Below are 115343 nucleotides of genomic sequence, written 5' to 3'. Positions count from 1 at the left end.
GTACCGACTATTTCCCGGGAAGTACGTTTGCAAAGAGCATTACAGCCAGTTCGTGATGAATATGACTATATTATTATCGACTGTCCCCCATCTTTAGGGTTATTAACGATTAATGCATTAACAGCAGCAGATTCTGTTATTATTCCTGTACAGTGTGAATATTACGCACTAGAAGGGTTAAGTCAGCTATTAAATACAGTTCGACTTGTACAAAAACATTTAAATAAAAATTTAGCAATTCAAGGTGTATTGTTAACAATGTTGGATGCCCGTACAAATTTAGGGATTCAAGTTATAGATGAAGTGAAAAAGTATTTTAGGGATAAAGTATATCGCTCGATTATTCCGCGTAATGTACGCTTGAGCGAGGCTCCAAGTCATGGGAAACCTATTATGCAGTATGACGCTAAATCAAGAGGAGCAGAAGTGTATATAGATTTAGCAGAGGAAGTGATTGCAGGTGGCTAAAGGATTAGGAAGAGGAATTAATGTGTTTTTTCCTGATTTAGATGTGAAAGAAGAGGAAACAATTCAGGAGATTCTTGTAACTGAATTAAGGCCGAATCCATATCAACCGCGTAAACACTTTAATAAAGAGGCGATTCAGGAATTAGCAATTTCGATTAAGGAACACGGTATTCTACAACCATTAATTGCTAGGAAGAGTATTAAAGGATATGAAATTGTTGCAGGTGAAAGACGATTTCGTGCTGCAAAAGAGGCTGGTTTAGAAAAAGTACCTGCGGTTGTAAGACAATTAACTGAACAGCAAATGATGGAATTTGCGTTGTTAGAAAACTTACAACGAGAAGATTTAAATCCTATGGAAGAGGCAATGGCATACCAGATGTTAATGAATGAGCTAAATGTAACGCAAGAACAATTAGCGAAACGTCTTGGTAAAAGCAGACCTTACATTGCAAATTATACTCGGTTATTAAGCCTACCTTCTTTCGTACAAGATATGATTGCAAATGGTCAACTTTCAATGGCTCATGGGAGAACTTTACTTACGATAAAAGATGAAGAACAATTGAAGTCCTTATTGAAACGCATTGAAAAAGAAGGATTAAATGTTCGTCAATTAGAGAAAATCGTCCAAGAGATTAATCAACACGTTTCACGTGAAACAAAAAAAGTGAAAAAAGAGCGAAATATATTTTTCGTGGAACGTGAAACGTTCTTAAGAGAAAAGTTTGGCACAGATGTGAAAATTAAAGAGACGAAAAAAGAAAAAGGTAAAATCGAAATTGAATTTTTTAATAAAGAAGATTTAAATCGTATTTTAGAACTATTAGCACAGAAAAATTAAAAAGCAAACCATCTTATTATTTATAGATGGTTTGCTTTTTTTAATGCGGATAATTTTTGATCCGTCTCTTTTATACTTTTTGCGATTACATCAGCCATTTTCATGACTAAACTTAATCTTGTATTTTGAAGAACGAAAAACTCCATAAACCCATTTAGATTGACGATACCGTGTATGTGCAAATCACCAACTGCAGGTAATTTCTTATTCATAGCAGCTCCAGGTTTACTAGGTCCCTTTCCAGTAGTGATTGATCCGATATTTTGGGACTTTCCTAAACATGCATCAACAGCAATTATAAATGCAGTAGGATATTCTTTCTGTATATTCTGAATTTTCTCTTCTAAATTTAGCGCATGTACTGGCTCATCTAGTGTACCGAATACTTGGAGGTTTTGGATGTCTATTTGTTCAAGTTTTGTACCAACTAATGGGCCGAGTGCGTCACCTGTAGAGCGATCTGTGCCGATACAAACGAGAATGAGTGGTATATTAGTTTTAATAGGAATATGGGTAAGTAAGAAATTACTGATTATCTCAGAGGCTTCTAGATCTTGGTGCATAACGTTTTGAGTTTCTTTCTCAAAAAATGGTAAGCGAAAACTTCCAATATTCATGAAGCACCCATCCTTTTAATAAATTTTCAATATATGTTATATGGTGAGGAAAATGGAAAGTTATAAGTGCGTAATTTTTGCAAAATGTGAATGAAAACGGAAATAATAGTACTAGTATATATATATTCGTTCCATTTTATACCTGGATGTCGGGGATAAAATAGGATTAAAATCATAAAATTTTTTCAGCAATTAGGGGACTTCTGATACAATAATAAGGGTAACTAAAAAGAAATTTTAGCTAGAGAGGTAGAGGTACATGGATTTATTAGCGAAGTGGTTTAATTCTATGAAACAGTATTTATTAGATGCTGATCGTTGGGCTCATATTGGAGTTGCGACATTAAAAATATGTATTATTTTAACAATTGGTGCAGTTGTTGTGCGAATTGCAAGGGCGGTTGTACGAAATGCGTTTCGTATGGGGAGTCGTTCTCCAATTCAAATTTCAGAACGTCGTACAGTTACAGTAGCGAAATTACTTGAAAATATTGTAGCGTACGTTGTTATGTTCATTATGCTAATTGCGATTTTAGGTGTGTTTGATATTAATGCATCAGGTTTATTAGCGGGTGCTGGGGTAATTGGTTTAGCAGTCGGATTTGGTGCTCAAAGTTTAGTGAAAGACGTTATTACAGGTTTATTTATTTTGTTAGAAGATCAGTTTTCAGTTGGCGATTATGTTAAAATCGGTCAATTTGAAGGAGTCGTTTTAGAAATTGGACTTCGTACAACGAAAGTAAAGAGTTGGACAGGTGAAATTCATACTTTACCAAATGGAAGTATTATTCAAGTTACTAACTACTCAGTTAGTAATAGTGTAGCATTTGTTGATGTATCTATTTCATATGAGGCTGATATTGCGAAAGCAGAGCAAGTTATTGAAGATTTATTAGTAGAATTACCTTCAAAGTACGAAAAAATGGTAACAACGCCTCAATTATTAGGTGTGCAAACATTAGCAGCATCAGAAGTTATATTACGTGTTATTGCTGAAGTAGAACCGATGCAACATGCAGTTATTGCAAGGGCACTTCGTAAAGAGATTAAAAATCGTCTTGATTTACATGGAATTGAAATTCCATATCCACGTATGGTTTTATATAATCGTGAAGAATTAGTTAGTGGAAAAGCAATTTAGTATGGAGAGGAGTTTGGAGAATGGAGCAAAAGGAATATAACTTGTATGATGTTGTGGAAATGAAGAAAGCCCATCCATGTGGCGAGAATCGTTGGAAAATTATTCGTATGGGAATGGATATCCGCATTAAGTGCGAGGGGTGTGACCATTCAGTAATGATTCCTCGAAGAGAGTTTGATCGTAAGGTGAAAAAAATACTTGTGAAGCACGAAGAATAGAGGGAGAGTAACAGTTACAGTAGGTAACTGTTACTTTTTTTCGTTTGGCGGAAACTTGTCATTTTTTTCGTTACTATCTATAATGATGAAAGATTGAGACATAGGAGTGAAAAATATGGGATTAACGGCTGGGATTGTTGGATTACCTAACGTAGGGAAGTCCACTTTATTTAATGCAATTACACAAGCAGGAGCAGAATCTGCGAACTATCCATTCTGTACAATTGATCCAAACGTAGGGATTGTAGAAGTACCAGATGAGCGTTTAAATAAATTAACGGAATTAGTAGAACCGAAAAAGACTGTTCCGACTGTATTCGAGTTTACTGATATTGCAGGTATCGTAAAAGGTGCTAGTAAAGGTGAAGGTTTAGGAAATAAATTCTTATCTCACATTCGTCAAGTAGATGCAATTTGCCAAGTTGTTCGTTGTTTTGAAGACGAAAATATTACGCACGTTTCAGGGAAAGTAGATCCAATTGATGATATTGAAACAATCAATTTAGAGCTAATTTTAGCGGACTTAGAGTCTGTTGATAAGCGTATCGAGCGTGTTGCGAAATTAGCAAGACAAAAAGATAAAGAAGCGGTATATGAGCATGAAATTTTAGTTCGTTTAAAAGAAGCTTTTGAAGAGGGAAAACCAGCTCGTACTGTTGAATTTACAGAAGAGCAGATGAAGATTGTTAAAGGCCTTCATTTACTTACAACAAAAGAAATGTTATACGTAGCGAATGTAAGTGAAGACGATATTATCGATCCTTCGGAAAATAAATACGTACAAATGGTAAAAGAATTTGCAGCAAATGAAAATTCTCAAGTAATCGTTGTATGTGCAAAAATCGAATCAGAAATCGCTGAATTAGACGAAGAAGAGAAAAAAGTATTCCTTGAAGAATTAGGAATTGAAGAGTCTGGTTTAGATCAATTAATTCGTGCAGCATATGACCTATTAGGACTTGCTACTTACTTTACAGCTGGCGTTCAAGAAGTACGTGCTTGGACATTTAAACAAGGAATGAAGGCACCACAATGTGCTGGTGTTATTCATACAGACTTTGAGCGTGGATTTATTCGTGCAGAAACAGTTTCTTACGATGATTTAATGACAAACGGTTCTATGACAGCTGCAAAAGAAGCTGGAAAAGTACGTTTAGAAGGAAAAGAATATATCGTAAAAGACGGAGATGTTATGCACTTCCGTTTTAACGTTTAATTTAATATTTCCTAGGAAAAATAAAGATATGAGCTTGGCAAATATATTATATGTTTGCCAAGTTTTTTATGTATTGGTGAGTTGATTCATATAACTTACTATGATATAATCTAAACTCGTGAGTAATTACTATAAATTAATTGCTCCTTGCCCATTACGGGCCGTTTAGACCAAAAGGAGGTGAAAGTGTAATGAGAAAGTACGAAATTATGTACATCATTCGTCCTGGCGTTGAAGAAGAAGCTCAAAAAGCTTTAGTTGAACGTTTTGCAGGTGTTTTAACAAACAATGGTGCAGAAATCATTAACACGAAAGAGTGGGGTAAGCGTCGTTTAGCTTACGAAATCAACGACTTACGTGAAGGTTTCTACATGATCTTAAACGTGAAATCTAACGCAGAAGCGATTAACGAATTCGACCGTTTAGCTAAGATCAACGAAGACATCCTTCGTCATATCGTTGTTAAAGAAGAAGAAAAATAATTGATATATAAGGGAGAGTGGTTCGATTGATGAATCGTGTTATCCTCGTTGGTCGTTTAACTAAGGACCCTGACTTACGTTACACGCCCAATGGTGTCGCAGTAGCTACTTTTACGTTAGCTGTGAATCGCGCATTTGCCAATCAGCAAGGTGAGCGTGAAGCTGACTTTATTAATTGTGTAATATGGCGTAAACAAGCAGAAAACGTAGCAAATTATTTGAAAAAAGGTAGCTTAGCAGGCGTAGATGGACGTCTTCAAACTCGTAATTACGAGGGACAAGATGGTAAACGTGTATACGTAACAGAAGTTCTTGCGGAAAGCGTGCAATTTTTAGAGCCGCGTAATGGCGGTGGGGAGCAACGTGGTTCATTTAATCAGCAACCATCAGGAGCTGGTTTCGGTAACCAAGGCTCTAACCCATTTGGTCAATCTAGTAATTCAGGTAACCAAGGTAACTCTGGATTTACGAAGAATGACGATCCATTTTCAAATGTAGGTCAACCGATCGACATTTCCGACGACGATTTACCGTTCTAATACAGTAAATTTGTTAGTTTTAACAAAGAATGGAGGGAAATAGACATGGCAGGACGCAAAGGTGGACGTGCGAAACGTCGTAAGGTGTGTTTCTTCACAGCTAACGGCATCACTCGCATTGACTATAAAGATGTTGATTTATTAAAACGTTTCGTTTCTGAGCGTGGTAAAATTTTACCTCGTCGTGTAACAGGAACAAGCGCAAAATACCAACGCAAACTTACAGTTGCAATTAAACGTGCTCGTCAAATGGCACTTTTACCATATGTTGGTGAATAATAGCGTATGAAATGCACAGTAGAGTGGGACTCTACTGTGCATTTTGCTATGCTTTTCTTTTTGAAAGAGAGGTTAAAATGTGAAACAAACAAAGTTTATTACAGAAGGTGCAGCATTATTAGCTATATATGCAATTTTATTGCTTATATCTATGTATGTTCCGATTTTGGGTACAGTTGTAACTTTTGCGTTGCCGTTACCATTTATACTATTAATGATAAGACATAAACTATCTAATGTGCTCGTGGTTTTTGTAGCGGCACTTTTTGTTACTATTATTGTGAGTCAACCGCTGAATTTAGTGAAGACAATTATGTTTGGATTGATAGGGATTGTTTTAGGATATATGTATAAAACAAGAAAAAAGCCAGTCGAAATCTTAATAGCGGGGACGCTTGCATACTTAATTGGTTTTGTACTTATTTATGTTGCGAGTATAAAGTTTTTCAACATAGATATAATGAAGCAAATGCAAAGTATGTTCAGTGAAAGTATGGCGAAAAGCGAAAAGATAGTAAGTGCTACAGGTATGCCGATTAGTAAGGAACAAAAAGAGTTACTCGCACAAATGAATGATATATTACAATCGTTACTTCCAAGTATACTTGTGCTAGTTTCAGTATGTTTTTCTTGGATTACAGTGATAATATCAGGTAGTGTTTTGAAAAAGTTAAAACATGAAGTTATATCTTGGCCTAAATTTAAAGATATACAATTACCAAAGAGTATCATTTGGTATTACGTTATATTTATTTTGTTAGCAACTTTTATAAAAGTAGAACCAACATCATATTTACATATGGTATTTTCTAACCTAAATGTCATATTTGCACTATTGCTTGTACTGCAAGGTCTGACATTTATCGCCTTTTTAGCGTATAGAAAAGGTTTTACTAAAGGGGTTCCTATTATTAGTTTTATTGCATGCATGTTTATTCCGATGCTGTTTCCTCTTGTGACAATCTTAGGTATAATTGACTTAGGGATTTCATTGCGTTCTAAAATAGGGGGATAAAATAATATTCCTTATACTATTTTAATCTGTTTAACTAACTGGAAGGTAAGTTAGTTTTACTTTATAGGAGTTGTATACATGCCTGAATTTGATAAGAAACAGTGGTTTTTATATCCTGTTTATGTATTGGCATTTTTTGTGTTTGTGCTCATTTTAATTCTCTGTTATTTTCATTTAATTATGGGTATAGCTGCTTTTGTCATTTTTTGTATCGTATTCTTTATCGTTATACGATTTGAACTTAATTTTCAAAGGAATTTCGAAAAGCATACGACAGATATGATTACAAGAGTAAAGAAAGTAAGTAATGAAGCATTTAACCAAATGCCGATTGGTATTTTGTTATACAATAAGGATTATGGGATTGATTGGGCAAATCCTTATTTATCTTCATGTCTGGGACAGCACGCATTAGCTGGATGGCACCTTTACGATGTATCAGAAACATTACTTCTTTTCATTAAAGGAGAAACTTCTGATGATATAGTCTCTTTAAATAATCGAAAGTTTCGCGTTTTTGTAAGGAAAGAAGAAAAGTTAATTTATTTCTTTGATGTAACGGAACAAACAGAAATCGAAAAGATGTACGAGGATCAAAGGACTGTTTTAGCTGTCATCTATTTGGATAATTATGATGAAGTTACACAAGGATTAGATGATCAATTACGTACGAATATAACAAGTCTTGTGACATCGCGACTAAATGAATGGGCACTTAAGTATGGTGCTTATTTAAAACGTGCATCTTCAGAAAGATTCTTCGTTGTGCTAAATGAAAGTATTTTGACGCAGATGGAGAAAGGGAAATTTAGCATTTTAGATCAGGTGCGTGAAGAAACATCTAAAAGGAATATACCACTTACATTAAGTGTGGGTGTCGGATCAGGTGATTTACCTTTATCAGAGCTTGGAGCAATGGCTCAATCTGGTTTAGATCTTGCGCTTGGGCGCGGGGGAGACCAAGTAGCTATTAAACAAGCGACAGGTAAAGTTAAGTTCTATGGAGGTAAGACAAATCCGGTTGAAAAACGTACCCGTGTACGTGCCAGGGTCATTTCGCATGCGTTAAAGGATTTAGTATTAGAAAGTAGTAATGTCATTATTATGGGGCATAGGGCTCCCGATATGGACGCAATTGGTGCTGCGATTGGTATTTTAAAAGTGGCTCAATTAAATGAGCGTAAAGGATATATTGTGTTAGATGAAAATGATTCCGATAAAGGAATTAAGCGTTTGATGGACAAAGTGAAACAAAATGAGGAGTTATGGTCTCATTTTATTACTCCAGAGCAAGCGATGGAATTTGCAAATGATGAGTCGTTACTTGTTGTTGTCGATACGCATAAACCTTCTATGGTGATGGAGCAAAAACTGTTACATAAAATTGAAAATGTGGTAGTTATTGATCATCATCGCCGTGGAGAAGATTTTATTGAAGACCCATTGCTAGTTTATATGGAACCATATGCTTCTTCAACGGCAGAATTGGTTACAGAATTACTTGAGTATCAACCTAAAAATTTAAAGATGACAATGTTAGAAGCGACGGCATTGTTAGCGGGTATTATTGTCGACACGAAAAGTTTCACATTCCGGACAGGGGCTCGTACATTTGATGCTGCTTCTTATTTACGCTCACATGGTGCAGATACTGTACTTGTACAAGAACTTTTAAAGGAAGATATGGATCAGTATTTACGGGTTGCAAAAGCTATAAAAAATGCGTACATTTATAAAAATGGAATTGCGATTGCTAAAGTTGATAGTGATGATTACTACGATCAAGTGCTTATTGCGCAATCGGCAGACACGTTATTAACGATGACAGGGATTATTGCATCATTTGTTGTTGCGAAACGTGGCGAGAATCTCATTGGAATTAGCAGCAGGTCTTTAGGTGAAGTGAATGTGCAGCTAATTATGGAAAACTTAGGCGGTGGCGGGCATTTGACGAATGCAGCCACACAGATGAAAAATGTTACAGTAGATGAAGCTGAGGAGAAGCTTCGATTTGTTATTGATGACTATTTACAGGGAGGCACACAATCATGAAAGTAATTTTTCTAAAAGACGTAAAAGGTAAAGGTAAAAAAGGAGAAGTAAAAAACGTACCAGATGGCTATGCAAATAACTTCTTACTAAAACAAGGATTAGCTGCTGAAGCAACAAATAGCAGTATGAAAACTTTAGAAGCTCAAAAGCGTAAAGAAGAAAAAGATGCAGCAGCAGAGCTTGAAAATGCAAAAGAGTTAAAAGAGACTTTAGAGAAATTAACTGTAGAATTAAAGGCGAAATCTGGAGAAGGTGGCCGTTTATTTGGTTCTATCACAAGCAAACAAATCGTAGATGCAATGCAAAAATCACACAAGATTAAACTTGATAAACGTAAATTTGAAATGGACGATGCAATCCGCGCGTTAGGTTATACAAACGTTACTGTGAAATTGCATCCACAAGTAACAGCAACAGTAAAAGTTCATGTTAGTGAACAATAAAAATAAATTAAGCAAGGAGGATTGCGTATGAGTGATGTACTTGCTGATCGTACCCCTCCGCATAATATAGAGGCTGAGCAGGCGGTTTTAGGGGCCATATTGATTGATCAAGATGCGTTAACTTCAGCATCAGAGTTATTGGTACCTGATTCGTTCTATCGAACGAAGCATCAAAAGATTTTTGAAGTCATGCTTGGGCTATCTGATAAGGGAGAGCCGATTGACTTAGTAATGATGACATCAGCAATGGCTGATCAAGGATTACTAGAAGAGGTTGGTGGGGTTTCTTACTTAGCAGAGTTAGCAGAAGTTGTGCCAACTGCAGCTAACGTAGAATATTACGCACGCATCATCGCTGAAAAGGCGCTTTTACGTCGTTTAATTCGCACGGCGACTCATATTGTATCGGATGGATACGAGAGAGAAGATGATGTGGATGGTCTTTTAAACGAGGCTGAGAAAAAAATATTAGAAGTATCCCATCAAACGAATGCAAAAGCATTCCAAAACATTAAAGATGTTCTTGTAGATGCTTATGACAAAATTGAACTTTTGCATAATCAAAAGGGTGAAGTTACTGGGATACCAACTGGGTTTACTGAATTAGATAAGATGACAGCAGGTTTCCAACGAAATGATTTAATTATCGTGGCAGCACGTCCATCAGTAGGGAAAACGGCATTTTCATTAAATATTGCACAAAACGTAGCGACGAAAACGGATGAAAATGTAGCGATTTTTAGTTTGGAGATGGGTGCTGATCAGCTTGTTATGCGTATGCTTTGTGCAGAAGGGAATATTGATGCACAAAGACTTCGTACTGGTTCATTAACTTCCGATGATTGGGCAAAATTAACAATGGCAATGGGGAGTCTCTCAAATGCTGGTATATATATTGATGATACGCCAGGTATTAAAGTAAATGAGATTCGAGCAAAATGTCGTAGATTAAAGCAAGAACAAGGTCTTGGTATGATTTTGATTGACTATTTGCAGCTTATTCAAGGAAGTGGGAAATCAGGAGAAAACCGTCAGCAGGAAGTATCTGAGATTTCTCGTACCTTAAAAGGGATTGCGCGTGAATTGCAAGTGCCTGTTATTGCTTTATCACAGTTATCTCGTGGTGTAGAATCGCGTCAAGATAAACGCCCGATGATGTCTGATATTCGTGAATCTGGAAGTATTGAGCAGGATGCTGATATTGTAGCTTTCCTATATCGTGAAGACTACTATGATCGAGAAACAGAAAACAAAAATACAATTGAAATTATTATTGCAAAACAACGTAACGGTCCAGTTGGTTCAGTGGAACTTGCATTCGTCAAAGAGTTCAATAAGTTCGTTAACTTAGAACGTCGTTTTGAGGATGGACATGCTCCACCGGCATAAAGGCAGTATAAAAAAGAAACACATTTCTTATAATAAGATGTGTTTCTTTTTTTTTTATAAGAAAGATAAGGCTTTCATAAGTTAAATATATAATTCTTACGAACGAAAATGTTTTTTTGTGAAAAAATGTTCGCTTTTCGGTTGACTTCTCTTTCGGTTTTGGTACAATTATATTGTTTGAATAGATCGTTTGAAAATTGCGGAGGTGCTTTAATAATGTCTTCAGTAGTAGTTGTAGGAACACAATGGGGCGACGAAGGAAAAGGTAAAATCACTGATTTTCTTTCTGAGCATGCGGAAGTAGTTGCAAGATATCAAGGTGGAAATAACGCGGGACATACAATTGTTTTCGGCGGAGTTAAATATAAATTACACTTAATTCCATCTGGTATTTTCTATAAAGAGAAAATTTGTGTAATCGGAAACGGATTAGTAGTAGATCCAAAAGCATTACTTGAAGAGTTAAAATACTTACACGATCGTGGTGTAAGTACTGATAATTTACGTGTAAGTAACCGTGCACATGTTATTTTACCTTACCACTTAAAACAAGATGAGTTAGAAGAAGCAAGTAAAGGTGATAACAAAATCGGTACAACGAAAAAAGGTATCGGTCCTGCATATATGGATAAAGCTGCTCGTATTGGTATTCGTATGGCTGATCTTTTAGACCGTGAAGCATTTAAAGAGAAGCTTGAGCGCAATTTAGTAGAAAAAAATCGTTTATTTGAAAAAATGTACGATACAGAAGGTTTCACTGTAGAAGAAATTTTTGAAGAGTACTTCGAGTACGGGCAACAAATCGCGCAATATGTATGTGATACGTCTGTTGTATTAAATGATGCATTAGATAATAATCACCGTGTATTATTTGAAGGTGCGCAAGGTGTTATGCTTGATATTGACCACGGTACGTACCCGTTCGTTACATCTTCTAACCCAATTGCTGGCGGTGTAACAGTTGGAACTGGAGTTGGTCCTGCGAAAGTTACTCGCGTTGTAGGTGTATGTAAAGCATATACAAGCCGCGTTGGTGATGGTCCATTCCCTACTGAGCTTCATGATGAAATTGGTCATCAAATTCGTGAAGTTGGTCGCGAGTATGGAACGACAACTGGTCGTCCACGCCGCGTAGGTTGGTTCGATAGCGTTGTTGTAAGACATGCACGTCGTGTTAGTGGTTTAACGGATCTATCATTAAATTCTATCGACGTTTTAACAGGTATTCCAACTCTTAAAATTTGTGTAGCTTACAAATACAATGGCGAAGTTATTGATGAAGTTCCAGCTAACTTAAACATTTTAGCGAAATGTGAGCCTGTATATGAAGAGCTTCCAGGTTGGGAAGAAGATATTACTGGTGTAAAATCATTAGATGAACTTCCTGAAAATGCACGAAAATACGTAGAACGTGTTTCTGAGTTAACAGGAATTCAAATATCTATGTTCTCAGTTGGACCAGATCGTAACCAAACAAATATTGTTCGTAACGTATACGAAGCTTAATTAACATTTTTTAGAAAAAACTCATGTCTGCATGAGTTTTTTCTTATTCTTTTATAAAAAAACAAAAAAAGTATTGCAATAAATACATAATACATGTTATGATACATCTTGTCGTCACGAAAATATGACGTTGGTGAGTATGAGCCATTAGCTCAGTTGGTAGAGCATCTGACTTTTAATCAGAGGGTCGAAGGTTCGAGTCCTTCATGGCTCACCATTTTATTTTTCGTGGCCCGTTGGTCAAGTGGTTAAGACACCGCCCTTTCACGGCGGTAACACGGGTTCGAATCCCGTACGGGTCATGTTTTTTTTTGCTTATTTTTGGTCCCGTGGTGTAGTGGTTAACATGCCTGCCTGTCACGCAGGAGATCGCCGGTTCGACCCCGGTCGGGACCGCCACTTTTGTTTATACCACCATTAGTGGTTTTATATATAGTTTTGGCTCGGTAGCTCAGTCGGTAGAGCAGAGGACTGAAAATCCTCGTGTCGGCGGTTCGATTCCGTCCCGAGCCACTCTCAGGATATTAAGTGGGCCCACTTAATATCCTTTTTATTTATGTAATTTTACAAAACTGAGTAGTTATTTTAAAATAGAACGAGGAGCCTCTAGCAGTTGAAGCTAGAGGTTTTTCTATAGATCGTATAGGATGCCGTGTAAAAGTGGATCATACATGAGTCTATGAGAATAGAGGAGAAAATACTTAAACAAAGGATGCGGTCATATAGGACATACTATGTAAACATCAATATGTTTAGGGATTATTGACCATATTTTTATAAGGAGGAAATAGACGATGATGGGAAAGAAAATTTTAGTAGTTGATGATGAAAAGCCGATTGCAGATATTTTGAAGTTTAACCTAGAAAAAGAAGGTTTTGAAATAGTAATGGCGCATGATGGTGATGAAGCAATTGAAAAGGCTAATGAAGAGCAACCAGATATGGTTTTATTAGATATTATGCTACCAGGTAAAGATGGCTTAGAGGTTTGCCGTGAAATACGTAAAAGCTCAGAAATGCCGATTATTATGCTTACAGCAAAGGATTCTGAGATTGATAAAGTATTAGGGCTTGAGCTTGGGGCAGATGATTATGTAACGAAGCCATTTAGTACAAGGGAATTACTTGCTCGTGTGAAGGCGAATTTACGCCGCCATCAACAAGGTGGTGCTGCGGAAAAAGAAGAAAATACAGAAATGGTTATTGGACCAATTGTGATTAATCCAAATGCATATAGTGTAACGAAGCGTGAGGAAAATATCGAGCTTACACATCGTGAATTTGAGTTGCTACATTATTTAGCGAAACATTTAGGACAAGTTATGACACGCGAACATTTATTACAAACAGTTTGGGGTTATGACTATTTTGGAGATGTGCGCACAGTAGACGTTACAGTACGTCGTTTGCGTGAAAAAATTGAAGATAATCCAAGCCATCCTACTTTAATTGTAACTAGACGTGGAGTAGGGTATTACTTGCGTGACCCAGAGCAGGAATAGTATATGAAGAAAGTTGGTTTTTTTCAATCTATTCATTTAAAATTTGTGCTTATATATATGCTATTAATATTAATAGCGATGCAAGTTATTGGAGTATATTTCGTAAGGGAATTAGAGAAGAGCTTAGTACAAGGTTTTAGGGATTCTTTAACGCAGCAAACAAACTTATTATCATATAATTTGAAGCAAGAGTTTAAAAAAAGTTATACAAAAGCAGAAACAGAGTCAACAGATGAAACGATTAAAACTTCAATTCGAAAATTTGCCTCTGATCAGAAGAAAGTTATACAAGAGGTAAGTGTATTTGATTCGCACAGAAAGTTACTGGCTATTTCAGATGAATCAAAGCAGAATAAGGTGAATCGAACATCAACTGATATAGCTGTTCAGCGAGTGTTAGTACAAAAAAAGCCGGAAGTGAAAATTGAGAAGGATGGTAGTACAGGTCATCGTGTTCAAGTTATGCTTACTCCGATTCTAGATGATAACGGTAAGGATGCGCTTGGTGTTATTTACATTGTGGCATCTATGGAAGATGTATATAAACAAATGAAGGATATAAATCAAATTTTTGCTACGGGAACAGTAATTGCTTTATTAGTAACGGCCGTACTTGGGATTTTATTGGCTCAAACAATTACAAGACCAATTTCAGATATGCGGAGACAAGCAATCGAAATGGCAAAAGGAAATTATTCGAGAAAAGTAAAAGTGCATAGCCATGATGAAATTGGACAACTGGCATTATCCTTCAATAATTTATCAAAAAAATTACAACAAGCTCGTTCTTCTACAGAAAGTGAAAGGCGTAAATTATCATCTGTTTTATCACATATGACAGATGGAGTAATTGCTACTGACCGAAAAGGGGATATTATTTTACTAAATGACCCTGCGGAAAAGATGTTAAATGTTTCTCGTGAAACAGCGCTCGATCAATCTGTTTTAGAGGTATTAGGAATACAGGAAGAATTTACGCTCGATCATTTATATGAAGAGCCAGATTCTGTTTTATTAGATTTTAGTACGAGAAACGAACCATATATTTTACGTGCTAGTTTCTCTGTTATTCAAAAAGAAACAGGGAAGGCAAATGGCTTAATTGCTGTACTATATGATGTAACAGAGCAGGAGCGTATAGAAAGGGAACGCCGTGAGTTTGTGGCGAATGTCTCTCATGAATTAAGGACGCCATTAACGACGATGCGCAGTTATTTAGAGGCACTTACAGATGGAGCATGGCAGGATCCAAATATTGCACCACAATTTTTAACGGTTACACAAGAAGAAACAGAAAGAATGATTAGACTTGTAAATGCGTTGTTACAGCTATCTAAACTTGATAGTACAGAGCATCGTTTAATGAAAGAATGGGTCGACTTTACTGATTTCTTTAATAATATTATTGATCGCTTTGAAATGTCTAAAGAGCAAAATGTAAGTTTCAAACGATCTTTCTCTAAGAAATCTAGATTTATTGATATGGATACTGACAAAATTACTCAAGTGCTGTATAACATTATTTCTAACGCATTAAAGTATTCACCAGAAGGTGGAACAGTAACATATCGTTTACGTGATCGCGGTGATTTATTAGAAATTAGTGTAAGTGACCAAGGAATGGGTATTCCAAAAGAAAACGTTGATAAAATCTTTGAACGTTTTTATCGCGTAGATAAAGCTCGTTCAAGACAAATGGGTGGTACTGGGCTTGGATTAGCAATTGCAAAAGAAATGATTGAGGCACATGGTGGCTCTATTTGGGCGAAGAGTGAAGAAGGAAAAGGGACAACTATTTATTTCACGTTACCAATGGCAGCAGATGAAGAGGACGATTGGGAATGAGTATGGAAAACTTTAAAACAATAGTTTTAATTAACCTAGTTGTAATTAGCCTATTTCTTACTTTTAACCTATGGACGTATGTGCCAGATTCTACATCCATGCAAAACGCGAAATTTGTGCAGGGAAATGAAGGAATGAACCAAACTAAAATTTCCGATGTTGTCCGTCCTACTTCTATCATCGTGCATAAAGATAAAAATCATTATGGGAGCAGAAGAGAGGCAGATATAGAATCAATCTATAAGCCTCTGGAAGTAGGGGAACTACATGATTTTAAAGAGATATCAATCACTAAGGGTGATTTCCTTTCATATGTGCATGGTGAAGGGAAAGTTGAACTTGTTTTTCCTACCGATATCCCATTTAATGCAGTAAAATCCATGTTTAACATGAAAGAGAAGAGTACAGATAAGCCTAAACATTTTAATCGTATTCTCCTCGATCCTTCTCGAAGTAAGGATCAAGAAATTAAAATTAACTTTGTTTCTGATGGTGATAACTTTAAAATATACGAGGCAAAATTAAGTGGCGTGTATTTAAAAGATATTGTAAATGCCCAAAATCAATTTATAGTATCAGCAAAGCCTTATTTTGATTATCAACTTAATGATATGAAAAAGTTATTTTTACCAGATGGAACGACAGAGTTAAACAATATAACATATATTTCATCTAATTTAGCAGTTGATACGTTTAAGAATGCTCTGTTTAGTGATCCTCGTTATTTAAGTCCGATTACCGAGATGTCGAAAGAAACATTTACAGATGGTATTAGATCCATGGAAATTGAAAACGATCGTCACATGCTAAAGTATAAAAACTCTTCTGTCTTAACTGAGAAAACGATAGATAATTTAATGCTTTTACAAAAAAGCTTTGAATTCGTAAGTGGTCACAGTGGAAGTTTGGATTCATATCGTTTGGACTATATGAATAAAGGAGAGACAGTATTTCGTTTAAATGAAGATGGATATTCAGTATTCAATGAAGATGGGTTAGCTGAATTGAGACAAATATGGGGATCAGAAGAAGTAATGGAATATGAAAGACCGTTGCTGTCTTTAAATACTAAAGGTATAGAACAGAAGGTTACTCTTCCGTCAGGGCATGTTGTAATAGCATCTCTAGAAAATAATCCAGAGATAAAGAAACAAGTAATTAAGGATATTGGTATTGGATACAAGTTATCACTAGATGGACAAGTAGTTCGATTACAACCAATTTGGTATGTAAAGCTTGTTGAAGATGAAACAGGTAAACAGAAAATCTATGAGTGGAGTGAGGGAGGACTAAATGGATTGGGATCGGATTAAAACCATATTTATTGTGACCTTTTTTGTTTTGGACCTCTTTCTCATTTTCCAATTCATTCAAAAGCAAGATAGTAATCAATTGGAGCTTATTGCAGAAACAAAGATAGATCAAGAATTAAAAGCAAACAAAATTACGATGGGAAATATCCCTAAAGAACCGAAAAAAGAGTCATTTATTAGAGCGGAAAATAAAGCTTTTAAAGAAGAAGATATACAGTCTTTGAAAAATCAAACAGTGCATATACAAAATATGTACAAGATAGAAAGTAAGCTAAAAGAGCCTTTTTTAAATACGAAATCATTATCAAAAGATAAGTATAATGAATTTTTGAAGAACTATGTATTGGATGGACAAAAGTATGAATTTGGAGCGGTGAAAGACTCTAAAATTTATTTCTTCCAAAAATATAAAGATAAGCCTATTTTCTATAATAATCAGGCGATGATTGTTGTGGAATTAAATGAAAAAAATGAACTTGTTTCATATACGCAGACAATGCTAACTGATTTAAAAGAAATGGGCGAAGGTGAAAAAACGAAAGAGCAAGAAATTATTACGGCTCAAACAGCTTTAGAAAATTTGTATTTAAAAAATAAAATTCATGGAAATACGCATGTTAAAGAAGCGCAAATTGGTTATGCCACTCTTACCGCATCTACTTCTAATAACCAAGTACTGGCTCCAACGTGGAATTTGAAAACGGAGCAGAAGCAGGACTTCTTTGTGAATGCAATTGAAGGACAAGTTATGGAATTAGGAGAAAAGGAAAATCAAGTGGTTGATGAACATACTGGAGTGAGAAAGAATGGGGTTGCATTTTAGCGTACTTGCAAGTGGAAGTACAGGAAATATGCTATACGTAGGAACCGATGAAAAAAAATTACTAGTCGACGCAGGTTTAAGTGGTAAAGCAACAGAGGCTTTATTTAAACAAGCAGAACTGAATATAAATGATGTATCAGGTATTCTTGTAACGCATGAGCATAGTGATCATATTAAAGGATTAGGTGTACTGGCACGTAAATATGATTTACCTGTTTATGCGAATGAGAAAACATGGAATGCAATGGAACATTTAATAGGAAATATCCCAACTGAACAAAAGTTTATTTTCTCAGTTGGTGATGTGAAAACCTTTGGTGATATTGAAGTCGAGTCATTTGGAGTTTCTCATGATGCGGCAGAACCGATGTTTTATGCTTTCCATAACAATAATAGGAAGTTAGCGCTTATTACAGATACGGGATACGTAAGTGACCGTATGAAAGGCGTTATTAAGGGAGCTAATGCTTTCGTATTTGAAAGTAATCATGATGTAGAAATGCTTCGTATGGGACGTTATCCATGGAGCATTAAACGACGTATTTTAAGTGACGTTGGGCATGTTTGTAATGAGGATGCTGCATTAGCGATGGCAGATGTAATTACAGATGAGACAAAGCATATTTATTTAGCCCATTTAAGCTTAGATAATAACATGAAAGAACTAGCGCGTATGTCAGTATCACAAGTACTAGAGGAAAAAGGATTTGGAGTGGGTGAATCCTTTGAAATTCACGATACAGATCCAAAAATGCCTACAAAAATTCAATACGTATAATTCTTCATTTTAGTAAACAATAAAGGTGAATATAGTTGTTTTCAGGAAGATAGGTGAACAAATATGTCCTTTATTGATGAAGAAAATTATCGTATGAAACGTGCAGGAAAAAAGAAGCACAAAGGTATAGTTCTTTCTAGTATAGCGGGAACAATTGTAGGAGCTTCTTTATTCGCGTTTGGAGCGCCTTTATTTTCAAATTCTGCTGATACGCTTCCGCAAGCTGAAGCAAGCGGAAGTAATATGGCCGAAGCTCAAGGGATTAAACAGATTAGCTTTGTAGATGCTGTTGATCGTGCATCTGAAGCTGTTGTGGGTGTTATTAACATTCAACGAGATAACTTTTCAGAGGCAGATTCAGAGGCCGGTACAGGATCAGGAGTAATTTATAAAAAGACAGATGGTCAAGCTTATATTGTAACGAATAATCATGTTGTAGCTGGAGCGAATCGTATTGAAGTAAGTCTAAGTGACGGTAAGAAGGTTCCTGGAAAAGTATTAGGAACCGATGTAGTCACAGACTTAGCTGTATTAGAAATAGATGCAAAGCATGTGAAAAAAATAATTGAAATTGGCGATTCTAATACTGTTCGCAGAGGAGAGCCAGTTATTGCGATTGGAAACCCACTTGGACTGCAATTTTCTGGAACAGTTACACAAGGTATTATTTCAGCTAATGAACGTATTGTCCCTGTAGATTTAGATCAAGATGGACATTATGATTGGCAAGTAGAAGTGTTACAAACAGATGCAGCAATTAATCCGGGGAATAGTGGCGGTGCGCTTGTAAATGCAGCAGGACAATTAATTGGTATTAATTCAATGAAAATTGCTGCAAAAGAAGTAGAAGGAATCGGCCTTGCTATTCCGGTGACTAGAGCTGTTCCGATTATGAATGAACTTGAGAAGTATGGAAAAGTAAGAAGACCATATGTTGGGATTGAACTTAGGTCATTAAATGAAATTCCAAACTATTATTGGTCAAAAACATTACATTTACCAGGTACTGTAACAGAGGGAGTTTGTATTTTGGATGTGAAAAGTCCTTCGCCAGGTGCGGATGCTGGTTTAAGAGAACATGATGTTATTGTGGCGGTAGATGGAAAACCGATTCGCGATATTATTGGATTCCGTACGGCCTTATATGATAAGGAAATTAATGATAAAATGACTCTTACGTTTTATCGTGGCACAAAAAGAGTAACAACAACAGTGAAATTAGGCATTCAAAAGTATTAAAAACAGGAGGGCCTACCTCCTGTTTTCTATTGTAGAAAAGTGAGGTGAAGAAAATGAATTTACCTTGTTGTTTAGAGCATGTTGAATTAGCGTTAGATATTATTGTGGATGAGTGTGAAGTTGCGCCAGTTATCAACAATGTGGATAACTCGGAAAAAGAGAAAAAAACATGTGAATTTTGTCAAAATGAGGCGACATATGTTGTATCGAACACAGATTCTCACACAATATGTGGGTAGTATTTGTGGATATGTGGATAAGTTTTGTGGATAACATGTTTGTAAGGTGGAGGATACGTGTGAATATCTCGATTATTTCAATTGGGAAATTAAAAGAAAAATATTTGAAACAAGGTATAGCAGAATACTTAAAACGATTATCTGCATACGCAAAAGTAGAAGTAATTGAATTGCCTGATGAAAAGGCGCCAGAAAATTTAAGTGAAGCAGAAATGTTAATTGTAAAGGAAAAAGAAGGTATACGTATACTGGATAAAATTTCTGATGACACGCATGTGATTGCATTAGCTATAGAAGGAAAGCAAAAGTCATCAGAAGAATTCGCGATAAGTCTAGATCGCCTTGCTACATACGGAAAGAGTAAAGTCGCATTTGTAATTGGTGGATCACTTGGACTAAGCTCAGAAGTGATGAAGCGTTCAAATGAATCACTTTCTTTTTCAAAGATGACATTACCACACCAATTAATGCGATTAGTGTTGCTTGAGCAAGTGTATAGAGCGTTTCGGATTAATCGTGGGGAACCGTATCATAAGTAATGTATTCTATATAAAACACTGATATTATCATATTTATTTTATTATGCCTATAACTGGAGGCTATGTGAATGGTAAGTGATCAGACGAGATATTCTAGGCTCGCGAATATAACAAAAATAATAAATACGAAATTAGAACTACGTGACGTATTGCAGCGTGTGACAATGGCGATATCAGAGGAGATTGTTAGGTGCGATGCTGTTGGAATTTATTTACCCCAGGAAGATGGAACATTTAGAGGGTTTGCAGGAAAACCAGAGACTATAAATGGTGTAACGCTCGATACTCAAGTAATTGATCCTGAAATAGACTTACTGGCAAAAGAAGTTATTGAAACGAAAAGAACCATCTATATTCCTGATACCTCAAAGGATCATCGACCAGATCCGAGACCGGTTAATGCATTCAAAATTAAGTCCTTATTAGCTCTGCCTATCTCATTTGGGCAAGAGTTATTTGGTCTAGTTTTTTTATTTGATTATGGAATTCCGATGAACTTAACAGATTCAGAAATTCAAAGTGTTGAAGCTTATGTAAATATGGCTGCGGTTGCAATTCAAAACGCAAATAATTTAAAACAAAAGGAAAACCTTATTGCTGAGAAACAACTGTTACTAAATGTTACACGTGATTTATCGATGTGTTCCTCGATACAGGAGAGTTTTGATAAATGCTTTTTTTACCTAGAACAGATTTTAGAGAGTAAAAATATGACTGCTCATCTTCTAGATCCGCTAGATAAAACAACAATTAAAACAACGAAATTAAGTAAGGACTGTCATTGGACAGAAGCGGATTGGACAGAGAAAAGCTATGAAGCCAAGATCCAAGAGGTTATTCAAACAAAAAATATAGATAGTAAGGGTCTATTGATGATTCCATTGGTTTCAATGGGAGAAGTATTAGGGGTAATCGTCGTTGGCAAAGAAGGAAAAGCTCACAATTATGATGATTCCCAACTTCAACTAGCAAAATCTATCGTTGATGCCACAGCCCCTACGTTTTCGAATTTGTTGTATATGGATCAACTAGAGAGCATAGTGGAAGAGCGAACGAGAGAGTTAGCTGCTGCTAATGAAAAAGTTACAAGTGTGATTGAATGTATTACGGATGGATTTTTTATTTTAAATAATAAATGGGAATTTACGTACGTAAATAAGTACCAATATTTTCCGCAAAGAAAAACAGCAAAAGATGTATTAGGAAAGAATATATGGAATGTTTTCCCGAGTGAAATTGACACAGTTATGTATAAGGAATTTCATCGTGCGATGTCAGAGCGAACTACAGTTCATTTCGAATTTCTTTCTACTGCAGATGAATATTGGCACGAAGTTATTGCATACCCATATGATGATGGTATTTGTTGTATTTTTAAAAACATAACGGAAAAAAAGAAATATGAACAGGAATTGAAAAGATTATCCAATATAGATTTAATAGGGCAAATGGCAGCAGGTATCAGCCATGAAATTAGAAATCCAATGACAACAGTACTGGGATTTTTACAGTTATTAAAAGAAGAGAATACCTATGAGAAACATAATAAGTACTTTTATTTAATGATTGAAGAACTTAACCGTGCCAATTCTATTATTACTGAATTTCTCTCAATGGGTAATACAAGGAAATTGGATTTGCAGATGTTAGATTTAAATTCAATTATCCGCGATATTATTCCTTTAATAAAGATTGATACGTACAATCAAAATAAATATATTCAAGTCGATACAAATGACATTCCAGAATTACTTTTAAATCGTAATGAGATACGGCAATTATTAATGAATCTATATCGTAATGGCTTAGAAGCGATGAATACAGGGAAAGTTCTAACCATTAGCACTTACAAGGAAGGTCAAAATTGTGTGGTGCTTGCAGTGCGGGATCAAGGAAAAGGTATCAGGCCTGAAGTATTAGAGAAACTGGGTACGCCGTTTTACACGACCAAAGATAATGGAACTGGATTGGGGTTAGGTGTATGTTATGCCATCGCTGCCCGCCATAATGCAAAAATAGAAATTCAAACAGGATCGGAAGGCACTACCTTTTTTGTTAAATTTAATTATGAAAATAATAAAAAATAACCTTATTTAGAATAGTTACGATGAACCGTATCATAAATAAATTTATTCTTTGTATATAAAAGGATAAAAAGACCATTGGACAAAAATTACCGATGGTCTTTTAAATATTATTAGATGGTATGTAGATTTCCTAAAATAAGTATGTTTCTATTTCCATAAAAATATGCTGTAATATGAAGAGGAAAAAGTATAAGTAGTTAGAGAAGTGAGGAATTAAAGGTGAAGAAGTTTAAGAAGTTTTACTTGGAGATTACGAGTGTATGTAATCTTGCGTGTAGCTTTTGTCCGCCGACGGAAAGGCAGAAGCAATTCATTTCTGTGGAGGATTTTGCTAAAAGATTAGACCAAATTAAACCTCACACAGACTACATTTATTTGCACGTGAAGGGTGAGCCGTTGCTCCATCCGAAAATAGATCAACTATTAGACTTAAGTCATGAAAAAGGGTTTAAAGTTAATATTACAACGAACGGAACGTTAATTAATAAGAGAAGACATAGGCTGTTAAATAAGCCTGCGTTAAGACAAATGAATTTTTCACTGCATAGTTTTGATGGACATCCAGGTTCGCAAGATAAAGAGGGCTATGTAAGGAGTATACTTTCCTTCATTAGGGAAGCGACAAGTCAATCAGATTTAATTGTATCGTTAAGGTTATGGAATTTAACTCAGGATAATAAAACAAATGCTGAAATCCAGAAAAATAGAGAGTTATTATCTATAATTGAAAATGAATTTGATCTATCTTATCAAATTGAAGAGAAGCTTACACCAGGAAAAGGTATAAAAATTGCAGAACGTGTCTTTATTAATCAAGACTATGAATTCCAGTGGCCAGCATTACATGAGGAAGAGGATGATGGGAAAGGATTCTGTCATGGACTTCGTAATCAAGCGGGTATTTTAGCGAATGGAACAGTTATTCCTTGTTGTTTAGATGGTGAAGGGATTATTAACCTTGGGAATATTAATAATGATTCATTTTCTAACATTATTGAAGGTGAAAGAGCAACAAACATTGTCGATGGATTTTCGAAAAGAGTTGCGGTTGAAGAACTTTGCAGGAAATGTGGATATCGCAAACGGTTTGGGAAGTAAATATGAAATAAGCCCTCATTAAAGCGAGGGCTTATTTTTTTATTCTTGATAAGAATGCTCTAATTCATCAATTAATGAACCAACGTAAGAAACAGCTTTACGGATTGCATCTGGTTTTGACATATCTACTCCGGCATGTTTCATTAGTTCAAGTGGTTTCATTGTACCACCAGCACGAAGCACATCTAACCAGCGATCAATAGCAGGTTGTCTTTCCTCTTTAATCATTTGAGCTACTGCAGTGGATGCAGTGAGGCCTGCGGAATATGTATAAGAATATAGACCCATATAATAATGAGGTTGACGCATCCAAGTTAAGCCTGCACCTTCATCGATTTCTACAGAATCTCCCCAGAATGTCGATAGGACATTCGTTTTGATTTCAGTTAAAGTTGTAGCTGTAAGGGCCTGTCCTTCTTCTGCTAGAGCATATACTCTACGTTGATATTCACCCTCAAGTAAGTGAGTAACAAAGTTGTGATAATATGTGCCAAGTAGTTGCAGAATAACCCATCTGCGCATTCTCTTATCGTCAGTAGTCGCTAGTAAATGCTGAGCTAATAGTAATTCATTCATAGTTGATGGTGCTTCAACAAAGTACATAGATGGGCGTACGTTCATAATACGTTGATTTTTATTTGCTAAATAAAAATGACCAGCATGTCCAAATTCATGTGCTAATGTAAAGCATCCGCGCATCGTATTTTGCCATGTAATTAAAATATAGGGATGAGAGCCGTATGGACTTGAGCAAAATGCTCCTGTTGATTTACCTACGTTATCTGCAAGATCTACCCATCTTTCTTTGAATCCTTTTTCGATTATGGAACTATATTCATCGCCTAATATTTTTAAAGAATCTTGAATGAGCGTGCCTGCGTCTTCATAAGTAATCGACGGATTAAATTCGGGATCTAAAGGTGCATGTAAGTCACAGAAAAGCATTTGATCGAGTCCTAATACTTTCCTTTTTAAATCTGCAAAACGGCGCATATGAGGTGCTAGTTCTTTATAAATAATATCAAGTTGGTTGTTATACATTTCAAGTGGAACCTTTTGTGGTTCTAATAGCATATGGGTAACGGATTCATATTTACGTAAACGAGAAAGTGTTACTTGTTTTTTTACTTCAGTAGCATATGTTGTGGCAATTGTATTTTTATATCGTTTTAGTGTGGAAACAAATGATGAATATGCTTTTCGACGTATATATGTGCTTGGAGAAAATTCATATTTGCTTTCAACTAATGAGAATGAAACAGGAAGTTCGTTTCCTTGTTCGTCTTGTATAGAAGTGAAATCCATATCGGCCAATTTAGTCATGCCGTAAATTTTGTATGGAGAACTATGAACTTCGCCAAGTGCAGCAAGTGCTTCTTCTGTTTCAGGAGAGAGTGTGTGCTGTCTTTTTTGTAGTATTTCTAGTAACGATTTACGGAAAGGTTCGAGTTTTGTTTCTTCAGTTAAATATTTTTCAATTGTTCCTTCGTCGAATGAGAGGATTTCATTATGAATAAAGGATAGTGCAGTATGTACTTTCGTCCATAAAGCAGAAATTTTGGAAGAGTTCGCTTGAATACTTGGATTTGTACGATCAGTAGATTCTTTTAAATTTGCATATGAGTATAGTTTTGTTAACGTCATTAAAAGCTCTTCTTCTAAAAGTAGGCAATTTAATAAAGTGTGGGAGCTAGTATGTAAATGCCCTTTAAATGAATCAAGTTTCTGTATATCATTTTCCAATGCGTTTAATGCAGCATGCCATTCGGCATCAGAATTATACAAATCGGATAAATCCCATGTTAGTTCAGCAGGTACCTCTGCGCGATTAAGGCGATTTTCCATTACATTTTTCAAATCGTATCTCCTCCTTATTAAGACTATCTAAACACATGATACTAGAAAATTAAGTTAAATTAAAATATTTTATATTTTTATATACAAAAAAGAAGGACAAGCATGAAAATGCTTGTCCTTCGAGTTAATTTAAGAATTAATATACTTTGTCACCATTGAAAATCGAGTTTTTCACGACAACATAATCTACAGTACGAATAGCGTCTAATTTTGTTCCGCCAGCGTAAGAGATAGAAGATTGAAGATCTTGTTCCATTTCGATTAACGTATCTTCTAAAGAACCTTTATGCTCAACGAACATTTTCTTACCTTCAACGTTTTTCTTCTCACCCTTTTGGAATTCAGAAGCAGAACCGAAGTATTCTTTATAAAGTTTGCCATCTCTTTCAATTGTTTCCCCTGGAGACTCTTCGTGACCAGCGAATAGAGAACCGATCATGACCATAGTTGCCCCAAATCGAATAGATTTAGCTACGTCGCCGTGTGTACGAATACCACCATCAGCGATAATTGGCTTACTTGCAGCTTTTGCACACCAGCGAAGTGCAGCTAGCTGCCAACCACCAGTTCCGAAGCCTGTTTTAATTTTAGTAATACAAACTTTACCAGGTCCAATACCAACTTTTGTTGCATCGGCACCAGCATTTTCTAATTCTCTTACCGCTTCTGGAGTTCCAACGTTTCCAGCGATAACGAAGCTCTCTGGTAAATGTTTTTTAATATGTTGAATCATGTTGATCACAGCATTAGAATGACCGTGTGCGATATCAATCGTGATATATTCAGGTGTAAGTTGCTCAGCAGCTAATTGTTGTACGAATTCATATTCGTCCTCTTTTACACCAACGCTGATAGAAGCGATTAATCCACGTGATTGCATATCTCTAATGAATGAGATTCGTTTCTCTGGTTGGAAACGATGCATGATATAAAAGTAGTTGTTCTCAGCTAAATAAGTTGCAATTCTTTCATCAATAATCGTTTGCATATTTGCAGGCACGACAGGTAATTTAAATTTATGTTTTCCTAAAGTGACAGTTGTATCACATTCAGAACGGCTATTTACAATGCATTTTGCAGGAATTAATTGAATATCTTCATAGTCAAATACGTTTTCCATCATTTACACCCCTAAAATACGAATATTTTATTTTTATTAATCAAAAATGTTCGTCCATAGGATAATTTACATTATTTTTATTAAGAAGTCAAAGGATTTCTTAACATTTTTTAAAAAAGTAGATTTTACATCTAAAAAAAAACGTTAAAAACGAATTTAAAACGTTTTTTTGTTTTTATTGTTCGTTTATGGGAAGGGTTGAAAAATTAAGATAATTATACAAGGTTGTATGTATTCTTTTTATTTTTTTGAGTGGATGTAGGATACTATAATAAGGTTAATGCTAACAATACGAGAAAAAGATGTTATCAAGTAGTTGAACAATATATGAAATGAAAAGGTTTATTTCTATATAAAAAGATGAATCTGGCATGATTCACCTTTTATGTGAGGTTTCAAGTATAATAAGTAGGGTGATAGTAACGTATACAATAGATAAAAAAGAAAATAATACAGAATAAAATGAGGTTAATATATGAGTAAAAAAAGTTTTTCTGATTATAAATTAAGTAAGGAAATTGTAAGGGCACTTACTGGGTTAGGGTATGATCATCCAACGGAAGTACAAGGTGAGGTTATTCCAGTTGCATTACAAAAGAAGGATCTTGTTGTGAAATCCCAGACTGGAAGTGGAAAAACAGCTTCATTTGGTATTCCACTTTGTGAAATGGTGGAGTGGGAAGAGAATAAACCACAAGCATTAGTTTTAACACCAACGAGAGAGCTTGCGGTACAGGTAAAAGAAGATATTACAAATATAGGTCGATTCAAAAGGATTAAGGCTGCGGCAGTTTATGGGAAATCTCCATTTGCACGTCAAAAATTAGAATTAAAGCAAAAGACACATATTGTAGTTGGGACTCCTGGTCGTGTGTTGGATCATATTGAGAAGGGTACCCTTTCTTTAGAGTGTTTGAAGTATTTAGTTATTGATGAAGCAGATGAGATGCTAAATATGGGCTTTATCGATCAAGTAGAGGCAATTATTGATGAATTACCTACAAAAAGAATGACAATGTTATTTTCAGCAACACTTCCAGAAGATGTTGAGAAATTGTCTCGTACATATATGAATTCACCAACTCATATTGAAATTAAAGCGGCTGGGATTACGACGGATAAAATTGAACATACTCTTTTTGAGGTGATAGAAGACGAGAAGCTTTCACTACTTAAAGATGTAACAACGATTGAGAATCCTGATAGCTGTATTATTTTCTGCCGTACACAAGAAAATGTAGATCATGTATATAGACAATTAAAACGAGCTAACTATCCTTGTGACAAAATACATGGTGGTATGGTACAAGAAGATCGTTTTGAAGTCATGGATGATTTTAGAAAAGGAAAATTCCGTTATTTAGTAGCAACAGATGTAGCTGCGAGAGGAATTGATATTGATAATATTACACATGTTATTAATTATGATATTCCACTTGAAAAAGAAAGCTATGTACATCGTACTGGAAGAACGGGACGAGCTGGAAATAGTGGAAAAGCTATTACATTTATAACACCATATGAAAATAGATTTTTAGAAGAGATTGAGGAGTATATTGGATTTGAAATTCCAAAGGCAATTGGACCTTCAAAAGAAGAAGTTATGAAAGAGAAAGCTGCATTTGAAGAAAAGATACATGCTAAACCAATTATAAAGAAAGATAAAAATGCAGACATCAATAAAGGCATTATGAAGCTGTACTTTAATGGCGGGAAGAAAAAGAAAATTAGGGCGGTAGATTTCGTCGGTACAATTGCTAAAATTAAAGGTGTTACAGCAGAAGATATAGGCATTATTACGATACAGGATAATGTTTCTTACGTTGAAATATTAAATGGAAAAGGACCACTTGTCTTGAAAGTCATGAAGACTACAACGATTAAAGGGAAACAACTAAAAGTTCATGAAGCAATTAAGTAAATAAAAAACTATCCACTTTAATAGGTGGATAGTTTTTTATTTATGATTCTTTTAAATCATCCACTAGTTGCTCCGCTAAACGTCTATACATATTACTCATAGTCACGAAGGATGTTAGTAGTAGAAATTTTTCTAGCTTTGTATCTTCTAAGGAAGAAATCTCATTTACTTCTGTAACACGGTTATTTACGTCTTGTTTAAAGCTTTCGACATTGCTTTCAGTAAGAGCAAGATAATTTTTGTATAACGTATTTAATTCGAATGAATCATCATTTAATAAGGAGTCATTTATAGTTTCTAATGAACTTTTTATGTCGTTAATGGAGAGAGCTCCCTTTAATTGATAAATTAGGCTAATTAAAATCATATGCTCTTTTGAATACTTTTTATTTTTGATGGGGATGAATAGTTTTCCTTTTGCGTAATTATTAATCATCGTTTTGGTTAATACTTTTTCATCATCAGTTCTCGTTGTATCTGCATAAGTATTCTCAAATAGTTGAACAACTTGATCTACATATAAGTCAACATTTGGAATATCCTCAAGTTTAATGTTTTTTTCTAAATGCAATGTCTCAAGTAATTCATTTATATTTTCCACGTAGAATCCCTCACTTTTATAACTTAGTGGAACTTAATGTTTAATATATCTTTAAATATGGTATTACGAAACAAATGAATTGTAAATGTTGACCTTAAAAAGAAATGTGTATATAATTACATGTAGTTATTAAAACTACATGTAATTATATGAGGGGTGTTATTATGAATGCTTATGTAAGGGAACCAGTTAATGCATTTACTCACTTAGGTGGAGCGATATTATCATTTATTGCCTTATTAGCTATGCTTGTGAAAGTTTCTATCAAGATGCCATCATTTGCTGCAATTACAGCTGTTATTTTGTTTGGTATTGGAATGATGGTCCTTTATACGGCGTCAGCTGTGTATCATAGTGTTGTGGCCAATGAACGTGTTATTTACTTCTTTAGGAAGCTAGATCATTCTATGATTTTTATATTAATTGCAGGTACATATGCACCCTTTTGCTTAATTACATTAAATTCAGCAAGTGGTTTACTATTATTTTGTTTAGTCTATGCAACTGCGATTTGTGGCATTGTATTTAAAATGTTTTGGTTTAATTGTCCAAGATGGTTATCGACAGCAATTTATATTACGATGGGTTGGTTAATTGTGTTATTCTTTGCACCGTTAGCTGAGAATTTAAGTACAGGAGGCATTATTTTCTTAGTACTTGGGGGCATTTTTTATACAATTGGTGGATTTATTTATGGAACAAAGCCAAAATGGTTAGAGTTTAAATATATGGGGCATCATGAAATTTTTCATGTTTTTGTATTATTAGGTAGTCTTGCGCATTTTCTAAGTGTATATTGTTATGTAATTTAATAAAAAAACGCCACATAATAAAAATTATGTGGCGTTTTTTTATTAACTGATTAGAATCGTATATGTTATAAAATTATTATGGGATAAAATGTAAGTTTCTGTGTTCGCATGTTAAACATAGGATAAGAAATATGTGATATACTTTGAGAAGTTTATAATGAATGAAATATGGAGGACTATAATTATGGCAATACTTGTAACAGGTGGAGCAGGATATATTGGTAGTCATACATGTGTAGAATTACTAAATAGCGGTTACGAAGTTATAGTAGTGGATAACCTTTCGAATAGCTCGGTAGAATCTATAAATCGAGTGAAAGAAATAACAGGAAAACAATTTAAGTTTTATAAAGAAGATGTTTTAAATCGCGAAGCGCTTGACGCAATTTTTGAAGAAAATGCAATTGAAGCAGTTATTCACTTTGCAGGATTTAAAGCTGTAGGGGAGTCAGTAGCGATTCCATTAACATATTATCATAACAACATTACAAGCACGTTAGTGCTATGTGAAGTAATGCAGAAACATAATGTAAAGAAGATAATCTTTAGTTCATCTGCAACTGTATATGGTATCCCGGAAACGTCACCGATTACGGAGGAGTTTCCATTAAGTGCAACAAATCCATATGGTCAAACGAAATTAATGATTGAGCAAATTATGCGTGATGTAGCATTTGCAGATGCAGAATGGAGTATCGCGTTACTTCGCTATTTCAATCCATTTGGTGCACACGAAAGTGGGCGTATCGGAGAAGATCCAAATGGAATCCCAAATAACTTAATGCCATATGTAACGCAAGTAGCGGTAGGTAAGTTAAAAGAATTAAGCGTATTCGGAAATGACTATCCAACGAAAGATGGAACAGGAGTCCGTGATTACATCCATGTTGTGGACTTAGCAAATGGTCACGTAAAGGCGCTTGAGAAAGTACTGAGTACAACGGGAGTAGATGCTTATAACCTGGGCACAGGTATGGGCTATAGTGTACTAGAGATGGTTGAAGCGTTTGAAAAAGTTTCGGGTAAGAAAGTTCCTTATAAAATTACAGAGCGTCGCCCAGGTGATGTGGCAGTATGTTTTGCTGATGCATCGAAAGCAAAGCGTGAATTAGGCTGGGAGGCAACACGCGGATTAGAAGAAATGTGTGCAGATTCTTGGAAATGGCAATCAAATAATAAAAATGGCTATTTAGAAGTTTAATGATGAATATAAAAAAATGACCTTTGCATAAAAGCAAGAGGTCATTTTTTATTAATTTTATTAGCGAACCTAGAAAAGAACGTTCGCTGTTTTAAATGATGTGATTTTACAATATCTTATGCTAGAAGGTAGTAGAATGAGATAGAGGAATGTATTATTTTATTAATTTTTTATAGAAATTGAAAGCGTATTATTGAAAAGTATTCCAACACTTGTATCATTGCTAGAGTCCGTTTATAATCAAGGAATCCTAGTTCATGTTTTAATAGGATTATTTATTATTGAAAGCGTTTTAAGTTCGCTCCTTTTTGAGGTAGGAGGTCTGACTTATTTGGATGAAAAATTATGTATGTAGTTTTAAATGGGAAGAAAAATAATATAAGTATTACTTTATAGTGTGGGGAGGTTAAAAGTGTGAAAGGTAAAGATTTTCACACGAATATATATGGGTTATGTAGGATTATTACTTTCAGGGGCAGCTTTATTTTTAAATAGTCTTGTTATATTAGGGAAAGCAGAGATGAAAAGTGCGGGTGTTTTTAATTTATTTGTGGGTGCACTACAAATTATTATTCCGTTTTATTTGATCATGATTTCTGACCAAAGCAATTGGACAGTGTATTCATATGCGGCTACTTTCTTATTTGGATTAACTTATTTATATGTAGGTGTTACTTTTATAAAAGGAATGGATAGTAGTGGTCTAGGATGGTTTTGTATTTGGGTAGCAATTATAGCCTTATTCTATATGGTTGTTTCATTTGTTCAATTCCATGATGTTGTTAATGCGTTAACGTGGTTTATGTGGGCATTACTTTGGTATTTATTCTTTGTATTAAATACACAAAAGAAGAACATTAATCAATATCTTGGAAGGATTGCCTTCGTACAATCATGGGTAACATTGACTTTACCTTCACTCTTTTATTTTATGGGAGTGTGGGGAGAGGGATTTGTATATGAACTATGGGTTTATGTATCAGTAATTTCTATTTTGTACTTCTGTTATTGTATTTATAAATATCGAGTACGTTAATATATTTTCTGTAGAAAAGCATGGAATCGTTAAACGAATTCCATGCTTTTTATATGTTGGCACTTATAATAGAGAGGTAGTATTTTACAATTTGCTAAAATGGGGATGATGAAGTTGAAAAAAGTATTGGTGCTAGGGGGAACAAGATTTTTTGGTAAACATTTAGTAGAAGCACTTTTGCAAGAGGGGCACGATGTAACGATTGCGACGAGGGGAGTTACTGAAGATTCTTTTGGTAGCGCAGTAAAAAGAATAATTATTGATAGAGAAGATGGAAAGCTACTAGAAAAGCGTCTAGAAGGAAAAAGTTATGATATTGTATACGATAATTTATGCTATAGCTCGAATGCAGCGAAGATAATATGTGAAGTGTTACGAGGGAAAACGAAGAAATATGTTATGACATCTTCAATGGCCGTCTATGAACCTGCCCTAAGCTTATCAGAAGAAGACTTTAATCCGTACGATTATGCAATCGCGTATGGAGATAGGAATGACTTCAATTATGGTGAAGGAAAGAGATTAGCTGAAGCCGTTGTATTTCAACAAGCAACATTCCCAGTTGTTGCAGTTCGTTTTCCAGTTGTTATTGGAGAAAACGATTATACGAAAAGGTTACAATTTTACGTTGAATGTATTGTGAACCAAAAACCTATCGTTGTGGATCATGTAGATGGAACTTTGTCATTTATACATGAAAAAGAGGCAGGAGAGTTTCTAGCTTGGTGCGGAATGGAAAATGTGAAAGGGCCAATTAACGCCTGTAGTAACGGGGTAGTTTCTACGGAAGAAATTATTCATTTCATAGAAGAGAAGACAGGAATAAAAGCACTCATTCAGAAAGCTGGGGAAAATATAGCTCCTTATAATGAGGTAACTAACTGTACATTACATAATGGAAAGGCTCGTGAATTCGGATTTTTGTTCCGAGAGCTGAAACTAGAAATGAAAAATGTTTTAAAACATTATATAAATACAATGAAGTAATCATAAATCCCCCGGTGGCAATCCGGGGGATTCTGGAGGATTTCGACAATACTGATTTTACATTACCAAATTTACCTTATACGTACGACTAATGTTTTTGTGATTGAATTGCTTGTAAATACTTCTCGTTTACTTGGTCCCAGTTTACTGTATGCCACCAGTTGGTAACAAACTCTGGGCGCCTATTTTGATACTTTAAATAATAAGCATGTTCCCATACATCAATTACGAGTAAGGGGATTTTCCCTTCTTGCAAAGGCGTATCTTGATTTGGTGTACTCATAACAGAGAGTTCCTCACCGTCAAGAACAAGCCATCCATAGCCACTTCCAAAACGACTAATAGCTGCTTTGGAAAGTTGATCTTTTAAGTTGTCAAAGGTATTGAAATAATAATCAATTACTTTTGCAACGTCTCCATTAGGCTCACCGCCACCTCGTGGGCTCATCACTTCCCAAAAAAGACTATGACAATAGTGACCACCACCGTTATTTCGTACAGCTGTAACAATTTCCTTCGGTAAAGCATCTAAATTACATAGCAATTCTTCTAAAGATTTATTATGTAATTCAGTATAATTTTCTAAAGTAGCATTTAAATTGTTTACGTATGTCGCATGGTGCTTTCCATGATGAATGGAAAGTGTATTGCTATCAATATGTGGCTCTAGTTCATCATAGTCATATGAAAGCTTTGGCAATTGAAATGAAGACATAACATTACCTCCTTTCCACTTAAAAAGTTGGTCTAGGTAAAAATACTTTACCTGAGTCAAAAATACACCCATTTTCCATATAAGTCAATAGTAAGTCCATTAATTTTCTGAAAAATATTACAATAAAAGTAACACTCTCACTTTCATTTGTGACTCCTATCCTTTTTGCTTATACTGTAAAGTAGCAGGGTTTTGTTGAAATAGAAGGAGATTGTTTATGAGTAAAACGAAACAATTAATAGAGGAAGCAAGTAATTTTATTACGATTTGTTATAAGGAGCTTCATAAAGAACAATTGATAGAAGAACGTATAAAAGAAATTCAAATTGAGATAGAAAAGACAGGGACATATGAGCATACATTTGAAGAACTTGTTCATGGTTCACGAATGGCATGGCGTAACAGTAATAGATGTATTGGAAGACTATTTTGGAGTAAGATGCACATATTAGATGCGCGCGAAGTAAATGATGAAGAGGGTGTATATAATGCATTAATTCATCATATTAAATATGCAACGAACGACGGGAAAGTTAAACCAACCATTACGATTTTTAAGCAATATCAAGGTGAGGAAAATAATATAAGAATTTATAATCACCAATTGATTCGATATGCAGGATATAAAACAGAAACGGGAGTGATTGGTGATTCTCATTCCGCTACATTTACGGACTTTTGTCAGGGGCTTGGTTGGCAAGGAGAAGGTACGAATTTCGATGTATTGCCACTTGTGTTCTCTATAAACGGGAAGGCGCCTACATATAAAGAAATTCCGAGAGAAGAAGTAAAAGAAGTGCCAATTGAACACCCAGAATACCCTATTTCATCACTTGGAGTAAAATGGTATGGTGTTCCAATGATTTCAGATATGCGTTTAGAAATTGGCGGTATTTCTTATACAGCCGCTCCGTTCAATGGATGGTATATGGGAACAGAAATTGGGGCGCGTAACTTAGCAGATCATGATCGTTATAATTTACTTCCGGCTGTTGCGGAGAGGATGGATTTAGATACATCGAGAAACGGTACCTTATGGAAAGATAAGGCGCTAATTGAGTTGAATATTGCCGTACTACACTCCTTTAAAAAACAAGGAGTTAGTATTGTTGATCACCATACTGCTGCACAACAATTTCAGCAATTTGAGAAGCAAGAAGCTGCTTGTGGTCGTGTTGTAACAGGTAATTGGGTATGGCTTATTCCGCCATTATCTCCAGCTACCACTCACATTTATCATAAACCGTATCCGAATGAAATTTTGAAGCCAAATTTCTTTCATAAATAATATTTAGTGTAGGTTTTTTCTGTGAAATATAATTTTTTTTAATTACTGTTATGTAGCAAATGGAAGCCTTTACTCTCGGTTATTTTTGGAAGAGGCTTTTTGAACCAAGGAGTACCTTATGTTATAATCAAATTTCTGTTTCGAAGACCTTATAGAAATATAAGGTCTTTTGTTTTGCTTTTTTATGTAAGAGGAAGAGGATTTTTCTTTTTAATAAGGGATTTGGCATATTTTTAGGGACAACATAAGTATGTGGGAAGTCGATAAAATGTTATGCATATATAATTATTATGTTTTGGGTTTAAACAATAAAACATAATAAAGTTGTTTTTTTTGATTGCTGAGGAAGGAGGAAGTATAAATGAGGATGAAGAGTCGAAAAACTGATTGGCCTGTATTTATTATTAGTGGTGGTTCACTTTTATTATTTGTAATTGCAGTTTTTTTGAACAAGGATTATGTAGAGAGTGCGATTAATAAAAGTTTCGCTTTTTCAATTAAATATTTCGGTGCCTTCTGGCAAGTTTTATTATTAGGTACATTTATTGTTGCGATGTGTATGGCTTTCTCCAAATATGGGAGAGTTAAGCTTGGGGGATTAGAAAAACCTGAGATTAGTACGGCAAAATGGCTTGCTATTATTATGTCTACATTACTTGCTGGAGGTGGCGTTTTTTGGGCAGCAGCAGAGCCAATGTATCATTTGATGACGGTGCCACCAATACATGATGGTATATCTGCTGGAACGAAAGAAGCAGTCATGCCTGCTTTAGCACAAAGTTATATGCATTGGGGATTTTTAGCATGGACGATTTTAGGTACAATTAGTGCGGTAGTTATGATGTATGGACATTATCATAAAGATATGCCGCTAAAACCTCGAACACTTTTATATCCTATTTTTGGGGAAAAATTAAGAAAGAGCCTGCTTGGAACGATAATTGATGCAGCTGCAATTATTGCAGTAGCTGCAGGTACAATTGGCCCAATTGGATTTTTAGGTTTACAAGCAAGTTATGGATTACAAGAATTATTTGGAGTTTCTGATGTGTTTATTACTCAATTAGCAATTATTGTTTGTGTGGTGGCCGTGTCTACCATATCGGCAGTAACAGGTATTGATAAAGGGATTCAAATTATAAGTAATTTAAATGTTAGATTAGCAATTGTGTTAATGGCATTCATATTACTATTTGGGCCAGGTGGATTTATTATTGATTCGTTTGTTTCTTCGTTTGGATTTTATGTAAATGAGTTTATACCGATGAGCACATACCGTGGTGATACAAGTTGGTTAGGATCTTGGACAATCTTTTTCTGGGGATGGTTTATTGGATACGGACCAATGATGGCAATTTTAGTGAGTCGAATTTCAAGAGGGAGAACGATTCGAGAAATCATCGTTGCAATTGGAATTATCGCACCTATTATTACAACATTTTGGTTTACTATATTAGGTGGATCAGGCGTGTTTTATGAGTTGATGAATCCTGGGTCTATCTCGGACGCATTAAGTGAATCTGGTATGCCGGCAGCTATGATTGCAATTACAGGGCAATTGCCACTTTCTAATATTATTGGACCAGCATTTCTTTTATTAACAATTTTATTTGTAGTGACAACAGGAGATTCAATGGCGTATTCCATTTCAATGGCAGTGACTGGAGACGGAGATCCTAGAATTAGTTTGCGAATTTTTTGGTCGCTTATTATGGGCGCAGTTGCAGCAATTCTTTTATATATGGGTGAAGGAAGTATTAATGCGCTACAATCGTTTATCGTGGTGACGGCAGTTCCGGTATCAATTTTGTTATTCCCAATGCTATGGTTAGCGCCTAAAGTTGCGGGAGAATTAGCATTAAAACAAGGTATTGTAAAAGAAGAAGATAAAACTGCATTCTTATTTCAGAAGGCTAGTAAATCAAAATAAATAAAAACGTAAAAGAGGAAGCATCTTAAATGAGATGCTTCCTCTTTTACGTTTAATCTAATACTTTTCCCTTTGTTTCTGGTACACATAGTAGCATTGTAATTAACCCGATTGGGTAGATGATAAAAATCAAGGACAATGCTCCAAGTAGGTTGCCACCTGTAGCAAGTAAGCCAATAATAACAGGCCCAAATCCAGCTAACCCACGTCCTGTACCGAAAATAAAGTTTTCGGCGGTAGAGCGAGCTTCAGCAGGATAGTTTTCAGCTAAAATTGCTCCAAATCCTCCCATCATTCCATTTGCAAAGAATCCAAGCAATGCACTTCCCCATAATAATAATGTTGAATCTGTGAATAAGAAGAAGTAAATGAGACAGTATACTGTACCGCCAATATAATAGATTGCAAAAGTTTTACGGCGACCAATTTTATCAGCTAGAATACCAAAGATTGCAATTCCAATTAGCATACCGATGGTAGAAATGAACATCCAGCCACTTGCTTTTGCTAATGTATAGTTATATTTATTTGCTAAAATAGTGGGCATCCATGTGAAGATTCCGTAATATCCGAAGTTTTGGATGAACGACATAATAATAAGACCAATTGTTGTAATTGTTACTTTTTTATTGGCAAATAACTTTCGAAGTGGAAATTTTTTTATATGTTTTAGTTGTTCTGCTTCAGTAGTTGTTAATTTACCTGCAGCTTCTTTTTGCAATAGTTCCTTTTTGTAGCGTTGTTTTTGCTCCCATATTTTCGGTTCACTTAAACTTTTACGGACATAGACAGCTAGTAAAGCTGGAATTAATCCAAATAAGAAAACGGCTCTCCATCCAAAGTGTGGGACAATAAATGCTGGAAGGAGTGAAGCAATCAGTACACCAAATTGCCATCCAAGTGCAACAACAGATGTCGCTTTAGCGCGCATTTCTTTAGACCATGTTTCTGTTACGATGGCCATTCCGATTCCGAATTCACCACCAACTCCCATTCCAACTAAAAAGCGCAGAATTAATAATTGCCAGTAGTCTGTTGCGAAATAAATGAGTGCGGTTGCTAGTGAAAACAGTAAGATTGTGAAGGCCATTGTACGAATACGGCCAAATAAATCAGCAATAAATCCAAATAAATAAGAACCAATTAACATTCCTATTGTGGTAGCTAAAGTTAAGTTTCCACCTTCAACAGGACTTAAGTGAAACTCTTTTAAAATATAGACAAGTACGAAAGATAATAGCAACATATCTAAACCTTCTGCTGCATATCCTAGCGCAGAACCAAATAATGTTTTATATCTTTTCGCTTTTGTCTCCTCTGTTGTTTGTTGTACATCAGTAGTGACGTTCATTATTACTCCTCCTTATTTTCTACAGTCGCTATGGAAGAATAACAAAAGGCCTTCTCACCTGATATGATGAGAAGGCCAAAAAAGCATACGTATCCCCAAGAAAAGAACATACGTATATTGTATTCCGACTTCCTTCTCAACCTCACGGGGTTGGGTTAAAGGACTGTATTATATTACTTTATTTTTAGCACTCTTCTATATGTATTGTCAAATAAAGAGGAAGTTATTATGTGTAAAATATTTCAAAAAACATTTCGTTCTTCTTGACGCCGACTTCATTATTTTCCCATAATAAAACTAACTAAATAAAAAGGAATGAATCAAAGATGCTAAATTTAGTACTCATGATGATTGAACGAGTCGGACTTATAGTTATTTTAGGATTTTTACTCTCTCATATTAAAACTTTCAGACGCCTCCTTCATAAACAGGATGGCTATGTAGATAAGCTTAAGCTTATTTGTATTTTTTCGGTATTTACAATTGTAAGCAATTACACTGGGATTGAAATAGCAGGAAATACGATTATGAATGAAAATTGGTTACAAGGTGTTTCATCATCGAGTACCATTGCAAATACACGTATTATGGGTGTTGGAATTAGTGGATTGCTTGGTGGTCCTATCGTCGGAATTGGGGTAGGATCAATTGCTGGTATTCACCGTTATATGCTTGGAGGGACGACAGCTCTAAGTTGTGCAATCTCTTCAATTTTAGCAGGCGTTATAACTGGTTATATCGGATACATTTTTAAAAAATATAACCGTACAATTACCCCTAAGTTTTCAGCGATTTTAAGTGTTTTTATCGTTTCTTTAGAAATGATTATGATCCTATTAATTGTAGAGGATGGAATGAGCATTGTGAAAACAATTGCGATACCAATGATCCTTGTAAATAGTTTTGGAAGTTTTATTTTACTTTCTATGATACAAGCTATTTTGCGTCAGGAAGAGAACGCAAAGGCACTTCAGACTCATAAGGTATTACGTATTGCAGATAAAACGTTACCATATTTTCGCCAAGGCTTAACAGAAGAATCGTGTAAGCATGTGGCACAAATTATTCACCGCTTTACAGGAACAGATGCGGTATCCTTAACAGATACAGAGAAAATATTAGCTCATGTTGGATTAGCATCAGATCACCATATTCCGTCACATAGTTTAATAACTGGTTTGTCGAAAGAAGTGTTACACACAGGGAAAATAATGAAAGCAAAATCACGTGAGGTTATTAATTGTCAACATGAAGGCTGCCCTTTGCAAGCGGCGATTGTTATTCCACTAACTTCACATGGAAATACAATAGGGACATTAAAACTGTATTTCAAAAATCCTAACCAGTTAAGTCGTGTGGAAGAGGAATTAGCAGAAGGATTAGCAAAAATATTCTCTACACAACTTGAATTAGGTGAAGCTGAGTTGCAAAGTAAATTATTGCAAGATGCGGAAATAAAGGCATTACAAGCACAAATTAACCCGCATTTTTTATTTAATGCGATTAATACAGTATCAGCTTTATGCCGAACAGATGTAGAAAAAGCAAGGAAGTTATTATTACAGCTTAGCGTATATTTCCGATGTAATTTGCAAGGGGCACGTCAGTTATTGATTCCACTAGAACAAGAATTAAACCATGTACAGGCATATTTATCCTTAGAACAAGCAAGGTTCCCAAATAAGTATGAGGTAAAGATGTATATTGAGGACGAGCTAAAGACAACTTTAGTACCACCATTTGTTCTTCAACTATTGGTTGAAAATGCATTGCGACACGCTTTTCCGAAGAAGCAACCAGTATGTGAAGTAGAAGTGCATGTTTTTGAAAAAGAGGGTATGGTTCATTTTGAAGTAAAAGATAATGGGCAGGGAATTGAGGAAGAACGTTTAGAACAATTAGGAAAGATGGTAGTTTCGTCAAAGAAAGGGACTGGAACAGCTTTATATAATATTAATGAACGTCTTATTGGATTATTTGGAAAAGAAACGATGCTTCATATCGAAAGTGAATTAAATGAGGGGACAGAGATTACTTTTGTTATTCCAAAAAAAGTAGGGGAGGAAGAGCAGATTGTTAAAAGTATTAGTAGTTGACGATGAAATGTTAGCACGTGATGAACTAAAGTATTTATTAGAGAGAACGAAAGAAGTTGAGATAATTGGTGAGGCTGATTGTGTGGAAGACGCATTAGAAGAACTAATGCAAAGTAGACCAGATATTGTGTTTTTAGATATTCAATTATCCGATGATAACGGATTTGAAATCGCCAATATATTAAAGAAGATGAAAAATCCACCTGCAATTGTATTTGCTACTGCCTATGATCAATATGCACTGCAAGCATTTGAAGTAGATGCGTTAGACTACATTTTAAAACCATTTGATGAAGAGCGTATTGTGCAGACATTAAAGAAGTATAAAAAACAAAAACAATCGCAAATAGAAACGAAGCACGAAATAAAGGGGACAGATGTAACAGTAGAGATGCATAAATTAGCATTACCAATTGAAGAATCAATCGTACTTGTTAATATTGAAGATATTGTATATGTAGGACTTGTGGACGGAAAAGTGACAGTAAAAACAATGAGGGAAACATATGTAACACACGATACACTTGTGATTTTGGAAAAGAAGTTGCCGCAAGTAAGTTTCATGCGCATCCATCGTAGTTTTATTGCGAATATTAATCATATTACTGAAATTCAGCCATGGTTCAATTCTACTTATAATTTAATCATGAAAGAAGGATCAAAAGTACCTGTTAGCCGTACATATGCAAAAGAACTCAAGAAGCTGCTTCGTATTTAAGGAGCAGCTTTTGTATTTCATCCTTTTATATTTGTAACTGATTCTGTATATTTGACGCTCTGTTATGTAAACGCTTACTCGGGCGGTTATATCCTATACAATAAAGGTACCAAATCGAAAGAGGTGGCCAAAATGAGTACGAAAAAAGTATATAGTTTCTTATCACAAGCATTCATATTCTCAGCTATTATGTTAATTTCTAATATTATTGCAACACATTTACCAATTCCAATGCCTTCATCGGTAATCGGGTTAGTTATTTTATTTAGTCTATTATGTTTAAAAGTTATTAAATTGGAGCAAGTTGAATCACTCGGAACAGCTTTAACAGGTATTATTGGATTCTTATTCGTCCCATCAGGTATTTCAGTTATTAATTCTCTTGGTGTAATGGGACAATACTTTGTACAAATTTTAACTGTAATTGTTGTAGCAACAGTTATTTTACTCGCTGTAACAGGATTATTTGCACAATTTATTTTAGGAAAAGATGAAAAAGAAACAGAAGATACAAAAGAATTGAAAGTAGTAAATAAAGGACGCAAGCACGGAAAGGTTGCGTAACCATTGTATTTATATATTGTTGGGAGGTAATGAACATGGCAAGCACAATGACTCCATATTTCGGAATCGTCGTTTCATTAATCGCATACGGAATCGGAACATTATTATTCAAGCATTCAAAAGGGTTCTTCCTATTTACACCATTATTCGTGGCGATGGTATTAGGGATTGTATTTCTAAAGGTAGGTAACTTTACTTTTGAAGAATATAATACTGGCGGAAAAATGATTAGTTTCTTCTTAGAGCCAGCAACAATTGCATTCGCTATCCCACTATATAAACAAGTTGATAAGTTGAAAAAATATTGGTGGCAAATTTTATCAGCTATCGTGGTTGGATCTATTTGCTCAGTAATTGTCGTGTTCATTGTTGCAAAAGCAATCGGTTTAGATACAGCAGTAATGAATTCAATGCTACCACAAGCAGCAACAACAGCAATTGCGTTACCAATTTCAGAAAGTATTGGTGGTATTCCAGCAATTACATCGTTTGCAGTTATTTTCAACGCAGTTATCGTATACGCATTAGGAGCATTATTCTTAAAAACATTTAGAGTGAAACATCCGATTGCAAAAGGTTTAGCACTTGGAACAGCGGGTCATGCATTAGGAGTTGCAGTAGGAATTGAAATGGGTGAGGTAGAGGCAGCGATGGCAAGTATTGCTGTAACGGTAGTTGGGGTTGTAACAGTAGTTGTCATCCCAATGTTCATGCCATTCATTGGATAGTAAAACTTACTTAAAAAATAAGAAAAGCAAGCTATTTGTAGGACAGATTTCTACTGATAGCTTGCTTTTTATGTTACAGTAGTGGTAAGACCTATTAAAAAATGTAAGTTTCCTTAAATCTTCATTAATACTATGTAGAATACGTTTTGAATTAGGTCATTGTATTGTAAAATAAGAAGTAAGCTACTATATACCTGGTAAGGTAGGCATATAATGAGTTTATAAAAATCTTAATATGAATGAATAATTAAAAGTAGAAAAGAGAGAGAAATCTACTTATTAACGTTTTAGTTTATAGGACAGGAGAGAGTATTCGTCGATTATGCAAATAAAAAACCTGTTTCAAAGCAAAGGATTCCAGAGGTTACTCGTATTAGTAATACTTGCTCTCGTGTTATACGGGCTGCAAAGTATGTTGAATTTAATATTAATTACGTTTATTCTCACGTATTTAATGGATCGATTCCAAAAGTTTATTTCACGCAAATTAGATCATTTCATGCCTATTAATCGAAAAATTATTATAGCGTTTCTATATGTAATGTTAATTGGTGGAATTGCTATTACGCTATTTAAATATTTACCAGTATTGACGATACAAATTTCACAACTGATTTACCAATTCAATGTATTTTTAAGAAACCCACCAGATAGTGAACTAATTAAGTATGCAGTTAATGCTGTCAATCATATGGAGCTTTCTAAATATGTAGGACAAGGCGTAGACATTTTGTATAAATCGATTACGAATGTTGGTAAATTTGGCCTTCAAGTTTTACTTTCTTTAATTTTGAGTTTGTTTTTCTTATTAGAAAAATCTCGTATTGTCGGTTTTACTGCAAAGTTTAAAGAAAGCAGGCTTGCAATTTTCTATACTGAAATTGAGTACTTCGGAAAGAAATTTGCACGTTCATTTGGAAAGGTAATCGAAGCGCAATTTTTAATTGCTGTTGTTAACTGTGTTCTTTCAGTTATCGCATTATGGATATTAGGATTCCCACAATTATTAGGTTTAGCGTTAATGATTTTCTTGCTTGGCTTAATTCCAGTAGCAGGGGTTATCATTTCGTTATTCCCACTTTGTATGATTGCTTACAATATTGGCGGTATCATGTACGTTGTTTATATTTTGGTTATCGTAACAGTGATTCATGCGCTTGAAAGTTACGTATTAAACCCGAAGTTTATGTCGCAAAAAACAAATTTACCGATTTTCTATACATTTATGGTATTAATCTTCTCAGAACACTTCTTAGGTGTATGGGGATTAATTATCGGTATTCCAATCTTCATCTTCTTATTAGATGTTTTAGACGTGACAAGTGATGAAATGGAGAAGGATGTTGGAAAAAATAAAGTGAAGTAAAGAAAAAGCATCGATGTTCGGTGCTTTTTCTTTTATAATATGATGTTTCTTATGCCATACTGTAAGCAGAACATAGAATAGGGGTGAAGTAATGGCTGTAAATGAAAAGGTAGAATTGGCTACATTTGCTGGAGGGTGCTTCTGGTGTATGGTTTCGCCATTTGAAGAGATGGAAGGGATTATAAAGGTTGTTTCTGGCTATACAGGTGGTCATAAAGAGAATCCAACGTATAAAGAAGTATGTTCAGAAACGACGGGACATTATGAGGCAGTACAAATTACATTTGATGCAAATAAAATGCCGTATGAGGAATTGTTAAATATATATTGGAGACAAATTGATCCGACCGATATTGGTGGACAATTCCACGACCGCGGACAGTCTTATGAAACGGTGATTTTTTATCATAATGAAGAACAACATAAAAAAGCAGAGACCTCAAAAGAAGAGCTTGAGCAGAGTGGACGCTTTTCAAAACCAATTGCGACAAAAATACTACCAGCAGCTACATTTTATCCAGCTGAAGAATATCACCAAGGATACCATAAGAAAAACACATTCCGCTATGAGTTATATCGTAAAGGCTCAGGACGAGATGCTTTTATTAAGCAACATTGGCCAAAGGATAATGCTCATTTAAAAGAAAAACTCAATGAGATGCAGTATTATGTAACACAGGAAAATGGTACAGAACCACCATTTCGAAATGAGTATTGGAACCATAAAGAGGAAGGTCTTTATGTAGACATCGTTTCAGGTGAGCCGTTGTTTACTTCTCTAGATAAATTTGATAGTGGATGTGGATGGCCTAGTTTTACAAAACCAGTGATGTCAGCAAGTGTGAAAGAAAAGATGGATGTGAGTCATAATATGACACGTACAGAAGTGAGAAGTAAAGAAGGAGATTCACATCTTGGGCACGTATTTCCAGATGGTCCAGGACCAAATGGCCTTCGTTACTGTATTAATTCCGCAGCTCTTCGATTTATTCCAAAAGAGGAATTAGAGAAAGAAGGCTATGGCGATTTCCTAATCTTGTTTGGAAATAAAAAATAACCTCGCAGTTAGCGAGGTTATTTTTTTGTTATTTTGTTTTTTTCTTTTTAAATTTGCTTAATACTTCATAAACGATTGGAACAATAAGAAGTGTTAATAACGTTGAACTTGTTAATCCACCAATTACCGTTACGCCAAGTCCTTTAGAAATTAAGCCACTACCTTCAAATCCTAATGCAAGCGGGATAAGAGCACCGATTGTTGCAATTGCAGTCATTAAAATTGGACGAAGGCGTGTTGCACCAGCTTCTAATAAAGCTTCACGTGTTGATAGTCCTTCATTTTCCTTATGAATAACGCGGTCGATAAGCACGATTGCGTTTGTTACAACGATACCGATTAACATAAGCGCACCAATCATTGCAGATACACTTAATGTTTCACCAGAGATTAATAAGGCAACAAGAGCCCCAATAATTGTAAATGGTAGCGAGAATAAAATTGCGAATGGTGCTAGGGCACCACCAAATGTAACGACAAGAACGAAGTATACAATGGCAATCGCAGCTAACATCGCTAGGCCAAGTTGCTTGAATGATTCTTGAATATCTTTAGTAACACCGCCCATAGAAACATCTACACCAGAAGGAAGATCCATTTTATCTACTTCTTTTTGTACTGCAGCAGATGCTTTTGAAACGTCATCAGATGTTAATTTGGCACTAACCTCTGCATAAACACGACCATCTCGGTGTGTTACTGTATTCGATGTTTCACCTTCTTTTACAGTCATAACATCTTTCACAGCTACTTCATTACCAAGTGGTGTTGTAATTTTGCGATTTGTTAAGTCATCGATTGTTTCATAATTTTGTTTTTCAGCTTCTACATATACATTGATATCTTTACCGTCTTTTTTAATTGTTGTCAGAACAGGGCGATCATGTTGATTAGAAAGTCCCATTCCAATTTGAGCAGCCGTTAAGCCCATTTTACTCAGCTTTTCTTGATCTGCGACTAAAGTGTACTCTGCATATGTTTTTGCAATACTAGAATCTATATCTTTTAAGTCTTTATTTTTCTTCATGATATTTTGAATATCTTTTACGACAGGCTTAATGTCTTCTGAGCTATCTCCATAAACGTATAGTTTAATTTCGTTACTACCGCCACTTGCTCCGAAGTCTTGGTTTTTCCATTCGCCTTTGCCAGACATCTTCTGTAAATCTTTAACGACTTGTTCTTTCTCTTTTTCAAAGTTTTTCGTGTCGTTATCATATTGCACGAAGAACATTGCTTGGTTTGATTGACCAGGACTCATTGGATTCTCTCCACCTAATGAGAACTGAATTGTTTTGACGTCTTTATTATCTTGGAAGTGCTTCTCAGCTTTTGTTGCAATTTTTTCAACGTCTTCTAACGTTTGACCTGGTTCAGGATTATATGTTGCAATAATCATTTTTTCTTCTTCAGAAGGTAAGAAACTTACACCGATAACTGGTACAAGTGCAAGACTACCAACTAATAGAAGGACAGCGATACTTGATGTAATAATTTTGTGATTTAAAGCCCATGCAAGTATGCGTTTATACCCATTTGCTAATTTACTTGGTTTTTCTTCATGATGTACTTCTTTTTCCCTCATGCTCTCTTTCTTAAATAAGGAATGAGCTAGCATCGGTACGATTGTAACTGCTACTAGTAATGATGCTAATAAAGCGAAGACGATAGTTAAGGCGAATGGTAAGAACATTTCACCAATCATACCTTTTACTAGTCCAAGCGGTAAAAATACAGCAATTGTTACAATGGTGGAAGACATAATCGGGATAAACATTTCTTTCGTAGCTTCACGAATTAAATCTTTTCCACGTAATTTCTCTTCTGATAACGACATACGTCGGTAAATATTTTCAATAACAACAATTGAGTCATCGACAACGCGGCCTATAGCAACGGTCATTGCTCCAAGTGTCATAATGTTAAGCGTAATATCCATTTGCTTTATGACTAAAACAGCAATTAATAAAGAAAGTGGTATTGAAACGACAGAAATTAACGTTGTTCGAATATTTCGTAGGAACAGCATAATAATAACAATCGCAAAGATAGCACCGAAAATTGCTTTGCTCAGCATTGTTTCAACTGATTTTTCAATAGGTGCACCTTGGTCGAATGTTGAAATGATCTCTAAATCTTTATATTTTTTCTCAAGATCTTTTACTTTATCTTTTACTGCATTTACAACATCAACTGTATTTGCATCAGAGGCCTTCACAATTTGAATTCCAATTGCTTCTTTTCCATTTGTTCGAGAAATAGATTCTGCTTTCCCAACTTCTTTAATGTCAGCAATTTCGTCTAATGTAACTGTTGGAATCCCGTTCATAGCAGCTGGATTCATTTGCGGCGTTTGTGCACCAGCGCCAGCATTTTGACTACCTTGACCGTTAGGTGAGGAAGGTATAGCTGGGATTTTAAGTTCTTTTAACGCTTTAATCGTTGTAATATTGCCATCTACAACAACTGATTTTTCCGTGTCTTTAAATGTGTATAAGCCAAGTGGTAAAGATACATCCGATCCCTTAATCACATTTTTTACGGTATCTTCACTTAGTCCTAGTTCTTTCATTTTATCTTTCTTGAAGACAAGCTGTACTTCATCTACTTGTTGGCCAGCAATTTGAACAGATGCAACACCATCAAGTCCTTTTAATCCTGGTACAACATTTTTTTCTACATTTTCAGTTAAGGTAGCTAAAGATTCATTCTTACTTGCCACGCTTAACGAAATAACTGGAAAGGCATTGAAGTTTACTCGTGAAACTTTAGGATCTTTAACACCTTCTGGGAGTTTTACATTTGTGAGAGCTTCTTTAATTTCTGTTTCTGCTTTTTCCATATTTTTATCAAAATCGTATTCTACTTGAATAGAAGATGCGTTTTGAAAAGATGATGAACTCACAACGTTAACACCGCTTAAATTTTGTAGTTGTTCTTCCATCGGCTTTGAAACTTTATCAGCTACTTCTTCTGGTGTAGCACCAGGATAGACCGTAGTTACCGTCACAATCGGTGTTGTAATATCAGGGATTGTTTCCAGCTTCATATTGAGTCCAGAGTAGATCCCCGCAATAGTAACAATAATGGTTAGTAGCCAAACTGCGAACTTATTTTTTAACGAGAAATTGATGATTTTGTTCATGTTTGCGCTCCTTTTTATTATATTGACCAACTGGTCAGTCTAATACATAATATAACTGACCGTTCGGTCAATCGTCAATAAAAAGAGATGGTATAATACATTTATAATAAGATGCGAGATTAAATTTAGGAGAGAAGATATGAAAGAAAAAGAGCGTTTAATTATAGAATCGGCTATGAAGTTATTTGCTACTAAGGGTGTAAATGCGACATCAGTGCAGGAAATTGTGACAGCTAGTGGTATATCTAAGGGAGCTTTTTACTTATATTTTAAATCGAAAGATGAGCTTTTATTAGCGACACTTCGATATTATTATGACAAAATCCAAAAGAAAATGCTGGATATTGAACAAGAGTCTTTATTACCACGTGAAAAATTTGCAAAACAATTACATTGTCAGTTTAATGATATACAAAAGCATAAAGAATTTATTATTATGCATGCGAGAGAAAATGCGATTCCGTTTAATAAAGAAGTAGAAGAATTTATGATGCGGATGAAGTTAGAGTCTCATGCATTTTATCGGAATAGTTTATTGTCCATTTATGGTGAAAAGGTTATGCCATATTTATTGGATTTAGTAATTATGGTAGAAGGCATATGCCGTGGTTATTTAGAGTTAATTATTTTACAAGCACCAGAAATTGATTTATCGTATGTCGCTGCTTTTATTTTAAAAAGAGTAGATCATTTAGTAGATGGCTTAGTAGAATCTTCGGAAGAACCTATTTTACATGAAGAAAAGCTTGGAGAATTCCTTTGTAAATCAGAGCTTATTAAGGAACAAGTTAAAGAACATTTTTTAAAAGAGATTATTGTATTTAAGCGCACTTTAGCTGATCAATTAGAGGATGATGAGCTGTTGGTTACATTAGATGTTTTAGAGGCGGAAATACGATTGCTTAATCCAAGAATTCCGGTAATTAGAGGTATGTTAGCAAATTTAGAGGCGTATCCGGAATTAAAAGAATTTCGATTACGCCTTATAGGATACTACAATATAAAAAATTCTTAATAAAAATAAGTAAAAAACTCCTTGTCTACACAAGGAGTTTTTTCTTAAAGACTACTTACTATTTTGAGACCATTCTTCAACATCCCAAACTTTTGTGATCCAATCTTCATAGAAGTCCGGTTCGTGACATACAAGGAGAATTGTTCCTTTATATGCTTTCATAGCCTTCTTAAGTTCCGCTTTTGCTGTAACATCAAGATGGTTTGTCGGCTCATCAAATAATAGCCAGTTACTTTCCTCACCCATTAGCTTACATAAACGAACTTTTGCTTGTTCTCCACCACTTAATTGACTTAATGGGCGAGAAATATGTTCATTTTTTAATCCGCATTTTGCTAACATCGCACGAATTTGATGCTGGTCTAGGCCAGGGAATGTATTCCATACATCATCAATTGGTGTTATATTATCAGCTTTAACTTCTTGTTCAAAGTATGCAGGCTCTAAGAAGTCACCAAGACTTGTTTTACCGCTTAAAGGTTTAATTTTACCTAAGATTGTTTTTAGTAACGTTGATTTACCAACACCGTTACATCCAACAATAGCAATTTTTTCACCACGTTCAATCGTCATTGATAGCTTTGGTAGTAGCGGATGTGTATATCCGATTTCTACATTTTCACCTTCAAAGACGAAGCGACTACTTGCACGACTTTCTTTAAATGAGAATTCCGGTTTAATTGCTGTTTCCGGACGATCAATAAGCTCCATGCGATCAAGTTGTTTTTGACGACTCTTTGCACGACCTGTCGTTGAATAACGAGCTTTGTTCTTTGCAATGAAGTCTTCTTGCTTTTTGATAAACTCGCGCTGTTTTTCATAAGCGTTTATATGTTGATTTTTATTGATTTCTGCTAGTTCTAGGAATTTTTCATATGTCGCTGTATAGCGTGTCATTTTTGTGAATTCTAGATGGAAAATAACATCAACACATTTGTTCATAAATTCCGTATCATGAGAAATTAATAAGAATGCATGTGGATATTCTTTCAAATAATTTGTTAACCAATGAATATGTTCAACGTCTAAATAGTTAGTAGGTTCATCAAGCAATAACACTTCTGGCTGTTCAAGTAATAGCTTTGCAAGCAATACCTTTGTACGTTGTCCGCCACTTAGTGCTGAAACATCACGATCTAAACCAATTGCATCAATTCCAAGACCACGTGCAGCCTCTTCAATTTTCATATCTAGTAAGTAGAAACCACCTGCTTCAAGTGCATCTTGTATTTCTGCCATTTGCTCAAGAAGTTCTTCTAGTTCTTCTGGTGTAGCAGTTCCCATTTTTTCTGTAACTTCATTTAAAGCTTTTTCCTTTTCGAATAACGGTAAAAATGCATCCGCTAGTACGTCACGGATTGTACGCCCAGGTGTTAAAACAGTATGCTGATCTAAGTAGCCGTAATGTGTGCCCGGTGTCCATTCTACGCGACCTTGGTCATGAATAAGCTGACCAGTAATGATATTCATGAATGTTGATTTACCAACACCGTTTGCACCAACTAATCCAACGTGCTCACCTGCTAATAATCGCATAGATACATCTTTAAATAATGTACGATCGCCAAATGTATGTCCTAATTTTTCAACTGTTAATAAGCTCATAGTATCCTCCGTCCAACTTGAAATAGTACCTTGAATCATGATACTAAATTCTTTCATATAATGCTATCATTTCAAAATGTATATTTTTTCAAAAGAAGTGTTTGTAAATGTTAGTATATAAAAAAGTTACTTCTCCTACAGAAGTAACTTTTTGGTTATGCCTTTTGTTTAACTTCACTAACTTTCTTTTCAGCTACAATAAAATGCGGTCTACGTTTTGTTTCATAATAAATACGACCGATATATTCACCAATAACACCTAGGAATATGAGTTGAATACCGCCAATAAATAGTATAGCGGAAATGAGAGTAAAGTAACCAGGAACTTCCACACCACCGAGGATGATTTGAACGAACGTAGTGATTACGTATAAAAGTCCTAAAATGGTTGTTAGTAATCCAAGATATATAGATAGACGTAACGGTTTATTATTGAATGAAATTACACCATCAATTCCATAATTTAATAATTTCGAGAAGGTCCATTTACTTTCTCCATCAGAACGTAATACATTTTCATATTCAATGATTAATTCGTTATAACCGATCCAAGAAAATAAGCCCTTTGAAAATCGGTTGTATTCACTTAAAGATAATAAAGAATCTACTGCTCTTCGACTTAAAAGTCTAAAGTCACCAATACCGTCTACTAATTCAATATCTACAAATTTATTCATCACTTTATAGTAAAGACGAGAGACGAAAGAGCGAACGGGTGAATCACCAGTTCTTGTTCTTTTTGCAATGACTTGGTCGTAGCCGTCGTTATATCCTTCTAACAGTTCTTTTATTAACGTAGGAGGGTGTTGTAAGTCAGCATCCATAATAACAATTGCATCACCTGTAGCATATTTTAAACCAGCTAACATTGCAGCTTCTTTTCCGAAGTTTCGACTAAATGATATGTAGTGTACCGATGAATCTGCACTAGCTAAATCACGTAAAATATTTAAAGTATCATCTTTACTACCATCATTAACAAAAACAAATTCATAATCGGTAGTTAATTTATGAATTTCAAGGGAAGTCTCTGAATAAAAGGCTCGAAGCACCTTTTCTTCATTGTAGCATGGTACAACTATTGAAAGGGTCATGTTTGACACTCCTTGTTTGTAGTGGATTAAAATAATATTTAGATATTATTTTAGGAAGCTATCTAAATAGATAGCTTCATGATTCATTAAGTGCTCATTATTGCTTTTTAAAAGAAAATTTTCGTCGTGCTTTTGGATTTTTGAAAATTAGTAAAGCTATACAGATAATTAGTGAGATGATTGATATAGTCATACCTAATTTGAAGTAAGGTGTAACGTAAGTCATTTCGATTACATGTGAACCTTTTGTAATTGGAACACCGATAAAGGCAGAATTCGCTTTCGTAAATTCTGTTTCTTTCCCATCAATTTTTATAGTCCAGCCTTTACTATATGGGACAGATAGATATAAGAGCCCGTCTTTATTTGATTTGAGATCCCCTTTTAAATAATTGTTCTTATAATAAATATTTTCAAGCCTATTTTCAGTTAGTTTTTTTGTTTCTTTTTGTATACTTTCATAGTTTACAATATTTGCTTGCAAGTCACCTAATTCATACTCACCTGCCATATCAATAGAGATAGTTAGGTTTTCTGGACGCTCATTGCCCAAATTGTAAACAAACCTTTCTAACGGATAAGAGTATGCACCAGCATCGTCCCCTTTTCCTATCGTTTTTCCATTAACAGTTGCATTGAATGTGCCTGCATTTTTTAATTTTAATTCTATGAGTAGATCACCAGGTGTATCAGGATAATTGATAGGTACAATCATATTTCCAAAGCCATGAACAATTAGTTTATTTTCTTGTTTTTTCATGTTTTCGAATTTTGCTTTTTCCGTTTTAATAGATACTGCCTTTGATTTAAGGTCTTGTTTATTAAAATGGTTTAATGAAAATTCTTTTGTATTATTAACGACAACAGCATGTAATAATAATTGATCACGCTGAGCGAAGTTTAATTTAGAAAATTCTTCTTCACTTATAGCCGAATCATATACATATCCTAACGGTAAAGCATAGTCATTTTTGTAAATATTATATGGTCCTACTTGCTGTAATAGTTTATATCCATAAGGTACATTCTTTGAATCTGTATCAGCACTTAATACGCGATATTTTATACCTAGCATATTTTCGAGTAGTAGTCGACTATCAGCTTGATAAAACATTGAAGGTGTATCGTACATTTGGAATACGCCATATTTATTTTTCATAAAGTCATGGACATAATAATTAACCAAGCTTTGATACGTACTTACGCCATGATATCCTTGTAGCATTGGTGTGTTATATTCGCTATATGGATTAAGAATACGATAAAAGTCTTTATCATTTTCTTGTATGTAGCGAATTGCAGCAATTTCTTCTTGATTATCATAGCCTGGTTCGTGTAACTTTTCAGTTGAAATCTGGCTCTGTCCGTAAACTGTGCTAAGTATATTATTCGCATACATATAATTCATAGAAATTGTGCTAATGAGTACGTTCAATACAACTAAAAATTGTATGAAAGGTTTAGAAATATAACGCCATAAACATACTGTAATAACAGAAAGAACGACAGTTCCGAGTAAAATGTTATCAACGTCTTGTAAAGGTTTATCAGTTACATTTATATTTGCCTTTCTATAAAATGCATAAATGAATAATCCAATAGACACTAATAAACTTATTAAATAAGGTAATTTGTAGTCTTTCTTATGAATAATCATCCAATCTAGAATGTATGCAATTGTTTGGGCAATTACAAATACAAATAAATAAAACCATCTAGATTGCATTGCTGAAAAACCATTAAACATAGAATATGTATATGGAAGCATAAACAGAATGAACATGAATAACGTAAAGAATACTTTATTCTTAACGAGTTTATCACGTATAAACATTCCAAATACGATTAAGAATAAAATTAAAGCTGGTAAAGCTAATTGATGATTTTCAGCATTATACATGAAGAAAATATTTTCCATTAAATCTTTATAAAATTTATCTTCAAATAATAATGGTATCTCAAACTTTTTTGATAGTCGATCAGCGCTAAATACGGCATTAACTGATGGGAGGAAGCAAACGGCGGCTAAACCGAGTGATAATCCGTACAATAAACCGATTCTAATATAATAAGTTAGAAAAGAGACAATCGTTTTATTTTGTTGTGTCGCAAAGTATTGGAATAATGCATAAATAAATATGAAAATACTTGTGATAAAAGCAAAATAAAAGTTTGATGCTAACATTAAAGTAGCAGCGATTAGGAAAAGGCCGTGCTTCTTTTCAATAATATATTTATCAAGTCCCCATATTACTAATGGTAAAAATACAATGGCATCAGCCATGAAATCCCATAGTAAAGAGTGGCGGATGAAAGTAATACAGCCACCATATATAATAGCAGCAACAAAAGATGAGAATGCTGTTTTATTATGGTAACGTAAAGAACCATACATGAATACCATAGCTAAAAAGTTTTTTAAAATACTCATGTATAATTTCACGTCATATACTTGCTCAAGACTTAGTTTAGGTAGTAACAGTGTAATCCAGAAAAACGGTGATGTGCTGTAATAATAACTAAACTCTCCAAATAAATCTCCACCTAATCCATAATCAAAAGACCAAAAAAGGTTGCCATCTTTAAAGGCATGTTGTAGAAGAAACGTAAAAAAGCCAAATTGACGTAACGCATCCCCTGTACCAGAAAAGGCTTGATTAGATGTTAAAAAGAAATAATGAAAAGCAAAAGCGCACAATAATAATATTGGCATAATTATCATTGTTTTCTTGGAAAAGAATTTATTATTCGGCTTTATGCTCATAAAAATTGATAATCCTCCTTTGAAAGTCGTTACATGTAGCAACTAGTTTTTAGGTAGCATATAAAAACACACCAATTTTTAAAGGTGTGTTCTTTAGTTTTAACATGAGAAAATATATATTTTTGTTGAAGCATATATATTTTTACAAGCGTTGAAGTTCATAGTTTACATGTAATTTAGTATAAGGCATTTTCAGAAAGTAAGTCAATTTGAGCTGGAATATATAGCATTTTTTTACTGAAGAAAAATGATGGTATATAAAAAAAGCAAAAAGCTTTTCCATTTTTAAATAGGAAAAGCTTTTTGCTTTTAAGCATGTTTGCGAATGAGCTTTTGTTTTATAAACCCTAAAACAAATCCACGTATTTGAGGATCAATTCCAATTCCAATTATACCGTATAGTATACCAGTAAGAGTTAAAGCAATTAGTGGCGGTAAGTTGATTAATGCAATTCGGTATATACCGTAACTAATAATAAAGGCTAAGGAATTAAATATAATTCCTTTAACTAATAATTGCATGCCTTTACGAATAAAGAGGGTAAATCCGATTAATAGTGTAATTTCGGTAAGGATAGCTGCGGCAGCTGCTCCCATCATTCCATATTTACTACCTAATACAATATAACCTATGATGGCAACAACTAATCCAATAGTCATTGTTGTTGCACGTTTCCATTGCTGGCCAATCGTTGTTAAATTATCGGCTAGTGGATAGTTAATTGATTGTAAAATAACCATAAACGCTAGAATAGCAAGAGCGTCACCGGCGGGAGCGTATTCTTCTCCTAATAAACTAACAATCCAGAAACTTGGATCCGCAATAAAGGGGATAGAAATTCCCATTCCTAAAAAAGACATAAGTTTTAATTCAAAACTTGATAATTTTCTATGTTCTTCAATATTTTTCTCATTACCAAAAGCAAAAAGCCTTGGATAAAAGGCCGCTGCAATTACCCCAGGTATTTGATATAGTACAGCAGGTATTTTAGATGCAGCACCAAAGAATCCAACTTGATTATACGTTGAAACCTTTTCTAATATAATAGGGCCCAATTGTGGTAAGAGCATAATGATGATGCCATTGATTGTAAAAATAAGTAGTTGATCTAAAATGCCTTTATCCCAACCCTTATGGACCTTCGTATAACGTATTGTCATTATAAAGGCGATAACACCTGTTACAAGACTAGATACCCCGTACATGGCAGCAACCATCATAAGTGACCATTGGAAAGACATCCCTAGTAATAGGGCAGCAGCAGCAGTTACACCTTGTAGTACAGAAATAATAGCTGTAAATTGCATGCGTTCTGTTACTTGGAAGTAAGCCATTCCAACACCTTGTAAGGTTGCTCCGAACATTGTTGGTAGAACAACCCAATATACCATCGCGCGTAAGTAAGCATCGGGATAGAAGAACTGGGCAAAAATAGCGAAAAGTACAGAAATTACGATAGCTAATATTAAACGAATACGTAAGTAACTACTTATTAGCACGCTAATATTAGCATCGCTTCTCGTTCCTTCACGCATAAACGTATGTGTTAAACCTGCATCTGTAAAGTAACAAATAACAGCTGAAACTGCTAACGCAGTTGTAAACATACCGTAATCACTTGGAGAAACATACCTTGCAAAGAAAATTGTTGCAATAGCCAGTACAAAACGGACAGTAATGTTTCCTACAAACAGGTAGGATGCGTTTTTTAGAATTTTATTTGTTTTCATGAGAAAAGACCTTTCTATTCTTTAGGACCCGGTTAGCTTGTCCTATTTGTAAATTTGATTTGTTCACAGAAAGAGAGAGTATCGTTATATTTTCAGTTTAAGAAAACAGAGATTTAATTCGTACAAACCAAAGCATTGCATATAGTTTTTTACTACGCTTTCCATTCTTTGAATAGATTTTACGGCAATATTTCCTTATATCTTTTTTGATTAATTGAACTTGTGATTTATCTAATCGAGAGTTTTCTTTAATATATATACAAGCGTTATTGATGACTGTATAAGGGAATAAATAAGTCTCAAGAATCTCAATCAGTGACTGAGGGTCTTTTGTAATGAAATCTTGAGATTTGTTATGTACCCAATCTTTCATACGATTGAATACTTCTAGCTCTTTTGTCGTTTTTAATTCATAATCTTTATACTTAGAAGAAAGATTTCCTTCTGATAAGATTCTATAATAAGTTAAGTATTCATCGACATAACATACATTTGTCACACTCATAAGTTTAAATAAAAACTCTAAATCTTCGCCCCAACTACATCCTGGTGTAAAACGAATGTTATGATTCATTACGATGGATCGTTTGAAAATCCAAGTACTTGTTTGAGCCACAACTTGATGTGTTAGGAATGCTTTTGCCATATCACCTTTAATAAAGTTTGTGGTATGTTCAACCTTCTCGCCTGTTTCTTCGTAGAAATTCATATAACCACAATAGCACGCGTCCATTTCGTTTTTATGCATACTTTCGACTTGCTTCTCAATTTTAGTTGGATGCCATAAGTCATCACTATCAAGAAAAGCGATATATTCTCCGCTAGCATTTTCGATACCTGTATTACGTGCTACCGAAACACCTTGGTTTTTTTGATGAACGTATTTTACTTGCCCTGGGTATTTTTCAGCAAGGTTTTTCACAATAGAAGGTGATTGATCTTTACTTCCATCATCTACAATTACAATTTCAATGTTTTTATATGTTTGATCTAGTATTGACTGCATCGTTTCTTCAATATATTTTTCCGTGTTATACAGGGGTATGACAACAGAAACAAGTTGCTTTTGTTCCATCATAGAATTTTTATCTCCTCAAGTTTTTTATGTCTTGCATCATATATACAAGCCTTTTGGAAGGAAGAAGATTACAAGAACATCTGTATAAGTTTAACGCATATAAACTTTGTAAATCAACTTTCTATTGTTGTACTTTGTATAAAAAGTATTTATTATAGAACGTATTGTGTTGTAAAAATATAGAAATATATTTTGAAAATTATGTATCTGAAGGGAGAAGATGAGATGTTAGGGCGATTTACTCGCAAATCTAATATAATCCTTTTAGGGATTATTATGATAGTCGGTTTTGCACTTCGTTTTGCAACTTTACAAACACATGGTGCAGATCTATCTATAGCTAGCGATGATATAGGTTATCAAAAAACGGCAAATATTTTATTGGAAACAGGGATGTTAACATATCATGAACCAGATAAACCAACGATTCATATTATGCCGGGTTTTCCAGCTTTATTAGCTGTTGTATTTTATTTTTTTGGAAATGGCAGTGAAGGTCTTTTTGTAGCAAAATTAATTATTATCCTATTAGGGGTACTTAGTATTTTGCTAACTTATAAGATTGGTACTTATTTATTAAATTCTGCTGCAGGATTAATAGGTGCTTTCTTATTAGCTGTGTATCCTCCAGAGATTGTTATGGAAAATTTAACTTTAACAGAAGGGCCGTTTCTATTCCTTTCATTAGGATTAGTATATTGGAGTTTAAAATTAGCTGATACTCATAAAACGAAACATCTTCTGATTGTATTAATTTTCTACTTTTTAGCACTGTACCTCCGTGTACAAATTGCCTTATATCCAATCTTACTATTTGGGTATCTTTTAATGAAACGCTACCCATTCCGTATTATGATGAAGCAAGCGATTATAAGCATAGGAATAGGACTTATCGTACTTGGACCATGGTGGGCTCGCAATTACATTCAATTTGATAAATTTATCCCACTAACTGCTGGGGCAGGGAATCCGTTATTACTTGGAACGTATCAAGGGAAAGGTTACCCAGAAGGTAAGGATATGGGGGAACTTGAAATAGAGTTACATGCAAAATACCCTAATCTTGAAGCACATGAATTTATGGAATTAGAAGAAAAAATAGCGATTGATAAAATGAAGGAATGGTGGAAAACTGATAAGGAATCTATGATAGAGAGTTATTTAGTTTTGAAGCCAGAAATTCTTTGGAAAAAACCGTATTATTCTATAGAACATAATATTGAAGTATTCAATGTTTCTGCAAAGGATATGAATGAAATATATAATTTTATTAAGACGACGTTTTTAATATGTACAGTACTTTCATTTATTTTCCTTTTAAAAAGGTGGAGAGAGACTACATTTTTATGGTCAATCCTTTTATTGCAAACAGCTTTAACATGTTTTTATGTTGCATATGAACGATATGCATTACCGTTAATACCATTCTTATTTATTATAATTGGAGTTGGGACCGTGGCAACTGTTATGAAAATTAGTAAATTATTAATTAGAAAAAAATAGTTTGCAATAAAAAACATCTTAATTTTTTTAAAAAAATTAAGATGTTTTTTGTATATATTAATATTTAAATAGAAAACTATTCGTTATCGGTTTCAGGCTGCGTTACTTTTAATTTTTGCTTTAATAACGCATAATCTTGCGTTAACGTTACAAGTTGATGATGTAATTTAGAAATTTTTCTTGTTAAGTCAAAAATTAATATGAAACAGAATAATAGTCCAAATAAGAATAAAACAGATGGAGGATATTCTACGTGTAATAGTTGGCCAATCCAATTTATAATTTTTTCAGTAGAACTTAAAATAGCCATTGCAACACAAACAAAAATCCATAAAATAGCATATTTAGTTTCTAAAGCTCCACGACGAATGGAATTAATAATTAATAAAAATAATAATAGAATGAAGATAAATGAAAAGGTAATTATAGGCATTTATTATCAACCTTTCACAATTTTTTGCATCAATATAGCAAGGCTTACTTTAATCATGTAATATGCAGATTTAAGAGGTGTGATAGAAGATTGTCCCCCTTGACGCTCTTGCATATTTACGGATATTTCATTAATGCGTAATTTTTTCTTTTTTAAATGAATAAGGACTTCTGGTTCTGGATAATCTTTTGGATAATTATGTGCAAAAATCTTAATTACTTCTCTATTGATAGCACGATACCCAGAAGTTGGATCCATAAAGGTTTGTTTTGTTAGTACTTTCAGTAGAGCAGTAAAATAAAAAATACCAATTCTTCTGGAAATACTACCTTTATAGGCTGTTTTCTCTGTAAAACGTGAACCTAGCACCATATCGCATTGGTCTTCAGCAATAGGTTTTATAATTTTGTACAAATCATCAGGATTATGTTGCCCATCAGCATCGAACTGAATCGCAATATCATATCCATTCTCATAAGCGTATTTATAACCAGTTTGTACAGCTGAGCCAATACCTAGGTTATATGGTAAGTTCACAAGGTGAACAGGAAAATCATTTACGATTTGAGCTGTTTTATCATGTGATCCATCATTAATAACGCAAATGCTTAATTCTGTAAAATGCTGTTTTAGTTTTAATAATCTTGTTAATGTATCTGCAATTGCTTCTTCCTCGTTATACGCAGGAATAATAATTAACGTTTTTGGTATTGAAATTGGTACCTCAATAGACATTATCGCACCATCCCTTATATACTTAATTATATTATAGTTATTTTTAAACGAACCTTATCTAATATACCATTAATAGTATAGCAAAATAAAGGAAAAACTGGTGGATTATTTTAGGAGACAAACAGTAAATAAAAGATAAGAGGTGGAATTTTTTACAATAAAAAATACATGCAAGGATGAAATAAACCTGTGCATGTATGAAGTGAGAGTATTGTATTAAATATTCCAAGGTTTATTTAAAGTTAAAACCTCAGCCATTTCTTTGCTTTTTAAACGTCCTTTTTTTCTATTTTCCGCACGTTCTGAACCGGTTGTGTATAACCAATGTTCTTCCTCAGTTTCAGGTAGTACTTGTGGTACGGACGAAGGTTTTCCATCTTTTATTGCTACAAATGTAATGAAGCAAGTAGCAGCAATTCTACGCTCGCCGGCTAATAAATTTTCTGCAATTACTTTTACGAAAACTTCCATTGAAGATTTCCCTGTATAACATACGAATGCTTCATAACAAACAGAATCAGCTTGGTGAATTGGAGTTAAAAAATCAACTGAATCAATAGATGCTGTTACGCAATGTTTACGACTATGTCTTGCAGCCGCAATTGAAGCAATACTATCAATTTCTGCTAATAATTTCCCCCCAAAAAGTGTTTGGTGATTATTTAAATCGTTAGGAAAAACACGTGTTGTCTTAATTGCTTTAGATTCTCGCATGAATTTCTTTTCCATATATTCAGCCCCTATAGTCTGTTTTCAATCAGAATAATATGTGTAAGCTTAGTACTCATATTAGATATTTAATGAAGTAAAGTGTAGTCCAAAAGAGTATTATTTAAACTTCTGTATTTGTATTCATGTAACTGAAAGAAAATTTATTTTATCTAAAATGTAGTGTAAAAGAGGATTCGCTTACATTGCAAGTAAAAAGTAATGACTATGTATTTGTCATAGAAATTCTCTATCAGCCGTGTACCCATTCATGATAGAATCGTTTTGTTATGAATGGAAATAGAGGTGCAATGGACATATGAATCATATACAAACAAATTTTTCATCTTTCTTCAATAAAATTACGATCGGTGCGATGTTCGCATTTTTTGTTTATAGTTGTTGGGCAGCATTTGAGACAAGTAAGCAATTCTTTGGAGGAAGTACAACAAGTGTAACAATCATATTGGCAATTTTCGTCATACTTATTTTGTTAGTGGCATCAATTCTACAATATCGTTTTACAGATAAACAATTTCTTATTTTTCTTATAAGTATATCTATAGTTGTGAGGCTTAGTATGCTGTTATTTGTAGATGCTCCAATAATTGGTGATATGAAAGTGATGTATGAGTCTGCAAAGCAGATTGCAATTGGTAATAATATAGAGACTGTAACTCATTTGCCTTTTATTATATATGAGTCAGTAATTATTCGTATATTTGGTGATACATTATTCGCTTTACAACTATTTAATGTGTTATTTTGCGCAGGAACCGCATTTTTTATTTATCGTATTGCAGCAATGGTTTTTGGAGAAGAATGCGGTCGTATTGCTTCTATCTTTTATGCTCTGTATATTCCAAATATATTCATGAGTTCCGTATTAACTCCTGAGTCACTTGCAATATTTTTATTTTATTTTGCTTGTTACATACTTTTATATAAAGGATTAGATCATCCTTATATGTGGGTGTTTTCAGCGATTTTATTTGCATTTAGTAATATGATTTTCCCAATGGGATTATTTCTTCCTATTTTTATCACGTTATATGTATTATTAATCGAAGTATTTCAATCAGCAACGAAACAAAAGGTGTTACTAAAGATGATGGGGATACTTATTCTATTTTATAGTGCCCATTTTGGTGTGAATTATGGAATTAAGACAATGGGAATGTCACAATATACGATTGCGAATGAGACGTATGTTCAATCTGTTTTAATTGGAAAAACGCAACATGAAGAAAAAATATCGAAAAATCAAAGTGTAACAGAGCATATTGATCAAAAGTTAAAAGAGATTGAGGGAGAAAGATTTAAACTTTTAGAACCGATGATAAATCAGTTTTCAGATGAGGGGATAAATTCTATTCTTTTCAAATATGAAAAATTGATATATATAGCCGTAACATTGTTTATGACTATAGCTCTATTACAGTTCCTTATTAAGAAACAACAAAATGAGGGATATATGTTGTTCTTATTTTTAATTAGTGGATACGTATTGTTAAAGCTCTTCCAAGTAGATATGGCATATTACAATGTAATTATGCCAGCATTGTTTATTTTGCAGAGCTTTGGTGTTTATATGAGTTATGTGTATTGTCAAAAAATATTTTTCAGAAAATAAAAAGAATCCATTCTGGATTCTTTTTTTGATGGAAGATGAAATTTAGTAGTTAGTACAGATGAAAAGTATGCTTGACTACTAAATTTCATCTTATCGATTTAGTTCTAGTTGCAAATTATCGGCTGTTAGAGCCATTTGTGAGGAATCATCTTGAATTCCTTTCATTACTTGTGAAATAGCTTGTAGTTCGTGTTCAATTTTCTTATTCTGTTCTTTTGAGTTAGACATATCTTTTACGATTTCTTGGAAGTATCGATCTGTTGCCGACATACTATCTGTTCCTTCCGATACGAGAGAGCTAATTTGTTTCACAGAAGACGAGACACGAGTAATTTGTTCATTTGTTTTTTCGACGAGCTTTGTAACGTTAAATATAGATTCTTTCGTTTGCTCTGATAATTTTCGGATTTCGCCAGCAACAACAGAAAACCCTTTCCCAAATTCTCCAGCACGTGCCGACTCAATAGCAGCATTTAGTGCGAGTAAATTTGTTTGCTCCGCAATCGATTTAACAATATCTATGATTTCATTAATTTTGTTAGAAATATTGAGAAGTTCATGAGTATCTGTAATAATCGTTTCCATATTCATTTGAATAGATCCCATTCGTTTGTTTTGCTGGTTTAATTGTTCTTTCCCTTTATTCGCTTTTTCTTCAGATGTTGTAGCTAATGATGTACCTGTTTTAGCAATCTCTACAATAGTTTCAGATTTGGCGGTTAGTTTTTGAATAGAAGAGCTTGTTTTTTCAGATACAGCAGCTAGTTCTGTTGCGATATGCGTAATTGTCATAGCAGTTAATTCTTTTTCTTTCTCATGCTCTTTTTGCATTCTTTCATATTCAGATTCATAAGCTGCAAGAACAAGTTCTTGTTCAAGAGTGAATAATTTATTTATAACATTTATAGAATATGAAAAATCATCGATTGTCGTTATTTTTGTTTGCAAAATCTTCATGATAGAGCGGAATAATTCTTGATAAGCAGCAGTATACCATTTTCGATGTAAACCAATTTGTACATGCCTTTTGGCAATCCTAACACGCTGTTCAATAAAATCTTCATGCATATTGCCGCTGAATAATTCTTTAATATGTGTTTTTAAAGTTTGTTTTAGTTTTGGAATAGAGCTGTAACGCTCAATAATAGTAATTAAATTAGGTTGTTTTGTAATGTTGGCATAGAATTTTTCAGTAATCCAATCAATTTCTGCATAAATAAAAGGCTGTAGTACTTTTACAACTTGTAAATCTTCTTTTGAAATATGTAGCATATCCATTTGAATTTTTAATTCAGAATTAGTAGGTACATTAAAAGTTATTTGTTGGTTCTTACTTAATTCGATTATACTGGCATTTGTTTTATTAATATTTTTTTTGAAAACCCCAAGCATCATTCTTCCCCCTGTATATAAAACGTTTTCAATTTTAAAACTAATATAGAGTAATTATATATGCTTATATATAATTACTCTATATTAGTTCGTTGAATAGTATATAAATTAAGAGAATTCTATCTAGAATTCTCTTAATGGCCTTTATTAATTTTAGCATGTGTTTTAAAGAAAACAGGGAAATGCACATTATATATTACAGTGACGACACGAATAACGAATGTTACTAATAAACAAACATAGAAAGCTAATACGTGCGCCCCCATAGCGTGTGTGATTAGGAAGCTAATTGCTCCTAAGATAGAAGCGATTGCGTAAATCTCTTTTCGGAATACGTAAGGGATATCTTGAGCACAAATGTCACGCAAAATACCGCCTCCAATACCTGTAATGACTCCCATTGAAACAACTAGAAATGAGGCGTCAACATGATGTGACATTGCCGCATTTGCACCAATAGCTGTAAAAACGCCTAAGCCAACAGCATCAGAAAGCATAATAACGACTTGAAGTTTATTGATACGCTCAAAAAACATACAAGTAAATAATGCTGATAATACACTTACGAAAAAGTAAATGGGTTTTACAAATGCGACAGGGGGCAGGTTACCAATCATGATATCACGAATAATACCGCCGCCGAGCGCAGTGGCTACAGCTAAACAAAGGACACCAAATAAATCTAAATCTTTTTTTAAACCAACTAATGTACCAGAAATGGCAGCGGCGATAATGCCAAGAAACGTAAATATATCGATTAATAACATGGCCTTAATCCCTTCCTCTTAAAGATGTTCCAGAGAAAAAATATACACTAAAGTATTGGAAATAACAATTACTTTTCGCTACATGTAGAAAAACGGATAAAATTCATAAAGAAAGCGTTTGAAAATGTTTGGAAAATAACCATAAAGTAATCTGAAAAAGATATGAAAAGATTAATTTTACATTTTTTGATGTTGTTCATTTGGTAAAATATTATAATTAGAGGTGGGATGTTTATATTTGTATAAAATGATAAAAAAATATGTATATACTGACAAAAATAAGGGGATGGTTGTTAGATAGATTTTGTAAAAATAGGGGAGTATAGCTAAAGGACGATGATTTCTATTACTTATTAATACTTGTCCTGGCTAGTTTTAGCTGGAAAAATAGTTCTCGATTTGAATATGAGTTATGTTATAATTGCTAGGTGTGTTTGAATGATAAAAAATTATGATTAAAAGATAATGTTAAGATTTTGTATGGAGGTCTTGGAATGTTAGCAAATCAAGCTAGGGTTAGATTTGAGCATTTTTTGCTCTTTTTTATTATTTTACAGCCTGTTTTAGATTTATTAACGTCTCTTAGCATCACTTTATTAAAGTCAAATGCTACCGTTGGAATTTTAGTAAGATTCCTTATTATGGCTGTTGGTGGTATTTACATTTTAATTCAGGCAAAAGAGAAGGAAAATAGAAAGTTTTTAATTTATCTTATATTATTAGCCGGAGTTTTAGGGATAGGGTTTATTAATAACAAACTAGTTAAAAATCCTATTGTACTTGGTGAAGAGGTTAAATTTGTTGCGAAAGCATTATATATATATATCATGCTGGGATCATACATTTTAGCTTTAAAATCATTGAAAAAGACAGTTAATATTAGTGATAAGGTTCGAAATAGTATTGTATATTCTACATTAATCATTAACGCAATTATGGTTATTTCTATTTCAACATCTACTGACTTTGGTAGTTATGAATGGATGAAGGTTGGTTCTCGAGGTTGGTTCTATGCAGGGAATGAACTAGGTTCAATCTTAGCTATTATTTTCCCTATTGTGGTACTATATTCTATTCAAAAAACAAAGAGCTGGAAACACATTTTATATTGGATTCCATCACTTTTAATGATTTATTCGCTAATTCAAGTCGGTACAAAAGTTGGAATGGGCTCAATTGGTGCTACGTTAGGGGCAGCAATCGGAATCATTGTACTACAATTATTATTTGATAGAAAAAATCCGAACAAAAAATCCCTTGCGCTTAATGCAGTAATTGCTATGGTCCTATTAGCTGGTGTAGTTGGGACGTTTAAACAAACACCATTAGCACAAAATATGGGTATTCACAATAATTATTTATCAGAGCAAAATGTGGCACAGCAAGGTCAAAAAGAAAAAGAAATTAAAGAGAAGCTGAAAAAAGAGCAAGAACTTAAAGCAAAAGAAGAAAATCATCATAAAGTTGAAAAGCCAGAAGAAAAGGCGAAGATAGAAGAGGAAGTTAAGAAAGAGCTTGAGAAAGAGCAAAAGAAAGAAAATCAAGAAAATCTTATTTTCAGTGGACGTCAAGTATATGAAGAAAGACATAAGCAGTTCTTTAAAGAAGCGCCAATGTCACAAAAGTTATTAGGAATGGGTTATGCAGGTAACTTTAAATACAATGAACAAAAGCAGCCAGATCCAAAACTAATTGAAATGGACTTCCATGATTGGTTTTATGATTTCGGGATTATTGGCTTTGTATTACTAATGATTCCATTTATTTATTACGGGCTAAGAATTTTACTAGCATTTGCTACGAGATTTAAGGACATATTCAATATAAAATATGGAATGATTTCAGCAAGCTTATTGTTAGCGTTAGGTATTGCTTATATTGCAGGACATATTTTAACAGCACCAGGAGTTGGGATTTACTTTGTAGTGGTGTTAGCTTATCTAATAGTAGACCTAGAAATTGAATGATAAAAATAAAAGCTAACTTTTGTTAGCTTTTATTTTTTAGTACAGTAAAATAAAAATAGATGGAAACGTAGCGAGGATTTAAAGGAGGAAAAAATATGAGAATATTGCATATGAATGCAGGAGCAGAAGATGGGGGAGGGAAAACACATATTATTTCACTTCTCGATCAGTTTCCAACTGGTGAAGTAGAATTAGCAGTATTTGAAGATGGAATTGTTGCGAAGGAAGCAAGGGAGTTAGGGATAAAAGTCCATGTGTTTTCACAAAAATCGCGCTATGATTTATCCATTTTAAAGAATATAAGTGAATTTATTAATAAAGAAAAATTTGATGTAGTTCATACACATGGCCCTAGGGCTAATTTCTATGTTTCTTTAATGAAAAAGAGAATAAAGGCAAAATGGGTAACGACTATTCATAGTGATCCATTTCAAGACTTTACTAAACAGGGCTTAAAAGGTTGGATTTTTACGAAATTAAATTTGAAAGCCTTAAAAAATATAGACTTATTTTTCGTTGTAACAAATAGATTGAAAAAAAGCCTGGCAGCATTAGGTATTTCAAATGAAAAGATGCATGTTATTTATAATGGAATTGAATACGATAAGGAAAAAGCAGAAGGCTATAATAAAAAAGAAATGTTCAATATTGATGAAGATGTATTTACGGCAATCCAAGTAGCACGATTACATCCTGTCAAAGGACATGAAGTTTTATTCGATGCGTTACAACAAACAAAATTAGAGAAAATTAAAGTATTATTAGTTGGCGATGGCCCATTAGAAGAAAATCTAAAGTCATTAGCTACTGAAAAAGGGATTAACGATAAAGTAGAGTTTTTAGGACATCGTCAAGATGTAAAACAATTATTTGCGTCGTCACATGTAAATTTATTAACTTCCCATAGTGAAGGGTTCCCACTAGTTTTATTAGAAGCGGCAAATCAACGCGTACCATCAATTGTGACTAGGGCTGGAGAAATTGAACCATTAATCGTAGATGAAACTTACGGATGGATTGTGCCAACAGGTGATGGAAAGACATTAGCATTAGCTTTAGAAGAAGCGTATGATAAGTGGAAAACTGGAGAGTTAGCAGCAATGGGTAAACATATTTATGAGCATGCTACTATGAACTTCTCACTTCAAAAACTATATGAAGATACAAAGGAAACATATAAGCAATTAATAGCGAAAAACTTGTAATGATAGAGAGGATAGTTAACTATGGCAGTACAAACAGTTGATATTCTAGGCGTTCCTTTTTCTACAATGACAATGGATGAAACGGTCCAATATTTAAAAGAACAACTAGAAGCGGAGCGAATTCATACGTTTCAGGTAGTAACAGCAAACCCTGAAATTGTTATGTGCGCAAAAAAGGATGAAAAGTTCTATCAAACATTATTGAATACAGATTTAATTACACCTGATGGTATTGGGGTTGTAAAGGCAAGCGGGATGCTTGGTACACCTTTAAAAGAACGTGTAGCAGGTTTTGATTTAATGTGTAATTTACTTGCGAAGTTATCAGAAGATAGTAAGCCGGTATCTGTTTTCTTATTAGGTGCAAAGCCGCATGTTGTACAAGCTGCAGCAGATCATTTAACAAAGACATATTCAGCTGTATCCATCGCCGGTATACAAGATGGTTATTTTAAACAAGAAGACGAAGAGAATATTATTTCTCGCATTCAAGAAGCAAAACCAGATTTATTACTTGTTGCACTTGGTTTCCCGAGACAAGAGAACTTTATCCAAAACAATAAGCATCGTTTAGAAACGAAAATGGCTGTTGGAGTGGGTGGAAGTTTAGACGTATGGGCTGGAGAGGTAAAACGTGCACCAAAATGGATTCAAGCGATTCATTTAGAGTGGTTTTATAGATTATGCAGTAATCCAACACGCTGGCGTCGTCAGTTAGTATTAGCGGAATTTTTAAAAGAAGTAATGCGTTCGAAAAAGTAGCGAAATATCGCTGCTTTTTTTATTTGTTCATTTTTAATAAATTGAAACTTTAATCAGTGAGGCATCCCCACTGATTATTAGCTCTCACCAATCGGGATAGACGTTTTACTTTTTGGGAATGATGAAGGAGAATTTTTTACACAAAAGTATTTTACTTATACAATTCACACGTGTAAAATTATGTGTAAAGACACCTGTGTGAGGAGGACTTCTAGTGGGCAAGGTAAAAGAAATTTCGAAGCGCAAACTACTTGGTATAGCTGGGCTTGGATGGCTATTTGATGCAATGGATGTTGGAATGCTTTCATTTGTAATGGTAGCCTTGCAAAAGGATTGGGGATTAAGTACGCAAGAAATGGGCTGGATAGGCAGTATTAACTCAATCGGTATGGCAGTAGGAGCGCTTATTTTTGGGATACTATCAGATAAAATAGGGCGAAAATCAGTCTTTATTATTACATTATTATTATTTTCTATCGGTAGTGGTTTAACTGCATTAACAACAACACTTGCGATGTTTCTCGTTTTACGCTTTTTAATTGGTATGGGGCTTGGCGGAGAGCTTCCGGTTGCCTCTACACTAGTATCAGAGAGTGTTGAAGCGCATGAGCGTGGGAAAATTGTTGTTTTATTAGAAAGTTTTTGGGCAGGTGGATGGCTAATTGCAGCTCTTATCTCGTATTTTGTTATTCCTAAATATGGTTGGGGAGTTGCGATGGTATTGAGTGCAGTTCCAGCATTATATGCTTTATATTTAAGATGGAATTTACCGGATTCCCCAAGGTTCCAAAAAGTTGAAAAAAGGCCATCTGTTATTGAAAATATAAAATCAGTTTGGTCTGGGGAATATCGTAAAGCAACAATTATGCTATGGATTCTATGGTTTTGTGTTGTTTTTTCCTATTATGGAATGTTCCTTTGGTTACCGAGTGTAATGGTGCTAAAAGGATTTAGTTTAATAAAAAGTTTCCAATACGTACTTATTATGACATTAGCTCAACTTCCAGGATATTTCACAGCTGCTTGGTTTATTGAACGTCTCGGTCGTAAATTTGTTTTGGTTACGTATTTAATCGGGACAGCTTGCAGTGCTTATTTGTTTGGGGTTGCGGATTCATTAACAGTATTAATCGTGGCAGGTATGTTACTATCCTTCTTTAACTTAGGTGCTTGGGGAGCATTATACGCCTATACACCTGAGCAGTATCCAACGGTTATTCGTGGTACAGGTGCAGGAATGGCAGCAGCATTTGGTCGTATTGGTGGTATTCTTGGGCCACTATTAGTGGGATATTTAGTTGCCTCAGAAGCTTCACTATCATTAATATTTACGATTTTCTGTGGATCAATTTTAATTGGTGTATTCGCTGTAATAATACTTGGACAGGAAACGAAGCAACGAGAATTAGTATAAAGTGAAAATTTAAACGTATCCTGGATCGTTTATCATCCTACACTACTCGGCTCTTTATAGGCAGTTAGTACGGGATAAAGGGGGAGAGGAAACCGAAGTGGTTTCCTTTTTTCTGTTTTTTTAGATAAATAATGGTATAGTAAGAAAAAGGGATTATTTCTTATAAAAGCGAATGTATACAACAGGACATATGGACAAAGAATTAGGTGGTTGAAGAAATGAAAATTTTACTGATTATGGAAGAGGCAGAAGAGAGAAGAGAGTTAGCTGAAAATTTCACTGAAAATATGAGAAATGTAGAATGTTTTGAAGCAAAGACAGGAACAGAATCTTTATTTATGATGAAAAAACATATACCAGACTTTGTTTTTTTAAGTTCCAAATTACTAGATGGTACTGGTTTTGAATATGCAAGTTTATTACGAGAAATAAATTGCTATACAAAATTTATTTTTGTAGGTGAAAACATAGAAGAATCTATTACAGCTTTTCGTTTCCAAGCATTTTATTATTTATTGCGACCATTTCGTGAAGAAGATTTACAATTTCTTTTATATAAAATAGGTAAAGAACAAGGTGAGAAAGCAAAGAGTTATTTGCGAAAACTACCGATAGAAAGTCAAGAGGGCATACGATATATTCTTCCAGAAGATATCGTATATGTAAGTAAAAATAAAGAAAATAAAACTGTTTCAATTTACACAACGAATAATCAGTATATTTCAACATATACACTTCAGGAATTAGAAAATAAGCTAAATGCATATGATTTTTTACGTGTACATAAAAGCTATTTAATTAATATGTCATATGTAAAAGAACTGAAACCTTATTATAATGGCACGTATAATTTGTATTTAGATAGGTATGATGAGCAACCGATTCCAGTCAGTCGTAATTATGTAAAACGCCTTCGAAATAACATTGAATTATAGTAGATAATGAGAGTATTTTAACATGATAAACTGAAAATCCTTCATGATAGGGAGGATTCAAGTTAAATATTCAGAAAATTTAGTACAATCTCCACTAAGAAATAGTATTGGGGGAATTGTATGTGAAGACATTGAAATCGATCTTACTTTGGGGCGTTATTACAGCAGTAGGAGCAGGTGCTTTTGGGGTAATAGCTTTATCACAAGGTGAAACCATTAATGCTGTATGGCTCTTAGTAGCTGCCGTATGTGTATATGCAGTTGCTTATCGCTTTTATAGTAGATTTATAGCGAGAAAGGTTTTTAATTTAGATGATAATCGGCAAACACCAGCCCATACATTAAATGATGGGAAAGACTATGTTCCAACAAATAAGTGGGTATTGTTTGGACATCACTTTGCAGCGATTGCTGGAGCGGGACCTTTAGTAGGACCGATTTTAGCGGCACAAATGGGGTATTTACCAGGGACCATTTGGATTATTGTTGGGGTAGTTGTTGCGGGGGCTGTCCAAGATTTTGTTATTTTATTTGCTTCAATGAGACGTAATGGTAAATCGTTAGGAGAAATGATTAAAGATGAGATTGGACCTGTTACAGGACTAATTGCAATGATAGGTATTTTAGGAATTATGATTATTTTATTAGCAGTATTAGCGTTGGTCGTAGTAAAGGCACTAATCGGAAGTCCTTGGGGAATGTTTACGATAGCAGCAACGATTCCTATCGCTATTTTAATGGGAGTTTATATGCGCTATATTAGGCCTGGTCGTGTTGGAGAAGGATCAGTAATCGGTATTATCCTACTTATTTTATCTCTTGTTGGAGGACAGTATGTAGCAGAAAATCCAACACTTGCAAGTATGTTCACATTTAGTGGTGAAACAATTGCTATTATGCTTATTGTATATGGATTTATCGCATCGGCATTACCAGTTTGGATGCTTTTAGCACCACGTGATTATTTAAGTACATTTTTAAAAGTCGGAACAATTGTAGGGTTAGCAATCGGTATCTTAATTGTAGCACCAGATTTACAAATGCCAGCAGTTTCGAAATTTATTGATGGAACTGGTCCTGTGTTTTCTGGAAACTTATTCCCGTTCTTATTTATTACTATTGCTTGTGGTGCAGTGTCTGGATTCCATGCTCTCGTTTCATCAGGTACGACGCCGAAGATGATCGAGCAAGAGGGACACGCACAGCCAATCGGTTATGGAGCAATGTTAATGGAGTCGTTTGTAGCAGCGATGGCGATGATTGCGGCTTGTGTATTAACACCGGGAACGTATTTTGCAATTAATAGTCCCGCAGCACTTATCGGTACAGATGTTTCGCAGGCAGCTCAAGTTATTTCCTCATGGGGATTTGCTATTACACCAAATGAACTAAAAGATCTCGCTGTAAATGTTGGAGAGCAAACAATTTTATCACGTACAGGTGGTGCGCCAACATTAGCGATAGGTATGGCATATATTTTCTCACAAGTAATAGGTGGAACGGCCATGATGGCATTTTGGTATCATTTTGCGATTCTCTTTGAAGCTCTATTCATTTTAACAACAATTGATGCCGGAACGCGTGTCGGCCGATTTATGATTCAAGATATTTTAGGGCATGTATATAAGCCATTTGGGAAAACGGATTCTACATTAGCGAATGTAATCGCTACAACATTATGTGTATTAGGGTGGGGATATTTCTTATACCAAGGGGTAATAGATCCGCTCGGTGGAATTAATACATTATGGCCACTTTTCGGTATTGCAAATCAAATGCTAGCAGGTATTGCATTATTACTTGGAACGACAATTTTGTTCAAAATGGGAAAAAAGGCGTACGTTTGGGTAACACTTATTCCAACTGTCGGGTTGCTGATTGTAACGATGACGGCGGGATATCAAAAGCTATTTCATGAAAATCCTAAAATTGGATTTCTATCGCATGCAAAGGTATTTCAGGGAGCATTAGATGAGGGAAAAGTGTTAGCGCCAGCTAAAAATGTCGCTCAAATGAAGCAAATTATTTTCAATGATTATATTGATGCAGCGCTTTGTGGGATTTTTATGATAGTTGTAATCGCTGTGTTAATTTCAGCACTTCGAATTTGGATACAAGTATTAAGAAATAAGCCAATGCCGTTAAAGGAGGCACCATATATTCCGAGAGATGAAAGTGAGTCGAGGAACTATGCTTAAAAAGCTGTGGCAAGTATGGAGGGAAAGAAAACGCTTTATTAGTTTGCTCGTTGGGGTACCAAGTTATGAAGTATATGTGGAGCATATGAAAAAGCATCATCCTGAAGAAGAGGTTTTATGTCAAAAGCAATTTTTTGCTGAGGCACAAGAAGCAAGATTTAATGCAAAGGGTGGAAAAATATCACGCTGTTGTTAATGAAAAAGGGCGAGTTTTCGCCCTTTTTATTTTTTTGCTGTTTCACGTGGAACAGCAAAAATAAACAAAATATTTGGGAATTAAAGGTATTTCGTATACAATAAGGTGAGGAAGGGGATAGATGGAAAAGTAGGGAGATTATTTTATGTTAAAGGACTTATTTGTAAATACAACAATTATTCTTTCCTTTATTTTTATTGGAGGTCAGCTTTTAAGGGATAAGCCGTTAAAAGAAGGATTCTCTTTTGGACAGAAATGTGTAGTAGGCATTTTTACTGGGATACTAGGTATAGTATTAATGTATTTCAGTGTTCGTGTTGGTACCATTCTATTGGATTTACGCTACTTAGCTGTTATTCTAGCTGTTATTATTGGAGGACCGATAGCGAGTACCATAACAATTATTATGATTTTAGTAACTAGGCTGTTGTTTATGGATTATTCATTAGCTTCTCAAGTGGCTTTTTATACAATCATTGCGATAGGAATAGGGAGTATCTTTATTTCGCGCATGAAGCTTTCTTTAGGGGGAAAGTGGGTATGGTTACACACATATATTTTATCTATTCTAATCCCAGCGTTATATATATGGTTAATTAAAGAGATCCACATAGTGGGATTATATTTAATTTCTAGTATTATTACAGGTTACATAACATTCATAAGTGCAAATTATGTTTTACAATCCAATGAGTTATTTCAAAAGATGAAACAATACGCAACGATAGATGCATTGACAGGTTTAGGAAACGTAAGACAGTTTGATTTAGAGATGAATCGTCATATTAGTAATAAGAACATGAAAAATGATTCGTTTTGTTTACTACTTATAGATATTGACCACTTTAAGTATGTAAATGATACGTACGGGCATCCTGCAGGGGACGAAGTGCTAAAACAAGTAGGATGTATTTTACGAGAAACTTCACAATTTCCAGATTTGGCTTTTCGAAAGGGTGGAGAGGAGTTTGCGCTTTTGATACCGAATAAGGGATTAGCTTACGGAATTCTTACGGGAGAGCAAATTCGTACAGCTGTTGAAAGTCACTCATTTCAATTGTTAGATGAAACGAAAATAAAAATTACTGTTTCGGTGGGGGTTTCGGAATATGAAGAATCACCGGAGCAATTTATTCAAGCGGCGGATGATGCGTTATACTACTCGAAACGAAATGGTAGAAATAAGGTCAGCTCTGTATCTTAAAGATAAGATGACCAGAAGACATAAAGCTTATAAAAAACACTCACAGAGGCAATGTATGAACTTTGTGAGTGTTTTTTATTTATATATTAGACAAGTTCTTTTGATACAACGAATTTACGATATGCACCATGGTGAGTTGGACCTACGTATTCGTTAATTTTGAATGAGTAACGAATAGCAGCTGTGATGAATTCTTTAGCAGTTTTTACTGCTTCTTTCACAGGTTTTCCTTTTGCAAGTTCTGCTGTAATTGCAGCAGAATATGTGCAACCTGCGCCGTGTGTATTTGTAGTATCAATTTTTTCTGATTCTAAAAGATCGAATGTTTCTCCATCATATAGGACGTCGATTGCAGTTTCCGTACCAAGTTTGCTTCCGCCTTTAATTAGTACGTATTTGGCACCTAAAGCGTGGATTTTCTTCGCTGCTTCTTTCATGTCCTCAAGAGAATTAATTTTCACACCGCTTAATTGGTAAGCTTCAAATAAGTTTGGCGTTACAACTAATGCCTTTGGCACAAGAACGTCACGTAAGCAATCGTTCGTTTCAGGGTGTAATGCTTCATCTGCACCTTTACATACCATAACAGGGTCAACTACTACATTTTTGAAATTGTGCTTTTCGATTGTTTCTGCAACCATTTCAATAATTTCTACTGATCCAAGCATACCTGTTTTTAAAGCGTCTACGCCAACACCTTCAATTGTTGTTTCTAATTGTGGTTTTAATGTAGAAGCTGGGATTGGAAATACGTTATGTGCCCAACCGTTATGTGGATCCATCGTTACGATTGTTGTAAGAGATGTCATTCCGTATACGCCCAGTTCTTGGAATGTTTTTAAATCTGCTTGTATACCAGCACCGCCACTTGTGTCAGAACCAGCGATAGTAAGTGCTTTATTTAATGTCATTATGAAAGCCCCCTCGAGTGATATAATGAAAACTATGTTTTCACCATTATATCAATGTTACGAATAAGTACAAAGTGAAAAGTAGATGATTTATTTTAAGAGCTATTTAAAATCTTGTATGCAGGAGAATGAGTATGTTTCGAGATAATCGTACGAATGAATTAGTTATATTAAAGGAAATTGCAGAAACATTAAATACATCAAATGATACATATCATGTATTGCAAGCTGTCCTCGAGAAATTGCTAAGTGTAACAGGTTTAACGACAGGATGGATTTTTCTTGCGGATGAAAATGGGAAGTATACGAAGTTAATTGATTATCAATTACCAGAGGCACTTACATATAAAAATAAACGCCCGATGTGCGAAGGTGAATGTTGGTGTTTACGAGGTTTTGTAGATGGAAAATTAGAGAGAGCCGTTAATATTATTGAATGTAAAAGAATTAATAATGCAATTGAATATAATTGGGGGGATACGGAGGGCATTCTTCATCATGCTACGGTTCCTTTAAAAGCTGGGGGAGAAAAATTTGGGGTGTTAAATGTTGCAAGTCCGGGTAAAACACATTTTTCAGAAGAAGAATTAGTATTACTCCAATCGGTTGCCTTCCAAATTGGTACGGCTTTAAAGCGAACAAAATTATATGAAAATGAAAAGAGAAGAGCACATTATTATGTGAAATTAGAGCGTTTCATTCAAGATTTAAAAATGATTCATAAGTTTAATGTACTACCTGAAAAGGTGGTAAATCACGTAGGTGAAGTATTTCAATGGAATCAAGTAGCGCTTTTTATTAGGGAGGAAAAAGAATTATCTCTGCGAGCGTCTTACGTTCAGGAAGAGTTACAAGAGGATGTAAAAGAGGCGGCCAAGAAGGCGTTAGAACAAGATGAACCAGTTCTAATAAAACATCAAATAGGACATAATGTACATCTAAATCGAGCTGTTATTGCTACACCAATACATATTCAAAACCATATATTTGGTGTTTTATGTGTTAGTTTGAATAATGGAGAGTTTGATGCTAATACAATAGATGTAATTCAAGCATTATCGAACCATGTTTCGTTAATAATAGAGAATTTGAGGTTAAACGAGCAGCGCCGTGAACTTGTACGAATGGAAGAAAGAAATCGGTTAGCAAGAGATTTACATGATTCTGTTTCGCAAAAATTATTTTCATTAACCTTCATGACAAAAGGCGCCGAGGCAGTTTTAAAAGGTAAAAATGAAAAGGTAGATCAATCTTTGCATGAGATGCGTGAACTTGCGCAAGGAGCTTTGAAAGAAATGAGGACATTAATTTGGCAGCTTCGTCCGGCAGGATTAGAAAAAGGATTATTGCCAGCTCTAAAGCAGTACGGTGAAAATTTGGGACTGAAAATTAGGGAGCAAGTTACGGGTGTTCGTGATTTACCTCGTGTAGTAGAAGAAGCTTTGTGGCGCATAGGCCAAGAAGCACTGAACAATGTAAGTAAGCATGCAGGTGTAAAAGAAGCGACGATTTATTTTACAGTGAATGAGAAAAATGTATCATTAGAAATAGTTGATCAAGGAAAGGGCTTTGTGGAAAAGAATATAAAAGAAAAGAAATCACTAGGTATGACTACGATGCGTGAAAGAGTAGAATTAGTTGGTGGAACAATTAAAATTGTAAGTAGTAATAAACGAACGAGCGTAAAAGTAAATGTACCATTATGATGTGAAAATGAGGGAAGTTTGTGAAAATAAAAGTATTGTTAGTTGATGATCATACAGTCGTTTTAAAAGGATTAGCATTTTTCTTAAGTACACAGGAAGATTTAGAGTTAGTTGGAGAAGCGAATAATGGGAAAGAAGCGTTAGTGAAAGTAGGAGAAACAAATCCCGATGTTATATTAATGGATTTATATATGCCTGAAATGGATGGTGTTGAGGCGACGGCATATATAAAAAAAGAGTATCCAAATGTGAAAGTAATTGTATTAACTAGCTTTTCTGATCAGGCGCATGTGTTACCTGCATTAAGGGCTGGAGCAAGTGGGTATATTTTAAAAGATGTAGAACCAGATCAGCTTGTTGAGGCTATTCGAAGCGCATATAAAGGTAATATTCAATTACATCCGGATATAGCAAATGCTCTTCTCTCTCAAACATTACCTGTAGAAGAAAAGGAAGAAGAACCTTCTATTCAAGTGGATGTGCTAACAGCGAGAGAAAATGAAGTATTGCAGCTATTAGCGAAAGGGATGAGCAATAAGGAAATTGCATCTGTTTTAGTTATTACAGAAAAGACGGTTAAGGCGCATGTAAGTAGCATTTTGAGTAAGTTGAATTTATCTGATCGTACGCAAGCGGCATTATATGCAGTTAAAAATGGAATTGTATAAGACGAAAGTCGTAAGACCAAGTTCGCCTTTAGAAGGTGGACTTTTTTTATGGAAAAATACGTCTATGTGAGGACGAAATTGTCTTTATATAAAGATAAAATATGTTTGTAAGCAACAAAACAACAATTACAAGGGATACCTTTTTTGAAAGCATATAACAACATAAGAGTGAGTACTAGGAGGAATAAATAATGGCAACAGTTTTATTCGTTAAAGCAAATAACCGTCCAGCGGAACAAGCAGTTAGTGTAAAATTATATGAGGCATTTTTAGTAAACTATAAAGAAGCACACCCAAATGATACAGTAGTAGAACTTGATTTATATAAAGAAGAATTACCATACGTAGGCGTAGACATGATCAATGGTACATTCAAGGTAGGTAAAGGATTTGATTTAACAGAAGAAGAAGCAAAAGCAGTAGCAGTTGCTGATAAGTATTTAAATCAATTCCTAGAAGCTGATAAAGTTGTTTTCGGCTTCCCATTATGGAACTTAACGATTCCAGCAGTATTGCACACATATATTGATTATTTAAACCGTGCTGGTAAAACGTTTAAATATACGCCAGAGGGTCCAGTTGGCCTAATTGGAGATAAGAAGATTGCATTATTAAATGCAAGAGGCGGCGTATATTCAGAAGGTCCAGCAGCTGAGGTAGAAATGGCTGTTAAATATGTAGCAAGTATGATGGGCTTCTTCGGCGCAACAAACATGGAAACAGTAGTTATTGAAGGGCATAACCAATTCCCAGATAAAGCAGAAGAAATCATCGCTGCAGGTCTTGAAGAAGCAGCTAAAGTAGCAAGTAAATTTTAATTAAAATTATAATCGTCACTCGAAAAAAGCAGAATTAACATGTAAACGTTAATTCTGCTTTTTTATATTTTTAGTTCATCAGCAAGCTTTTCTAATGTATTTCGATCTTGTATATAATATGTTCGGCCTTCTTTTCTTAAATAATTTTGTTGGCAAAACTGATTTAATACATATAAAAGATGACGGTAGCTGATATTTAAATATTCCGAGGCCTCAGTATGCTTTTCTATATAACAATTATTTTGCTCTGTTAATAAAATAAAAGCAGCTAATCGATTTTCAAAAGGATAACTATAGTTTTTTGCGTAATTTTCAGTGCGAGTAATTGTCTTTTCTCCAATAAATTTACATAAGTGCTGTAAAAACGTTGCATCTTGTAATAAAAGTTGCTGACAATCTTTAAGAGGAAGTGCCAAACACACACAATCTTCTAGTACTTCAACGGACTTAGTAATATGTTCTACTCCTATTAATCCTAATTCTCCGATAAAAGATGGTGCTTGAATAAAATTAATTAATGAAACCTTCCCGTTTTTATGACTCATATATATTTTAGCTCTCCCAGAAATTAAGTAATAGAGATAAGGAAGAGCATTTCCTTCACTACATATCATCTCTTTCGTTTGAAAAGAATGCAGCTCTACATATGGCAAGACATGAAATGAAAATAGGGTATGGAATTGATGGATTCGCATGTATTGATAAATTTCTTCCTCATTTTTGCTGATTTTCATATTTTCACCCCTATGTATAGTATGAGATATCTCCTATTATCTTTACAAGAAGGAATGATACGATTTATGTAAATTTGTTTTTGTAGAAAAGAGAGTGTGATGAATTTATGAAAAAATATAAAACATTGTTATTTGATGTAGATGATACATTACTAGACTTCCAAAAGGCTGAAAAAGTGGCTTTACGGGTACTTTTTGAAGAGAAGGGAATCCCTTTAACAGATGAGATAGAGGCTCGTTATAAAAAAATAAATAAAGGTCTTTGGGATGCTTTTGAAAAAGGTGAACTATCACGCAATGAAGTTGTAAATACACGATTCTCTCTGTTGTTTAAAGAGTATGGAGAAGAAGTAAATGGAATATTATTCGAAAATAATTATCGTAACTACTTAGAAGAAGGAAATCAACTCATGCAAGGTGCATTTGAATTTATAAATCAAATTCAAGGGGAGTATGAGTTGTATATAGTGACAAATGGTGTTTCTAAGACGCAAGATAAACGTTTGCGTAATGCAGGGTTACATTCATTGTTTAAAGATGTTTTTGTTTCGGAAGATACAGGTTTTCAAAAGCCGATGAAAGAGTATTTTGATTATGTTTTTGAACGGATTCCTAACTTTGCACCTGAAGAAGGGCTGATTATTGGGGATTCATTAAGCGCGGATATTAAAGGTGGATATGTAGCGGGAATTGATACTTGTTGGTTTAATCCAGAAAGGAAGTTAAATGATAGTGGGATTATACCGACATATGAAGTGCATAATTTTGAGGAGTTAGAAGCGTTATTAAAGCAGCATGTGTAATAAAAAAATAGACAGTGGAGCTTTCGTCTACACTGTCTATTTTTGTTAATTTGTATTTTCGTTATGTTTTGGGAGTGGAAAGGCATTCCCGATAGCAGCTGCACCAAGCATTGGCAATAGTAAATTAAGCGGGAAAAACATAAGTAATAGCAATGTAATAGCTATTGGCTTTCGTAACGCATAGCTCGAAATTGCTGTCGTTACGATAGCAACGGATGCTACTGGATCTATAGGAAGAATAGATGCTATAGCGTATCCAATACTTGATCCGGAAAATATAATTGGGAATATATGTCCACCCCGCCACCCTGTGTTCAAACAAACGGCAGTAATACACAACTTTAAAATCCCTGAAAGAAGTAGTATCCAAAAAGATAAATGGCTCCATTCAACAACTAACTCTTTTAATTGATGTTCCCCTGAAAATAATGTGTACGGAAGAAAAGTTCCTGCAATTCCTAATAAAATGCCACCGATAATTCCGAGTGTCAGCTTGTATTCTCTAAAAGGGTGAATGAACTTTTCTAATGTGAATTCTAACTTGAAATAAAAGAAACCAACTATAGCGCCGATACTAGCAAGTGGAAGAAATGCAATCCATTCATTGAAAGAAAGTGCACCTTCCCCGAAATCAACAATAAAGGATCCACGATTATCAAGTTTACTCAGTAGTAAATAAACAGAAAAACCTGCGAAAGTAGTAGCTAAGTATACAATCGCTTTTTTTCCTTTAGAAAAAGCAGCAATTTGTTCCCCCTCATTTTCATTTGGTGCTAAATAACCGAATAATGGTGCGTTAAAAATGACACTTAAAGTAGCGCCAATTCCGATCTCGGTTAGCTCATTCATACCCTTTAAGGCAAATTTAAAGCGATCCCCTACCCATGTGCACAGTCCGCCTATAATTCCAACTAGTGCGGCTTCTGGACCAAGACTAGCACCGAAAATTAAAACAATAATCGCTGTTAAAGTAGCCCGATGGACAAAGCGATATTCGATTCGACCAGTTTTTTTATATTCAGCCATTACTTCAGGCATAAGGCGTGGGTATGTACCGAAATGTTTTTGTGATAGACCAACAAGGACCCCGCCAATTATTGTTACGCAAAGGGTGTAATAAGAGGGAAAAGAGAGAACTTCAGGCAAGTATCCCCAAATAAAGTGGATTCCAATATTTATTGTGACTAAAAATAACCAGACTGTAGCTCCTACTATAGATCCTAGAAGAATGCCATATAGAGCAAGTATGTACTGCATATCTTTTTTATTTGTCATGTTATACCTCCGTTATGTAAATCTTAGTAGGGAAAAAAGTGAAATATACTAGTGAAAAATGGATTGAATATATATAGTATCTTTTTGAGAAGATGGCCTATTCAACATATAGGCTAACTTTTGGGGAATTTGAATTTATAGGTTAAATTACTTATTTAATTTTATAGACTGATTTGAGGTTTTTAAAGGTCTTTTTTGAAATAGACTAGAATATATTTCTTTTGTTGCTTTATATGAAACTGTTAACATTTATTTTAGAACATTCAGAAAAACTGTTTGACATTAGGAAATTATTGCTATAAAATCAACGGTAATTGCATAGTCTTATCAAGAAAAGGTGGAGGGACAGGCCCGATGAAACCTTGGCAACAGCCGTATAACGGAATTGTGCCAAATCCTGCAGGTAGTAATCCTGAGAGATAAGAAAGAGCCTTTAGAGCGTGTTTTCAAACTGCTCCTTTCTTGTTTTCAGGAAAGGGGCAGTTTTTTATTTTGTATAAAAAAAGGAGAATGAGAGATGGGAGAATCATGGGGAAAAGGAACAATTTGTGTGCAAGGTGGCTATACGCCAAAGAATGGTGAACCACGTGTTTTACCACTTTATCAAAGCACAACGTATAAATACGATACTTCGGATGATTTAGCAGCTCTATTTAACTTAGAGGCAGAAGGATATATTTATACACGTATTGGAAACCCTACTCTAGCAGCATTTGAGCAGAAGTTATCAGATTTAGAAGGCGGTGTAGGAGCTGTTGCAACGGCTTCTGGGCAAGCAGCTATTATGCTCGCAGTTTTAAATATTTGTAGTAGTGGAGACCATTTACTTTGCTCTTCAACTGTTTACGGGGGAACGTTTAATTTATTTGGGGTGAGTTTACGTAAGCTTGGCATTGATGTTACGTTCTTTAATCCAAATTTAACGGCAGATGAAATCACGGCGCTTGCTAATGACAAGACGAAACTTATCTATGCAGAATCGTTAGGAAATCCAGCGATGAATGTTTTAAATTTTAAAGAATTTTCAGCAGCCGCTAAAGAATTAGAGGTACCTTTTATCGTTGATAATACATTAGCAACTCCTTATTTATGCCAGGCGTTTGAACATGGGGCAAATATTATTGTTCATTCTACGACGAAGTATATCGATGGGCATGCGAGCTCCTTAGGCGGTATTGTAATTGACGGTGGAAACTTTGATTGGACAAATGGAAAGTATCCTGAACTTGTTGAACCAGATCCAAGTTATCACGGTGTAAGTTACGTTCAAAACTTTGGTGCAGCAGCGTATATTGTGAAAGCACGTGTTCAGCTATTAAGAGATTATGGAAATTGTATGAGCCCATTCAATGCATATATTAGCAATATTGGCTTAGAAACATTGCATTTACGAATGGAACGTCATAGTGAAAATGCTCTTGCAGTTGCTAAGTGGCTTGCTAATCATGAACGTATTGAATGGGTGAATTATCCAGGCTTAGATAGTAATGAAAATTACTCATTAGCACAACAGTACTTGAAAAAAGGTGCTAGTGGTGTTTTAACTTTCGGTATTAAAGGCGGATTAGAAGCAGCAAAAGAATTTATCGCAAATGTAAAACTAGCAACTCTTGTAACGCACGTAGCTGATGCACGAACTTGCGTTATACATCCTGCTAGTACGACGCATAGACAATTAAATGCTGAAGATCAGCGTTTAGCGGGTGTTACATCTGATTTAATTCGTTTATCGGTTGGTATAGAAGATGTTTCTGATATTATTGCAGATTTGGAAGCAGCTCTAGTTGGAGGCAAAACACATGCCGATCATAATTGATAAAGATTTACCGGCTCGCAAAGTGTTGCAAAAAGAAAATATTTTTGTAATGACGAAGGAGCGGGCAGAAACACAAGATATACGTGCTTTAAAAATTGCTATATTAAATTTAATGCCAACGAAACAAGATACAGAGGCGCAATTACTTCGCTTAATTGGAAACACACCGTTACAATTAGATGTTCATTTGCTTCATATGGAATCACATCTATCGCGTAATGTAACGCAAGAACATTTAACAAGCTTTTATAAAACGTTTCGTGATATTGAAAATGAAAAGTTTGATGGGCTCATTATTACAGGAGCGCCAGTGGAGACCCTTGCTTTTGAAGAGGTAGATTATTGGGAAGAGCTTAAACATATTATGGAGTATTCAAAAACGAATGTAACATCTACGCTCCATATTTGCTGGGGGGCACAGGCTGGCTTGTACTATCATTATGGTGTTCCAAAGTATCCCCTTAAGGAAAAAGTGTTCGGTGTATTTGAACATGAAGTTTGCGAGCAACATGTGAAATTATTACAAGGATTTGATGAATTGTTTTTTGCTCCGCATTCTCGTCATACAGAAGTACGAGAGAATGATATTAGAGGAGTGAAAGAATTAACATTGTTAGCAAACTCTGAAGAAGCAGGTGTTCACCTTGTTATTGGGCCAGAAGGAAGGCAAGTGTTTGCCCTTGGACATAGCGAATATAGTTGTGAGACGTTAAAACAAGAATACGAACGAGATCGTGACAAGGGATTAAATATTGATGTGCCAAAAAACTATTTTAAACATAATAATCCAGATGAAAAGCCGCTTGTTAGGTGGAGGAGTCATGGTAATTTATTGTTTTCTAATTGGTTGAATTATTACGTGTATCAAGAAACCCCTTATATATTGTAAAGAAAGATTGTGTAACACGTGGCAACGTTTTCCTTGTAAAGATTAACCTTTATTTTTCCGAATGTTCAAAATACATTGTTTTTCAGATTTTTTACTCATATAATTTCATCTAAACACAATTTTTGAGGGGTGGACAGTACTATGAAAGAAATTCAAGTTGGGTTATTAGGTCTTGGGACAGTTGGCAGTGGTGTGGTTCGTATTATTACGGATCATCAAGAACGACTCATACACCAAGTAGGTTGTCCAGTGAAGGTAACGAAAGTATTAGTGCAAAACATTGAGAAAGAGAGAGAGGTAGAGGTACCTTCTACTCTATTAACACAAGATGCAAATGAAATTTTAGATAATCCAAATATTGATGTTGTTATTGAAGTGATGGGTGGCATTGATGATGCAAAATCATATATTTTACAAGCTTTAAAAAGCGGAAAGCATGTTGTAACTGCAAATAAAGACTTAATGGCATTACATGGAGCTGAATTATTAGCGACAGCAAAAGATAATAAGGCTGATTTATTCTATGAGGCGAGTGTGGCAGGGGGAATTCCAATTTTACGCAGTATCGTAGAAGGACTTTCTTCAGATCTTATTACGAAAGTAATGGGAATTGTAAATGGAACAACAAATTTTATTTTGACGAAAATGTCAGACGAAGGGAGAGCATATAACGACGTGTTAAAAGAAGCCCAACAACTTGGATTTGCAGAAGCAGATCCAACATCAGATGTAGAAGGTTTAGATGCAGCAAGAAAAATGACGATTTTAGCTACCCTCGGTTTCTCTACAAATGTAGAGCTTGGAGATGTGAAAGTAAAAGGTATTACCTCTATTACAGAGGAAGATATTGAATACAGTAAGAGCTTAGGTTATACAATTAAATTAATCGGTCTTGCAAAACGAGATGGTGAAAAATTGGAGGTTACAGTTGAACCAACTTTACTTCCAAATACACATCCTCTTGCAGCAGTACAAAATGAATATAACGCTGTGTATGTGTACGGTGAAGCAGTTGGGGAAACGATGTTTTATGGACCAGGCGCAGGAAGTTTACCGACAGCTACAGCTGTTGTTTCGGATTTAGTTGCTGTAATGCAAAATATTAGATTAGGGGTAACAGGAAATAGTGCTGTAGTCCCACAATATCAAAAAGTATTAAAAGAGCCAGACGAAATTGTCGTGAAAAAGTTTTTAAGACTGCATGTAAAAGACGAAATTGGTGTATTTGCAAAAATTACTTCATTGTTCTCTGAGCGCGGAGTTAGCTTTGAGAAAATTATTCAAATGCCGCTTGAAGAGAAAGGAAAGGCTGAAATTGTAATTGTAACGCATCGTGCGTCTCTTGCTGATTATGATTATATTCTACATACGTTGCAAGGGTATGAAGAAATAGATTGTTTGAAAGCGAGCTATCGAATTGAAGGGGATGCTAAGTAGTATCTCTTACCATAAAACAGAAAGAGCCTATTAAGCAGCTTGCTTAATAGGCTCTTTTCTATTTAAAATCTGCGTACCAACTTGAATAAATGCTTGGATAATCCAGCCTGTTGTAAAGGATAAGATGATTGTTCCAAAATAGATAGGTCCGTCTAATAAAAAGCTTAACGTTAAAAATAAAAAGGCTAATGAAATCTCTGTTCTTCTAAACGTCCATTTTTTCTTCTCGGCAACCGTTAAAACGAAAGCTTCTTGAGGCGCTGCACAAAGGTTTGTAGAGACGTAAAGACCAATTCCAGCTCCAACGAATAGATTTCCGCAAATAAGTGTTATATATTTTGGAAGAGAGCGGATAGCGTCCATAATAGTTGTAATGGAACCAATCCAATCAACAAAAAGAGAAATAAGAACCATCGTTACAATTGTACCAATTGTAATTTGTTTTTTATTCCAAAAGAGTACGATAAGTGTAAAGGCAAAGTTAATCATGAAAATCCAAAAACCAATACTTATCCCAAAATTTTGATATAGTGCAATAAAGAAGGAATCATAAGGGCTAAGTCCAAAGAAAGTAATTGTCGTCATCATATTAATACCGATGGCAAGAATGAGTAAACCGCCAATGAAAAATATATATTCTAATTTGAATCGAAGCATAGTTGTATATCCTTTCTAAATGTATTTGCTAGGAAAGGATATATTGTGGAAAGCTTACCAGGTCAAGGGAGAATTTTTGTGAAAAGGGGAAAATGAGATGACAAATATAAGAAAGATTGCTGAACTTGCTGGAGTATCTGTTTCAACTGTTTCACGTGTACTAAATAATCATCCGTACGTAAATGAACAGAAACGAAAAGAAATTTTAGCGATTATAGAAGAATTAAATTACACGCAAAACGTGAATGCAATTCATTTAGTGAAAGGAAAAACGAATGTAATTGGCGTTTTATTGCCACACGTAAATGATCAATATTATAGCGCTATTATCGAGGGGATATCAAAAGAGACAGCAAAGAATAATTATAATATGATGCTTTGCCAGACGAATTATAGTGAAGAAAGAGAACTAGAAATTTTGAATATGTTAAAAATGAAAAAGCTTGATGGGGTTATTATTTGTTCTCGGACAAATAGTAAGGAGAAGCTTGAAGAATATACGAAATTCGGCCCGATTGTTATGTGTGAAGAAATAGATTCAAAATGCATTTCAAGTGTACATATCGATTACTACAAAGTATTTTCACGTGGGATGAAAAGCTTAATAGATGCCGGTCATACACGTATTGGATATTGTATTGGAAGAAGTAATAGTGTTAATAGCCAAAGACGAAAGAAGGCGTATGAAGATTCGCTTCAACAGAGTATCGTAACACCGTTAGAGACCTGGAAATTTGAAGGTTGTTTTACAGTGGAAGATGGACGCAATGTAATTAGAGAATGGGCTCATATGTCAGTAAAACCGACAGCGTTCCTTGTATCTTGTAACCATATTGCAGCGGGGATGGTTACAGAAGCAAAAAAACAAGGAATTCGTATTCCAGAGGATATTACGATTATCGGGTGTGATGATCAAGAGGTGGCAGATATATTGGGTATAACGACGATTTCGCATTCTAGTAAAAACGTTGGAGTAAAAGCGTTTGAATTATTATATGAAAAGATTAATGAAGAGAAATTAGATGTGAAGCATATAGAGTTATTACCAGAGTTAATAGATAGAGAAACGACATAATTGAGAAGGTGTGAAAATCGCTTTTCAAAATTTCGTTTGGTATAATTATGGACAATCTATGAGGGCTAAAAGGGGTTTTGATATGAGATCAAAAGTAGTAAAAGTAATTCTACTCATTACAATTGCATCTTTCTGTTTATTTGCATATGGCTTTGTTTCAGGTGTAAATGATGTATTAAATCCGAAAGCTTCAAATTTAATTAAAAAGACCGATGTAGTGGCAAAAGAGAAAAAGAAAACGGGAACGTTACAAATCGTTAGTTTAGGTGATTCATTAACGCGTGGCGTTGGTGATAAAGAAGGAATTGGCTATGTTGGGCGAATGAAAGAGGATTTACAAAAAGATTATAAGCAAAAAATTGCATTAACAAATTTAGCAGTTAGTGGTGCAAAAATGCCCGATTTATTAAAACAAATTGAAAGTAATGGCGCTCAATATTCAATTAAGCAAGCAGATGTAATTGTGTTAACGATTGGTGGAAATGATTTGTTCCCAGGCTGGGAATCACTTGGGAAAATAGATTTAGAGACGTATCGTCCTGACACAGAGACGTTTCAAAATGAAGCAAAGAAAATTATAGAAGAAATTCGTAAATTAAATACAGATAGTCCGATTTTTTGGCTTGGTTTATACAATCCTTTTGAAGATGTAGAAGATTTAAAAGGGTCTTCAAACATTGTTGTGGACTGGAATGCATCTTTAGAGAAATTAGCGCTAAACGATAAAAATGTGTATATTACACCGACATTTGATTTATTCCAAAACCGCGGGAAAGATTTATTATACTCTGATCATTTTCATCCGAACGAAGTAGGTTATACGTATATGGCAGAACGTTTAGTTCAAAATGTTGTAAGTAAATTAAAACTAGAACAAGGAGGGGTAAAATGACGACGATACTTTCCGTACGAGACTTGAAGAAGGTAATTGGAAAGAAGACTCTTGTAGAGAATATTTCCTTTGATGTAAAGCAAGGAGAAGTGTTCGGGTTCTTAGGACCAAATGGTGCTGGAAAGACGACTACGATTCGAATGTTAGTCGGATTGATTAAGGCGACAGAAGGTACGATTTCTATCGGTGGTTATTTGATTAAGGAAAATTTCAGAAAAGCGATGCGTCAAATTGGGAGTATCGTTGAAAACCCAGAGTTGTATACATATTTAACGGGATGGGAAAATTTAAAGCAATTTGCTCGTATGTTAGGTGATATATCAGATGAACGTATTATTGAAATTGCTGAAATGGTTCATTTAGATGAAAGAATTCATGACAAGGTAAAAACGTACTCACTTGGTATGAAACAACGCCTTGGAATTGCGCAGGCGCTCCTTGGAAATCCGAAATTGCTCATATTAGATGAACCAACGAATGGTTTAGATCCAGCAGGGATTAGAGAACTTAGGGAATTTATACATAAGCTTGTAAAAGAAGAAAATATGAGCGTGTTTATTTCAAGCCACTTGCTAAGTGAAGTGCAAATGATATGCGATCGCGTTGCTATTATTCATAAAGGAAAGATGATAACAGTTGCCAAGGTTGAAGAATTAATTAAAACAGCAAGTGATCGTGTAGAATGGATTGTTACACCGATTTCTAAGGCGAAAGATATGCTAGAAGCGGCCGAAGAAGTAAGGGAAGTGAGTGTAGAAGGCGATCGATTACTATGCCGCATGGATATTGCATCTATAAGTAGTTGGAATAAACACTTTGTCGCAAATGAAATAGATGTACATAGCGTTAAGGAGCTTGTATTTACGCTAGAAGATTTATTTATTGAACTCACAAGGGGTGAGCAGCATGCGTGAATTTGCGAATCTAGTTTTAAATGAATCAGAAAAGATTTACCGCAAGAAACGTATTTTTGTTGTCATGCTTATTTTAGCAATCTTGATCCCGCTTTTTGTGTATGCGCAGTATCGTGAAATAGAAACGACACAAAAAAGACTCGGTACAACTGATTGGAAGGTTTCATTGCAACAGCAAATTGTTGATTCTCAGAACCGGTTGAACAATTCTAGGTTGCCAGAAGAATGGCGTGATTGGTTAAAGGTAAGAGTTGAGCAACAACAATATTATTTAGATCATGATATTAATCCGATGGAACCGGGTGCACCGACTTTTGTCAGAGCATTTATTGAACAAGGAATTACATTATTTATTCCGCTTCTCGTAATGATTGTCGCCATTGATATCGTTTCAGGAGAACGAAGTGATGGGACGATGAAGATGTTACTTACGCGGCCGATTCGGCGCTGGAAAATACTCCTTAGTAAATACGTGACGATGTTATTTTTCATTTCGCTCATACTGTTTCTTGTAGGTTTGTTTGCTTACATATTATCAGGGCTTGTATTTGGGTACTCGGGATGGAATTTACCTGTTTTAACAGGATTCGTCATTGATAAGGAAACGTTAAATACGAACTTTGTGCATCTTATTCCGCAGTGGCAATACATCTTAATGGCGTATGGACTAGCCTGGTTTGTTGCTATCGTTGTCGGAACTATATCATTTATGGTCTCTGTTTTAATTCGTAATACACCAGCTGGTATGGGCGTTATGCTAGCTGCATTAATTGCAGGCGGTATTTTAAGCTCGTTCGCAACATCTTGGGAAGGCGCCAAATATATTTTTAGTGTGAATTTATCATTAACGGATTATTTATCAGGAAAATTACCTGCATTACAAGGTTTATCGATGGGATTTTCTTTGATGAATTTAACTGTTTGGGCAGTTGTTTCTCTTGTTATTTCGTTCGTAGTATTTACAAGACAGGATATGGTGAATTAATTAGACAGGAAGTGACAGTATGGAAAATGTTTTAAAGAATGATTGGGAGCCACTATTGGCACCAGAATTCGAGAAAGAGTATTATCTTACTCTATCCAGTTTTTTGACAGAAGAATACAGCACGCATGTTGTTTATCCGAAGGTAGAAGATATTTTTAACGCTCTTCAGTATACAAGTTATGAAAATACAAAGGTTGTCATTTTAGGGCAAGATCCATATCATGGACCGAATCAAGCGCATGGTTTAAGCTTTTCTGTGCAACCTGGTGTTAAAACACCACCGTCATTGTTAAATATGTATAAAGAACTTCGAGATGAATATGGTTATGAAATCCCGAATAACGGTTATTTAGTAAAATGGGCGGAACAAGGAGTATTATTACTAAATACCGTATTAACAGTTCGTCAAGGCGAAGCAAATTCTCATAAGGGAAAAGGATGGGAGCACTTCACAGATCGTGTAATTGAACTGTTGAACGAACGTGAAAAGCCAGTTATTTTCATATTGTGGGGGCGCCATGCGCAGGCGAAGAAGAAATTAATTACGAATCCGAATCATCATATTATCGAATCTGTACATCCAAGCCCATTATCGGCAAGACGTGGTTTCTTTGGTAGTAAGCCATATTCTAAAATAAATACGATTTTAGCTAATATGGGCGAAAGAGAAATTGATTGGGAAATTCCAAATTTATAAATAGAAAAGGTAGTTAACAGTTGTTAACTACCTTTTTATTATCATTGTTGCTCGTTCTTTAATTTTGCATCTAGTACAAAAGTACCAAATGGGATAACTGATGAAACGAATGCTCCAAGTGCCCATAAAATTGATTTACGGTGTACGATTGTTACTTGAATTACTGCAAAGATGAATAGAATAAATAGAACACCATGAGCCATGCCTGTAATTTTAACAGCTGTTGCAAATCCTGCGAAATATTTCAATGGCATTGCTACAAATAATAGTAATAGGAAAGAAATACCTTCAACTAGTCCAATTGCTCTTAATCGTCCGATTGGTGTAGATAACATAAAGTAGCCTCCTTTAACGTATGCTTGTATATAGTAAATTTGTATTCTTTTTCAAAATAAAATAGTCTATTTTGTTTCATTATATACAAAAAGAAAGTTTACACTACGAGAATAGTGCAAAGTTCAAAATATAGTCACAAAAGCATGAGAATTTAAATAAAAACCTATTTGAAGTATTTGACTTCAAATAGGTTTTGTGAATGAAAATATTAAACAAGTACATCCGTTTTTAAAACGAATTTCTCTACAACTTTTGCAACACCATCGTTCATATTTGTATCTGTTACGTAGTTTGCAATTTCTTTAATATCATCAGGTGCATTTCCCATTGCAACGCCAAGACCAGCAAATTCAATCATTGCTTGGTCGTTATAGCTATCGCCCATTGCGATAACTTCTTCACGCTTAATGCCAAGCTTTTGAATCAGTTTGTTTAAGCTCGTTCCTTTTGTAACACCGGCTTCTGTAAATTCTAAGAAGAATGGTTTCGAACGCATCACGCTTAATTGGCCTTCTAGTTGTTTTTGTAGTTTCTTTTCAACTTCAACAAGGCGTTCAGCCTCTTTATTCATTAATACTTTTACTACAGGCTCTTTAACTGCGGCTTTAAAGTCATCTACTACAACAATTGGCATACCGGTAATATCGCCCTCAATTTCAGTATAAGGATTATTTTCTTCCGTTACGATATCATCGCCCATATAAGTATGAATCCATACATCTTCAGTTTGACTAATTTCAAATAGGTTGTGAACGATTTCAGGAGATAGCGTACTACTAAAGATTTCTTCGTTTGTTTTACAGTTAATAATTTTTGCACCATTAAAAGATAGAATGAAACTGCCGTATTCTTCTAAACGAAGTTCTTTGGCTACATTGCGCATACCAAACGTTGGACGTCCAGAAGCAAGTACAACCTTTACACCTTGCTCTTGTGCAGTCATTAACGCTTCTTTCGTACGAGGTGAAATAGTATGGTCATCACGTAATAAAGTATCATCTAAATCTAAAACAATCATTTTATAAGTCATATAGAAAATTCCTTTCTTTAATTGAAATCAAAATACATGTTCATGAAGATGTTGAGGAATAATAGTAAGACATCAAACCTCTTTGAAAAGAAGTAGATAAATTATTATGAGTTGTTACTCATAATATTGGTTAATAATCATTGGGGAAGAATAAAACCCCAATGATTAAAGTTTGATTTTATCGTAACAACTCTAAAGGTAGAGTGCAATAATGGAAGTTTTCCAATTTAAGATATTTGTTTTGCAACGGAACGAGAAAATAGTATTTCTAGCAAGATTGCCATTACAGATCCAAGAACGAGACCATTACTTAAAAACGATGCTAGAAATGGTGGAAGTGTGGAATATGCTCCTGCTGGAACAAACATAACTCCGACTCCTGTAAAGATTGAAAGACCGGCTACTTTAAATAATCGTTCTTTATCCTGGACAGTTTCGTATTCTCGAAAGGCGAGACCAATCATGCTTGCGAATACAGGATAAATAGCGGCATAACCAACTGCAACAGGGATTGCCGCAAAGAATGAAGTAATCTTTGGAAATATACTAACGACAATAATAAAGCTTGACCCTAATATAAACGGGAGACGTTTATAAATATTAGTCGTTGCAATAAAACCTGCTGATCCAGAAATAGCGACAGGCCCAATAGCTGAAAATAGGCCGCCTAGCAATTGGTTGATTCCTGTGATAATGCCAGCTTGTTTAAAACGATCTGATGCAGCGTTTTCTTCATATTTAGAGACAACCTTTTGTACAACGCGAATACTTGCTAACATATTTGTTAGAAGTAAGAGTGTAACGAAAATGACCGTAATTACCATGTTCCATTCAACACGAGGCATTCCGAAAACAAATAAGGATGGAAAACGGATTATGTCTGTCACTGGTGTTATTGGATTAGATAATCCGAAACATGCGAATAATATCCAGCCGCATACGATACTGAAAAGAACGGAATATTGTCCAATAATAGGTAGCTTCATGATGAAAAAGGATAGTAAAATAACAATGAGTGAAAGAATAAATACGTTAGGTTGTACTTCTGTATGTTTTCCATCAAGGCCAAACATTCCCTTTAAGAAGGAGCCACTAAGCTGCGCGACAAGAAGAAATAAATACGTTCCAATGACTGTCGGTGTAAAATAGCGAACGAGTTTATCAATAAGTCCAAAAACGCTAAGAATAATACAAATAATACCGCTTAATAAGAAAGCATATTGAAGAACTTTAAGTGTCTCATTGCTTGATCCAAATAGCACGACGCCTAAACTTGCGTAAAGGGAGAAAATTCCCCACCAAAGGCCAGCAGGACCTTCTTGAATAGGAAGTTTATGCCCAAATATAGCTTGCAAGAGACCAGCAAAACCTAGAACAAATAACGTTCTTTGTACGAATGCGATAGCTTCAGCACCATCAAGACCATAACTAGTTGCGACACTAATTGGTACAATAAGGCTTCCAGCTAAAATAAATAGTGCCCATTGTAAGGCGGAAAGAAATGTCTTCATTATATCAACCTCTTTCATAGATTCCGTATCTAGTATATACGTATTTTATTTCCACTGGCAAAGATTGTAGATAGAGAAAAGAGTTGAAACACGGTATGAATGCACGTAAGCAATTATGGATAGCAGTTATATGTATGACTTTTGTTGTAATTCTAGGAACGATAGGATTTATGACGATTGAAGAGATTAGTTTGTTTCAAGCATTTTGGATGACAATGATTACTGTATTGACTGTTGGATACGGAGATGCCGTTCCTGTAACGCAAGCGGGGAAAGTATTTGCGCTTCTTATTATTCCTGTTGGCGTAGGTATTGTTACGTATGCAATTGGGGTAGTGGCAGCTATGATTATTGAAGGGAATTTATTTCATGCAGTACGGAGGAAGAAGATGGATAAACAAATAGCGCAGTTGAAAAATCATATTATAGTATGTGGTTGCGGTAGAGTGGGGCTTCAAGTTGTACATGAATTGCAAGAAAAGAATATTCCATTTGTCGTTGTTGATAAAGATGAAAGTATATTGGAGCAGGAAAAGCTTTTATTTGTACATGGAGATGCAACGGAAGATCAAGTATTACATAATGCCGGAATTTTAAAAGCAGCTGGTTTAGTTGCTATTGTTGCAAATGATGCCGAAAATGTATTTATTACATTAACAGCAAGAGGGTTAAACGATACGATTAAAATTGTGGCGAGATCTGAAAAGCCAGAAACTGAAGAGAAATTAAGGCGTGCCGGTGCAAATAAGGTTATTAATCCATCTAGTATGGCAGGTATTCATATCGCAAAAGGTATTGCAAATCCATTAACCGTTCATTATATTGATACAGTGTTGTATGGAATAGAACAGTCATTTGTCATTGAAGAAATTCTAGTTGGAAAAGATTCAATATTAGTTGGTAAATCGTTACTAGAGAGTAATGTAAGGAATCAGTTTGATGTAACAATATTAGCGATTTCAAGAAATGGGGATATTATACATAATCCAGCAGGGCAGGAAAAATTGAAAGAACGTGATATGATAATAGTATTTGGTTCAGTAGAGAAATTGGGACAATTCGAGAAAGAATTACAAAGTACGAGGTGATAAGGAATGCAAATATCTAGCGGCAAGATTTTAAATAAAATGGCGAATGAAATTGCGAAGGCGAAAAGTAGTGAAGGACAAAAGTCAAAAGAACATTTATTAGTTGTGCGTGCTTTATGTGACTTATTATTAGATGAACAAGTTGAAACATCTACATATAGAGAACCGCAAATTCCATCGCAAGTAATTGAATCACAACCAGTAACAACTATGCAACCAATTGCACCTGTTTCTGGGGAGCCAGTATATATAAAAGAAAGTGATGCAAACGGTAACTCTTTATTTGATTTTTAGAAGATAAATCGTTTGGCTTATATGAAAAAATTGCTTATGATAAAGGTAAAAAAGGGGAATTAAGATGAAAATTTTCTTTTTACTAGGTTGTATTGCAGCGGGGCTATCTGTTGCGTTAGGGGCCTTTGGAGCACACGGTTTAGAAAATAAAATTTCTGCAAAAATGTTAGAAGTGTGGAAAACAGGCGTTACATATCAAATGTTTCATGCAGGTGGACTATTCGTAGTTGCTTTATTGATGGATAAGGTTCAATCATCACTTTTAACTACTGCTGGTTGGCTAATGGTAGCTGGAATTATTATGTTCTCAGGTAGTTTGTATGCATTAAGTACGACAGGTATTAAGTTCTTTGGTCCAATTACACCTCTTGGTGGTGTAGCGTTTATTGTGGCGTGGATTCTAGTAGGGACTGCAGTTGTAAAAGGATTATAAAAAACAAAAGCTGGCATTTGCCAGCTTTTTTTATGGTCTTGGAGTATAAGTTGCTTGTTGACTAGGTAAATACGTAATTTCTTCTGGAAATTCTACGTAATCTAAGTAAATCATTAGTAGTAAATAGCGTTTTCCTGATTGTGGTTCACTAATAACGATATGGTCACGGCCAGCTGCTTCAATAATACCTGTATAAGATTGTGTGCCAAGGGAACTGCCACGTTCATAGGTCATTACAACCGTAGCTTGCTTACCTTTGTTTAAACGAAGGATATTTTCAATATAGGATTGCTCTAGAGGTAACATGCCTTGAGAAATTGCATATTGAGCTTGCGCAGCTTGAGCTGTTTGTTGTTGCATCGCTTGCTGCTGTTGTTGAGTCATTTGTTGCGGTTGTACATAAGTTCCAGATGGTTGATAAAAACCTGTTCCATAGTACGGATTTTGTTGCTGTGCCATTCAAAAATCCCTCCTCATTTTTATTCCTTAATATACGCTAGGGCAGTCTCCAGCAGATGGCTGGAAGAAGCAGTGCTTTTTAAAGCGACCAGAGTTTTGTTGGTTATACCAAGTTGGTGGACATGCACCTTCAGGTCTAAAGAACCATAAGGCAAAGTTGGCAGGCCAAAAACGTTGCCCTTGAATGGTCCGTCTCGCTAGGGCAATATCTTGTTCGCGTGCCCGTTGATAAAAATATCCTTTTTGCGTTGCTTCAAAACCGCCGGGGTTTTGATAAACCATTTGACGTAAATTACGAATGCTTTTAAAGTCTAAACAATTTCCGCGGACACGATTTACCCCAACGTTTCCGACCATTAACATTCCTTGTTGCCCTTCTCCTTCGGCTTCAGCACGCATCAGTCTAGCCAACAACTTTACATCTTCTTCGTTATAAGCAATAACGCCCATTATGTGTCACCTCTCTTTTTGTAATACCTTTTGGAAAGAGGTTTATCCCGCATTAACAGGCAGTAAGACTCCTGCCCTAAAATTTGGTTGAAGTAAAGAAATTAGATGGGAGATCAAACTGCCCGTAAACGCCCGATTGGTTCAACTAATAATCAGCGGGGGATTCCCCCACTGATTAAAGTTTCACTTTATCTCTAGATGAAGTGTGTAACAATTACTAGTTCATACGTATGAGGAAAAGGACTCAGATATGACAACCAAACGAAGTTTTACATTGAGAGTGGAAAATAAAAAAAGCTAGCGTGAGCCAGCTTTTTTTATTAAAAAACTTTAGACCATAAGTTTGAGAAGAAATCACCAATAGAGCGCATTGTTAACACAAACCAATTTGCTTTTTCAACTTCCTCTGTCGTTTTTGCAGTAACTTTCATACTTTTACTACCGTCTAAGAAACCATATTTATCAGTTGATTCTAAAGTAATTGAGCCTACTTTGGTATCTTTCTTAATAGGAGCAACTAAATGTCCATCTTCAGAAAGAGATTTATCTAATTCAGTTCCAATTTTATAAGGCTCTTTGCTACCTTTTTTCGCAATTACTGTTATTTCTTTTTCGGGTGCAACAGTTACTTGGTCTTCTTTCCCTTTTACTACAGAGATTGTATTGTTTTTACTAACTTTTAGTTTTTGTTTTTCAAAGTTATTAAATCCATATTCGATTAATTCACGAGATTCCGTGAAACGTTCATCCATTGATTTTGTTTTAATAATAACCGAGATAAGACGTACATCACCACGTTTAGCAGTAATGGTAAATCCGTATCCAGCTGTATCAGAACTTCCGGTTTTTAAACCATCAGTACCTTCATAAGCGAAAGCAGCTCCTGGTAACATCCAATTCCAGTTTTCCATACGAATTGGTTTTGGGTGATTGTCTGGGAAGTTTCTAAATCTTTGTTTTGTATCCTCTAGCATTTCTGGATACTTTGTAATCATTGCTTTTGAAAGCATACCCATATCACGAGCTGACATAGAGTTTTCTGCATTTGGATCAGTACCCTCAGGATGTTTTCCTTTTAAGTCAGCGTTATTTAAGCCAGTAGCGTTTACAAATTTATATTTCTTTAATCCTAGCTTTTTAGCATGTTCATTTGCAAGATTTAAGAAGTTTTTCTCACTTCCTGCAAGAAGTTCTGCTAAAGCAATACTAGATCCATTTGCAGAGAATATAACAATAGAATGATATAATTCTTTTACAGTATATTGACGTCCTTTTTCGAACGGTACATTAGAGAATTCATTATTACGAGAGACTTCATAAGCGTAATCAGAAATATTTACTTTCGTATCCCATGTGATTTTTCCTTCTTTAATTGCTTCTAAAACAGCGTAAACAACAATTAATTTTGACATACTAGCAATAGCTAGCAATTCATCTGGATTTTGCTCGTGAAGTATTTTTCCTGTATCTGCATCAAATAAAAGTGCAGCCGCCGCCTCAATATGTATTTTTTCTTCCGCATGGGATGTTGTTACTCCTAAGGAAGAAATTGACAATACAAGCAATAGTAAAATAGACAAGATTTTTTTCATATAGATTATCACCTTCGCATCGTTATTTAGCATATAGCTCGTATCATTTTAGCATATCTTTACATATAAAAAGGTTACAATTTTACAAGAAATTTGAAAAAATGTTGGTTTTTCTTCAAAAGTGCAGAAAAAAGGAGATTTTTGAGGATAAATATAGAGAAGAATAAAAAAAGGAACGAATTTCGTTCCTTTTCACCATTTATATGTGTAAAAATTTCTCTACTTTTTCGTCTTGTAAAATGTTTCCAACGAAGAATGTTCCAAATTCACCATAACGAGCACTTACTTCATCGAAGCGCATTTCGTATATAAGTTTCTTAAATTGAAGAACATCGTCAGCGAATAATGTTACGCCCCATTCGAAATCGTCGAATCCAACAGATCCTGAAATCACTTGGCGTACTTTACCTGCGTATTGACGACCAATTTTACTATGGCTGTACATCATTTTTTTACGTTCTTCCATAGGAAGCATGTACCAGTTGTCATCACCTTGGCGACGCTTATCCATTGGATAGAAGCAAATATGATTTGCTTTCGGTAATTCAGGATATAAACGAGCTAAAATTTGCGGGTTTTGGTATGGATCCTCATCAGCTGGAAGGTAGTTGCTTAATTCAACAACAGATACGTAAGAATATGCAGGAACCATATATTCAGCTAAAGTTGTTTTATTCAATTCTGTCTCAATTTCATTTAACTCTTCCATTGTTGGACGTAAAATCATAAGCATAATATCAGCTTTTTGGCCAACAACTGTATACATTGCGTGACTACCTTTTTTCGCAGTAGCTACTTCGTTCCATTTTTCAACGACATTTAAAAATTCAGACACTGCTTGTCCGCGTTCGTCGCTAGATAATGTTTTCCATGCAGCCCAATCAATAGAACGTAAATCATGTAAACAATACCAGCCATCTAACGTTGTTGTTGCTTCACTCATTCTATTCACCTCAGTTAATGATAGTTTTACACGTTAACTATAGCATATATAGTTTTAAAATCATCTATATAAAACCTTGGCGCATAAAATTGTCACATTTAAGTGTTTAAGCAAGGTGAATTTAACGGCTGAATTTTATGAAAATATAATCATTTTTATTTTATCTATTTTTTGGGAGCTATAAGTTTAAAATATAGAAGAAAAGCAGTATTCTTAAAGATAGAGTTTTTTTAACATATGTAGGAGGGTTTATTCGTGAGCAACTTATTTACAACAGTAAAAGAAAAAGTTCAAGGAAAAGGCATTTCTATCGTACTTCCTGAAGGAACTGATGAAAGAATTTTAGGCGCTGCAGAGCGTTTAGCAAAAGAAGAGTTAGTAAAACCAATCTTAGTTGGTAATAAGGAAGAAATTAGCGCAAAAGCTGCTAGCATGAATTTAACATTAGCAGGCGTTGATATTTACGACCCAGCTACATACGAAGAAATGGATGCAATGGTAGCATCTTTCGTTGAACGCCGTAAAGGTAAAGCGACTGAAGAAGACGCTCGCAAAATCCTTAAAGACGAAAACTACTTCGGTACAATGCTTGTATACATGGGCAAAGCACACGGTTTAGTAAGTGGTGCAGCTCACTCTACAGCTGATACAGTTCGTCCAGCACTTCAAATTATTAAAACAAAACCAGGCGTTACAAAAACTTCTGGCGTATTCATCATGGTACGTGAAGAAGAGAAATATGTATTCGCTGATTGCGCAATTAACATTGCACCAAACAGCCAAGATTTAGCTGAAATCGGTATCGAAAGTGCGAAAACTGCTGAGTTATTCGGCATTGATCCACGTGTTGCTATGTTAAGCTTCTCTACAAAAGGTTCTGCGAAATCTCCAGAAACAGAAAAAGTTGTAGAAGCAACTCGCATTGCAAAAGAAATGGCTCCTGAGTTAACTTTAGATGGAGAATTCCAATTCGATGCTGCATTCGTACCATCTGTAGCTGAGAAAAAAGCTCCAGGTTCTACAATTAAAGGTGATGCTAACGTATTCGTATTCCCAAGCTTAGAAGCTGGCAATATCGGCTACAAAATCGCTCAACGTTTAGGTAACTTCGAAGCAGTAGGACCAATCTTACAAGGCTTAAACATGCCTGTAAATGATCTGTCTCGTGGATGTAACGAAGAAGAAGTGTACAAGTTAGCTTTAATTACAGCAGCTCAAGCACTTTAATTCTATAATGAATTGAAATAAAGACCGTCGCTATTATAGCGACGGTCTTTATTTTTCTAAGCCAAGTGCTTTATTATTACGATCAATAATACGTTGTAAATTCGTCTCATATAAAGGAATCTCGTCTATTGTTAATTGAGATGTTGTTAACTTTGGAGCGAATTGCTGCAATGTTTTTAAAAGACGCATCATTAAATCTTGTACTGTAATGGTTTCGCCAAGTAATTCTGAGAGTGAGGCCATCGTACTTGGTACAATTTCAGGGTACGTAAAGCGTGTTTCTTCCCCTTGAATTGCTAGGTTGTAGAAATCACGAACGAGTGCGGCACGCTCAGAGCCACTTCCGGTAGCACAGAGGTAAATTTGGACAGCGACACCCCCGCGAATACGACGTTGTGAAATACCAGCGAATTTTTGATCGCGAATACTTAAGTCATAACTACCAGGACAGTAAGAGCCAACAATTTCTTTTGCCTCGATAGTAACGTCGTAATCCTTTAACATCTCCTTAATCAAATGCCACATTGTATCGTATCCAAGATCGATATCGATACCTTTTTCTGTTTCTTGAAATAAAAGTGATACATTTAAAACACCTTCATCAAGCACGACCGCAAGCCCGCCAGAATTACGAACAATGACATTGAAGTTGTTTTGTTTTAAAAAAGAAATACCTTCTTCTAAATGCGGAAGGCGTGAATCTTGAATGCCAAGGACAATTGTATTGTGATGAACCCAAGAACGCATTGTTGCGGCTGACTTGCCATTTCCAATGCTTGTGCATAATGTGTCATCCATTGCGAATGACTGAAGTGCATGGAATGTTGGTCCTAAACTAGATTGATCTACAATGCGCCACTCTGGCTGAGATAAAATGGAACGGGAATTGCTCATATAACTAACCCCTTATCTTTAAAATGACAATCTCTATTATAGCAAAAAATGAAGAATGGAGTTTTCTCACATATAAAGGGGGAGCTTAGAGGTGAAATAATAAAAAGGATGCATTACATGCATCCTTCTTATTCTGCAATTTTTTCTAAATTACCGTTTCGGTCCATTCGGAAAGATGTTTGAGAACGTTCTTCGTCATCCATGACTGCCAATTTACGAGCACGGTTCATAATGTTCATAAGTGTTTCGTAATCTTCTTGTACAGTATGAGATTGCTTTTCTAATTTTTCTAGTTTCTTTTCTAGTTCCTCATTCCGAAGGATTTGTGCTTTAATTTCTTGTTTCAATCTCGTATTCTCGTTTTCAAGAGCTGTCACTTTTATATTTGAAGATCCGACTGTTTGTAAAAAATAAATAACATCTTGCATTGTCATAGAGCTTCTTGCAGCAGGAGCAGTAGATTCTTGATATGGAATAGCTTCTTTATATTGTACGATTGATTCTTCTTGTACTAATTCTTCATAATCAGTTATCGAATCTGAAGCTGGTGGTGTATAAAGTAAACGTTTTTTCGCTTGTTCACCGCTTGCAGCACGCATTTTATCTTTACGATGTTTTTTTGCTAGTTGAAGAGCTTGTTCATAGCTATAGCGAACAACGGCATTCCAGCGGAAACCACAAGCAGCAGATGTACGATTTAACTGATCCCCTACTTCCTCAAATGCATTTAATTGCGTACTTCCTTCTCTAACATGACGAAGTACCGTTTCAGCAAGTAATAAATCATCCTCATCTGTCCAAGCATCTTGTCTTACTTTCATAGATTCAACTCCCTTTCTTTTTATGAACTTCCTATTTTTATAATGGGCAAAAAAATAAACTTTTATACAAAGCTTTTAAAAATATGGTAGATTTCGATGAAAGGTAAAAATTTTCCCATGAATGGTGAGCGCTTCTGTAGGAGAGCATATAAATATGTAGCAATATGTAGAGAATAGGCTTTGTAGGGAAACTTGCAACGAGCTTCAAAGAGCGGTAAAATACCATTTAGTGTTTATTTTTAAATGTACTTGAGAAAAGTTTAAAATAGAGGAAGTGTTATATAATGGGAAACGAGTTTCGCGTGTGCGATGACTGTCAGGCAACGAACGTTAAAACGTTAGTTCCGAAGCTAAAAAAAGTAGATTCATGTGCAACGATTGAAGTTGGATGTCAGTCTTACTGTGGTCCTGGTCGTAAAAAATCATTCGCATTTGTAAATAACCGTCCAGTTGCGGCTCCAACAGAAGATGAGTTAATCGTGAAAATTGAAGCAAAGTTAAATAAGTAAGAAAAAGAAGAGTGAAAAGATTCCTCTTCTTTTTTTATGCCCATAAGAGGAATGGTTTATTCTGCGAAAGTAATCTTGTGTGGATGAACGTTTTCTAAAGGATGGACATAACTTTTGTATTAAAATTCCAATTTATATAAATTTATATTTCAAAATAATGGTTGACAGTCTTTTAAAGCGATAGGTAGAATAGAAGTGTCTGATTCTGAGAATCATTATCAGGGAAATAGCAATTCACCTAATTTTTTTATTACTATTTGAGAATAAATTTCATTTCAATAAATATATGTTGTTGGTTAGGATGGTTGAGGGATGGAAGCGAGCGCAAGCAGTATAGAACAGCAAGAAGAGAATGTTAAAGAGATTAAGAGCAGACCGCTCATCGCTTCTATTATTTTAGTAGCGGGTACAATTTTGTTAGCTTTAAGCATGGCAGTTTCTATTTCTTTTGGGGCTGCAGATATTAGTTTAAAGACTGTATGGCAAGCTGTATTTCAGTTTGATGGATCTATTACACATCATAACGTAATTCAAGAGCTTCGCATGCCTAGAGCAATAGGGGGCGTAGTTGCAGGTGCCTTTTTAGCGGTATCAGGAGCAATTATGCAAGGTATGACGCGAAATCCACTTGCTTCACCATCGTTAATGGGGATTACAGATGGAGCTGTATTTGGAATTGCAATTATGTATGCATTTTTCCCTAATTCACCTTATTTAATGTTTGTTATCGCATCTTTTATTGGAGCTGCGTTTGGTGCAAGCATTGTATATGGAATTGGATCTTCTTCACCAGGTGGATTAACACCTGTGAAATTAGCTTTAGCAGGTGCAGCTATTAGTGCTTTATTAGGGGCAATTTCATCTGGAATCGCATTGTATTTCAATCTTGCCCAAGAGGTGAGTATGTGGAATGCAGGCGGAGTCGCTGGAGTGAAATGGCAAAGTATTAATATGTTAGTGCCAATTGGCCTTGTTTGTCTTTTTATCGCAATTATGATGTCGAGATATATTACAATTTTGAGCTTCGGTGAAGAAATTGCAATTGGACTTGGTCAAAATACGACATTGATTAAATTTATCGGAACAGTACTTGTTCTTGTTTTAACGGGTTCCGCAGTTTCCATGGCAGGATCAGTTGGATTTGTTGGTCTTGTAATTCCGCATATGACTCGTTTCCTCGTAGGCTCGGACTATAGATGGGTTATTCCATGTTCTGCGGTCTTAGGTGGGCTGTTAATTGAATGTGCAGATATGTTATCTCGCGTTATTAACCCGCCATTTGAAACGCCAATTGGAGCAATTACAGCGCTAATTGGGGTTCCATTCTTCCTCTACTTAGCACGTAATGAAGGGAGAGGAAAGATGTGAGGACGAGTGTCTTAACAAAAAAGAACATTTCTATATTAACGATTTTAGTAGGACTAATCGTTTCTATATTTCTTATTAGTTTAAATACAGGAACTTTTAAAATCCCGCCAATGGACGTATTAAAGTCATTGGTTGGACTAGGGGCTGAAGATCAGTCTGTTATTTTATTTGAATTCCGTATGCCGCGTATGGTAATTGCTATACTAGTCGGATCTGCTTTAGCTATGTCAGGCGCGATTTTGCAAGGTTTATCACGAAATCCGCTTGCTGATCCAGGTATTATAGGTATTAATGCTGGAGCGGGATTAACAGTTGTTATATTCGTCTACTTCTTCTTCGGAAAAGTAGGGACTGGTACATTTTTATCTGTATTCATTCTTCCATTCTTCGCACTAGTTGGAGCGATATTAGCAGCGGTAATTATTTATTTACTAGCATGGAAAGACGGCGTTTCATCGACTCGATTAATACTAGTCGGTATTGCCGTTGCAGCTGGATTTGGAGCTGTTAGTTTAATTTTCTCTATGAAGATGACATCTAACGATTTTCGTTTTGCTACGATTTGGCTGGCGGGAAGTCTATGGGGGACAGATTGGAAATTCGTATTAAGTGTACTTCCATGGATGGTTATTTTCTTACCGCTTGCTATAAGTAAAGCACACATATTAAATGTAATGAACCTAGGCGATTCTACAGCAGTTGGCCTTGGTGTAAACGTAGAAAAAGAAAGACGTAAATTATTATTTATTGCAGTTTGTTTAGCAGGTGCATCTGTTGCTGTTGCCGGCGGAATTGGCTTTATCGGTTTAATGGCCCCGCATTTAGCAAGGCGCCTTGTTGGTGGTAAACATCAAATTATGTTGCCCACAGCTGCGCTAATAGGAACGTTTTTACTTTTATTCGCAGACGTAATTTCAAGAAGTGTACTAACAACTTCAGAAATACCAGTCGGTCTTGTTATTTCTGTAATTGGTGCACCGTATTTCATTTATTTACTTATGAGGACAAAATAAAGGGAGGCTTTTCGTATGGCAACTTTAGCGGTGGATGCGGTATCTGTTGGCTATAATGAAGGTTTAATTATTGATGGGTTAACAGTTGAAATTCCGGAAGGGAAAATTACAACAATTATTGGACCAAATGGTTGTGGGAAGTCCACATTATTAAAAACGGCGTCTCGTATTTTGAAGGCAAAGCAAGGTACTGTTTATCTTGACGGAAAAGCAATTGAGAAACAGCCAACGAAAGAAATTGCAAAGAAAATGGCGATTTTACCACAAACTGCAGAAGTGCCAACGGGTCTTACTGTATTTGAGCTTGTGTCATATGGAAGATTCCCTCATCAAAAAGGGTTTGGCACGTTGAAAGAAGAGGATTATCGCTACATTAACTGGGCACTTGAAGTGACAGGAATGAAAGAATTTGCGAATCGTCCAGCAGAAGCGCTATCAGGGGGTCAACGTCAACGTGTTTGGATTGCAATGGCTCTTGCACAAGGAACAGAATTACTTGTATTGGATGAACCAACGACGTACTTAGATATGGCTCATCAATTAGAAGTATTAAACTTATTGAAAAAGTTAAATGAAGAAGAAGGTAGAACGATTGTTATGGTTATCCATGACTTAAATCACGCTTCTCGTTTCTCAGATCATATGATTGCATTAAAAGCAGGTAAGTTAATGAAACAAGGAACGCCAGATGAAGTTATGACAAGTGAAACACTTCGTAACGTATTTGAGATTGAAGCTCAAATCGTTCCATGTCCAGTAAACTGTAAGCCAATTTGTTTAACATATGATTTAGCGATGATTAGTAATCAATTGCGTAAAAAAGCATAAGTAGAACCCCCTCGTGAAGAGGGGGACTTCTAATGGACGTTGAGCTTCTTATATAAGAATGGGAAGTTGAACGCCCGTTAGAATGGGTTATTAACAACAATTAATAAATATATATTAATTAATTGTTATCTTTGTTTCTTATAGTTCGTTGTAACTTATAAGATAAATACAGCTAGAAGGAGTGGGAACATGAAGAATTTTAAAATGGCACTATTAGCAATGGTACTAGTTGTGACTTCTGTACTATTTGCAGCCTGTTCTAACAAAGAAGAAGAAAAGAAAGCAGATGCAAAGACTGAAGAGCGCACTGTAAAACATGCAAAAGGGGAAATTAAAATTCCTGCAAACCCAAAGAAAATTGCTGACCTTAGTGGTTCAACAGAAGAATTATTAATTTTCGGTATGAAACCGGTTATTACTGCTAATACATCTCAAGAAAAAATTGATGCACATATTGAAAAGAAACTAAAAGACGTTAAACCAGTTGGTTCTGCTTGGGGCGATAAAATTAACATCGAAGCAGTAGCTGCTGCAAAACCAGATTTAATTCTTGTAAATAATCGTCAAGAAAAGATTTATGATCAATTATCTAAAATTGCACCAACAGTTATGTTAAATACTCCATTAGATCAATGGCGTCCAAAATTTGAAGAAGTAGGTCAAATCTTCGGTAAAGAAAAAGAAACAAAAGAATGGTTCAAAAAGTATGATGAAAAAGCAAGCAAATTACATGAAAAAATCGTTGCTAAAACTGGTGAAGCAACATTTATGAAAATGGCTGCATATCCAAATGCTTTCCGCGTATACGGTGACTACGGTTACGGTAGCGTAATCTTTAATGATTTAAAACTACCAGCAGTTAAAGGTACACCAACTGATAAACCGTTAGTACAAGTACAAAAAGAAGCTTTAATCGATTACAACCCAGATTACTTATTCGTGTTTACAACTGGTGACGGTTCTCAGCGCTTGAAAGAATTCCAAGAAGAATCAATTTGGAAAAACATGAACGCTGTTAAAAACAACCACGTATTTACAATTAAAAATGAAGACTTAAACAAAGGTTACTTCCCACTTGGGAAAGATATGATCTTAGACGAAGTTGCTGAATTCGTTTTAGGTAAATAATGTATAAAGGAAATCACTTTTACTTCGGTAAAGGTGATTTTTTCTTTTATAAAGGGAATTAATACAGTCTTTCATTTCTTTCTGTTTCTCATTTCGTTTATAATATAAAGTAAGAATGTAGTAAAGAAAGGGGGATGTCGGAAAGTGGTATATTTAAACGACAAACTCAGCGAAACAAAAGTGTTTAAAGACCCAGTACATAAATATGTGCACGTGCGTGATCGTGTTATTTGGGATTTAATCGGAACGAAAGAATTTCAACGCTTGCGCCGTATTAAGCAGCTTGGAACGACATTTTTTACATTTCACGGTGCAGAGCATAGTCGCTTTACTCATTCGTTAGGTGTATACGAAATTATTCGTCGTATGATTGATGATGTGTTTGATGGCAGACCAAATTGGAATGCTGAAGATAGATTGTTATGTTTATGTGCGGCATTACTTCATGATGTCGGCCACGGCCCATTTTCTCACTCGTTTGAAAAAGTATTTTCATTAGATCATGAGAAATTTACGCAAAAGATTATCGTTGGCGATACGGAGATTAATGATGTATTAAGTCGTGTTGATAAGGAGTTTCCACAAAAGGTAGCAGATGTAATTGCAAAAACGTCTACTAATAAATTAGCGATTAGTATGATTTCGAGTCAAATTGATGCGGATCGTATGGATTATTTATTAAGAGATGCTTATTTTACAGGCGTAAAGTACGGAAACTTCGATATGGAACGTATACTGCGTGTAATGCGTCCGTATGGGAATCAAGTAGTCATTAAAAATAGTGGTATGCATGCTGTTGAGCATTACATTATGAGTCGTTATCAAATGTATTGGCAAGTATATTTCCACCCGGTAACGCGAAGTGCAGAAGTTATTTTAACGAAGATTTTACACCGTGCGAAATCACTGCACGAGAAGTATTATACATTTAAAAATCATCCTGTTCATTTCTATTCTTTATTTGAAGAAGAAGTAACAGTAGAGGATTATTTAAAGTTAGACGAGAACGTTATGTATTACTACTTCCAAGTATGGCAGGAAGAAGAAGATCCAATTTTAAGCGATTTATGTCGCCGTTTTATGAATCGAAATCTATTTAAATATGTAGAGTTTACAGATAAACACGGTTTAGATAATTGGATGGAATTAAGTAGTTTATTTAAAAAGATTGGACTTGATCCGGAGTATTATTTAGTAGTTGATTCAACATCAGACTTACCGTATGACTTTTATCGTGCAGGAGAAGAAGAAGAGCGTCTACCAATCCTACTTCTTATGCCAAACGGAGAGCTTAGAGAGCTTTCACGTGAGTCGGATATTGTTGAGGCGATTACAGGTAAGAAAAGAACGGATCAAAAGCTATTCTATCCACATGATTTAATCTATGAAGATGGAAGAAAAGGAAAATATAAAGAGAGAATTATTGAGTTGTTAGAAGGAAAGAAATAAGAAGCAGCTAATGGCTGCTTCTTATGAAAAAACTTGAAATTATTTGTCGCTTAAGCGTTTTCCGCCAACTGCATAATGGTTTTTAGACATTTCTTCGATGAAAACAACGATGTTTTCTTCAGGAGCACCAGTTGTTTCGCTTACTGCTGCTGTTACTTTCTCAGCAAGAGCTTTCTTTTGTTCTTCTGTGCGTCCTTCTAGCATTTTCACTGTTACGTATGGCATGTACAATCGCTCCTTTTATGTAAGTTACACTCTTATTATAGCGGATTATGGGGAAGAACAATCGAAAAAACAAATAATTTCTTTTTTTGACATATGGAAGAGGAGATGAAGCATGGATCAGTTATTTAGATACCCGTTGCACCAAATTCCTTTGGTAGCAATGGCCATTATTATCGCATTATCAGTTCATGAATTTGCACATGCATATGTAGCATATAAATTTGGAGACGATACAGCAAAGAGACAAGGCCGTTTAACGTTATCACCGATGGCACACTTAGATCCTATAGGTTTGATTGCAGTATTAATTCTTGGATTCGGTTGGGCAAGACCGGTTCCTGTTAACCCATATAACTTTAAAAGACCGCGTCTTGCAGGTATATTAGTTTCAATTGCAGGGCCGATTAGTAACTTAATTTTAAGCGCAATTGGTTTAATTATTTGGTATAGCTTAGTAAAATTTGGTGTATTATACTCAATTCCATCTGCAGTAGCAGATACGTTAGCTCAATTTTTCCAGATTTTTATTATGCTGAATATCGTTTTACTTGTATTTAACTTATTACCGATCCCGCCACTTGATGGGTATCGAGTTGTGGAAGATTTAGCGCCAGCAAATATTCGCGCGAAAATGACACAGTATGAAAAATACGGGGCAATTGCGTTATTAATTCTCGTTATTACACCGCTTAGTAATTACACAATTCAACCTATTTTCCAGGTAGTTATTCCGCATGTATTTGTATTTTTAGATAGCATCATTGCGCCTATTTTTGGCCTTTTATAATTTTTAAGTGAGGAGGATTTTACATATGACAGAGAAAAAGAAAAAAATCGGTTTTAATATCGTGAAAAATGATTCAACAGATGGACATGGTGGATTTGGTGTTGGGGCATTAAGCTTAGAAAACATTTCACCTGTATTTGTTGATGTACTAGAGAAAACTGCATTCGTTGATATTGGTGCGATGCACGCGCGTAGTACAGTAGAAAAAGGTATTAAGTTTTTAACAAATAAAGATGAAGTTCCAAACGGAAAACCATTTTGGCTTGTTTGGGTAACGATTGAAAGAACTGCGACAGGTGCGTATTATGCAGGTGTAACAGCTTGTGAAATGACAGTAGACCGTGAAATTCGCCGCGGATATAAATCACTTCCAGAGCACGTAAATAAAATGGATAAATCATTGAAGCGTCACATTATGGTTGACCATATGGATGAATCATCTAAAAAGGTACTTGGTACGTTCTTGAAAGAACATAATGAAGCTATTTGGAACGAATCTAGTGAAGAATTGCGCCGTGCATTATTAAGTGAATAAAAAATAGCTGACGGATGCCCGTCAGCTATTTTTTTTACCAAGGAAGATATTTTTTCCACCAACTTGTTTTTTTCTTTTCTTCAGTCGTTTTTTCAAATTCTTCTTTATCATCGACGTGATCCATACAATATTCAGTCGGTTCGGTACCTTTAGCGAAATACATTTTCACAGAAATAGGACAATTTTTTGTAGCAATTTTACCGTTCTCTGGATTGATATTAACCGCTACGACGTCACTTGGTTGTTTAAATTCTTTTTTTGGTTGTCCCTCTAACCCTTTCTCCATCGTATCAGTCCATATTTTCTTCGCATATCCTTGTTCTGCTACGTTTGAAATAGATTTAGGTTGATCATATCCGACCCACACACCAGTTACGATTTGCGGAGTAAATCCGATCATCCAACTATCCGTTTCAGTAGAACCAGATTTGCCGGCATATGTTCTTGATAGTTTGGATAACATCGATTGACCAGTTACAGCAGCATAACTGCTTAGTTTCTTATTAAACATACCAGTCATCATTTCTTCCATTACAAACGCTTTGCTCTTGTCGAGAACTTGTTTACTCTCTAAATGAGCATCGTATAATATATTTCCTTCATGATCCATAATGCGGCGAATGAAAGTAGGTTTTACTTCTTTTCCACCATTTGCGAACATGCTATAAGCGTTAACCATTTCAATTGGTTTTACTGGTGATGTACCAAGAGCTAGAGAAGGCACATCTTTTAATGCACTTTTAATTCCAAATTGTTTCGCTGTTTTTGCAAGCGCGTCATCGCCTAAAAACAAATTCGTTTTCACAGCATAAATGTTATCAGAGACTGCGAGAGCTTGTGCCATCGTTACGAAATCATCTGCATAATAATCTTTATAGTTCTTCGGTTTATACTTTGAAACGCCGTCACCTAAGGTGAATACAGTATATTCGCTTTTTAAGCGCGTAGCAGGCGTGAATCCTCGTTCTAATGCCGCATAATATAGAAATGGCTTAAATGTAGAACCAGGCTGACGAATGGCTTGTGTAGCCCTGTTAAATTGACTCGTAGTATAATCAGTTCCACCAACAAGAGCAGCCACTTCACCTGTCTTTGGATTCATAGAGACGAGAGCAGTTTGTATGTTTGTTGTGTCAGGTATGTGATCTTTTACAGCTTGTTCTGCTACAGCTTGTAGTTTAGGGTCTAGCGTTGTATAAATTCGCAAGCCACCCCGTTGTAAAGCTTGTTCGTCTAATCCAACATCACGAAGGAGCGAAGCTTGTACAGCATCTTGGAAATATGGTGCGACCTCTGCTACTTTTTTCGTATCTAATGAGGCAAAAGTTAGTGGCTCTTTCTTCGCTAAGGCTGCTTGTTGCTTCGTAATATATCCTTGTTCTACCATTTCATCTAATATGAGAGCTTGTCGTCCTTTCGCACGATCCTCTTTCAAAAAGGGAGAATAGACACTTGGCCCTTTCGGGATACCTGCGAGCATACTAGCTTCTGCTAATGTTAACTCTTTTGCCGTTTTATCGAAATATAGACGGGATGCAGCTTCGATGCCATAAGCGCCATGTCCGTAATAAATTGTATTTAAATATCCTTCTAAAATATGATTTTTATTATAATTCACCTCAAGGCGAATTGTGTACATTGCTTCTAATAGTTTACGTTTCCACGTTTTATCATGATCTAAGTAAAGGTTACGAGCATACTGTTGTGTAATCGTACTAGCACCTTGGACTTTTGCCATCGCTTTTAAATCGGCAACAATGGCACCAGCAATACGTTTCATATCAAAGCCATGATGTTTGTAGAATCGTTGATCTTCAATAGATAGTGTCGCCTCTTTTACATAAGGTGAAATTTCATTAAGAGATACATTGTAACGTTTTTGCATTTCATTACTTTGTCCTATAACAGTGTCATCATTTGCGTAAAAGACGCTTGTTTGCGGGACCGCAACAGGAGGAGGTCCCATAATTTTTGCAACTATAATAATAACAAAAAAAGAAAAAATGAAGAAAAGGACGCAAGAAAACATTGCGGTGAAGAAAAGACGTTTATATTTTTTAAGTTTTGGATTCATAGTTTGATCCATCTTTTTTCAGCCCCTCATTAATACAAGCGTTATTGTATTAGTATTGAGGGTTTTCATTTATTTTAAACAATGAAATTTCGAAAATAAAAAAGCCCCTTCCATTAAGAAAGGAGCTCAAAGGCACGTGCTGGCCAATCGGTAATGATGACATCTACACCATAATCAATCATAGTTTGTAAATCTTTGTATTCATTAATTGTATATGGACGGAAAACATACCCTTGCTCTTGTGCTGACTGCACAAATTCTTTCGTTAATAACTGGAAGTTTGGATGTAATCCATTTGCTTCTCTATGTTTTGCTTCGGCAATTGGATCAGAAAGTGGTGTATCATATAAAATTGCTCTTGGGATTTCAGGAGCAATTTCTGCTAATAATGAAACAGAGTCATGGTTAAATGATGAAAATACAATTTGATTAGAAAGATGATATTCACGCACAAGTGCAACAGCTTTTTCCTCAATATTTGGGTAATGAATAACATCTGTCTTTAATTCAATATTTAGTTGTAAGTTCGTTGTGGAAAGCCAAATGAAAACCTCACGCAACGTTGGGATTTTTGCTTCATGGAAAGAAGGGTCTTTATAGCTACCAGCGTCCAATGATTGTAGTTCCTCTACCGTTTTTTCCGAAACAAGTCCAACGCCATTTGTTGTACGATTGACGGTTTCATCGTGAATTACGACAAGTTCACCATCTTTTGATAAGTGGACATCGAGTTCAATTCCGTGAGCGCCAATGCGTTCTGCTTCTTGGAAGGCAATCATCGTATTTTCGGGATGTGTTCCTTTTACTCCGCGGTGAGCGAAAATAAGTGGTTTACTCATGTGAAATTCTCCTTATTATCTCTTTTCTTTCATTATGAAACTGCTTTAGGAAAAATACAATTGAATATGACAAACATTTACAAAAGTCTAACAGTTGCACAAAAGTTAACGTTAACGTAAAATGTAATAATCAAGTGAAGGGAGGAATAAACATGTATAAAATTGATGAAGTAACAAAGCAAGTTGGTTTGACAAAACGTACACTTCGTTATTATGAGGAAATTGGTTTAATTCATCCCCCTGAACGTAGTGAGGGGAACATTCGCCTGTATACAGACGGGGATATCGCCAGAATTAAAAAAATTGTGGAAGCGAAAGAAGTGTTAGGAATTACGCTTCAAGAGATGCAGCATTTTTTATCGTTAAAAGAAAGAATGGAGCAAAGAAGAAATAGCGAAAACCCTCGTGATCGTGAAGTGATTCAAGAAATTAAAGATATGCTTGAAAAACAAGTGCAAACGTTAGACGAAAAAATGGAGCAAATGCAACGTGTAAAGGCAGAACTAGAAGATAGTTTACATCGTGCAGTAACATTTTTAGAGAGCACAAAAGGAGAGTAATCAAAATGGAGAGCAAACAAAAATTAGGGAGATTGATTACAGTGGTGGCTACCTTCCTTGCCTTTTCGGGTATAGGAGTAGTCGACCCAATTTTGCCGATTATTGCAGAGAAAATTGGTGCATCGCATTGGCAAGTTGAAATGTTATTTACCGCTTATATTTTAACGATGGCAATTATGATGTTACCAGCTGGTATATTTGCATCGAGATTTGGTGATAAACGGATGATGACAATCGGTCTTGCGATTGTGACTGTATTTGCGTTTATATGTGGTATGTCGCAAACGATTGCTCAATTATCTCTTTTCCGCGCTGGATGGGGATTAGGGAATGCGATGTTCTTCGCGACGGCGATGACTTTATTGATTGCATTAAGTAAAGAAGTTCATGAAGCAGTAGGATTATACGAAGCAGCTATCGGCTTAGGTATGGCTGGCGGACCGTTATTAGGCGGGATATTAGGTGGTCATTCTTGGCGTTATCCGTTTTTCGCGACGAGTATTTTAATTTTCTTAGCATTTATTTTAGTATTCTTTTTTGTAAAAGAACCAGAACGAAAAGTGAAGCGTAAGGCTGCTGGCGTAGGGGAATTACTTAACCTGGTGAAGTATAAACCATTTATGCAAGGTGCCATTTCAGGGATGCTATACTACTACGGATTTTTTGTCGTGTTAGCATATTCACCACTTATTATGCATTTATCAGCTATTCAATTAGGCTTTGTATTTTGCGGATGGGGACTCGCGTTAGCTTACGGTTCTGCAATTTTAGCACATAAGCTAGAAGGGAAATATGAACCAAAAACATTATTGAAGGGTAGTTTACTCGTATTTGCGATTTTCTTAATTGCACTATTCTTTGTGAAAATTATGTGGTTACAAATTACTCTTATCGTTTTATCAGGGTTGGCATCTGGCTTAAACAATGCATTATATACAAGTTATGTAATGGATATTTCACCTTATGAAAGATCTGTTACGTCAGGTGTTTATAACTTTGTTCGTTGGTTAGGTGGTGCGATTGCTCCGATTTTATCAGGAATTATCGGTCATACTGTTTCACCACAAAGTCCGTTTTTAGTAGGTGGAATCGTTGTGTTAGTTGGTTGTATTATGATCCTAATTCCAATTCGTAAACCATTAGAAATAGAGACAAAAACCCTTTCTTAAGAAAGGGTTTTCTTTCCTTTTATGGTGCAAACCCTTTCCACACATATGTTAGAACCCTCTGACTAAAATATATTTTCGGTATTTTTGTACTTTTAACTATACATTTTGGATGTTTTGTTTTATTTTTGTTAGGGGACATTAATGATGTCCCTATTATAAATTTGCATTGAAAGGCGTGATTGTACGATGGAACTATGGTTCACTGAGAAACAAACAAAACATTTTGGGATTACGGCGCGTATTAACCGCACATTACATACGGAGCAAACAGAATTCCAAAAACTTGATATGGTCGAAACGGAAGAGTTCGGAAACATGCTTATTTTAGATGGCATGGTTATGACAACAGAAAAGGACGAGTTCGTTTATCACGAAATGGTAGCACACGTACCTTTATTTACACATCCAAACCCTGAAAACGTATTAGTTGTTGGTGGCGGTGATGGTGGTGTTATTCGTGAAGTGTTAAAACACCCAAGTGTAAAGAAAGCAACTCTTGTTGAAATCGATGGAAAAGTAATTGAGTACTCTAAACAATACTTACCATCAATTGCAGGCGCATTAGATAATGAGCGTGTAGAAGTAAAAGTAGGAGACGGTTTCCTACATATCGCAGAAAGCGAAAATGAATACGATGTAATTATGGTAGATTCTACTGAGCCAGTAGGACCAGCAGTAAACCTATTTACAAAAGGCTTCTACGCTGGAATTTCAAAAGCGTTAAAAGAAGATGGTATTTTCGTTGCACAAACGGACAACCCTTGGTTTACACCAGAACTAATTACAACTGTGTTTAAAGACGTAAAAGAGATCTTCCCAATCACTCGTTTATACACAGCAAACATTCCAACTTACCCAAGTGGTCTTTGGACGTTCACAATTGGATCTAAAAAACATGATCCATTAGAAGTAAGTGAAGAGCGTTTCCACGAAATCGAAACGAAATACTACACAAAAGAATTACACAATGCAGCATTCGCATTACCGAAATTTGTTGGCG

The 115343-nt window shown here is 35.1% G+C and carries 107 protein-coding genes, 4 tRNA genes, 2 pseudogenes and 1 riboswitch (2 of these 114 running past the window's edge); of the genes and pseudogenes, 79 read left to right on the top strand and 34 right to left on the bottom strand.

Annotated features, from left to right (window positions below; translation table 11 throughout):
• A protein-coding gene (soj, locus tag ACZDYH_RS21750; RefSeq protein WP_000516114.1) for a sporulation initiation inhibitor protein Soj crosses the window boundary here: on the top strand, positions 1-468 show its 3' portion. Its footprint begins 294 nt before the window's first position; only the last 468 of its 762 coding nucleotides appear in the window; its start codon lies off the left edge, out of view; it ends in the stop codon at positions 466-468.
• Positions 461-1312 (top strand): stage 0 sporulation protein Spo0J, encoded by an 852-nt coding sequence (gene spo0J, locus ACZDYH_RS21745; protein WP_001051832.1) that lies wholly within the window; start codon positions 461-463, stop codon positions 1310-1312. The genes soj and spo0J overlap by 8 nt, the downstream gene beginning before the upstream one ends.
• A gap of 20 nt (positions 1313-1332) precedes the next feature.
• Here spo0J and yyaC read toward each other — a convergent pair whose 3' ends face one another.
• Positions 1333-1929, bottom strand: a complete 597-nt coding sequence (gene yyaC, locus ACZDYH_RS21740) for a spore protease YyaC (RefSeq protein ID WP_001020714.1) — start codon at positions 1927-1929, stop codon at positions 1333-1335.
• 259 nt (positions 1930-2188) lie between these two features.
• Here yyaC and ACZDYH_RS21735 point away from each other — a divergent pair, with 259 nt between their 5' ends.
• From ACZDYH_RS21735 to ACZDYH_RS21615, 25 genes are all read left to right on the top strand, one after another.
• Complete coding sequence (locus ACZDYH_RS21735) at positions 2189-3070, top strand: mechanosensitive ion channel family protein (RefSeq protein ID WP_000364814.1); 882 nt, start codon at positions 2189-2191, stop codon at positions 3068-3070.
• A 20-nt stretch (positions 3071-3090) separates the two neighbouring features.
• Positions 3091-3288, top strand: coding sequence for a DUF951 domain-containing protein (locus tag ACZDYH_RS21730; protein ID WP_000435485.1), 198 nt, complete (start codon positions 3091-3093; stop codon positions 3286-3288).
• Positions 3289-3403: 115 nt separating this feature from the next.
• A complete protein-coding gene (gene ychF / locus ACZDYH_RS21725; RefSeq protein ID WP_000524657.1) occupies positions 3404-4504 on the top strand; it encodes a redox-regulated ATPase YchF in 1101 nt (366 codons plus the stop codon).
• Between the two features lie 191 nt (positions 4505-4695).
• On the top strand, positions 4696-4986 hold the full coding sequence (gene rpsF, locus ACZDYH_RS21720; protein WP_001233778.1) for a 30S ribosomal protein S6: 291 nt from the start codon (positions 4696-4698) through the stop codon (positions 4984-4986).
• Positions 4987-5012: 26 nt separating this feature from the next.
• Entirely contained in the window at positions 5013-5525 is a 513-nt protein-coding gene (ssb, locus tag ACZDYH_RS21715) for a single-stranded DNA-binding protein (protein ID WP_000981966.1), read from the top strand.
• 45 nt (positions 5526-5570) lie between these two features.
• Positions 5571-5804, top strand: a complete 234-nt coding sequence (rpsR, locus tag ACZDYH_RS21710; RefSeq protein ID WP_000918873.1) for a 30S ribosomal protein S18 — start codon at positions 5571-5573, stop codon at positions 5802-5804.
• 79 nt (positions 5805-5883) lie between these two features.
• A complete protein-coding gene (locus ACZDYH_RS21705) occupies positions 5884-6819 on the top strand; it encodes a YybS family protein (protein ID WP_000814840.1) in 936 nt (311 codons plus the stop codon).
• A 78-nt stretch (positions 6820-6897) separates the two neighbouring features.
• The gene (locus tag ACZDYH_RS21700) at positions 6898-8871 is read left to right on the top strand and encodes a DHH family phosphoesterase (RefSeq protein ID WP_001113778.1); all 1974 of its coding nucleotides are present in this window, start codon (positions 6898-6900) and stop codon (positions 8869-8871) included.
• Positions 8868-9314, top strand: a complete 447-nt coding sequence (gene rplI, locus ACZDYH_RS21695; RefSeq protein ID WP_000864228.1) for a 50S ribosomal protein L9 — start codon at positions 8868-8870, stop codon at positions 9312-9314. Before ACZDYH_RS21700 ends, rplI begins: the two co-directional genes overlap by 4 nt.
• Before the next feature lie 27 nt (positions 9315-9341).
• A complete protein-coding gene (gene dnaB, locus ACZDYH_RS21690; protein ID WP_001286148.1) occupies positions 9342-10703 on the top strand; it encodes a replicative DNA helicase in 1362 nt (453 codons plus the stop codon).
• A 216-nt stretch (positions 10704-10919) separates the two neighbouring features.
• Positions 10920-12209: an adenylosuccinate synthase gene (locus ACZDYH_RS21685; protein WP_000100238.1), complete on the top strand. Its 1290-nt coding sequence runs from the start codon at positions 10920-10922 to the stop codon at positions 12207-12209.
• Between the two features lie 141 nt (positions 12210-12350).
• A tRNA-Lys gene (locus ACZDYH_RS21680) sits at positions 12351-12426 on the top strand.
• Between the two features lie 13 nt (positions 12427-12439).
• A tRNA-Glu gene (locus ACZDYH_RS21675) sits at positions 12440-12511 on the top strand.
• Positions 12512-12532: 21 nt separating this feature from the next.
• Positions 12533-12608, top strand: a tRNA-Asp gene (locus tag ACZDYH_RS21670).
• 41 nt (positions 12609-12649) lie between these two features.
• Positions 12650-12722 (top strand) — tRNA-Phe (locus ACZDYH_RS21665).
• Positions 12723-13003: 281 nt separating this feature from the next.
• Entirely contained in the window at positions 13004-13711 is a 708-nt protein-coding gene (gene walR, locus ACZDYH_RS21660; RefSeq protein WP_000971865.1) for a cell wall metabolism DNA-binding response regulator WalR, read from the top strand.
• Positions 13712-13714: 3 nt separating this feature from the next.
• On the top strand, positions 13715-15556 hold the full coding sequence (gene walK / locus ACZDYH_RS21655; protein WP_000755367.1) for a cell wall metabolism sensor histidine kinase WalK: 1842 nt from the start codon (positions 13715-13717) through the stop codon (positions 15554-15556).
• Positions 15553-16869: a YycH family regulatory protein gene (locus ACZDYH_RS21650; protein ID WP_474887151.1), complete on the top strand. Its 1317-nt coding sequence runs from the start codon at positions 15553-15555 to the stop codon at positions 16867-16869. The genes walK and ACZDYH_RS21650 overlap by 4 nt, the downstream gene beginning before the upstream one ends.
• Positions 16850-17692 (top strand): two-component system regulatory protein YycI, encoded by an 843-nt coding sequence (locus ACZDYH_RS21645; RefSeq protein ID WP_000383740.1) that lies wholly within the window; start codon positions 16850-16852, stop codon positions 17690-17692. Before ACZDYH_RS21650 ends, ACZDYH_RS21645 begins: the two co-directional genes overlap by 20 nt.
• Positions 17676-18470, top strand: coding sequence for an MBL fold metallo-hydrolase (locus ACZDYH_RS21640; protein ID WP_000522837.1), 795 nt, complete (start codon positions 17676-17678; stop codon positions 18468-18470). The genes ACZDYH_RS21645 and ACZDYH_RS21640 overlap by 17 nt, the downstream gene beginning before the upstream one ends.
• 63 nt (positions 18471-18533) lie before the next feature.
• Entirely contained in the window at positions 18534-19709 is a 1176-nt protein-coding gene (locus ACZDYH_RS21635) for a S1C family serine protease (protein ID WP_000008031.1), read from the top strand.
• Between the two features lie 53 nt (positions 19710-19762).
• A complete protein-coding gene (locus tag ACZDYH_RS21630; protein ID WP_001052827.1) occupies positions 19763-19948 on the top strand; it encodes a CxxH/CxxC protein in 186 nt (61 codons plus the stop codon).
• Positions 19949-20007: 59 nt separating this feature from the next.
• Positions 20008-20487, top strand: a complete 480-nt coding sequence (gene rlmH / locus ACZDYH_RS21625) for a 23S rRNA (pseudouridine(1915)-N(3))-methyltransferase RlmH (RefSeq protein WP_001027000.1) — start codon at positions 20008-20010, stop codon at positions 20485-20487.
• A 68-nt stretch (positions 20488-20555) separates the two neighbouring features.
• Positions 20556-22574 (top strand): GAF domain-containing sensor histidine kinase, encoded by a 2019-nt coding sequence (locus ACZDYH_RS21620; RefSeq protein WP_000253117.1) that lies wholly within the window; start codon positions 20556-20558, stop codon positions 22572-22574.
• Positions 22575-22793: 219 nt separating this feature from the next.
• The gene (locus ACZDYH_RS21615) at positions 22794-23672 is read left to right on the top strand and encodes a radical SAM/SPASM domain-containing protein (protein ID WP_000713633.1); all 879 of its coding nucleotides are present in this window, start codon (positions 22794-22796) and stop codon (positions 23670-23672) included.
• Between the two features lie 39 nt (positions 23673-23711).
• Here ACZDYH_RS21615 and pepF read toward each other — a convergent pair whose 3' ends face one another.
• Positions 23712-25529 (bottom strand): oligoendopeptidase F, encoded by a 1818-nt coding sequence (gene pepF / locus ACZDYH_RS21610; protein ID WP_000800228.1) that lies wholly within the window; start codon positions 25527-25529, stop codon positions 23712-23714.
• A 136-nt stretch (positions 25530-25665) separates the two neighbouring features.
• Complete coding sequence (guaC, locus tag ACZDYH_RS21605; protein ID WP_000432447.1) at positions 25666-26649, bottom strand: GMP reductase; 984 nt, start codon at positions 26647-26649, stop codon at positions 25666-25668.
• A 475-nt stretch (positions 26650-27124) separates the two neighbouring features.
• Between guaC and dbpA the strand changes: the two genes are divergently transcribed.
• A complete protein-coding gene (dbpA, locus tag ACZDYH_RS21600; RefSeq protein ID WP_000039350.1) occupies positions 27125-28570 on the top strand; it encodes an ATP-dependent RNA helicase DbpA in 1446 nt (481 codons plus the stop codon).
• Between the two features lie 40 nt (positions 28571-28610).
• On the opposite strand, the gene ACZDYH_RS21595 is transcribed toward dbpA, so the two are convergent.
• Positions 28611-29171: a DUF1836 domain-containing protein gene (locus ACZDYH_RS21595; protein WP_000427879.1), complete on the bottom strand. Its 561-nt coding sequence runs from the start codon at positions 29169-29171 to the stop codon at positions 28611-28613.
• A 164-nt stretch (positions 29172-29335) separates the two neighbouring features.
• On the opposite strand from ACZDYH_RS21595, the gene trhA reads away from it, so the two are divergent.
• From trhA to ACZDYH_RS21575, 4 genes are all read left to right on the top strand, one after another.
• The gene (trhA, locus tag ACZDYH_RS21590; protein WP_000995363.1) at positions 29336-29983 is read left to right on the top strand and encodes a PAQR family membrane homeostasis protein TrhA; all 648 of its coding nucleotides are present in this window, start codon (positions 29336-29338) and stop codon (positions 29981-29983) included.
• Between the two features lie 184 nt (positions 29984-30167).
• Complete coding sequence (gene galE, locus ACZDYH_RS21585; RefSeq protein WP_000996540.1) at positions 30168-31184, top strand: UDP-glucose 4-epimerase GalE; 1017 nt, start codon at positions 30168-30170, stop codon at positions 31182-31184.
• Between the two features lie 445 nt (positions 31185-31629).
• The gene (locus ACZDYH_RS21580; protein WP_000542569.1) at positions 31630-32220 is read left to right on the top strand and encodes an AmiS/UreI family transporter; all 591 of its coding nucleotides are present in this window, start codon (positions 31630-31632) and stop codon (positions 32218-32220) included.
• A gap of 99 nt (positions 32221-32319) precedes the next feature.
• Positions 32320-33207, top strand: a complete 888-nt coding sequence (locus ACZDYH_RS21575) for an NAD-dependent epimerase/dehydratase family protein (RefSeq protein ID WP_002025132.1) — start codon at positions 32320-32322, stop codon at positions 33205-33207.
• Between the two features lie 88 nt (positions 33208-33295).
• Here ACZDYH_RS21575 and sodA read toward each other — a convergent pair whose 3' ends face one another.
• Positions 33296-33922: a superoxide dismutase [Mn] gene (sodA, locus tag ACZDYH_RS21570; RefSeq protein ID WP_000094037.1), complete on the bottom strand. Its 627-nt coding sequence runs from the start codon at positions 33920-33922 to the stop codon at positions 33296-33298.
• Positions 33923-34139: 217 nt separating this feature from the next.
• Between sodA and ACZDYH_RS21565 the strand changes: the two genes are divergently transcribed.
• Both ACZDYH_RS21565 and ACZDYH_RS21560 read left to right on the top strand, forming a co-directional pair.
• Positions 34140-35210, top strand: coding sequence for a nitric oxide synthase oxygenase (locus ACZDYH_RS21565; RefSeq protein WP_474887144.1), 1071 nt, complete (start codon positions 34140-34142; stop codon positions 35208-35210).
• A gap of 361 nt (positions 35211-35571) precedes the next feature.
• Entirely contained in the window at positions 35572-37140 is a 1569-nt protein-coding gene (locus ACZDYH_RS21560; protein WP_016123913.1) for a BCCT family transporter, read from the top strand.
• Between the two features lie 52 nt (positions 37141-37192).
• On the opposite strand, the gene ACZDYH_RS21555 is transcribed toward ACZDYH_RS21560, so the two are convergent.
• Complete coding sequence (locus ACZDYH_RS21555; RefSeq protein ID WP_001103412.1) at positions 37193-38491, bottom strand: MFS transporter; 1299 nt, start codon at positions 38489-38491, stop codon at positions 37193-37195.
• Between the two features lie 326 nt (positions 38492-38817).
• Here ACZDYH_RS21555 and lytS point away from each other — a divergent pair, with 326 nt between their 5' ends.
• The 7 genes and pseudogenes from lytS to msrB all read left to right on the top strand — a co-directional run bounded on the left by lytS (position 38818) and on the right by msrB (position 45020).
• Positions 38818-40587 carry a two-component system sensor histidine kinase LytS gene (lytS, locus tag ACZDYH_RS21550; protein WP_000933561.1) on the top strand — a complete coding sequence of 590 codons (1770 nt, stop codon included), beginning with the start codon at positions 38818-38820 and terminating at the stop codon, positions 40585-40587.
• On the top strand, positions 40565-41305 hold the full coding sequence (locus ACZDYH_RS21545) for a LytR/AlgR family response regulator transcription factor (protein ID WP_000921842.1): 741 nt from the start codon (positions 40565-40567) through the stop codon (positions 41303-41305). Before lytS ends, ACZDYH_RS21545 begins: the two co-directional genes overlap by 23 nt.
• A gap of 132 nt (positions 41306-41437) precedes the next feature.
• Positions 41438-41869: an antiholin-like murein hydrolase modulator LrgA gene (lrgA, locus tag ACZDYH_RS21540; RefSeq protein WP_000104901.1), complete on the top strand. Its 432-nt coding sequence runs from the start codon at positions 41438-41440 to the stop codon at positions 41867-41869.
• Positions 41870-41904: 35 nt separating this feature from the next.
• Positions 41905-42597 (top strand): antiholin-like protein LrgB, encoded by a 693-nt coding sequence (gene lrgB / locus ACZDYH_RS21535; RefSeq protein WP_000168869.1) that lies wholly within the window; start codon positions 41905-41907, stop codon positions 42595-42597.
• Between the two features lie 322 nt (positions 42598-42919).
• Positions 42920-43963, top strand: coding sequence for an AI-2E family transporter (locus ACZDYH_RS21530; protein ID WP_001166010.1), 1044 nt, complete (start codon positions 42920-42922; stop codon positions 43961-43963).
• 91 nt (positions 43964-44054) lie between these two features.
• Positions 44055-44522: pseudogene (msrA, locus tag ACZDYH_RS21525) on the top strand (peptide-methionine (S)-S-oxide reductase MsrA); the annotation flags it as partial.
• Between the two features lie 45 nt (positions 44523-44567).
• Positions 44568-45020, top strand: coding sequence for a peptide-methionine (R)-S-oxide reductase MsrB (gene msrB / locus ACZDYH_RS21520; RefSeq protein WP_224201069.1), 453 nt, complete (start codon positions 44568-44570; stop codon positions 45018-45020).
• 28 nt (positions 45021-45048) lie between these two features.
• On the opposite strand, the gene ACZDYH_RS21515 is transcribed toward msrB, so the two are convergent.
• Positions 45049-48165, bottom strand: a complete 3117-nt coding sequence (locus ACZDYH_RS21515; RefSeq protein ID WP_001033494.1) for an efflux RND transporter permease subunit — start codon at positions 48163-48165, stop codon at positions 45049-45051.
• A gap of 139 nt (positions 48166-48304) precedes the next feature.
• On the opposite strand from ACZDYH_RS21515, the gene ACZDYH_RS21510 reads away from it, so the two are divergent.
• Positions 48305-49180, top strand: a complete 876-nt coding sequence (locus ACZDYH_RS21510; protein ID WP_006919813.1) for a TetR/AcrR family transcriptional regulator — start codon at positions 48305-48307, stop codon at positions 49178-49180.
• 51 nt (positions 49181-49231) lie between these two features.
• On the opposite strand, the gene ACZDYH_RS21505 is transcribed toward ACZDYH_RS21510, so the two are convergent.
• The 5 genes from ACZDYH_RS21505 to ACZDYH_RS21485 all read right to left on the bottom strand — a co-directional run bounded on the left by ACZDYH_RS21505 (position 49232) and on the right by ACZDYH_RS21485 (position 57452).
• A complete protein-coding gene (locus ACZDYH_RS21505; RefSeq protein ID WP_000055410.1) occupies positions 49232-50785 on the bottom strand; it encodes an ABC-F family ATP-binding cassette domain-containing protein in 1554 nt (517 codons plus the stop codon).
• A gap of 155 nt (positions 50786-50940) precedes the next feature.
• Positions 50941-51879, bottom strand: a complete 939-nt coding sequence (locus tag ACZDYH_RS21500; RefSeq protein WP_000175825.1) for a glycosyltransferase family 2 protein — start codon at positions 51877-51879, stop codon at positions 50941-50943.
• A 97-nt stretch (positions 51880-51976) separates the two neighbouring features.
• On the bottom strand, positions 51977-54643 hold the full coding sequence (locus ACZDYH_RS21495) for a YfhO family protein (protein WP_088363408.1): 2667 nt from the start codon (positions 54641-54643) through the stop codon (positions 51977-51979).
• 309 nt (positions 54644-54952) lie between these two features.
• The gene (locus tag ACZDYH_RS21490) at positions 54953-56374 is read right to left on the bottom strand and encodes an oligosaccharide flippase family protein (RefSeq protein ID WP_000856131.1); all 1422 of its coding nucleotides are present in this window, start codon (positions 56372-56374) and stop codon (positions 54953-54955) included.
• 97 nt (positions 56375-56471) lie between these two features.
• Positions 56472-57452 carry a glycosyltransferase family 2 protein gene (locus tag ACZDYH_RS21485; RefSeq protein WP_000970523.1) on the bottom strand — a complete coding sequence of 327 codons (981 nt, stop codon included), beginning with the start codon at positions 57450-57452 and terminating at the stop codon, positions 56472-56474.
• Positions 57453-57677: 225 nt separating this feature from the next.
• Between ACZDYH_RS21485 and ACZDYH_RS21480 the strand changes: the two genes are divergently transcribed.
• Entirely contained in the window at positions 57678-58955 is a 1278-nt protein-coding gene (locus tag ACZDYH_RS21480) for a glycosyltransferase family 39 protein (RefSeq protein WP_000901470.1), read from the top strand.
• Positions 58956-59031: 76 nt separating this feature from the next.
• Here the strand turns inward: ACZDYH_RS21480 and ACZDYH_RS21475 are convergent, their stop codons facing one another.
• From ACZDYH_RS21475 to ACZDYH_RS21465, 3 genes are all read right to left on the bottom strand, one after another.
• Positions 59032-59388 (bottom strand): DUF2304 domain-containing protein, encoded by a 357-nt coding sequence (locus ACZDYH_RS21475; protein WP_001121768.1) that lies wholly within the window; start codon positions 59386-59388, stop codon positions 59032-59034.
• Positions 59389-59394: 6 nt separating this feature from the next.
• Entirely contained in the window at positions 59395-60123 is a 729-nt protein-coding gene (locus ACZDYH_RS21470) for a glycosyltransferase family 2 protein (RefSeq protein ID WP_000021476.1), read from the bottom strand.
• Positions 60124-60339: 216 nt separating this feature from the next.
• Positions 60340-60852: an acyl-CoA thioesterase gene (locus ACZDYH_RS21465; RefSeq protein ID WP_000412123.1), complete on the bottom strand. Its 513-nt coding sequence runs from the start codon at positions 60850-60852 to the stop codon at positions 60340-60342.
• A 298-nt stretch (positions 60853-61150) separates the two neighbouring features.
• Here ACZDYH_RS21465 and ACZDYH_RS21460 point away from each other — a divergent pair, with 298 nt between their 5' ends.
• A complete protein-coding gene (locus ACZDYH_RS21460; RefSeq protein ID WP_474887136.1) occupies positions 61151-62464 on the top strand; it encodes an ArnT family glycosyltransferase in 1314 nt (437 codons plus the stop codon).
• A 90-nt stretch (positions 62465-62554) separates the two neighbouring features.
• On the opposite strand, the gene ACZDYH_RS21455 is transcribed toward ACZDYH_RS21460, so the two are convergent.
• The 3 genes and pseudogenes from ACZDYH_RS21455 to ACZDYH_RS21445 form a co-directional block, all read right to left on the bottom strand.
• Positions 62555-63256: a methyl-accepting chemotaxis protein gene (locus ACZDYH_RS21455; RefSeq protein ID WP_370658441.1), complete on the bottom strand. Its 702-nt coding sequence runs from the start codon at positions 63254-63256 to the stop codon at positions 62555-62557.
• A 54-nt stretch (positions 63257-63310) separates the two neighbouring features.
• Positions 63311-63856: pseudogene (locus ACZDYH_RS21450) on the bottom strand (protoglobin family protein); the annotation flags it as partial.
• Between the two features lie 134 nt (positions 63857-63990).
• The gene (locus ACZDYH_RS21445; RefSeq protein WP_000924371.1) at positions 63991-64623 is read right to left on the bottom strand and encodes a trimeric intracellular cation channel family protein; all 633 of its coding nucleotides are present in this window, start codon (positions 64621-64623) and stop codon (positions 63991-63993) included.
• A gap of 494 nt (positions 64624-65117) precedes the next feature.
• Between ACZDYH_RS21445 and ACZDYH_RS21440 the strand changes: the two genes are divergently transcribed.
• From ACZDYH_RS21440 to ACZDYH_RS21405, 8 genes are all read left to right on the top strand, one after another.
• On the top strand, positions 65118-66590 hold the full coding sequence (locus tag ACZDYH_RS21440; RefSeq protein WP_000880755.1) for an O-antigen ligase family protein: 1473 nt from the start codon (positions 65118-65120) through the stop codon (positions 66588-66590).
• A 95-nt stretch (positions 66591-66685) separates the two neighbouring features.
• On the top strand, positions 66686-67795 hold the full coding sequence (locus tag ACZDYH_RS21435; RefSeq protein ID WP_120459822.1) for a glycosyltransferase family 4 protein: 1110 nt from the start codon (positions 66686-66688) through the stop codon (positions 67793-67795).
• A 21-nt stretch (positions 67796-67816) separates the two neighbouring features.
• Positions 67817-68557, top strand: coding sequence for a WecB/TagA/CpsF family glycosyltransferase (locus tag ACZDYH_RS21430; RefSeq protein ID WP_000290745.1), 741 nt, complete (start codon positions 67817-67819; stop codon positions 68555-68557).
• A 214-nt stretch (positions 68558-68771) separates the two neighbouring features.
• Positions 68772-69971, top strand: a complete 1200-nt coding sequence (locus ACZDYH_RS21425) for an MFS transporter (protein ID WP_434713212.1) — start codon at positions 68772-68774, stop codon at positions 69969-69971.
• A 218-nt stretch (positions 69972-70189) separates the two neighbouring features.
• Entirely contained in the window at positions 70190-70906 is a 717-nt protein-coding gene (locus ACZDYH_RS21420) for a LytR/AlgR family response regulator transcription factor (protein WP_000698256.1), read from the top strand.
• Between the two features lie 122 nt (positions 70907-71028).
• Entirely contained in the window at positions 71029-73104 is a 2076-nt protein-coding gene (gene cstA / locus ACZDYH_RS21415) for a carbon starvation protein CstA (RefSeq protein WP_000854311.1), read from the top strand.
• A complete protein-coding gene (locus ACZDYH_RS21410; RefSeq protein WP_000914505.1) occupies positions 73097-73300 on the top strand; it encodes a YbdD/YjiX family protein in 204 nt (67 codons plus the stop codon). Before cstA ends, ACZDYH_RS21410 begins: the two co-directional genes overlap by 8 nt.
• Before the next feature lie 145 nt (positions 73301-73445).
• Complete coding sequence (locus ACZDYH_RS21405) at positions 73446-74504, top strand: GGDEF domain-containing protein (RefSeq protein ID WP_434713208.1); 1059 nt, start codon at positions 73446-73448, stop codon at positions 74502-74504.
• 86 nt (positions 74505-74590) lie between these two features.
• Here the strand turns inward: ACZDYH_RS21405 and pdxK are convergent, their stop codons facing one another.
• Positions 74591-75415 (bottom strand): pyridoxine/pyridoxal/pyridoxamine kinase, encoded by an 825-nt coding sequence (pdxK, locus tag ACZDYH_RS21400; RefSeq protein WP_000174252.1) that lies wholly within the window; start codon positions 75413-75415, stop codon positions 74591-74593.
• Between the two features lie 134 nt (positions 75416-75549).
• On the opposite strand from pdxK, the gene ACZDYH_RS21395 reads away from it, so the two are divergent.
• From ACZDYH_RS21395 to ACZDYH_RS21385, 3 genes are all read left to right on the top strand, one after another.
• A complete protein-coding gene (locus tag ACZDYH_RS21395; protein ID WP_025687491.1) occupies positions 75550-77121 on the top strand; it encodes a GAF domain-containing sensor histidine kinase in 1572 nt (523 codons plus the stop codon).
• 20 nt (positions 77122-77141) lie between these two features.
• Positions 77142-77789 carry a response regulator gene (locus tag ACZDYH_RS21390; RefSeq protein WP_000695799.1) on the top strand — a complete coding sequence of 216 codons (648 nt, stop codon included), beginning with the start codon at positions 77142-77144 and terminating at the stop codon, positions 77787-77789.
• A gap of 191 nt (positions 77790-77980) precedes the next feature.
• Complete coding sequence (locus ACZDYH_RS21385; RefSeq protein WP_000246744.1) at positions 77981-78607, top strand: FMN-dependent NADH-azoreductase; 627 nt, start codon at positions 77981-77983, stop codon at positions 78605-78607.
• A 62-nt stretch (positions 78608-78669) separates the two neighbouring features.
• Here ACZDYH_RS21385 and ACZDYH_RS21380 read toward each other — a convergent pair whose 3' ends face one another.
• On the bottom strand, positions 78670-79341 hold the full coding sequence (locus tag ACZDYH_RS21380) for a transcriptional regulator YeiL (protein WP_400856262.1): 672 nt from the start codon (positions 79339-79341) through the stop codon (positions 78670-78672).
• 107 nt (positions 79342-79448) lie between these two features.
• Here ACZDYH_RS21380 and ACZDYH_RS21375 point away from each other — a divergent pair, with 107 nt between their 5' ends.
• Positions 79449-80144, top strand: coding sequence for a YjjG family noncanonical pyrimidine nucleotidase (locus ACZDYH_RS21375; protein ID WP_000760196.1), 696 nt, complete (start codon positions 79449-79451; stop codon positions 80142-80144).
• A 45-nt stretch (positions 80145-80189) separates the two neighbouring features.
• Here the strand turns inward: ACZDYH_RS21375 and ACZDYH_RS21370 are convergent, their stop codons facing one another.
• Positions 80190-81419, bottom strand: a complete 1230-nt coding sequence (locus ACZDYH_RS21370) for a chloride channel protein (protein WP_434713204.1) — start codon at positions 81417-81419, stop codon at positions 80190-80192.
• Positions 81420-81740: 321 nt separating this feature from the next.
• Positions 81741-81845, top strand: a riboswitch (SAM riboswitch).
• A gap of 91 nt (positions 81846-81936) precedes the next feature.
• Between ACZDYH_RS21370 and ACZDYH_RS21365 the strand changes: the two genes are divergently transcribed.
• The 3 genes from ACZDYH_RS21365 to ACZDYH_RS21355 all read left to right on the top strand — a co-directional run bounded on the left by ACZDYH_RS21365 (position 81937) and on the right by ACZDYH_RS21355 (position 85561).
• Complete coding sequence (locus ACZDYH_RS21365) at positions 81937-83235, top strand: bifunctional O-acetylhomoserine aminocarboxypropyltransferase/cysteine synthase (protein WP_000504780.1); 1299 nt, start codon at positions 81937-81939, stop codon at positions 83233-83235.
• A complete protein-coding gene (gene metA / locus ACZDYH_RS21360) occupies positions 83219-84124 on the top strand; it encodes a homoserine O-acetyltransferase MetA (protein WP_001121540.1) in 906 nt (301 codons plus the stop codon). Before ACZDYH_RS21365 ends, metA begins: the two co-directional genes overlap by 17 nt.
• Positions 84125-84265: 141 nt before the next feature.
• A complete protein-coding gene (locus ACZDYH_RS21355; RefSeq protein WP_434713202.1) occupies positions 84266-85561 on the top strand; it encodes a homoserine dehydrogenase in 1296 nt (431 codons plus the stop codon).
• A 30-nt stretch (positions 85562-85591) separates the two neighbouring features.
• Here the strand turns inward: ACZDYH_RS21355 and ACZDYH_RS21350 are convergent, their stop codons facing one another.
• Positions 85592-86218: a YczE/YyaS/YitT family protein gene (locus tag ACZDYH_RS21350; RefSeq protein ID WP_434713200.1), complete on the bottom strand. Its 627-nt coding sequence runs from the start codon at positions 86216-86218 to the stop codon at positions 85592-85594.
• Positions 86219-86315: 97 nt separating this feature from the next.
• Here ACZDYH_RS21350 and ACZDYH_RS21345 point away from each other — a divergent pair, with 97 nt between their 5' ends.
• The 5 genes from ACZDYH_RS21345 to ACZDYH_RS21325 are packed head-to-tail and all read left to right on the top strand — an operon-like array spanning position 86316 to position 90781.
• Positions 86316-87293, top strand: coding sequence for a LacI family DNA-binding transcriptional regulator (locus ACZDYH_RS21345; protein ID WP_000181975.1), 978 nt, complete (start codon positions 86316-86318; stop codon positions 87291-87293).
• A gap of 10 nt (positions 87294-87303) precedes the next feature.
• The gene (locus ACZDYH_RS21340) at positions 87304-88185 is read left to right on the top strand and encodes an SGNH/GDSL hydrolase family protein (RefSeq protein ID WP_002022849.1); all 882 of its coding nucleotides are present in this window, start codon (positions 87304-87306) and stop codon (positions 88183-88185) included.
• A complete protein-coding gene (locus ACZDYH_RS21335) occupies positions 88182-89099 on the top strand; it encodes an ABC transporter ATP-binding protein (protein ID WP_016123903.1) in 918 nt (305 codons plus the stop codon). Before ACZDYH_RS21340 ends, ACZDYH_RS21335 begins: the two co-directional genes overlap by 4 nt.
• Positions 89092-90084 (top strand): ABC transporter permease, encoded by a 993-nt coding sequence (locus ACZDYH_RS21330; protein WP_434713198.1) that lies wholly within the window; start codon positions 89092-89094, stop codon positions 90082-90084. Before ACZDYH_RS21335 ends, ACZDYH_RS21330 begins: the two co-directional genes overlap by 8 nt.
• A gap of 19 nt (positions 90085-90103) precedes the next feature.
• The gene (locus tag ACZDYH_RS21325; protein ID WP_000432519.1) at positions 90104-90781 is read left to right on the top strand and encodes a uracil-DNA glycosylase; all 678 of its coding nucleotides are present in this window, start codon (positions 90104-90106) and stop codon (positions 90779-90781) included.
• A 41-nt stretch (positions 90782-90822) separates the two neighbouring features.
• Here the strand turns inward: ACZDYH_RS21325 and ACZDYH_RS21320 are convergent, their stop codons facing one another.
• The 3 genes from ACZDYH_RS21320 to ACZDYH_RS21310 form a co-directional block, all read right to left on the bottom strand.
• Positions 90823-91116, bottom strand: a complete 294-nt coding sequence (locus ACZDYH_RS21320) for a DUF3817 domain-containing protein (protein ID WP_000953396.1) — start codon at positions 91114-91116, stop codon at positions 90823-90825.
• Positions 91117-91325: 209 nt separating this feature from the next.
• Complete coding sequence (locus tag ACZDYH_RS21315) at positions 91326-92147, bottom strand: Cof-type HAD-IIB family hydrolase (protein ID WP_000221395.1); 822 nt, start codon at positions 92145-92147, stop codon at positions 91326-91328.
• A gap of 227 nt (positions 92148-92374) precedes the next feature.
• Positions 92375-93658: a purine/pyrimidine permease gene (locus ACZDYH_RS21310; protein ID WP_000847035.1), complete on the bottom strand. Its 1284-nt coding sequence runs from the start codon at positions 93656-93658 to the stop codon at positions 92375-92377.
• 95 nt (positions 93659-93753) lie between these two features.
• On the opposite strand from ACZDYH_RS21310, the gene ACZDYH_RS21305 reads away from it, so the two are divergent.
• The 3 genes from ACZDYH_RS21305 (at position 93754) to ACZDYH_RS21295 (ending at position 95473) form a co-directional block, all read left to right on the top strand.
• Positions 93754-94746: a potassium channel family protein gene (locus ACZDYH_RS21305; protein ID WP_000993980.1), complete on the top strand. Its 993-nt coding sequence runs from the start codon at positions 93754-93756 to the stop codon at positions 94744-94746.
• 6 nt (positions 94747-94752) lie between these two features.
• Positions 94753-95040, top strand: a complete 288-nt coding sequence (locus ACZDYH_RS21300) for a YwdI family protein (protein WP_025709656.1) — start codon at positions 94753-94755, stop codon at positions 95038-95040.
• 64 nt (positions 95041-95104) lie between these two features.
• Positions 95105-95473, top strand: a complete 369-nt coding sequence (locus ACZDYH_RS21295) for a DUF423 domain-containing protein (RefSeq protein ID WP_000688315.1) — start codon at positions 95105-95107, stop codon at positions 95471-95473.
• Positions 95474-95503: 30 nt separating this feature from the next.
• Here the strand turns inward: ACZDYH_RS21295 and gerQ are convergent, their stop codons facing one another.
• The 4 genes from gerQ to hemQ all read right to left on the bottom strand — a co-directional run bounded on the left by gerQ (position 95504) and on the right by hemQ (position 98917).
• On the bottom strand, positions 95504-95932 hold the full coding sequence (gene gerQ, locus ACZDYH_RS21290; RefSeq protein WP_000068652.1) for a spore coat protein GerQ: 429 nt from the start codon (positions 95930-95932) through the stop codon (positions 95504-95506).
• A gap of 27 nt (positions 95933-95959) precedes the next feature.
• Complete coding sequence (cwlJ, locus tag ACZDYH_RS21285; RefSeq protein ID WP_000538167.1) at positions 95960-96382, bottom strand: cell wall hydrolase CwlJ; 423 nt, start codon at positions 96380-96382, stop codon at positions 95960-95962.
• 320 nt (positions 96383-96702) lie between these two features.
• The gene (locus tag ACZDYH_RS21280) at positions 96703-97974 is read right to left on the bottom strand and encodes a serine hydrolase (RefSeq protein WP_025709658.1); all 1272 of its coding nucleotides are present in this window, start codon (positions 97972-97974) and stop codon (positions 96703-96705) included.
• A 199-nt stretch (positions 97975-98173) separates the two neighbouring features.
• Entirely contained in the window at positions 98174-98917 is a 744-nt protein-coding gene (hemQ, locus tag ACZDYH_RS21275; RefSeq protein WP_001287598.1) for a hydrogen peroxide-dependent heme synthase, read from the bottom strand.
• Between the two features lie 255 nt (positions 98918-99172).
• On the opposite strand from hemQ, the gene pta reads away from it, so the two are divergent.
• Positions 99173-100144: a phosphate acetyltransferase gene (gene pta, locus ACZDYH_RS21270; protein WP_000067215.1), complete on the top strand. Its 972-nt coding sequence runs from the start codon at positions 99173-99175 to the stop codon at positions 100142-100144.
• Positions 100145-100192: 48 nt separating this feature from the next.
• Here the strand turns inward: pta and lipL are convergent, their stop codons facing one another.
• Entirely contained in the window at positions 100193-101038 is an 846-nt protein-coding gene (gene lipL, locus ACZDYH_RS21265; RefSeq protein WP_000071951.1) for an octanoyl-[GcvH]:protein N-octanoyltransferase, read from the bottom strand.
• A gap of 128 nt (positions 101039-101166) precedes the next feature.
• Positions 101167-101859 carry an RsfA family transcriptional regulator gene (locus ACZDYH_RS21260; RefSeq protein ID WP_000868358.1) on the bottom strand — a complete coding sequence of 231 codons (693 nt, stop codon included), beginning with the start codon at positions 101857-101859 and terminating at the stop codon, positions 101167-101169.
• 284 nt (positions 101860-102143) lie between these two features.
• Between ACZDYH_RS21260 and ACZDYH_RS21255 the strand changes: the two genes are divergently transcribed.
• From ACZDYH_RS21255 to ACZDYH_RS21230, 6 genes are all read left to right on the top strand, one after another.
• Positions 102144-102368, top strand: coding sequence for a YuzB family protein (locus ACZDYH_RS21255; RefSeq protein WP_000526079.1), 225 nt, complete (start codon positions 102144-102146; stop codon positions 102366-102368).
• Between the two features lie 312 nt (positions 102369-102680).
• A complete protein-coding gene (locus ACZDYH_RS21250) occupies positions 102681-103736 on the top strand; it encodes a FecCD family ABC transporter permease (protein WP_000388294.1) in 1056 nt (351 codons plus the stop codon).
• On the top strand, positions 103733-104749 hold the full coding sequence (locus ACZDYH_RS21245) for a FecCD family ABC transporter permease (RefSeq protein ID WP_001260757.1): 1017 nt from the start codon (positions 103733-103735) through the stop codon (positions 104747-104749). Before ACZDYH_RS21250 ends, ACZDYH_RS21245 begins: the two co-directional genes overlap by 4 nt.
• Positions 104750-104764: 15 nt before the next feature.
• The gene (locus ACZDYH_RS21240) at positions 104765-105577 is read left to right on the top strand and encodes an ABC transporter ATP-binding protein (protein ID WP_000212068.1); all 813 of its coding nucleotides are present in this window, start codon (positions 104765-104767) and stop codon (positions 105575-105577) included.
• A gap of 189 nt (positions 105578-105766) precedes the next feature.
• Positions 105767-106705: an ABC transporter substrate-binding protein gene (locus tag ACZDYH_RS21235; RefSeq protein ID WP_100616794.1), complete on the top strand. Its 939-nt coding sequence runs from the start codon at positions 105767-105769 to the stop codon at positions 106703-106705.
• Between the two features lie 144 nt (positions 106706-106849).
• Positions 106850-108154, top strand: a complete 1305-nt coding sequence (locus ACZDYH_RS21230) for an HD domain-containing protein (protein WP_000262730.1) — start codon at positions 106850-106852, stop codon at positions 108152-108154.
• 39 nt (positions 108155-108193) lie between these two features.
• Here ACZDYH_RS21230 and ACZDYH_RS21225 read toward each other — a convergent pair whose 3' ends face one another.
• Complete coding sequence (locus ACZDYH_RS21225) at positions 108194-108379, bottom strand: 2-hydroxymuconate tautomerase (protein WP_001147171.1); 186 nt, start codon at positions 108377-108379, stop codon at positions 108194-108196.
• A 112-nt stretch (positions 108380-108491) separates the two neighbouring features.
• Between ACZDYH_RS21225 and ACZDYH_RS21220 the strand changes: the two genes are divergently transcribed.
• Entirely contained in the window at positions 108492-109166 is a 675-nt protein-coding gene (locus ACZDYH_RS21220; RefSeq protein ID WP_000372455.1) for a site-2 protease family protein, read from the top strand.
• A gap of 25 nt (positions 109167-109191) precedes the next feature.
• Positions 109192-109701, top strand: coding sequence for a YwhD family protein (locus ACZDYH_RS21215; protein ID WP_000136678.1), 510 nt, complete (start codon positions 109192-109194; stop codon positions 109699-109701).
• Positions 109702-109735: 34 nt separating this feature from the next.
• Here ACZDYH_RS21215 and ACZDYH_RS21210 read toward each other — a convergent pair whose 3' ends face one another.
• Positions 109736-111787: a transglycosylase domain-containing protein gene (locus ACZDYH_RS21210; RefSeq protein ID WP_434713190.1), complete on the bottom strand. Its 2052-nt coding sequence runs from the start codon at positions 111785-111787 to the stop codon at positions 109736-109738.
• Between the two features lie 101 nt (positions 111788-111888).
• A complete protein-coding gene (locus ACZDYH_RS21205) occupies positions 111889-112614 on the bottom strand; it encodes a glycerophosphodiester phosphodiesterase (protein WP_049106877.1) in 726 nt (241 codons plus the stop codon).
• 152 nt (positions 112615-112766) lie between these two features.
• Between ACZDYH_RS21205 and ACZDYH_RS21200 the strand changes: the two genes are divergently transcribed.
• The 3 genes from ACZDYH_RS21200 to speE form a co-directional block, all read left to right on the top strand.
• On the top strand, positions 112767-113174 hold the full coding sequence (locus ACZDYH_RS21200; RefSeq protein WP_000276579.1) for a MerR family transcriptional regulator: 408 nt from the start codon (positions 112767-112769) through the stop codon (positions 113172-113174).
• 5 nt (positions 113175-113179) lie between these two features.
• A complete protein-coding gene (locus ACZDYH_RS21195; RefSeq protein WP_000444227.1) occupies positions 113180-114343 on the top strand; it encodes an MFS transporter in 1164 nt (387 codons plus the stop codon).
• 186 nt (positions 114344-114529) lie between these two features.
• Positions 114530-115343, top strand: partial view of a polyamine aminopropyltransferase gene (speE, locus tag ACZDYH_RS21190; protein WP_000424696.1) — the 5' portion only. The gene runs 14 nt beyond the window's last position; only the first 814 of its 828 coding nucleotides appear in the window; the start codon lies at positions 114530-114532; its stop codon lies off the right edge, out of view.

The sequence above is a fragment of the Bacillus sp. EB V-12 genome, assembly GCF_056158125.1.
Note: the sequence above shows the minus strand (reverse complement) of the source record. Positions and strands in the feature narration are given on the sequence as shown.

Coding starts and splice junctions, on each gene's coding strand:
- ACZDYH_RS21430 (WP_000290745.1), top strand. CDS start 67,817: ATGGCAGTACAAACAGTTGATATTCTAGGCGTTCCTTTTTCTACAATG.
- ACZDYH_RS21330 (WP_434713198.1), top strand. CDS start 89,092: ATGCGTGAATTTGCGAATCTAGTTTTAAATGAATCAGAAAAGATTTAC.
- ACZDYH_RS21475 (WP_001121768.1), bottom strand. CDS start 59,388: ATGCCTATAATTACCTTTTCATTTATCTTCATTCTATTATTATTTTTA.
- ACZDYH_RS21345 (WP_000181975.1), top strand. CDS start 86,316: ATGACAAATATAAGAAAGATTGCTGAACTTGCTGGAGTATCTGTTTCA.
- ACZDYH_RS21630 (WP_001052827.1), top strand. CDS start 19,763: ATGAATTTACCTTGTTGTTTAGAGCATGTTGAATTAGCGTTAGATATT.
- ACZDYH_RS21445 (WP_000924371.1), bottom strand. CDS start 64,623: ATGTTATTAATCGATATATTTACGTTTCTTGGCATTATCGCCGCTGCC.
- ACZDYH_RS21645 (WP_000383740.1), top strand. CDS start 16,850: ATGGATTGGGATCGGATTAAAACCATATTTATTGTGACCTTTTTTGTT.
- ACZDYH_RS21300 (WP_025709656.1), top strand. CDS start 94,753: ATGCAAATATCTAGCGGCAAGATTTTAAATAAAATGGCGAATGAAATT.
- dbpA (WP_000039350.1), top strand. CDS start 27,125: ATGAGTAAAAAAAGTTTTTCTGATTATAAATTAAGTAAGGAAATTGTA.
- trhA (WP_000995363.1), top strand. CDS start 29,336: ATGAATGCTTATGTAAGGGAACCAGTTAATGCATTTACTCACTTAGGT.
- ACZDYH_RS21395 (WP_025687491.1), top strand. CDS start 75,550: ATGTTTCGAGATAATCGTACGAATGAATTAGTTATATTAAAGGAAATT.
- metA (WP_001121540.1), top strand. CDS start 83,219: ATGCCGATCATAATTGATAAAGATTTACCGGCTCGCAAAGTGTTGCAA.
- guaC (WP_000432447.1), bottom strand. CDS start 26,649: ATGGAAAACGTATTTGACTATGAAGATATTCAATTAATTCCTGCAAAA.
- ACZDYH_RS21305 (WP_000993980.1), top strand. CDS start 93,754: ATGAATGCACGTAAGCAATTATGGATAGCAGTTATATGTATGACTTTT.
- ACZDYH_RS21515 (WP_001033494.1), bottom strand. CDS start 48,165: ATGAACAAAATCATCAATTTCTCGTTAAAAAATAAGTTCGCAGTTTGG.
- ACZDYH_RS21500 (WP_000175825.1), bottom strand. CDS start 51,879: ATGACCCTTTCAATAGTTGTACCATGCTACAATGAAGAAAAGGTGCTT.
- ACZDYH_RS21685 (WP_000100238.1), top strand. CDS start 10,920: ATGTCTTCAGTAGTAGTTGTAGGAACACAATGGGGCGACGAAGGAAAA.
- lytS (WP_000933561.1), top strand. CDS start 38,818: ATGCTAAATTTAGTACTCATGATGATTGAACGAGTCGGACTTATAGTT.
- ACZDYH_RS21315 (WP_000221395.1), bottom strand. CDS start 92,147: ATGACTTATAAAATGATTGTTTTAGATTTAGATGATACTTTATTACGT.
- sodA (WP_000094037.1), bottom strand. CDS start 33,922: ATGTCTTCATTTCAATTGCCAAAGCTTTCATATGACTATGATGAACTA.
- ACZDYH_RS21295 (WP_000688315.1), top strand. CDS start 95,105: ATGAAAATTTTCTTTTTACTAGGTTGTATTGCAGCGGGGCTATCTGTT.
- walK (WP_000755367.1), top strand. CDS start 13,715: ATGAAGAAAGTTGGTTTTTTTCAATCTATTCATTTAAAATTTGTGCTT.
- ACZDYH_RS21435 (WP_120459822.1), top strand. CDS start 66,686: ATGAGAATATTGCATATGAATGCAGGAGCAGAAGATGGGGGAGGGAAA.
- ACZDYH_RS21210 (WP_434713190.1), bottom strand. CDS start 111,787: ATGGATCAAACTATGAATCCAAAACTTAAAAAATATAAACGTCTTTTC.
- ACZDYH_RS21225 (WP_001147171.1), bottom strand. CDS start 108,379: ATGCCATACGTAACAGTGAAAATGCTAGAAGGACGCACAGAAGAACAA.
- rpsR (WP_000918873.1), top strand. CDS start 5,571: ATGGCAGGACGCAAAGGTGGACGTGCGAAACGTCGTAAGGTGTGTTTC.
- ACZDYH_RS21490 (WP_000856131.1), bottom strand. CDS start 56,374: ATGAAAACAAATAAAATTCTAAAAAACGCATCCTACCTGTTTGTAGGA.
- ACZDYH_RS21205 (WP_049106877.1), bottom strand. CDS start 112,614: ATGAGTAAACCACTTATTTTCGCTCACCGCGGAGTAAAAGGAACACAT.
- ACZDYH_RS21405 (WP_434713208.1), top strand. CDS start 73,446: ATGTTAAAGGACTTATTTGTAAATACAACAATTATTCTTTCCTTTATT.
- ACZDYH_RS21370 (WP_434713204.1), bottom strand. CDS start 81,419: ATGACAAATAAAAAAGATATGCAGTACATACTTGCTCTATATGGCATT.
- ACZDYH_RS21465 (WP_000412123.1), bottom strand. CDS start 60,852: ATGGAAAAGAAATTCATGCGAGAATCTAAAGCAATTAAGACAACACGT.
- ACZDYH_RS21250 (WP_000388294.1), top strand. CDS start 102,681: ATGGAAGCGAGCGCAAGCAGTATAGAACAGCAAGAAGAGAATGTTAAA.
- ACZDYH_RS21215 (WP_000136678.1), top strand. CDS start 109,192: ATGACAGAGAAAAAGAAAAAAATCGGTTTTAATATCGTGAAAAATGAT.
- ACZDYH_RS21375 (WP_000760196.1), top strand. CDS start 79,449: ATGAAAAAATATAAAACATTGTTATTTGATGTAGATGATACATTACTA.
- rplI (WP_000864228.1), top strand. CDS start 8,868: ATGAAAGTAATTTTTCTAAAAGACGTAAAAGGTAAAGGTAAAAAAGGA.
- ACZDYH_RS21565 (WP_474887144.1), top strand. CDS start 34,140: ATGAGTAAAACGAAACAATTAATAGAGGAAGCAAGTAATTTTATTACG.
- ACZDYH_RS21325 (WP_000432519.1), top strand. CDS start 90,104: ATGGAAAATGTTTTAAAGAATGATTGGGAGCCACTATTGGCACCAGAA.
- cwlJ (WP_000538167.1), bottom strand. CDS start 96,382: ATGGGCGTTATTGCTTATAACGAAGAAGATGTAAAGTTGTTGGCTAGA.
- ACZDYH_RS21355 (WP_434713202.1), top strand. CDS start 84,266: ATGAAAGAAATTCAAGTTGGGTTATTAGGTCTTGGGACAGTTGGCAGT.
- hemQ (WP_001287598.1), bottom strand. CDS start 98,917: ATGAGTGAAGCAACAACAACGTTAGATGGCTGGTATTGTTTACATGAT.
- ACZDYH_RS21495 (WP_088363408.1), bottom strand. CDS start 54,643: ATGAGCATAAAGCCGAATAATAAATTCTTTTCCAAGAAAACAATGATA.
- ACZDYH_RS21460 (WP_474887136.1), top strand. CDS start 61,151: ATGAATCATATACAAACAAATTTTTCATCTTTCTTCAATAAAATTACG.
- ACZDYH_RS21580 (WP_000542569.1), top strand. CDS start 31,630: ATGGGTTATGTAGGATTATTACTTTCAGGGGCAGCTTTATTTTTAAAT.
- lrgA (WP_000104901.1), top strand. CDS start 41,438: ATGAGTACGAAAAAAGTATATAGTTTCTTATCACAAGCATTCATATTC.
- ACZDYH_RS21530 (WP_001166010.1), top strand. CDS start 42,920: ATGCAAATAAAAAACCTGTTTCAAAGCAAAGGATTCCAGAGGTTACTC.
- ACZDYH_RS21365 (WP_000504780.1), top strand. CDS start 81,937: ATGGGAGAATCATGGGGAAAAGGAACAATTTGTGTGCAAGGTGGCTAT.
- ACZDYH_RS21480 (WP_000901470.1), top strand. CDS start 57,678: ATGTTAGGGCGATTTACTCGCAAATCTAATATAATCCTTTTAGGGATT.
- ACZDYH_RS21560 (WP_016123913.1), top strand. CDS start 35,572: ATGAGGATGAAGAGTCGAAAAACTGATTGGCCTGTATTTATTATTAGT.
- ACZDYH_RS21575 (WP_002025132.1), top strand. CDS start 32,320: ATGGGGATGATGAAGTTGAAAAAAGTATTGGTGCTAGGGGGAACAAGA.
- ACZDYH_RS21505 (WP_000055410.1), bottom strand. CDS start 50,785: ATGAGCTTATTAACAGTTGAAAAATTAGGACATACATTTGGCGATCGT.
- lipL (WP_000071951.1), bottom strand. CDS start 101,038: ATGAGCAATTCCCGTTCCATTTTATCTCAGCCAGAGTGGCGCATTGTA.
- rpsF (WP_001233778.1), top strand. CDS start 4,696: ATGAGAAAGTACGAAATTATGTACATCATTCGTCCTGGCGTTGAAGAA.
- ACZDYH_RS21240 (WP_000212068.1), top strand. CDS start 104,765: ATGGCAACTTTAGCGGTGGATGCGGTATCTGTTGGCTATAATGAAGGT.
- yyaC (WP_001020714.1), bottom strand. CDS start 1,929: ATGAATATTGGAAGTTTTCGCTTACCATTTTTTGAGAAAGAAACTCAA.
- ACZDYH_RS21650 (WP_474887151.1), top strand. CDS start 15,553: ATGAGTATGGAAAACTTTAAAACAATAGTTTTAATTAACCTAGTTGTA.
- walR (WP_000971865.1), top strand. CDS start 13,004: ATGATGGGAAAGAAAATTTTAGTAGTTGATGATGAAAAGCCGATTGCA.
- ACZDYH_RS21385 (WP_000246744.1), top strand. CDS start 77,981: ATGGCAACAGTTTTATTCGTTAAAGCAAATAACCGTCCAGCGGAACAA.
- ACZDYH_RS21410 (WP_000914505.1), top strand. CDS start 73,097: ATGCTTAAAAAGCTGTGGCAAGTATGGAGGGAAAGAAAACGCTTTATT.
- ACZDYH_RS21555 (WP_001103412.1), bottom strand. CDS start 38,491: ATGAACGTCACTACTGATGTACAACAAACAACAGAGGAGACAAAAGCG.
- ACZDYH_RS21635 (WP_000008031.1), top strand. CDS start 18,534: ATGTCCTTTATTGATGAAGAAAATTATCGTATGAAACGTGCAGGAAAA.
- ACZDYH_RS21730 (WP_000435485.1), top strand. CDS start 3,091: ATGGAGCAAAAGGAATATAACTTGTATGATGTTGTGGAAATGAAGAAA.
- ACZDYH_RS21700 (WP_001113778.1), top strand. CDS start 6,898: ATGCCTGAATTTGATAAGAAACAGTGGTTTTTATATCCTGTTTATGTA.
- ACZDYH_RS21310 (WP_000847035.1), bottom strand. CDS start 93,658: ATGAAGACATTTCTTTCCGCCTTACAATGGGCACTATTTATTTTAGCT.
- ychF (WP_000524657.1), top strand. CDS start 3,404: ATGGGATTAACGGCTGGGATTGTTGGATTACCTAACGTAGGGAAGTCC.
- ACZDYH_RS21440 (WP_000880755.1), top strand. CDS start 65,118: ATGTTAGCAAATCAAGCTAGGGTTAGATTTGAGCATTTTTTGCTCTTT.
- galE (WP_000996540.1), top strand. CDS start 30,168: ATGGCAATACTTGTAACAGGTGGAGCAGGATATATTGGTAGTCATACA.
- ACZDYH_RS21200 (WP_000276579.1), top strand. CDS start 112,767: ATGTATAAAATTGATGAAGTAACAAAGCAAGTTGGTTTGACAAAACGT.
- ACZDYH_RS21420 (WP_000698256.1), top strand. CDS start 70,190: ATGAAAATTTTACTGATTATGGAAGAGGCAGAAGAGAGAAGAGAGTTA.
- ACZDYH_RS21220 (WP_000372455.1), top strand. CDS start 108,492: ATGGATCAGTTATTTAGATACCCGTTGCACCAAATTCCTTTGGTAGCA.
- ACZDYH_RS21380 (WP_400856262.1), bottom strand. CDS start 79,341: ATGAAAATCAGCAAAAATGAGGAAGAAATTTATCAATACATGCGAATC.
- ACZDYH_RS21260 (WP_000868358.1), bottom strand. CDS start 101,859: ATGAAAGTAAGACAAGATGCTTGGACAGATGAGGATGATTTATTACTT.
- ACZDYH_RS21735 (WP_000364814.1), top strand. CDS start 2,189: ATGGATTTATTAGCGAAGTGGTTTAATTCTATGAAACAGTATTTATTA.
- ACZDYH_RS21455 (WP_370658441.1), bottom strand. CDS start 63,256: ATGACAATTACGCATATCGCAACAGAACTAGCTGCTGTATCTGAAAAA.
- ACZDYH_RS21280 (WP_025709658.1), bottom strand. CDS start 97,974: ATGAAAAAAATCTTGTCTATTTTACTATTGCTTGTATTGTCAATTTCT.
- ACZDYH_RS21510 (WP_006919813.1), top strand. CDS start 48,305: ATGAAAGAAAAAGAGCGTTTAATTATAGAATCGGCTATGAAGTTATTT.
- ACZDYH_RS21350 (WP_434713200.1), bottom strand. CDS start 86,218: ATGCTTCGATTCAAATTAGAATATATATTTTTCATTGGCGGTTTACTC.
- ACZDYH_RS21320 (WP_000953396.1), bottom strand. CDS start 91,116: ATGTTATCTACACCAATCGGACGATTAAGAGCAATTGGACTAGTTGAA.
- ACZDYH_RS21195 (WP_000444227.1), top strand. CDS start 113,180: ATGGAGAGCAAACAAAAATTAGGGAGATTGATTACAGTGGTGGCTACC.
- ACZDYH_RS21485 (WP_000970523.1), bottom strand. CDS start 57,452: ATGATGGAACAAAAGCAACTTGTTTCTGTTGTCATACCCCTGTATAAC.
- ACZDYH_RS21255 (WP_000526079.1), top strand. CDS start 102,144: ATGGGAAACGAGTTTCGCGTGTGCGATGACTGTCAGGCAACGAACGTT.
- ACZDYH_RS21620 (WP_000253117.1), top strand. CDS start 20,556: ATGGTAAGTGATCAGACGAGATATTCTAGGCTCGCGAATATAACAAAA.
- ACZDYH_RS21235 (WP_100616794.1), top strand. CDS start 105,767: ATGAAGAATTTTAAAATGGCACTATTAGCAATGGTACTAGTTGTGACT.
- gerQ (WP_000068652.1), bottom strand. CDS start 95,932: ATGGCACAGCAACAAAATCCGTACTATGGAACAGGTTTTTATCAACCA.
- ACZDYH_RS21640 (WP_000522837.1), top strand. CDS start 17,676: ATGGGGTTGCATTTTAGCGTACTTGCAAGTGGAAGTACAGGAAATATG.
- pdxK (WP_000174252.1), bottom strand. CDS start 75,415: ATGACATTAAATAAAGCACTTACTATCGCTGGTTCTGACACAAGTGGC.
- lrgB (WP_000168869.1), top strand. CDS start 41,905: ATGGCAAGCACAATGACTCCATATTTCGGAATCGTCGTTTCATTAATC.
- ACZDYH_RS21470 (WP_000021476.1), bottom strand. CDS start 60,123: ATGTCTATTGAGGTACCAATTTCAATACCAAAAACGTTAATTATTATT.
- dnaB (WP_001286148.1), top strand. CDS start 9,342: ATGAGTGATGTACTTGCTGATCGTACCCCTCCGCATAATATAGAGGCT.
- ACZDYH_RS21335 (WP_016123903.1), top strand. CDS start 88,182: ATGACGACGATACTTTCCGTACGAGACTTGAAGAAGGTAATTGGAAAG.